Annotated in this window: 118 protein-coding genes and 2 tRNA genes (2 of these 120 cut by a window edge); 61 read left to right on the top strand and 59 right to left on the bottom strand. The window is 61.3% G+C overall.

From position 1 onward, the window contains the following. The 10 genes from KFK14_RS16515 to KFK14_RS16470 all read right to left on the bottom strand — a co-directional run. A protein-coding gene (locus KFK14_RS16515) for an acetaldehyde dehydrogenase (acetylating) (protein ID WP_212611199.1) crosses the window boundary here: on the bottom strand, window positions 1–63 show its beginning. 882 nt of this gene lie to the left of the window's left edge; the window shows 63 of its 945 coding nt (coding positions 1–63); the start codon lies at window positions 61–63; its stop codon lies off the left edge, out of view. Further along, complete coding sequence (locus KFK14_RS16510; RefSeq protein ID WP_246524674.1) at window positions 63–878, bottom strand: 2-keto-4-pentenoate hydratase; 816 nt, start codon at window positions 876–878, stop codon at window positions 63–65. Before KFK14_RS16510 ends, KFK14_RS16515 begins: the two co-directional genes overlap by 1 nt. Continuing rightward, window positions 866–1,516, bottom strand: coding sequence for a class II aldolase/adducin family protein (locus KFK14_RS16505; protein ID WP_343227762.1), 651 nt, complete (start codon window positions 1,514–1,516; stop codon window positions 866–868). Before KFK14_RS16505 ends, KFK14_RS16510 begins: the two co-directional genes overlap by 13 nt. Window positions 1,517–1,535: 19 nt before the next feature. Then, window positions 1,536–2,438, bottom strand: a complete 903-nt coding sequence (locus KFK14_RS16500; protein WP_212608415.1) for a VOC family protein — start codon at window positions 2,436–2,438, stop codon at window positions 1,536–1,538. A 69-nt stretch (window positions 2,439–2,507) separates the two neighbouring features. Beyond that, window positions 2,508–4,016, bottom strand: a complete 1,509-nt coding sequence (locus KFK14_RS16495) for a 2-hydroxymuconic semialdehyde dehydrogenase (protein WP_212608414.1) — start codon at window positions 4,014–4,016, stop codon at window positions 2,508–2,510. Window positions 4,017–4,396: 380 nt separating this feature from the next. Further along, window positions 4,397–5,143 (bottom strand): GntR family transcriptional regulator, encoded by a 747-nt coding sequence (locus tag KFK14_RS16490; RefSeq protein ID WP_070154170.1) that lies wholly within the window; start codon window positions 5,141–5,143, stop codon window positions 4,397–4,399. A 283-nt stretch (window positions 5,144–5,426) separates the two neighbouring features. After that, the gene (locus KFK14_RS16485; protein ID WP_212608413.1) at window positions 5,427–6,326 is read right to left on the bottom strand and encodes a fumarylacetoacetate hydrolase family protein; all 900 of its coding nucleotides are present in this window, start codon (window positions 6,324–6,326) and stop codon (window positions 5,427–5,429) included. Next, entirely contained in the window at window positions 6,323–6,523 is a 201-nt protein-coding gene (locus tag KFK14_RS16480; RefSeq protein WP_070154166.1) for a 2-hydroxymuconate tautomerase, read from the bottom strand. The genes KFK14_RS16485 and KFK14_RS16480 overlap by 4 nt, the downstream gene beginning before the upstream one ends. A gap of 111 nt (window positions 6,524–6,634) precedes the next feature. Next, on the bottom strand, window positions 6,635–7,312 hold the full coding sequence (locus KFK14_RS16475; RefSeq protein ID WP_212608412.1) for a glutathione S-transferase family protein: 678 nt from the start codon (window positions 7,310–7,312) through the stop codon (window positions 6,635–6,637). 273 nt (window positions 7,313–7,585) lie between these two features. After that, window positions 7,586–8,527: a LysR family transcriptional regulator gene (locus KFK14_RS16470; RefSeq protein WP_212608411.1), complete on the bottom strand. Its 942-nt coding sequence runs from the start codon at window positions 8,525–8,527 to the stop codon at window positions 7,586–7,588. A gap of 149 nt (window positions 8,528–8,676) precedes the next feature. On the opposite strand from KFK14_RS16470, the gene KFK14_RS16465 reads away from it, so the two are divergent. The 8 genes from KFK14_RS16465 to KFK14_RS16430 all read left to right on the top strand — a co-directional run bounded on the left by KFK14_RS16465 (window position 8,677) and on the right by KFK14_RS16430 (window position 16,175). Next, the gene (locus KFK14_RS16465; protein WP_212608410.1) at window positions 8,677–9,906 is read left to right on the top strand and encodes an acyl-CoA dehydrogenase family protein; all 1,230 of its coding nucleotides are present in this window, start codon (window positions 8,677–8,679) and stop codon (window positions 9,904–9,906) included. Window positions 9,907–10,077: 171 nt separating this feature from the next. After that, window positions 10,078–12,213 carry a TonB-dependent receptor gene (locus KFK14_RS16460; RefSeq protein ID WP_212608409.1) on the top strand — a complete coding sequence of 712 codons (2,136 nt, stop codon included), beginning with the start codon at window positions 10,078–10,080 and terminating at the stop codon, window positions 12,211–12,213. Window positions 12,214–12,236: 23 nt separating this feature from the next. After that, window positions 12,237–12,995, top strand: a complete 759-nt coding sequence (locus KFK14_RS16455; RefSeq protein WP_246525056.1) for an SDR family NAD(P)-dependent oxidoreductase — start codon at window positions 12,237–12,239, stop codon at window positions 12,993–12,995. Window positions 12,996–13,009: 14 nt separating this feature from the next. Next, window positions 13,010–13,465 (top strand): SRPBCC family protein, encoded by a 456-nt coding sequence (locus tag KFK14_RS16450; protein WP_212608407.1) that lies wholly within the window; start codon window positions 13,010–13,012, stop codon window positions 13,463–13,465. 31 nt (window positions 13,466–13,496) lie between these two features. Then, entirely contained in the window at window positions 13,497–14,255 is a 759-nt protein-coding gene (locus KFK14_RS16445) for an SDR family NAD(P)-dependent oxidoreductase (RefSeq protein WP_070154151.1), read from the top strand. Window positions 14,256–14,319: 64 nt separating this feature from the next. Then, the gene (locus KFK14_RS16440) at window positions 14,320–14,859 is read left to right on the top strand and encodes a nuclear transport factor 2 family protein (RefSeq protein ID WP_212608406.1); all 540 of its coding nucleotides are present in this window, start codon (window positions 14,320–14,322) and stop codon (window positions 14,857–14,859) included. Window positions 14,860–14,864: 5 nt separating this feature from the next. Next, on the top strand, window positions 14,865–15,782 hold the full coding sequence (locus KFK14_RS16435) for a polysaccharide deacetylase family protein (RefSeq protein WP_212608405.1): 918 nt from the start codon (window positions 14,865–14,867) through the stop codon (window positions 15,780–15,782). Window positions 15,783–15,809: 27 nt separating this feature from the next. Beyond that, window positions 15,810–16,175, top strand: a complete 366-nt coding sequence (locus KFK14_RS16430; protein WP_212608404.1) for a nuclear transport factor 2 family protein — start codon at window positions 15,810–15,812, stop codon at window positions 16,173–16,175. A gap of 87 nt (window positions 16,176–16,262) precedes the next feature. Here KFK14_RS16430 and KFK14_RS16425 read toward each other — a convergent pair whose 3' ends face one another. Further along, window positions 16,263–17,171 (bottom strand): alpha/beta fold hydrolase, encoded by a 909-nt coding sequence (locus KFK14_RS16425; RefSeq protein ID WP_212608403.1) that lies wholly within the window; start codon window positions 17,169–17,171, stop codon window positions 16,263–16,265. 19 nt (window positions 17,172–17,190) lie between these two features. Further along, window positions 17,191–18,039, bottom strand: a complete 849-nt coding sequence (locus KFK14_RS16420; RefSeq protein ID WP_212608402.1) for an NAD(P)H-binding protein — start codon at window positions 18,037–18,039, stop codon at window positions 17,191–17,193. Between the two features lie 126 nt (window positions 18,040–18,165). On the opposite strand from KFK14_RS16420, the gene KFK14_RS16415 reads away from it, so the two are divergent. Together KFK14_RS16415 and KFK14_RS16410 are read left to right on the top strand one after the other, a co-directional pair. Continuing rightward, window positions 18,166–18,561, top strand: coding sequence for a winged helix-turn-helix transcriptional regulator (locus tag KFK14_RS16415; protein ID WP_212608401.1), 396 nt, complete (start codon window positions 18,166–18,168; stop codon window positions 18,559–18,561). Between the two features lie 203 nt (window positions 18,562–18,764). Continuing rightward, entirely contained in the window at window positions 18,765–19,292 is a 528-nt protein-coding gene (locus tag KFK14_RS16410; protein ID WP_212608400.1) for a VOC family protein, read from the top strand. Between the two features lie 75 nt (window positions 19,293–19,367). Here the strand turns inward: KFK14_RS16410 and KFK14_RS16405 are convergent, their stop codons facing one another. Continuing rightward, on the bottom strand, window positions 19,368–20,117 hold the full coding sequence (locus tag KFK14_RS16405) for an SDR family NAD(P)-dependent oxidoreductase (RefSeq protein WP_212608399.1): 750 nt from the start codon (window positions 20,115–20,117) through the stop codon (window positions 19,368–19,370). Window positions 20,118–20,389: 272 nt separating this feature from the next. On the opposite strand from KFK14_RS16405, the gene KFK14_RS16400 reads away from it, so the two are divergent. After that, on the top strand, window positions 20,390–21,670 hold the full coding sequence (locus KFK14_RS16400) for an acyl-CoA dehydrogenase family protein (protein ID WP_070154131.1): 1,281 nt from the start codon (window positions 20,390–20,392) through the stop codon (window positions 21,668–21,670). Window positions 21,671–21,771: 101 nt separating this feature from the next. On the opposite strand, the gene KFK14_RS16395 is transcribed toward KFK14_RS16400, so the two are convergent. The 3 genes from KFK14_RS16395 to KFK14_RS16385 form a co-directional block, all read right to left on the bottom strand. After that, window positions 21,772–22,410: a TetR/AcrR family transcriptional regulator gene (locus tag KFK14_RS16395; RefSeq protein ID WP_212608398.1), complete on the bottom strand. Its 639-nt coding sequence runs from the start codon at window positions 22,408–22,410 to the stop codon at window positions 21,772–21,774. Between the two features lie 125 nt (window positions 22,411–22,535). Beyond that, window positions 22,536–22,979 (bottom strand): hypothetical protein, encoded by a 444-nt coding sequence (locus KFK14_RS16390; protein ID WP_212608397.1) that lies wholly within the window; start codon window positions 22,977–22,979, stop codon window positions 22,536–22,538. 64 nt (window positions 22,980–23,043) lie between these two features. Then, window positions 23,044–23,814, bottom strand: coding sequence for an SDR family NAD(P)-dependent oxidoreductase (locus KFK14_RS16385; protein WP_212608396.1), 771 nt, complete (start codon window positions 23,812–23,814; stop codon window positions 23,044–23,046). 258 nt (window positions 23,815–24,072) lie between these two features. Here KFK14_RS16385 and KFK14_RS16380 point away from each other — a divergent pair, with 258 nt between their 5' ends. Then, window positions 24,073–26,442 (top strand): TonB-dependent receptor, encoded by a 2,370-nt coding sequence (locus KFK14_RS16380; RefSeq protein ID WP_212608395.1) that lies wholly within the window; start codon window positions 24,073–24,075, stop codon window positions 26,440–26,442. Window positions 26,443–26,507: 65 nt separating this feature from the next. After that, a complete protein-coding gene (locus KFK14_RS16375; RefSeq protein WP_281417155.1) occupies window positions 26,508–27,248 on the top strand; it encodes an SDR family NAD(P)-dependent oxidoreductase in 741 nt (246 codons plus the stop codon). 37 nt (window positions 27,249–27,285) lie between these two features. Here KFK14_RS16375 and KFK14_RS16370 read toward each other — a convergent pair whose 3' ends face one another. The 7 genes from KFK14_RS16370 to wrbA all read right to left on the bottom strand — a co-directional run bounded on the left by KFK14_RS16370 (window position 27,286) and on the right by wrbA (window position 33,490). Then, entirely contained in the window at window positions 27,286–28,011 is a 726-nt protein-coding gene (locus KFK14_RS16370) for a dienelactone hydrolase family protein (RefSeq protein ID WP_212608393.1), read from the bottom strand. Between the two features lie 38 nt (window positions 28,012–28,049). Continuing rightward, window positions 28,050–28,946, bottom strand: coding sequence for an intradiol ring-cleavage dioxygenase (locus KFK14_RS16365; protein ID WP_212608392.1), 897 nt, complete (start codon window positions 28,944–28,946; stop codon window positions 28,050–28,052). A gap of 10 nt (window positions 28,947–28,956) precedes the next feature. Next, window positions 28,957–30,033 (bottom strand): maleylacetate reductase, encoded by a 1,077-nt coding sequence (locus KFK14_RS16360; RefSeq protein WP_212608391.1) that lies wholly within the window; start codon window positions 30,031–30,033, stop codon window positions 28,957–28,959. Window positions 30,034–30,051: 18 nt separating this feature from the next. After that, on the bottom strand, window positions 30,052–31,083 hold the full coding sequence (locus KFK14_RS16355; protein WP_212608390.1) for an amidohydrolase family protein: 1,032 nt from the start codon (window positions 31,081–31,083) through the stop codon (window positions 30,052–30,054). A gap of 105 nt (window positions 31,084–31,188) precedes the next feature. Beyond that, window positions 31,189–32,106 (bottom strand): fumarylacetoacetate hydrolase family protein, encoded by a 918-nt coding sequence (locus KFK14_RS16350; RefSeq protein ID WP_070154114.1) that lies wholly within the window; start codon window positions 32,104–32,106, stop codon window positions 31,189–31,191. 75 nt (window positions 32,107–32,181) lie between these two features. Next, complete coding sequence (locus KFK14_RS16345) at window positions 32,182–32,862, bottom strand: glutathione S-transferase family protein (RefSeq protein WP_212608389.1); 681 nt, start codon at window positions 32,860–32,862, stop codon at window positions 32,182–32,184. A 28-nt stretch (window positions 32,863–32,890) separates the two neighbouring features. After that, on the bottom strand, window positions 32,891–33,490 hold the full coding sequence (gene wrbA, locus KFK14_RS16340) for an NAD(P)H:quinone oxidoreductase (RefSeq protein ID WP_212608388.1): 600 nt from the start codon (window positions 33,488–33,490) through the stop codon (window positions 32,891–32,893). Between the two features lie 333 nt (window positions 33,491–33,823). Here wrbA and KFK14_RS16335 point away from each other — a divergent pair, with 333 nt between their 5' ends. Continuing rightward, complete coding sequence (locus KFK14_RS16335) at window positions 33,824–34,213, top strand: nuclear transport factor 2 family protein (protein WP_070154107.1); 390 nt, start codon at window positions 33,824–33,826, stop codon at window positions 34,211–34,213. A gap of 191 nt (window positions 34,214–34,404) precedes the next feature. Here the strand turns inward: KFK14_RS16335 and KFK14_RS16330 are convergent. Then, a tRNA-Glu gene (locus KFK14_RS16330) sits at window positions 34,405–34,479 on the bottom strand. Between the two features lie 247 nt (window positions 34,480–34,726). Between KFK14_RS16330 and KFK14_RS16325 the strand changes: the two genes are divergently transcribed. The 3 genes from KFK14_RS16325 to KFK14_RS16315 all read left to right on the top strand — a co-directional run bounded on the left by KFK14_RS16325 (window position 34,727) and on the right by KFK14_RS16315 (window position 38,784). Next, on the top strand, window positions 34,727–37,045 hold the full coding sequence (locus tag KFK14_RS16325) for an EAL domain-containing protein (RefSeq protein WP_212608387.1): 2,319 nt from the start codon (window positions 34,727–34,729) through the stop codon (window positions 37,043–37,045). Between the two features lie 296 nt (window positions 37,046–37,341). Continuing rightward, window positions 37,342–37,920, top strand: a complete 579-nt coding sequence (gene pdxH / locus KFK14_RS16320) for a pyridoxamine 5'-phosphate oxidase (protein WP_212608386.1) — start codon at window positions 37,342–37,344, stop codon at window positions 37,918–37,920. Between the two features lie 78 nt (window positions 37,921–37,998). Beyond that, a complete protein-coding gene (locus KFK14_RS16315) occupies window positions 37,999–38,784 on the top strand; it encodes a PhzF family phenazine biosynthesis protein (RefSeq protein ID WP_212611198.1) in 786 nt (261 codons plus the stop codon). A gap of 43 nt (window positions 38,785–38,827) precedes the next feature. Here KFK14_RS16315 and KFK14_RS16310 read toward each other — a convergent pair whose 3' ends face one another. Further along, a complete protein-coding gene (locus tag KFK14_RS16310) occupies window positions 38,828–40,351 on the bottom strand; it encodes a sensor domain-containing diguanylate cyclase (protein ID WP_212608385.1) in 1,524 nt (507 codons plus the stop codon). 103 nt (window positions 40,352–40,454) lie between these two features. Between KFK14_RS16310 and nadC the strand changes: the two genes are divergently transcribed. Both nadC and KFK14_RS16300 read left to right on the top strand, forming a co-directional pair. Then, window positions 40,455–41,300: a carboxylating nicotinate-nucleotide diphosphorylase gene (nadC, locus tag KFK14_RS16305; protein ID WP_070156196.1), complete on the top strand. Its 846-nt coding sequence runs from the start codon at window positions 40,455–40,457 to the stop codon at window positions 41,298–41,300. Next, the gene (locus tag KFK14_RS16300) at window positions 41,272–42,006 is read left to right on the top strand and encodes a ribonuclease T2 family protein (RefSeq protein ID WP_343227761.1); all 735 of its coding nucleotides are present in this window, start codon (window positions 41,272–41,274) and stop codon (window positions 42,004–42,006) included. Before nadC ends, KFK14_RS16300 begins: the two co-directional genes overlap by 29 nt. Window positions 42,007–42,010: 4 nt before the next feature. Here the strand turns inward: KFK14_RS16300 and KFK14_RS16295 are convergent, their stop codons facing one another. From KFK14_RS16295 to KFK14_RS16280, 4 genes are all read right to left on the bottom strand, one after another. Next, window positions 42,011–42,433, bottom strand: coding sequence for a DUF4112 domain-containing protein (locus KFK14_RS16295; protein ID WP_212608384.1), 423 nt, complete (start codon window positions 42,431–42,433; stop codon window positions 42,011–42,013). Between the two features lie 19 nt (window positions 42,434–42,452). Continuing rightward, window positions 42,453–43,883 carry an ABC transporter substrate-binding protein gene (locus KFK14_RS16290; protein WP_246524673.1) on the bottom strand — a complete coding sequence of 477 codons (1,431 nt, stop codon included), beginning with the start codon at window positions 43,881–43,883 and terminating at the stop codon, window positions 42,453–42,455. 190 nt (window positions 43,884–44,073) lie between these two features. After that, window positions 44,074–44,469 carry a DUF983 domain-containing protein gene (locus tag KFK14_RS16285; protein ID WP_212608382.1) on the bottom strand — a complete coding sequence of 132 codons (396 nt, stop codon included), beginning with the start codon at window positions 44,467–44,469 and terminating at the stop codon, window positions 44,074–44,076. A gap of 75 nt (window positions 44,470–44,544) precedes the next feature. Then, window positions 44,545–45,255, bottom strand: coding sequence for an endonuclease/exonuclease/phosphatase family protein (locus tag KFK14_RS16280; RefSeq protein WP_212608381.1), 711 nt, complete (start codon window positions 45,253–45,255; stop codon window positions 44,545–44,547). A gap of 90 nt (window positions 45,256–45,345) precedes the next feature. On the opposite strand from KFK14_RS16280, the gene radA reads away from it, so the two are divergent. The 5 genes from radA (at window position 45,346) to KFK14_RS16255 (ending at window position 49,871) form a co-directional block, all read left to right on the top strand. After that, on the top strand, window positions 45,346–46,713 hold the full coding sequence (radA, locus tag KFK14_RS16275) for a DNA repair protein RadA (RefSeq protein ID WP_212608380.1): 1,368 nt from the start codon (window positions 45,346–45,348) through the stop codon (window positions 46,711–46,713). A gap of 14 nt (window positions 46,714–46,727) precedes the next feature. Beyond that, complete coding sequence (locus KFK14_RS16270) at window positions 46,728–47,249, top strand: CvpA family protein (RefSeq protein ID WP_212608379.1); 522 nt, start codon at window positions 46,728–46,730, stop codon at window positions 47,247–47,249. Between the two features lie 68 nt (window positions 47,250–47,317). Further along, window positions 47,318–47,743 (top strand): iron-sulfur cluster assembly scaffold protein, encoded by a 426-nt coding sequence (locus tag KFK14_RS16265; protein WP_212608378.1) that lies wholly within the window; start codon window positions 47,318–47,320, stop codon window positions 47,741–47,743. Further along, window positions 47,743–49,545, top strand: a complete 1,803-nt coding sequence (locus tag KFK14_RS16260) for a cation:proton antiporter domain-containing protein (RefSeq protein WP_212608377.1) — start codon at window positions 47,743–47,745, stop codon at window positions 49,543–49,545. Before KFK14_RS16265 ends, KFK14_RS16260 begins: the two co-directional genes overlap by 1 nt. Then, window positions 49,545–49,871, top strand: a complete 327-nt coding sequence (locus tag KFK14_RS16255; protein WP_212608376.1) for a DUF423 domain-containing protein — start codon at window positions 49,545–49,547, stop codon at window positions 49,869–49,871. Before KFK14_RS16260 ends, KFK14_RS16255 begins: the two co-directional genes overlap by 1 nt. On the opposite strand, the gene aroB is transcribed toward KFK14_RS16255, so the two are convergent. After that, window positions 49,868–50,974 carry a 3-dehydroquinate synthase gene (gene aroB / locus KFK14_RS16250; RefSeq protein WP_070156178.1) on the bottom strand — a complete coding sequence of 369 codons (1,107 nt, stop codon included), beginning with the start codon at window positions 50,972–50,974 and terminating at the stop codon, window positions 49,868–49,870. The genes KFK14_RS16255 and aroB overlap by 4 nt on opposite strands. Before the next feature lie 4 nt (window positions 50,975–50,978). Continuing rightward, the gene (locus KFK14_RS16245) at window positions 50,979–51,536 is read right to left on the bottom strand and encodes a shikimate kinase (protein ID WP_070156177.1); all 558 of its coding nucleotides are present in this window, start codon (window positions 51,534–51,536) and stop codon (window positions 50,979–50,981) included. 87 nt (window positions 51,537–51,623) lie between these two features. Between KFK14_RS16245 and KFK14_RS16240 the strand changes: the two genes are divergently transcribed. The 5 genes from KFK14_RS16240 to KFK14_RS16220 all read left to right on the top strand — a co-directional run bounded on the left by KFK14_RS16240 (window position 51,624) and on the right by KFK14_RS16220 (window position 57,031). Continuing rightward, the gene (locus KFK14_RS16240; RefSeq protein WP_070156176.1) at window positions 51,624–51,818 is read left to right on the top strand and encodes a hypothetical protein; all 195 of its coding nucleotides are present in this window, start codon (window positions 51,624–51,626) and stop codon (window positions 51,816–51,818) included. Window positions 51,819–51,828: 10 nt separating this feature from the next. Beyond that, complete coding sequence (locus tag KFK14_RS16235; protein ID WP_212608375.1) at window positions 51,829–53,622, top strand: hypothetical protein; 1,794 nt, start codon at window positions 51,829–51,831, stop codon at window positions 53,620–53,622. 19 nt (window positions 53,623–53,641) lie between these two features. Beyond that, window positions 53,642–54,538, top strand: a complete 897-nt coding sequence (locus KFK14_RS16230) for a tyrosine recombinase (RefSeq protein ID WP_212608374.1) — start codon at window positions 53,642–53,644, stop codon at window positions 54,536–54,538. A 10-nt stretch (window positions 54,539–54,548) separates the two neighbouring features. Further along, window positions 54,549–55,493, top strand: a complete 945-nt coding sequence (locus KFK14_RS16225; protein WP_070156174.1) for an acetyl-CoA carboxylase carboxyltransferase subunit alpha — start codon at window positions 54,549–54,551, stop codon at window positions 55,491–55,493. A gap of 62 nt (window positions 55,494–55,555) precedes the next feature. Then, window positions 55,556–57,031 carry a M48 family metalloprotease gene (locus tag KFK14_RS16220; RefSeq protein WP_425516630.1) on the top strand — a complete coding sequence of 492 codons (1,476 nt, stop codon included), beginning with the start codon at window positions 55,556–55,558 and terminating at the stop codon, window positions 57,029–57,031. A gap of 61 nt (window positions 57,032–57,092) precedes the next feature. On the opposite strand, the gene KFK14_RS16215 is transcribed toward KFK14_RS16220, so the two are convergent. The 3 genes from KFK14_RS16215 to KFK14_RS16205 form a co-directional block, all read right to left on the bottom strand. Then, complete coding sequence (locus KFK14_RS16215) at window positions 57,093–57,251, bottom strand: Flp family type IVb pilin (protein ID WP_070156172.1); 159 nt, start codon at window positions 57,249–57,251, stop codon at window positions 57,093–57,095. Window positions 57,252–57,411: 160 nt separating this feature from the next. Next, entirely contained in the window at window positions 57,412–57,570 is a 159-nt protein-coding gene (locus KFK14_RS16210) for a Flp family type IVb pilin (protein WP_070156171.1), read from the bottom strand. A gap of 134 nt (window positions 57,571–57,704) precedes the next feature. Then, entirely contained in the window at window positions 57,705–57,890 is a 186-nt protein-coding gene (locus KFK14_RS16205; RefSeq protein ID WP_070156170.1) for a Flp family type IVb pilin, read from the bottom strand. A gap of 62 nt (window positions 57,891–57,952) precedes the next feature. On the opposite strand from KFK14_RS16205, the gene KFK14_RS16200 reads away from it, so the two are divergent. Beyond that, a complete protein-coding gene (locus KFK14_RS16200; RefSeq protein ID WP_212608373.1) occupies window positions 57,953–58,378 on the top strand; it encodes a (deoxy)nucleoside triphosphate pyrophosphohydrolase in 426 nt (141 codons plus the stop codon). On the opposite strand, the gene KFK14_RS16195 is transcribed toward KFK14_RS16200, so the two are convergent. Further along, complete coding sequence (locus tag KFK14_RS16195) at window positions 58,373–59,233, bottom strand: class I SAM-dependent methyltransferase (protein ID WP_212611195.1); 861 nt, start codon at window positions 59,231–59,233, stop codon at window positions 58,373–58,375. The two genes, KFK14_RS16200 and KFK14_RS16195, sit on opposite strands and share 6 nt — an antisense overlap. Window positions 59,234–59,276: 43 nt before the next feature. On the opposite strand from KFK14_RS16195, the gene KFK14_RS16190 reads away from it, so the two are divergent. From KFK14_RS16190 to KFK14_RS16170, 5 genes are all read left to right on the top strand, one after another. Further along, window positions 59,277–60,035 carry a ComF family protein gene (locus tag KFK14_RS16190; protein ID WP_212608372.1) on the top strand — a complete coding sequence of 253 codons (759 nt, stop codon included), beginning with the start codon at window positions 59,277–59,279 and terminating at the stop codon, window positions 60,033–60,035. 72 nt (window positions 60,036–60,107) lie between these two features. Then, a complete protein-coding gene (gene grxC / locus KFK14_RS16185) occupies window positions 60,108–60,365 on the top strand; it encodes a glutaredoxin 3 (RefSeq protein ID WP_070156167.1) in 258 nt (85 codons plus the stop codon). A gap of 14 nt (window positions 60,366–60,379) precedes the next feature. Further along, a complete protein-coding gene (locus tag KFK14_RS16180; RefSeq protein WP_212608371.1) occupies window positions 60,380–61,210 on the top strand; it encodes a carbon-nitrogen hydrolase family protein in 831 nt (276 codons plus the stop codon). Continuing rightward, window positions 61,207–61,659 (top strand): DUF1178 family protein, encoded by a 453-nt coding sequence (locus KFK14_RS16175; protein ID WP_212608370.1) that lies wholly within the window; start codon window positions 61,207–61,209, stop codon window positions 61,657–61,659. The genes KFK14_RS16180 and KFK14_RS16175 overlap by 4 nt, the downstream gene beginning before the upstream one ends. 35 nt (window positions 61,660–61,694) lie before the next feature. Beyond that, window positions 61,695–61,771, top strand: a tRNA-Arg gene (locus KFK14_RS16170). A 19-nt stretch (window positions 61,772–61,790) separates the two neighbouring features. Here KFK14_RS16170 and KFK14_RS16165 read toward each other — a convergent pair. Further along, window positions 61,791–62,084, bottom strand: coding sequence for a plasmid stabilization protein (locus KFK14_RS16165; protein WP_212608369.1), 294 nt, complete (start codon window positions 62,082–62,084; stop codon window positions 61,791–61,793). Window positions 62,085–62,564: 480 nt separating this feature from the next. Continuing rightward, on the bottom strand, window positions 62,565–63,446 hold the full coding sequence (locus KFK14_RS16160; protein WP_212608368.1) for a metallophosphoesterase family protein: 882 nt from the start codon (window positions 63,444–63,446) through the stop codon (window positions 62,565–62,567). 77 nt (window positions 63,447–63,523) lie between these two features. On the opposite strand from KFK14_RS16160, the gene KFK14_RS16155 reads away from it, so the two are divergent. Together KFK14_RS16155 and KFK14_RS16150 are read left to right on the top strand one after the other, a co-directional pair. Beyond that, a complete protein-coding gene (locus KFK14_RS16155; protein ID WP_212608367.1) occupies window positions 63,524–64,435 on the top strand; it encodes a diacylglycerol/lipid kinase family protein in 912 nt (303 codons plus the stop codon). A gap of 107 nt (window positions 64,436–64,542) precedes the next feature. After that, window positions 64,543–65,073: a phosphoribosyltransferase gene (locus KFK14_RS16150; protein WP_212608366.1), complete on the top strand. Its 531-nt coding sequence runs from the start codon at window positions 64,543–64,545 to the stop codon at window positions 65,071–65,073. Between the two features lie 4 nt (window positions 65,074–65,077). On the opposite strand, the gene KFK14_RS16145 is transcribed toward KFK14_RS16150, so the two are convergent. The 5 genes from KFK14_RS16145 to KFK14_RS16125 form a co-directional block, all read right to left on the bottom strand. Then, a complete protein-coding gene (locus tag KFK14_RS16145) occupies window positions 65,078–66,421 on the bottom strand; it encodes an NCS2 family permease (RefSeq protein ID WP_212608365.1) in 1,344 nt (447 codons plus the stop codon). Between the two features lie 110 nt (window positions 66,422–66,531). After that, window positions 66,532–67,017 (bottom strand): YbaK/EbsC family protein, encoded by a 486-nt coding sequence (locus KFK14_RS16140; protein WP_212608364.1) that lies wholly within the window; start codon window positions 67,015–67,017, stop codon window positions 66,532–66,534. Then, window positions 67,014–68,018, bottom strand: coding sequence for a UDP-glucose 4-epimerase GalE (gene galE, locus KFK14_RS16135; protein ID WP_212608363.1), 1,005 nt, complete (start codon window positions 68,016–68,018; stop codon window positions 67,014–67,016). The genes KFK14_RS16140 and galE overlap by 4 nt, the downstream gene beginning before the upstream one ends. 69 nt (window positions 68,019–68,087) lie before the next feature. Further along, window positions 68,088–70,262 carry a 3-hydroxyacyl-CoA dehydrogenase NAD-binding domain-containing protein gene (locus KFK14_RS16130; protein ID WP_212608362.1) on the bottom strand — a complete coding sequence of 725 codons (2,175 nt, stop codon included), beginning with the start codon at window positions 70,260–70,262 and terminating at the stop codon, window positions 68,088–68,090. A gap of 3 nt (window positions 70,263–70,265) precedes the next feature. After that, window positions 70,266–71,474, bottom strand: coding sequence for an acetyl-CoA C-acetyltransferase (locus KFK14_RS16125; RefSeq protein WP_212608361.1), 1,209 nt, complete (start codon window positions 71,472–71,474; stop codon window positions 70,266–70,268). A gap of 276 nt (window positions 71,475–71,750) precedes the next feature. On the opposite strand from KFK14_RS16125, the gene KFK14_RS16120 reads away from it, so the two are divergent. The 3 genes from KFK14_RS16120 (at window position 71,751) to KFK14_RS16110 (ending at window position 74,578) form a co-directional block, all read left to right on the top strand. Beyond that, entirely contained in the window at window positions 71,751–72,992 is a 1,242-nt protein-coding gene (locus KFK14_RS16120) for a YceI family protein (RefSeq protein WP_212608360.1), read from the top strand. A gap of 184 nt (window positions 72,993–73,176) precedes the next feature. Continuing rightward, entirely contained in the window at window positions 73,177–73,740 is a 564-nt protein-coding gene (folE, locus tag KFK14_RS16115) for a GTP cyclohydrolase I FolE (RefSeq protein WP_070156154.1), read from the top strand. 7 nt (window positions 73,741–73,747) lie between these two features. After that, window positions 73,748–74,578 carry an SDR family oxidoreductase gene (locus tag KFK14_RS16110; RefSeq protein ID WP_070156193.1) on the top strand — a complete coding sequence of 277 codons (831 nt, stop codon included), beginning with the start codon at window positions 73,748–73,750 and terminating at the stop codon, window positions 74,576–74,578. Here KFK14_RS16110 and hemW read toward each other — a convergent pair. Then, complete coding sequence (gene hemW / locus KFK14_RS16105) at window positions 74,565–75,770, bottom strand: radical SAM family heme chaperone HemW (RefSeq protein WP_246524672.1); 1,206 nt, start codon at window positions 75,768–75,770, stop codon at window positions 74,565–74,567. The genes KFK14_RS16110 and hemW overlap by 14 nt on opposite strands. Here hemW and KFK14_RS16100 point away from each other — a divergent pair. Continuing rightward, complete coding sequence (locus KFK14_RS16100; protein WP_212608359.1) at window positions 75,769–76,371, top strand: CAP domain-containing protein; 603 nt, start codon at window positions 75,769–75,771, stop codon at window positions 76,369–76,371. The genes hemW and KFK14_RS16100 overlap by 2 nt on opposite strands. A gap of 104 nt (window positions 76,372–76,475) precedes the next feature. Here the strand turns inward: KFK14_RS16100 and rdgB are convergent, their stop codons facing one another. Together rdgB and rph are read right to left on the bottom strand one after the other, a co-directional pair. After that, on the bottom strand, window positions 76,476–77,105 hold the full coding sequence (gene rdgB, locus KFK14_RS16095) for an RdgB/HAM1 family non-canonical purine NTP pyrophosphatase (RefSeq protein ID WP_212608358.1): 630 nt from the start codon (window positions 77,103–77,105) through the stop codon (window positions 76,476–76,478). A 119-nt stretch (window positions 77,106–77,224) separates the two neighbouring features. Then, window positions 77,225–77,941 carry a ribonuclease PH gene (gene rph, locus KFK14_RS16090; RefSeq protein ID WP_212608357.1) on the bottom strand — a complete coding sequence of 239 codons (717 nt, stop codon included), beginning with the start codon at window positions 77,939–77,941 and terminating at the stop codon, window positions 77,225–77,227. A 188-nt stretch (window positions 77,942–78,129) separates the two neighbouring features. Here rph and KFK14_RS16085 point away from each other — a divergent pair, with 188 nt between their 5' ends. The 8 genes from KFK14_RS16085 (at window position 78,130) to KFK14_RS16050 (ending at window position 83,649) form a co-directional block, all read left to right on the top strand. After that, window positions 78,130–78,627 carry a DUF6438 domain-containing protein gene (locus KFK14_RS16085; RefSeq protein WP_212608356.1) on the top strand — a complete coding sequence of 166 codons (498 nt, stop codon included), beginning with the start codon at window positions 78,130–78,132 and terminating at the stop codon, window positions 78,625–78,627. 35 nt (window positions 78,628–78,662) lie between these two features. After that, complete coding sequence (locus KFK14_RS16080) at window positions 78,663–78,866, top strand: hypothetical protein (protein WP_212608355.1); 204 nt, start codon at window positions 78,663–78,665, stop codon at window positions 78,864–78,866. A 43-nt stretch (window positions 78,867–78,909) separates the two neighbouring features. Next, the gene (gene hrcA / locus KFK14_RS16075; protein ID WP_212608354.1) at window positions 78,910–79,953 is read left to right on the top strand and encodes a heat-inducible transcriptional repressor HrcA; all 1,044 of its coding nucleotides are present in this window, start codon (window positions 78,910–78,912) and stop codon (window positions 79,951–79,953) included. After that, window positions 79,950–80,513 carry a nucleotide exchange factor GrpE gene (grpE, locus tag KFK14_RS16070; protein ID WP_070156147.1) on the top strand — a complete coding sequence of 188 codons (564 nt, stop codon included), beginning with the start codon at window positions 79,950–79,952 and terminating at the stop codon, window positions 80,511–80,513. The genes hrcA and grpE overlap by 4 nt, the downstream gene beginning before the upstream one ends. A 229-nt stretch (window positions 80,514–80,742) precedes the next feature. Further along, window positions 80,743–81,372, top strand: a complete 630-nt coding sequence (locus tag KFK14_RS16065; RefSeq protein WP_212608353.1) for a PadR family transcriptional regulator — start codon at window positions 80,743–80,745, stop codon at window positions 81,370–81,372. Continuing rightward, a complete protein-coding gene (locus KFK14_RS16060) occupies window positions 81,372–81,653 on the top strand; it encodes a DUF2218 domain-containing protein (RefSeq protein ID WP_212611193.1) in 282 nt (93 codons plus the stop codon). Before KFK14_RS16065 ends, KFK14_RS16060 begins: the two co-directional genes overlap by 1 nt. A 159-nt stretch (window positions 81,654–81,812) precedes the next feature. After that, complete coding sequence (locus KFK14_RS16055; RefSeq protein WP_212608352.1) at window positions 81,813–82,433, top strand: hypothetical protein; 621 nt, start codon at window positions 81,813–81,815, stop codon at window positions 82,431–82,433. A gap of 127 nt (window positions 82,434–82,560) precedes the next feature. After that, the gene (locus KFK14_RS16050) at window positions 82,561–83,649 is read left to right on the top strand and encodes a fatty acid desaturase family protein (protein ID WP_212608351.1); all 1,089 of its coding nucleotides are present in this window, start codon (window positions 82,561–82,563) and stop codon (window positions 83,647–83,649) included. A 97-nt stretch (window positions 83,650–83,746) separates the two neighbouring features. On the opposite strand, the gene KFK14_RS16045 is transcribed toward KFK14_RS16050, so the two are convergent. Further along, complete coding sequence (locus KFK14_RS16045; protein WP_246524670.1) at window positions 83,747–84,205, bottom strand: vgr related protein; 459 nt, start codon at window positions 84,203–84,205, stop codon at window positions 83,747–83,749. 108 nt (window positions 84,206–84,313) lie between these two features. Beyond that, window positions 84,314–84,820: a copper chaperone PCu(A)C gene (locus KFK14_RS16040; RefSeq protein ID WP_212608349.1), complete on the bottom strand. Its 507-nt coding sequence runs from the start codon at window positions 84,818–84,820 to the stop codon at window positions 84,314–84,316. A 172-nt stretch (window positions 84,821–84,992) separates the two neighbouring features. On the opposite strand from KFK14_RS16040, the gene dnaK reads away from it, so the two are divergent. Continuing rightward, window positions 84,993–86,906 (top strand): molecular chaperone DnaK, encoded by a 1,914-nt coding sequence (dnaK, locus tag KFK14_RS16035; protein WP_070156141.1) that lies wholly within the window; start codon window positions 84,993–84,995, stop codon window positions 86,904–86,906. A 65-nt stretch (window positions 86,907–86,971) separates the two neighbouring features. Then, window positions 86,972–88,108: a molecular chaperone DnaJ gene (gene dnaJ / locus KFK14_RS16030; protein ID WP_070156140.1), complete on the top strand. Its 1,137-nt coding sequence runs from the start codon at window positions 86,972–86,974 to the stop codon at window positions 88,106–88,108. A gap of 315 nt (window positions 88,109–88,423) precedes the next feature. On the opposite strand, the gene KFK14_RS16025 is transcribed toward dnaJ, so the two are convergent. The 4 genes from KFK14_RS16025 to phhA form a co-directional block, all read right to left on the bottom strand. Continuing rightward, window positions 88,424–89,101 carry a peptidoglycan-binding domain-containing protein gene (locus KFK14_RS16025; protein ID WP_212608348.1) on the bottom strand — a complete coding sequence of 226 codons (678 nt, stop codon included), beginning with the start codon at window positions 89,099–89,101 and terminating at the stop codon, window positions 88,424–88,426. Between the two features lie 35 nt (window positions 89,102–89,136). After that, the gene (locus tag KFK14_RS16020) at window positions 89,137–89,703 is read right to left on the bottom strand and encodes a hypothetical protein (protein WP_246524669.1); all 567 of its coding nucleotides are present in this window, start codon (window positions 89,701–89,703) and stop codon (window positions 89,137–89,139) included. Continuing rightward, complete coding sequence (locus KFK14_RS16015; protein ID WP_212608347.1) at window positions 89,700–92,042, bottom strand: patatin-like protein; 2,343 nt, start codon at window positions 92,040–92,042, stop codon at window positions 89,700–89,702. The genes KFK14_RS16020 and KFK14_RS16015 overlap by 4 nt, the downstream gene beginning before the upstream one ends. A gap of 78 nt (window positions 92,043–92,120) precedes the next feature. Next, window positions 92,121–92,981, bottom strand: a complete 861-nt coding sequence (gene phhA / locus KFK14_RS16010; protein ID WP_212608346.1) for a phenylalanine 4-monooxygenase — start codon at window positions 92,979–92,981, stop codon at window positions 92,121–92,123. 208 nt (window positions 92,982–93,189) lie between these two features. On the opposite strand from phhA, the gene KFK14_RS16005 reads away from it, so the two are divergent. After that, entirely contained in the window at window positions 93,190–93,720 is a 531-nt protein-coding gene (locus KFK14_RS16005) for a cytochrome b (RefSeq protein WP_212608345.1), read from the top strand. 156 nt (window positions 93,721–93,876) lie between these two features. Here KFK14_RS16005 and KFK14_RS16000 read toward each other — a convergent pair whose 3' ends face one another. The 3 genes from KFK14_RS16000 to KFK14_RS15990 are packed head-to-tail and all read right to left on the bottom strand — an operon-like array spanning window position 93,877 to window position 95,396. Beyond that, the gene (locus KFK14_RS16000) at window positions 93,877–94,272 is read right to left on the bottom strand and encodes a type II toxin-antitoxin system death-on-curing family toxin (protein WP_212608344.1); all 396 of its coding nucleotides are present in this window, start codon (window positions 94,270–94,272) and stop codon (window positions 93,877–93,879) included. Continuing rightward, window positions 94,269–94,496, bottom strand: coding sequence for an AbrB/MazE/SpoVT family DNA-binding domain-containing protein (locus tag KFK14_RS15995; RefSeq protein ID WP_212608343.1), 228 nt, complete (start codon window positions 94,494–94,496; stop codon window positions 94,269–94,271). The genes KFK14_RS16000 and KFK14_RS15995 overlap by 4 nt, the downstream gene beginning before the upstream one ends. 39 nt (window positions 94,497–94,535) lie before the next feature. After that, complete coding sequence (locus KFK14_RS15990; RefSeq protein WP_212608342.1) at window positions 94,536–95,396, bottom strand: transporter; 861 nt, start codon at window positions 95,394–95,396, stop codon at window positions 94,536–94,538. 241 nt (window positions 95,397–95,637) lie between these two features. On the opposite strand from KFK14_RS15990, the gene rpsM reads away from it, so the two are divergent. The 9 genes from rpsM to KFK14_RS15945 all read left to right on the top strand — a co-directional run bounded on the left by rpsM (window position 95,638) and on the right by KFK14_RS15945 (window position 105,859). After that, window positions 95,638–96,006 (top strand): 30S ribosomal protein S13, encoded by a 369-nt coding sequence (gene rpsM / locus KFK14_RS15985; RefSeq protein WP_070156651.1) that lies wholly within the window; start codon window positions 95,638–95,640, stop codon window positions 96,004–96,006. Between the two features lie 64 nt (window positions 96,007–96,070). After that, window positions 96,071–96,460, top strand: a complete 390-nt coding sequence (gene rpsK, locus KFK14_RS15980) for a 30S ribosomal protein S11 (RefSeq protein ID WP_070156650.1) — start codon at window positions 96,071–96,073, stop codon at window positions 96,458–96,460. 111 nt (window positions 96,461–96,571) lie between these two features. After that, the gene (locus KFK14_RS15975) at window positions 96,572–97,636 is read left to right on the top strand and encodes a DNA-directed RNA polymerase subunit alpha (protein WP_070156649.1); all 1,065 of its coding nucleotides are present in this window, start codon (window positions 96,572–96,574) and stop codon (window positions 97,634–97,636) included. A gap of 171 nt (window positions 97,637–97,807) precedes the next feature. Beyond that, window positions 97,808–98,233, top strand: a complete 426-nt coding sequence (gene rplQ / locus KFK14_RS15970) for a 50S ribosomal protein L17 (RefSeq protein WP_212608341.1) — start codon at window positions 97,808–97,810, stop codon at window positions 98,231–98,233. Between the two features lie 195 nt (window positions 98,234–98,428). Then, the gene (locus KFK14_RS15965; RefSeq protein ID WP_212608340.1) at window positions 98,429–100,639 is read left to right on the top strand and encodes a prolyl oligopeptidase family serine peptidase; all 2,211 of its coding nucleotides are present in this window, start codon (window positions 98,429–98,431) and stop codon (window positions 100,637–100,639) included. Window positions 100,640–100,715: 76 nt separating this feature from the next. Next, window positions 100,716–101,357: a hypothetical protein gene (locus KFK14_RS15960; RefSeq protein ID WP_212608339.1), complete on the top strand. Its 642-nt coding sequence runs from the start codon at window positions 100,716–100,718 to the stop codon at window positions 101,355–101,357. A gap of 96 nt (window positions 101,358–101,453) precedes the next feature. Beyond that, the gene (locus tag KFK14_RS15955; protein WP_212608338.1) at window positions 101,454–102,707 is read left to right on the top strand and encodes a TCR/Tet family MFS transporter; all 1,254 of its coding nucleotides are present in this window, start codon (window positions 101,454–101,456) and stop codon (window positions 102,705–102,707) included. Between the two features lie 42 nt (window positions 102,708–102,749). Then, the gene (guaA, locus tag KFK14_RS15950) at window positions 102,750–104,309 is read left to right on the top strand and encodes a glutamine-hydrolyzing GMP synthase (RefSeq protein WP_212608337.1); all 1,560 of its coding nucleotides are present in this window, start codon (window positions 102,750–102,752) and stop codon (window positions 104,307–104,309) included. Between the two features lie 293 nt (window positions 104,310–104,602). Further along, entirely contained in the window at window positions 104,603–105,859 is a 1,257-nt protein-coding gene (locus tag KFK14_RS15945; protein WP_212608336.1) for a tyrosine-type recombinase/integrase, read from the top strand. On the opposite strand, the gene KFK14_RS15940 is transcribed toward KFK14_RS15945, so the two are convergent. The 5 genes from KFK14_RS15940 to KFK14_RS15920 all read right to left on the bottom strand — a co-directional run. After that, window positions 105,825–106,109: a helix-turn-helix transcriptional regulator gene (locus KFK14_RS15940; RefSeq protein ID WP_212608335.1), complete on the bottom strand. Its 285-nt coding sequence runs from the start codon at window positions 106,107–106,109 to the stop codon at window positions 105,825–105,827. The two genes, KFK14_RS15945 and KFK14_RS15940, sit on opposite strands and share 35 nt — an antisense overlap. A 456-nt stretch (window positions 106,110–106,565) precedes the next feature. Further along, window positions 106,566–107,333, bottom strand: a complete 768-nt coding sequence (locus KFK14_RS15935) for an SDR family NAD(P)-dependent oxidoreductase (protein WP_246524668.1) — start codon at window positions 107,331–107,333, stop codon at window positions 106,566–106,568. Window positions 107,334–107,793: 460 nt separating this feature from the next. Further along, the gene (gene yghU / locus KFK14_RS15930) at window positions 107,794–108,669 is read right to left on the bottom strand and encodes a glutathione-dependent disulfide-bond oxidoreductase (protein WP_212608334.1); all 876 of its coding nucleotides are present in this window, start codon (window positions 108,667–108,669) and stop codon (window positions 107,794–107,796) included. Between the two features lie 141 nt (window positions 108,670–108,810). Continuing rightward, a complete protein-coding gene (locus tag KFK14_RS15925; RefSeq protein WP_212608333.1) occupies window positions 108,811–109,554 on the bottom strand; it encodes an SDR family NAD(P)-dependent oxidoreductase in 744 nt (247 codons plus the stop codon). A gap of 300 nt (window positions 109,555–109,854) precedes the next feature. Then, on the bottom strand, window positions 109,855–110,183 hold the 3' end of the coding sequence (locus KFK14_RS15920; protein WP_212608332.1) for a DMT family transporter. It continues 619 nt past the right edge of the window; only the last 329 of its 948 coding nucleotides appear in the window; the start codon falls outside the window, past its right edge — the gene reads right to left on this strand; the stop codon is at window positions 109,855–109,857.

The raw sequence follows: 110,183 nt of genomic DNA, 5'->3' as shown, positions 1-110,183 counted from the left end.
GATCATCAGGTCCGTGCCGATATTGCCCGATCCGATGATAGCCACCTTGGTCCTCATCGTCATCATTCCTTTCCAAAACCTACGCGAACGCTGCCCAATCCTTCGATCCGGGCTTCAACCTTATCCCCTGGTTTGACGGCGACCATCGGGCCCAGCGCCCCGGCAAGGACGATGTCGCCCTCCTTGAGCGGCCGCCCCACGTCAGCCATCTTGGCGGCGAGCCAGCCCAGCGCATGCAGCGGATTGCCCAGGCATGCGGCACCAGCGCCGAAGGATACCTGTTCGCCATTCTTCTCCAGCACCATGCCGCACAGACGCAGGTCCAGCGCATCAAGCTTGACCGGCGTCGTGCCCAGCACGAACAGACCAGAGGACGCATTATCGGCGATCGTGTCGACAATGCGGATGTTCCAATCCGCGATGCGGCTGTCGACAATCTCGATGGCGGGCAGGGCATAGTCGACGCTGTTGATCAGCTCGGCCGTGGTCAACGCCTTCGCATTAGGCGTCCGGCGAAGAACGAAGGCGATTTCCGCCTCGACCTTCGGTTGCAGCAGGCGTCCGGGAGCGACGTCATCGCCGTCCGCGATCGCCATGTCCGCAAACAGCGCGCCGAAGTCGGGTTGGTCCACGCCCAACTGCTTCTGCACGGTCTTTGCGGTGAGACCGATCTTCGCGCCGACCAGCACGCGCCCCTGTTTCAGCCAGTGGGCGGTATTGGCCTCCTGAATGGCGTAGGCGTCCTCAACCGAAGCGTCTGGCAAATCGATGCGGATCGGCTCCACCGGAACCAGAGTGTCATATGCGCCGCGCAAGGAAGCGGCTTTCTGTTCCACCATATCGCTGCCCAGCGCGGGCGCAGTCATTACGCTTGCCATTCGGGATCTCCGAAACAAAGAAATTGCCACATGCGCTCGAAAAGAGCGCCCGCCCTGACGGCGCGCTTCGCGACCTCATCGGCGGTATATTCACGCGGGGTCCGCCCAGCGGCGCGGGCGGGCAGCAGGGCCAGTTCGATCTTGGCCGCATCCTCCAGGAAGAAGGCAAGGCTCGCCGCTTCCTCCAGCGTCTCGCCCGCGATGACCGCGCCATTCCCCGACAGGACGATCGCTGCGGCGTCACCCATCATCTCGGCCACGGCAACCGCCTGCGCGTCGTCCCGCACCAAGGCGACGCCAGGCCACAAAGGCGGAGCAGGCGCGAAATAGGTTCCCAGGCCGTGCAGCGCGCGGGGCGTTTCACCAAGGGCGGACAGCGCCATTACCGCAGGAGACTGCACCCGGCAGATGCCGCCAACGGAGGGCCGCCGCCGATAGATTTCGCGATGGATGCGAACCTCCGGCAAGGCGCCGGGCGGCAGGTCTCCGTCGAGTGGCACCTGAACGCCGGGTTCGTCCAGGCCGACAGTCCCCAACGGTTGCGCGGGAGATACGAGAAAGCTTTCGGCGTTCAACCGCGCGCTCACATGGCCATAGGCGTGGGCAAGCCCATGCCTGCCCATTGCGCGCGCGGCCATCCTTACCGTGCATGACGGTTCAGGCTGCACGGGCGACCGCCGAGCCATTTGGCTGGGGCACCCTGAATTCCGGGATGTCCGGCACCGATCCCCACATGCAGAAACTGGATTCCGCCTTGGGGAACTGCCGGGGGACATAGGTCTTTTCGTCCTCGGCCGTGATCAGGCGGACGCCCGTAGAATATTCGTAGACGATATCGTCCGGTCCCTGAAAATAGAGGAAGCGGGCGCCGGATGTGGGGTGACGGCCAGGGCCGAACACGATCCGCACATTATTCTTCTGCAGATGGTAGAAAGACCGCATGATGTCGTCGATCGACTCCACCTGGAAATTCACATGCTGGATGCCTGCGCGGGTTGAGGGAAACAGGGCGACATTGTGATGCACGTCGTTGATGCGGATCAATGCCGCGTCGCCGATCCAGTCGCTGACTTTCCCACCCAGATTGCGGACCCAGAACGCTTCATCCGCGCTGGGGTTACGGGTGTGCAGGCCAACATGGCTGAAATTCAAAATGCCCGCGTCGCGCGTTGGGAAATAGCGTCTGCCGCAAGCGTCCGGCCGTGCGACCAGTTCGATGATATTTCCCGTGGGATCGGAAACGACGATCAGACCGCGCACGCGGCGAAGTTCGCGCTCCTCGCTCGTGCCTGCCCGGACTGTGACGCCCGACGCCTCGAACGCCTTTGCCGCCTCATCAAGCGCGTCCAAGCTTGCCACTTCCCAGCCAGTGACCTGGCCGCTCTCACGCCCTTGCGTATAGCAGATATTATGGTCTCGATCGTCGCCGCGCAGATAGGCGCGATTGCCATCCCGCTCCATAAGTTCAAGACCAAGGATATCGGTGGCGAAGCGGACGCTGGTATCCAGATCGTCGCAACCGATCCGCACATAGCGGATGTCATGAAGGTCGGCACCCATTTTACATATCCCTGGTCAAGTTGATGCAGCGCATTGGACTATCGGGCATCGGCATGCCCGCTCCTTCGATCATAATTTGATGCAGATGTTCGTCGGCTCGGAGTAGAAATTGATGGAATGCTCTCCGCCCTCGCGGCCTACGCCCGACATTTTGGCGCCGCCAAAGGGCGTGCGCAGATCGCGCAGGAACCAGCAATTTACCCAGGATATGCCGACCTCCATCGCCTTGCCCACGCGATGCGCGCGCGAAAGATTTGTGGTCCAGATGGAGGATGCCAGGCCATATTCGCTGTCATTGGCCATGCGAACCGCTTCCTCCTCCGTGTCGAAAGGAATGATCGCGCATGCGGGGCCGAAGATTTCCTCGCGGCATACCCGGGCCTCATGGGGAAGGCCGGTCCAAATGGTTGGTTGGACAAAATAGCCGCCCGCCGCATCGCCCGCCAAATCGGGGATGCCGCCGCCCGTGATGACCGTGGCGCCTTCCTCCACGGCGAGCTGATAATAACCCAGAACTTTGCCCCGATGTTCTTCCGAGATCACCGGGCCGAGAGTGACGCCGGGGTCGTTCGGCAACCCCGGCAGCAATGCTTCGGCTTTCTCCTTCATCCCCGCGACGAAGCGGTCGAGCACGGGACGCTCCACATAAATGCGTTCAGGCGCGAGGCATACCTGGCCGGTATTGAGAAAGGCCGCACGCGCAAGTCCGGCAACGGCCGCATCCATATCGGCGTCCGCAAAGACGATGGCGGCATTTTTGCCGCCAAGTTCAAAGGAGAGCGCTTTCACCGTGGGAGCGGCGGCCTTCATGATCGCCGATCCGGTGCGCGTTTCGCCGGTGAAGGTGATCGCGCGCACGCCGGGATGGCTCGTTAGAAATTCGCCCGCGGAATCCGGGCCGAAGCCGTGGATCACGTTGAACACGCCGTCCGGCATGCCGACTTCCGCCATGACCTCCCCCAGCAGGGTTGTGGTCGATGGCGTTTCCTCAGAGGGCTTCACGATCACCGCATTGCCGCAGGCGAGGGCAGGGGCGACCTTCCACGTCATGAGCAGCAGCGGCAGATTCCAGGGGCTGATGACGCCAACCACGCCCAGCGGCTTGCGCACTGCATAGTTGAGAGCCTTGCCGCCATCGGGCGTATCCATTTCAAAGGTTTCGGTGGACAGGTTGGCAATCGCGTCCGCAAAAACCCGGAAATTTGCCGCGCCTCGCGGAATATCGAGATGGTGGGCCAGATCATGGGGCTTGCCCGTGTCGGCGATCTCAGCTTCCAGAAATTCGTCGAAGCGCTCCTCGATGCGGTCCGCGACCCGCGTCAGCAATGCGCGGCGCTTGGCCAGCGTCATATTGCCCCATTCGCCCTCAACCGCTTTCCGGGCGGCGCGAACGGCTTCATCGACGATGGCGCGATCGGCCTCATAGGCCGTGGCGTGAACGGACCCCGTCGCTGGATCGAAGATATCGAACGGTGTGCCGCCATCGATAAATTTGCCACCGATGAAGTTGCGCAGAATCCGTTTCGGCCGTTCCGCCGCCGTGCTGGCAAGAGCGGTCTGGCTTGCGTGCGCGATCATTCACCTCTCCATCTTGAGTCGTTTATGGATGTATACGTCCTAAAGAATATGGATGCAACCCTGATACCACGAAGATTGCGGGCATAGTGTTTTCTGGCCCATGCGCCGGGGGTGCATATGATGGAAATCGCATGAAAATGGCGATTAATTGATACGCCTAGCCACCACCACCTGGAAATTTCCGATAATTTTGGGAGAGGCTGCACAAAAGGTGTGGACACAAACTGTATCCAGAATATCATGCAGCAATCAGAGGTGGCGCAGAATCTCTGGTGTCTCTCCCTGTGTCAGCCCGGTTTGCCGATGCTGATGCGTTACAGGGCGCTCTACGGCCGGCGGTGCTGCATCACCGCCGGCCTTTTTTTTCACAGTGATGTGGATCAGGCGGCGTTTGCGCCGGCGATGGAGAAGCTGAGGCAGCTCCTGAGGCGCGACGTGTCATATTCCGGCGCAAGGGCGGCCAGCAATTCCAGGGCGGTTCGCGCGAGATGGCGCGCCGCCAGTTCGGCGGCCAGCGATGCGTTACCGTTGGACATGGCCTGGAACATTTCCCGATGTTCCGCTTCGCCGCGCTGCCACCATCCGACAAGATGAGCGCCCTTGTAAGCGGATTGATATCGCTCGCTACGCAATTCCAGTTGTTCAAGCTCATTCGCCAGAACTTCGCCCGCCTCGGCAACGATCAACCGGTGGAGCCTGCGATGCAGTTTCTGCCACTGTTCAAAGACGTCGTGCGCATCCTCGCTCTCAAGCGCGAGAATAACCTCGCGCAATTCGTCGAGCAGCGCAGGCGTCATCCGTTTTGTGGTGATGGCCACGCCCAGCGATTCCAGTGCGAGCCGCTTGATATAGAGCGCTTCGATATCGACGGGATCGAAGCCGACGACGCGGCTGCGGTAATTTGGTTCACCGACGAGCAGGCCGCCCTCCTGCAGCATGCGCATCGCTTCCCGAACGGGCGTGCGGCTGACATTCAGGGTCTTTGCGAGTTCGACTTGCGAGACGATCGTGCCGGGTTTCAGTTGGCCGCTGAGAATGGATTGCTGCAGGGTTTCATAGACCTCAACGGCCGTGCGCCGTCCATCGCTGCGATCGATAGGTTTCAGTACGTCCGCAAGAGAAGCCATAGAGGACCGATAACATCGGATGCAGTTTAATCAATAGGCACGGAGGACGGGAAGGGCGCGCGCCGCCAGCCGCCGGATTCCCAAAGAGGATCGGCCATTCCTGCCCCAGCCCCGCGATGCCGGAAATATTCAGACATGCGGGGGCGGCGCAAAATTGTATTCACATGCGGATAGGCCGGCGGCTTGGTTTTGCCTGGGGAGGAAATCGCCGCTTTTATTTCAGGTCTGCGCGTCTGGTGCTGACCGCCATTCCGCCTGCGGTAATGCGCGGAGTGCGCCCATATTAAGCGATAGGCGTGACCAACTCGCCCAGTGGGCCAACCTGCATGACGATCGTATCTCCGGATTTCAGATATTCGCCTCGGCCATGTCCGGTTCCCGCCGGCGTGCCGGTCGCGATGATGTCGCCTGGATATAGGGTCATGATCGAGCTGATATGCTCAATGATGGCGGCCACGCCGAAAACCATTTCCCGCGTGTTGGAATCCTGTTTCGTCACGCCATTGACGCTAAGCCGCATCTGCAAGTCCTGCGGATCGGGAACGAAACGTGCTGGGACGATATAGGGCCCGAAGGGCGCAAAGCCGTCGAACGCCTTATGCTGCACCCAATCGACGCCAACCGGCGGCCGCTTGTCCAGCCAGTCGCGGGCGGACAGGTCGTTAAAATTCGCGTAGCCGGCAATCACATCAAGGGCGCCGGATGCTGGCACATCCGCGCATTCCTTGCCGATGACGACAGCCAGTTCGGCTTCCCAATCCATCATGCTGGAGCGGCGTGGCACGGCGACGGGCTCGCCCGAAGCGCGGATCGTGTTGTTCGCCGGTTTCAGAAAGCTGTAGGGATAAGTCGGAACCATCGGGATCGGCATTTCGGCGATATGATCGTGAAAATTGGAGCCGATGCACACAATCTTTCCGGGGGCCTGTATCGGGGACAAGAACCGGACGGAGCCTGCAGACAATCCCTCGGAGGAAAATCGCGACAAATTTGCATCCACATATGCGGAGATAATCCGCTCGGACTCACCCCATTTCTGCAATAGCGGCAGGAGGTCGCCCAGCGCCTTGCCTTCGCCGCCCGGCAGAATATCCGCTAGGGGCAGCATATGGCCGGCATGTTCCACCACGGGCGCGCTCTGTCCTTCAATCTGGACAACCGCCAGGCGATACTGGTCCGTCATGCGCTTCCCCCGTCTCTTTCCGCTTTTGTGGTTAGGCCGATTCCCCAGTGTTCCGGCTCAATTTCCGTAACGATCACGCGAACGGACTGCTCTGGAACGCCCAGCGTCCGAATGGCCGCTTCTGCGAGTTCCTTCATGAAGGCCCTCTTTTGTTCAGCCGTGCGCCCACGGATCATCTGCACCGAAATTAGCGGCATCCCTTTTTCCTCTCCGTGACTGCTCAGATGCGGAGTCGTGCATCCTCAATAGCCAATTCGTGGCATCGCGCAATATAGTGGATGCAGTTATGGAATTTTAGATAGCTGCGATCATGCGGGAAGGTGCTGGAACATGTTCGCACGCGCCTGCTCGTCAAACTGCATTTTAAATGCATGGCGTTCGCGCAGGCCATGCACGGCCAAGGCCGCGGGGCGTTGTCCGATCCTGTCGACCAGCCGCATCAGATGGGGGAAATCCTGCCGGGCTTCGACGCCCAGCACCCGGTCGATATTGGCGCACCAGCCCCAGACCGCCATATCGACTATGGTATAGGTGTCACCAACCATCCATTCCCGATCTGCGAGATGATTGTTGAGCACCCCGTAATGGCGGCGCGCTTCAAACACATAGCGTTGGACTCCGTAACTTTTCGGTTCCGGCGCATAATGCTGAAAATGCACGGCCTGCCCGCTATAGGGGCCAAGTCCGGTTGCCACGAACATCAGCCAGGACAGAAGCGTGCCGCGCGCAGCAAAGGATTCCCCCGGAAGGAACTTCCCGTATTTTTCGGCGAGATAAAGCAAGATGGCGTTGCTGTCGAAAATGGTGACGCCTTCATCCACCACAACAGGCAGTTTCCCATTCGGATTAAGGCGCAGAAATTCGGGGCTGAGCTGCTCGCCTTTCAATATGTCCACCGGGATCGCGTCGTAAGGCACCCCGGATTCTTCAAGGAAAAGCGCGACCTTCATCGGATTGGGACCGATGCAATAATAGAAGCTGATCATGCCCAGTCTCCGTCATGCTGATGGTGTTGTGGTTGGTGCAAAGCTGTTCGCGATGCTGTTGAAATGCCGGCTCCGGCCGACCCGATCGATGGTTCCCTCTCAATCCATCCATGGCCTTTGAGATTGCGCATGCCCGATTATGGTTCTGGCGAATGGACAAAGCTCATGGCGCATTGCAGGCGCTTCATCGCGGCAGGATGTTGCGCTTCCAATTGTGGATACAGATTCCTGATGAGGGTATGTTTGTCAAGCTAGGCGGATGCGTCCGGCCATTCAGTGCGCGTCTGCGGAGATTGCTGTTTCCCTGACAAGCTCCTGGCATCTGGCGACCATCATGCCTCTGAGCCAGGCATGCGCGGCATCATGATCGTCACGGATGTGCCACAGCATCTTTATGGCGATCTCCGCAAACTCGTCGGACAGGATGAGGGGGCGGACGTCGGCATCGCAGCATAGCCGCGGAGCCAGGCGGGCTGGGACGATGCCGATCGAATGGGTGCCTGCCACCATGGGCGCGATCGACAGGAAGCTCGGCACGCGCACGCGCGGCGGATGCCGGTTGGACAGGTTCCGGCTGCCGACATCCTCGACGGCCCGTTTGCTGCCCAGAAACTGGGTGGCGACATGTGGATATGCGAGAAGTTCGTCGAGGCCGATCCGGCCTGTCAACGGATGGCCATTGTCCACGATGGCGACGAACCGGTCGGTCATCAGCGTCTTTGTGCGCACTGATCGCGCCGCTTCTCCGCCAATATCGTCGATGAGATCGCCGGTCACGCACAGGTCAACCTTGCCGCTATATACGCTCTCGACAGGCTGATCGATGGCGCTGATGTCAAACTGCACGCCTTTTGCCGTCGCCATCATCTGGTCCATGACCTGCGGGAAAATGATGAACAGTCCAAATTCCGACGTCATCATTGTGAATCGGCGTTCCAGATTTTCAGGCTCAAACGGACCGGGATCGAGGGTCAGCTTTTCCGCCGCCAGCAGCATCTGACGCACCTCTGGCAGAAGCGCGCCGGCGCGCTGCGTCAACTGCATCGACTTTCCCACTCTTACCAGCAAGGGATCGTGCAACTGATCGCGAAGGCGGCCCAGCATGCCGCTCATCGTCGGCTGGGATACGCCAATCTGCCTCGCCGCCACCGTCACATTCCGACTGTGCAACAGGGCGTCGAGGGCGGGTAGCAGATTCAAATCCAGCTCAGCCATGACCTCTCCTGTCGGCCGTGTTGTTTCAGAAGTGTACCCAATTATCGGAAAAGCCGATAGCATCATTTGGTCCGGGCATTTTTCAACGACAGGCGGCGTCTTTACCCTTCGATCCAATCACAATCATAAGGGATGAGGACATGAACCGGATGACCAATCCACCGCAGGCCGATGACTGGCGGAGTATGGAGCCTGCGCCTGATGTGGATGAACTGATCGAGCGGGCCGCTGCTCTGCGCCCCATGCTGTTCGACCGCGCTGCGCAGACGGAGCGGGACCAGTGCGTGTCCAGGGAGGTCACCGCCGAACTGGTTAGAGCAGGACTATACCGGATCTGCCAGCCTCGCCGGTTTGGCGGATACGGGTTGCCGCCTTCGGTCATGTTGCAGGTTGGCTTTGAGCTTGGCCGCGCATGTGGAAGCACCGCCTGGTGCGTCATGATAGGCAATGTGAATGCGTGGATGACGTCCTACTGGCCGATCGAGGCGCAGCAGGAAATCTGGGCGGAGAGCAGCGACGATCTGGTGATTGGAACCTTCGTTCCGACTGGTAACTGTTCACCGGCGCCTGGCGGATATCATGTCAGCGGACGGTGGCCGTTCGGTAGCAATTGCGATCACGCCGCATGGATGTTCGTTGGTGCGGCGCTGCCCGATGCGGACGGGAAGCCAGCGGATGTGGGGTGGTTCATGATCCCGCGCGCCGAACTGGGCATTGATCATGATAGCTGGCGGGTGAGCGGCATGCAGGGCACTGGCAGCAAGACCCTGTTCGCCAACGACCCGCTATTCGTGCCCGATCACAGGATCATCAGATTTTCGGATGTCATGCGCGGGACAACGCCGGGGCCAAAGGAGGCCGGGCTGGACATGTCGATGTTCGCCTTCACGACCTTTGGCGCGCTTGGTCTTGTGGCTCCGCTGCTGGGCATGGCCCAGGGCGCTTTGGACTGGTTTTCCGACACCATGCAGAAAAAGGTGAAAACCAGCCTGAAGCCGGGTGGCGCAGGAACGGCTGCCCAAAGTCCGTTCACCCAGACGCGAATCGGTGAGGCCTCGGCGGCGATAGATTCCGCTCTTTGTCTTTTGTTGGCCGATCTCGCCCCGGTGGAGAAAAAGGTGATGGAGGGGCAGCCGCTGACCGTCACGGAACGGATTCGCATCCGCCGCGATATCGGCTTTGCCGCGGCGCAGTCGGTTCGTGCGGTCAACCTGCTGTTTGAGGGTGCGGGGGCATCTGCTGCGAGTCTGGATGCGCCAATCCAGCGATACTGGCGGGATATAAACGCTGCTGCCCGCCACGCGACGCTGGATGTGCAAACCATATACAGTCTGGTCGGTCAGGACAGGCTCGGCGTTCCGACTACCTCTCCCTTCTGAACGCACTTTGCCGCGCCGATGGCTCCTTATGTCAGGAAATTAATTGGAGGTATAAGTCCCATCTTGACGGATGTGAATCAAAAGAGGATACACTTTTCTCGATGATCCATCGCATGAACCGGATGCAGAGAGTGGATCTGTCAACGAAATATAACTTACCGGAGGGCGAAGATGAACATGAAGGGCACTCGAAAGCTGTGGTTGGCGGGCGCGAGTCTGGCCGCAATCGTTACGCCGGGGACTGCGTTTGCGCAGGCCGGCGAAGAAGGCGCGCAGAGCAGCGGCGGCATTGAGGACATCGTTGTGACCGCGCAGAAGCGCAGCGAAAATCTTCAAAAGACCCCGGCGGCGGTCACGGCGCTCTCGCCGGAAGTCCTGACGCAGGCGGGCGTCACCGACCTTCGTTCGGTGCAGGCGCTCGTTCCAGCAGCGCGGTTCCAGCCGGAAGGCAACACGACGCAGGTCTTCCTGCGCGGCATCGGTTCGAACCTGGACTTTGCAAGCATCGAGCAGTCAGTCTCATTCAACTTCAACGGCATTTACATCCCGCGTGAGGGCACCAGCGCGCCGCTTTACGATCTGGAGCGTATTGAAGCGCTTCCGGGGCCGCAGGGTACACTTTACGGCCGAAGCGCGATTGGCGGCACGGTCAATGTCAGCTTTGCCCGTCCGAAGCATAAGACAGAAATTTCCGGCGTTCTGGAGGCGGGCAATTACAGCCTTCTCCACGGCACAGTGGTCGGCAACGCGCCGCTCACGGATACGCTCGCGATCCGCCTTGCCGTCGATTACATCTATCACAAGGGCTACATGGAAACCGGGTCGGATTCCAAGGATACGATATCGGCCAGGATCGGCCTGCTCTATGAGCCGAACTCCGACGTTTCGATCTATTGGTGGGGTTATACCGCGCACAAATATGGATCGACCCCGAACCTTGTGAACAAGGGGCTGGACCCGAATACCTTCACCTTCAGCGAGAACGCTTTCCTGCGCGATCGCCCTTGGGACGATCTGCGTCCGGGCGCGCTGGCAGGAACCGCGCCGTTCGGCCAGCCGACCCGGTCGGAGCAAAATTATCGCAACTGGGTGACGGGCGCAGAGGTCAACTTCAACCTGAGCGACGATGTGAAGCTGACCTATATTCCCGGCTATTTCTTCCTGCATTCGGAGGTAGAGCCTTATTGGCTGGGCGTCATTCCCGCCTACAAGTTGGACCGGTACAAGGAGATTACGCAGGAACTGCGCCTGAGCGGGAATAGCGGGAAGCTGGACTGGTTGCTCGGTCTCTACGGCTATCGCGTGACCGGGCGTGGACAGGGCAGGGTGCTGATCAATACGCCGCTCGAATTCTTCTCATCCAACGTGCTTTCCAACAAGCTGGAGGGCGCCGCTATCTTCGGCCAGGGCACATATAGCATTTCCGATCCGCTGCGCGTGACCATCGGCGGCCGCCTTGGCACCGACCGGCGCCGGGCGAACGGCATCTCGCTGGAGGATCAGGTTACGCCTTACGCCTTCCGCAATACCTACAAGCGGTTCGACTATAAGGTGGGCGTCGAATTCGACGTGGCGCCGCAGATCATGCTCTATGCGACCTATCAGACCGGTTATCAGCCAGGCACCTATAACGAAACCTTCGCTACGCCAACGCAAACCAATGCGGTTAAGACGGCTACGCTGGATGCCATTAGCGGCGGTTTCAAGGCGCGCTTCTTCGACAACAAGTTGCAGATCAACAATGAGGTGTTCTTCTACACCTACAAAGATCTGTTCATGCAGCAATATGACGCGAGCAAGGCGTATAACCAGATCTTTAACGCCGCCAAGGTCACCATTCCGGGTAATGAACTGGACATAGTGTTCCAGCCGACGCGAGACGACCAGCTCAAGTTGAACGTCAGCTACATCAAGGCGCGCAACAAGGACTTCATCACGCCCGCCGGTGACAATTATAACGGTTTCAGCACGCCCTATGCTGCGGACTGGACGATCAGCGGCGGCTATTATCACGACTTCCATTTCGGCAGCGGCTATCTGCGCGCTCAAGGCGACGCCCGTTATGAAAGCTCCTTCTGGTCCGACTTCGTGCACACGCCCGGCGTTCGCCAGAAAGCCTATGTGAAGGCCAACGCCAACATCACCTATTATGCCGACAATGGCGGGTGGAGCTTTGGCGCGTGGATCAAGAACATCACCAATGAAGCGGTTATCGCGGCGACCGCTGCGGCAGGCATTCCCGGCCCTGCAACCGCCTATCTGGAGGCGCCGCGCACCTATGGTGTCCGTGGAACCTTCAATTTCTAAATGCGGAGACAAATGTGAGTGCAATGCTGAAGGACAAGGCGATATTGGTGACAGGCGCGGGTGGCGGGATAGGGTCCGCCTCCGCCCTGGTGCTGGCGGGGCACGGCGCGCGATTGATACTGACTGATGTGAACAGGGAAGGGGGCGAGGCCGCTTGCGCCGCGGTCAAGGCCCAGGGCGGCGAAGCCTATTTCGTGCCCGCCGACCTTTCCTCCGAACAGGAGATCGCGGGACTGGTTGACGCCACGGTCAAGCAGTTCGGACGCATTGACGGCGCGTTCAATAATGCCGCGGTCGAACAGAGCAATCTGCCGCTGGACGAGATCAGCATGGAAGCATGGGATCGCGTCATCCGCGTCAATCTGACGGCGATATTCGTAAGCCTGAAATATCAGGCGCGGGCAATGTTGAAGCAGGGCGGCGGCTCCATCGTCAATACCGCCTCATCTCTGGCGCAGGTGGGACTGGCCGGGGCGTCGGACTATTGTGCGGCGAAGCATGGCGTCCTGGGCCTGACCCGTGCGGCGGGGGCCGATTATGGCACGCAGGGCGTGCGCGTGAATGCTGTCTTGCCAGGCATTACCCGGACGCCGATGATCCAGCGCCTGAGCGAGGATCCACAATTGTCCGCCACATTTGACCGCTTGCGGCTGAGGCACTCCATGGGACGGTTCGGCGAACCGGGCGAGATCGGCGAGTCCGTGGCCTGGCTGTTGTCCGACCATGCCTCCTTCGTCACGGGCGCGGCCATTGCTGTCGACGGCGGCTATCTATCCATCTGAACGGAGTCACGCACATGTATACCCTGTCCTATACCATTCCCGTAAATCCTGAGGGCATCGAACCCAAGGTCACTCAGGCCCAGGTCTGGCGCGGGCTGGAAATGAAGTGTGAGAATGCCGTGCCGTTCGTCAACGGCATGACTCAATGCGACGTGCTGGAACGCAAGGACAATACGATCCTGCGCGAAATCACCTTCATGGGCGGGCAGAGCAAGGAATTCCTGACGCTGTTCGAACCTGTGAAAGTCCAGTTCGAACGGCTGGATGGCACAGGTTGGATCGACAACACGCTGAGCGAGTCAGAGCAGGGCCTGCTACTGACCTTCACCTTCGGCATCAAATTCCCCGGTATCGAAGAAAATAGCGCTGCGGAAAAAGAGAAGGGGGACAGCATGCGCGGTGCCTATGTCGGCGCTGTGGAGGCTACCCTGAAGCGGGTGCGCCAGATGGTGCAGGACGGCGAACTCTAAAAAACAAGACATAGCAGGAGAGACTATCCGTATGCGGCGGTTTGAAGGAAAGACCTGCGTCGTCACTGGCTCAGGAGGAAGCATCGGCCGCGCAGCCGCGCTGCGCCTCGCCGCCGAGGGCGCGAATGTCGTCGGCTGTGATGTCGTCGCGGCCGGGGCGGAGGAAACGGTGCGCCTGGTCGAGGAAGCGGGCGGCTCAATCATGTCCGTCCACCCATGCAACCTGACCAGCAAGAGCGAATGCGAGCGGCTGGTTGCTGCTGCAGTGGAGCGGTTCGGCGGTATCGACGTGCTCTTTAACAATGGTGCGATGGCCTATTTCGCCTGGATCGAGGAGATGGACGACATCACCTGGAACAAGACGATCAACGAGGAACTTGATCTCGTCTTTCTACTGACCAGGGCGGCGTGGCCCGAACTCATCAAGAGCCAGGGCGCGATCGTCAACACGGCCTCTCTGTCGGCCTGGGCGGGAATCGAATTATTGCCCGGCCTTGCCCATGCCGCAGCGAAGGGCGGCGTGCTGTCCATGACGCGTCAACTCGCGATGGAGGGCCGCAAGCACGGCATCCGCGCAAATTCGGTTTCACCCGGCACGATCGAAACCAACCAGACCCGCTTCATTCTGGAGGACCCGGAATGGTGCAAGGTTCAGCTTGGCCGGGCGATGATGAACCGCATGGGTCAGCCGGAGGAGGTCGCCAGCGTGGTGGCGTTCCTCGCCAGCGATGATGCCTCCTATGTGACTGGAGCGGACATAGCGGTCGATGGCGGCGTGCGCGCCTGGTGACCGGGTTCCGGCAGATACATTCTGACGCCTAGCCTGTGACAAAATGACAAGAAGGAGAGTTCGAGTGACCAATGAGGAAAAACTGCTCGAACTGTGGGAGGACAAGCAGGTCGCGAAGGTCCTCCTTCGCTTCGGCCGCGCGCTCGATACCGGCAATTGGCCGGCATACCGGTCCTGCTTCACGAACCCGGTCAATATCGATTTCAAAAGGCTGACCGGGATGGACGAGGTTAGCGTTGAAGCCGACCTGTGGACCAAATTCGCCGAGCAGATATTGACGCCGGTACGCCGTCATCATGTCTATACCAATTGGGACATCACGGTGGATGGCGACAAGGCGCATGCGCTTGTCTACATGACCGCCCGCCACTGGAAGGGTACGGACCGGGGATCATCGGACAATACGCAATATGGCTGGTATGATTTCTGGCTCGAACGGTCCGGGGACGGCTGGCTTATCAATCGCGTGAAGCATGATTTCCAATGGGTGTCGGGCAATGACTCCCTGCTGGATGTGCATGAGCCTGAACTGATGAAAACCATGCAGCAGATTTTCTGCGAGGAGAATTTCAACGCCGCCAAGGCTTTGCTGGGCGCGTTATGACGGTGATGGCGGAAGTTGGGGGCCTGACCCAGACGCCCCGCTATCCTTATTGCCCGATCACCCGCGACCGGCGCTTTGCCTTGCCGGGCGGGGCGCGGGTGGCGACGGTCATCTACCTCAATATCGAACATTTCCCGATAGACGTGCCAGCGCCTGCCCATGCGGTCTATCCCGGCACGCAGCATCTGGTGCCCGATATCCTGAACTATGGATGGCGGGATTATGGGAATCGGGTCGGTATCTGGCGGCTGATGGACCTGCTGACTTCTCTGGGTTTGCGGGCGAGCGTCAACCTTCATGCCGATGTCTGCCGCGAATATCCGGAACTTGTCCGGGCGGGACAGGCGCTGGGGTGGGAGTGGATCGCGCAGGGGCATACGGCCGCGAATATCCTGGGAGCCATGGGGGAAGATGAAGCCCGCGCTGTCATTGAAAGCTCTGTCGCCGCCATTGAGAAGGCTACGGGTATACGGCCGAAGGGCTGGCTAAGCTCTCATCTCTCCGAAACATGGTCGACGCCGGACTTTTTGGCCGAGGCGGGAATAGAATATGTGTGCGATTATGCCTGCGACGATCAGCCGTTCGCCATGCGGGTCCGGCAGGGCAGCCTTTTGTCCATGCCTTACACGTTGGAGTTGAATGATGTGCCGGGTGTTCTCGGCAAGGGGCTGACTGCGAGCGACTTCGCCGATGTCATCATCGATCAGTTCGATGAACTTTACCGGGAAGGTGCGGACATCCCTCGTGTCATGCCCATCTCCCTTCACCCCTTTATTTCAGGACATGCGTTCAGGGCGCGTCATTTGCGCCGCGCGCTGGAGCATGTCGTTGGGCATGAGCAGGTTTGGCTCGGCACCTGCGGCGAACTGAACCAATGGTATAGGCAGACATGCGGTACAGAACCATTTGAGGCGTTGCGTTAAACGGGAACCACAAAAAGGGAGAGGGTCATGCAGGATCATTGGGTGCTTGAGCGTTTCCGGGCGGTAGACCGGAAGGACATTGACGGTTTCCTCAACATGCTGACCGACGATCATAAATTTGTCTTTGGCGGCCGGCCGCCGGTGATCGGCAAGGCCGATGCGCGCGAACAGGTGCTGTTGTTCTGGTCCATGATCGGCAGGCTGAAGCATAATATCTGGCGGGTCACTGAAGCGGGCGACATGGTCTTTGTAGAAGCCAATGTCGATTATGAGCGTTCCGACGGGAAATGGGTGATGGTGCCATGCTGCGATGTGATCCGCATCCGTGGCGACAAGATCTGCGAACAATATGCCTATCTGGATCAAAGCCCCGTCTGGGCGGAGGCGGCATGATCAGATGCCGCGCTGGCCGAGGCATGCGGCGCATTCCCGCCAAGGGTTTCAGCGCGCGCATGCCTGCTATTTTTGACAGCCAGCCGTTTAATCCTTGAAGAAGCGGTTCAGGCGATCCGCAACCCAGACTGGATTGTCGAGGGAGAAGGTGTGCCCTGACGCCGGTACGATGTCGGTCTGTATGTTGGCCGCAACTTTTTCGACGCAGGCCAAGGTCTGGGCCTGAGGAATGCCGCGTTCTCCGCTCAGCACAAGAACGGGCATGGCGAGTTTGGCAGTGAATGCGGCGCGGTTCTCCTGCCCATCGGAGACCATCGTTGCATAATGTTTGAACCCTTGGCGCATGCCGCCCGGCGCGACATAGTGAGGGAGGAACAAACTCATCGCAGTTTCGGCCGCGTCCGGCGATGCGGACATCATCGACATTGTCGGCAAAAGATAGCCGCTTTCCTTCCCTTCCGTCAGAAAAGCGGCAAGGTCCGCCTGGGCATGGAAACCGAAATGCCAATAGCCGCCGGTGGCGGGATTCATCAGTTCTTCCAGACCAAAGCCCGGTATCAGGGATTCGGCCAGAACAAGATGGTCGATTTCTTCGGGATGCCGGGATGCATAGGCATAAGCGACCATCGTGCCGATATCCGTGCCGACAAGGTTGATCGTGGCAAAGCCCAAAGACTGGACGATCGCGCGGATATCTTCCGCAACACTGACTTTTGAGAAGCCGTCTTCAGCATGAGCGGAATAGCCCAGTCCGCGCAGATCGGGGGCGATAACGGTAAAGCCCGCATCGGCGATCAAAGGCATGAGTTGGCGCCACAGCGCCCAGGTGTAGGGCCATCCATGTACGAGCACGACGGCAGGACCAGCGCCTCCCGACACATAATGTATGCGCGTACCGTTCACGTCCGCAAAATAATGGCGAAAACCGTCAAGGCCATCTACGGGACTGTCATTCGCCGGCGCGGGTTGTGGCGGCGATATGGTGGGGATTTGCATAAGGTCTCCTGTTGGGGGATCAGAAAGCGCCAGCGATGGCCGCGGCTAAAGGCGTGGGAGATTTGCCCGACAGTTTTTCGATATCGCCAGTTACGATGTCATAGGCGCCATCGACAAAGCTGTGCTGCATGCTGACCACGGCATCGATAATGAAGCCGGGGACACCGGCGCTCTCCATGCCACCGCGAAGCATATCCTCCGGCATCGCCATGAAGGCCAGAGGCTTGCCGGCTGCGGCAGCGAGAATTTCCACACGTTCCGCACCGGTCAGCGCGACAGGGCCGGTAAGATTGTAGATCGCGCCCGAATGCCCTTCACTCGTCAGCGCTCCGGCGATGGCTGCGCCGACATCGTTTCGAGACACATAAGACACGCGATTTTCCGCCAGTCCCGCCAGCATTCCCATGCCCAGGCCCATCCGGGCTTCCTCGACCAGCGTCTCCGAAAAGAAATTCATCCGCAGGATCGTCCATTTGTTCCTGGCCTGCCGGATCAAATGCTGCTCGGCGATCCAATATGCCGCGCCGATCGCAGGTTCGGATTTCTCGCGCGTGCCTGCGGCAGACAGCAGGAATATGTGACCGACATCAGCCGCGATGGCGGCATCGATGGCTGCAACGATCTGACGCGCCCGCACGCCCGGCATCAGGTCAGGCCCAGGAATGAGGATGAGGCGGTCAAGCCCGGCATAGGCGCTGACAAGGCTCTGGGGGGCGTCCTGGTCGCCGCTGCGCGGCTCGGCAGGGGAGGGTACAGCATCCGGCGTACGTGAAATGCCGACTATGGACGCTTCGCCCGCACGGGACGCCAGTTCGGCAATCACCACTTTGCCCAACTGGCCGCTAGCGCCGCTCACACCGATTTTCATGCTGGATACTCCAAGACAGTTGACACGAACATTTTGTGCGTGCGGATATGCTTGGCAGAAAGTGGATGCACAAGAACGCACAAATTTGTTCGTTTGCGGATCGCCAGATTGGATCGGGAAAATGGAATGAAAAATCCGGAAACTTTAGGAATAACGGGCGAAGATGCGGAGGATCCCGGCAGGGAATGCATGGCGCTGGCGCAGGTCATTGACCGCATCGGCGACAAATGGACTGTGATGGTCGTTGGACATCTTTCATCCGGCGCGATGCGTTTCAATGCGATCCAGCGCGCGATTCCGGGTATTTCCCACCGGATGCTGACGCTGACCTTGCGGGGGCTGCAGCGCGACGGGTTGGTGGATCGACGGTCTTTTGGCACCGTGCCTCCACGGGTGGAATATAGGCTTACGGCTCTGGGCCAATCCCTCTGCGCGCCGCTCACCGCTCTTGCGGCGTGGGCCAGCGACCACCGGCGCGACGTGGAGACGGCACGCCACAGATATGATGCAGGGGATTCCTGACGTATCTCGCGGAATATGGGCGTTTGGTCCGGCATACTCCTCCTCCTCCTCCTGGCGACCCGTTTTTCTTTAGGGCGGTCATCGTCACGGCTGACATTCCCCGCGTTGCCGCGTTATGTATACGATTGTTGACTTGTTGTGGCAAGGCTGACATCTGAACACATTGTTGGGGGGAGGCCCCTGCTCCGCAGAAAAGGTGCGACATGACAAACGTGGTGCGTGGAGTGGATCATATCGGCCTGACGGTGCCGGAGATCGGGCCTGCCGAAAGCTTCCTGATGGAGGGGATGGGCGCGCAGTTCATGTATGAATTGCTGGGGGCCGGAATGCCCCCGCTTAAGGGGCCGGAAGTGGAAAAGCTGGTTGGCATACCCGAAGGCGCGGAGATCAATGTGGCGCGCATGTATAAGCTGCCCACGGGACCCGCGATTGAGCTGTTCCAATATACATTGAAGGATCAGCGCCCGGCATTGAGGGTGTGCGATGTCGGCTGGCAGCATGTGGCGTTATATGTCGATGATATCGACGCCGCCGCTGCGAAGATGGTGGCCGCTGGCGGCCGGCAAATGGCCCAGCCGTGGGACATGATTGGCCCGGAGAGCGGCGATGGCAACCGCTTCTGCTTTATCATGGCGCCGTTTGGCGCGATGATCGAACTCGTGACCTATCCAGAGGGGCAACTCTATAACAAGACAACGGCGCTCCGGCGGTGGAAGCCCGAACGGCAGTGAACCCAGGCCGCGTTTCAGCGCTGTAGGTTGCCGCCCCGCCAGCAGCTTTGCAGGCGGGGCTAATTTCAACGAGCGTCAGGAAATCTTGTAAGCCCCGCCGTCGACAACAACAGACTGGCCGGTGATGAACGCCGCGTCATCGCTAGTCAGGAACGCTACTGGTCCGGCCAGGTCGTCCGGCACGGATATCCGTTTGATCGCTTGGGTTTGCGCCAGCATTTCCTTGTTTTCCGCAGACATGAAGGCAGTCCCGGGCGTTTCCGTAGGGGCGGGCAATACGGCATTCACGGTTATGCCGTCGACGCCCAATTCGTTGGCCAGTCCGCGTACAAACCCCAGCACCGCCATCTTGCTCGCCATATAATGGCTCATGCCGGGGATTGCGTAACCGATGGAGTTGGACGAGATGTTGACGAAGCGCCCCCATTTTTCGCGGCGCATGAGCGGCGCAAAGGCCTTGGCCGAATAGAAATGCGCATCGATGTTCACGGCAAAGGTTTTCCGCCAGAGCTTATCGTCCAACTCGTCCAGCGGGCACATGGGATAGATGCCAGCATTGTTGACGACGATATCGCCCCTTCCGAACATTTCGTCGGCGGTTTTGGCAAGCTGCTGCCATGCATCCGGTGATGTAATATCTGCGGTGACGCTCGTATTTTTGGCGCCCGTTTCCTTTTCGATCATCTCACTGGTTTCGGTCGAATCCAGCATATCGACCAGAATGAGCTTGGCGCCACGGCGGGCCAAGGTGACGGCGATGGCCTGGCCGATCCCGCGCGCCGCGCCAGTGACGATCGCCACCCGCCCGGAATGTGTCTTTTCCATGTTTCAATCCTCTCCAATCCACGGTGCCTAAAACTGAATCCAAATGCCGCAGAACGCCTGTCCGCGCACAGCTCTGTGCCGGGTCCTTCAGGATGCGGTGGTGCTCGATAAGCAAAAAGATCATGCGGCTTAGCCGTATCCACTTGCATACACTATTGACATATGTATGCAAGTGGATACATGTCGGCGAAAGGCCGCAGCAGGGCGCTTGTTCAAAGCTGAGCCAAATCTGCTGCGTTCGCCTGACCGGATATTTTTAGGAGAGTGGGATAATGGCTTCCAACGCGAACATGAAATCCGCCGCTTCGGCGATACCTACGGATGAAGAATTACTGGAACGCGCGCGGGAAATCCGGCCTCGCCTGGTGGAGCGCCAGGGGGAAACCGAAGCGCGCAGCTTCTATCCCGAATCCACGCATGAGGAGTTCACCAACGCCGGCTTCTACAAGATGCTCGTGCCCAAGCGGTATGGAGGATATGAATGCGATGTCCTCACCTATTTCAGGATTGTGCGTGAAGTGGCGCGGGGTTGTCCCTCCACCGGATGGATGCTCAGCCAGTCGATCAACCACACGCTGACTGTGGCGTCCTTTTTCGCGGAAAGGGCGCAGGCGGAAATTTTCGCCAGCGGCGAGTTTCGCGCCCCGCTCACGGCAAAGCCGGAGGGTACGGCCGAGAAGGTCGAGGGCGGCTGGAAGATCAACGGCTTCTTCCACTATAATTCGGGCGCGCCCTATTCCACCCATATGATGTCGCATGTGTTCCTCATCGACCCCGAAACGGGGAAGAAGGGCGCGCCGATGATGTTCATCGCGCCCCGCGACACATATGAAATCATGGATGACTGGGGCGATGTGCTGGGGCTTCGCGGTTCGGGATCGCACAGCATCAAGGTTGTGGATGCCATCATTCCTTCCGACTACGCGACGCCGGGGCAAACCTTTCTGACGATGGATCCCAAGAGCGCGATCGGCATGGATCTGCACGGCAATCCGCTCTACGGCGGCAGCACGCTCAGCTTCTATATGCTCGGTGGGTCGAATGTGGCGACTGGCACGGCGAAAGGCGCCGTCGATTGTTATGAGGAGCTGATGGGATCGAAAACCATTCCCAGCCCGCCATTCACACCCCGGTCGAGCGATGCCGATTATCAGCGCTGGTTCGGCCGCTCAGTCGGCCAGATCGCCACTGCCGAATGCGCGCTCGATGCGGTCGCCCGCGAATGGATTGATCTGTCGGCCCGCAAGGCGTGGAAGCGGGAGGAGGATGTCCGTTTCGTCGGCATCGGCCATGAAGTCGTCAACAATCTGGCGTGGAAAGCGATTCAGGAGGTTGTCCGCACCTGCGGTTCGACCAGAATTCGCCGCGGTGAGCGGATGGAGCGGCTGTGGCGCGACTATTCCCAATTGTTCAGCCATGGGTGGCAGTTCCTTTACGATCTGTCCGCCCGCGACCTTTCGCGCGAGCGGGTGCCGCCCTTGGCTGCGGAACCTGGCAATGACTGGTCGCCGACATTTGTGGAAGGCGCGAAAACACCGGTGATCGGTGTCTGATAAAGATTGCCGGCAGGCCGAATGGAAGGTCTGCCGGCATCCGCTTGCCATCTTGTGTCTGAAACTTCGCCCGCGATTTTAGGCAGGCGCTGGAATACTATTCAGGCGACTTTGCCGGAGATTTTGTCTGAGGGGCTGGGCAGCGTTCCGGTAGCGGAACCCTCCGGCATATCCACGATCTTTTGCAGCGTTTCCGCCAACCATTGGTCGATGAAAATCTGTTCTTCCCGGCTTTCCTCACTCTCCTCTGCGGTGAGGAGCTGGACGACCGTGAATCCCATAGAGAGCATGGATATCAAACGCGCGCGGGCTTTGGCGTCCGGGCCGTCAAGCCAGTCTGCGATCACGTCAACCAGTTGATGATTCCATTTTTCGCTGCTGATGGCTCTGGCCTGCGGGTCGCCGATTGAAAGCGCCAGCATGGCACCGGAATTCATCGTCGTGGCATGATTTTGCCGGAGAATATTGGCCTGCCTGTTGCCGAAATCGGCGCGATCTTCGATCAGCAGATCGTCAAGCTTCAGGATTGAAGCCAGCGCTTCCCGGAACAGGCTGGCCTTGCCGCCGAAATATCGGGTGATCAGGTTCTGGTTTACTTCGGCAGCGGCCGAGATGTCTCGAATGCCGACATCGCGATATCCCCGCGTCGAAAAGGCGTTTTGTGCAGCCTCCAGGATGCGGGCCTTCGTCTTTGTGGAATTTCGCGGGCGGGGAGGGGCGCTGTCGGCTGCTTTGGTCATCGCCTTGTGTAACATCCACTGGAATGTGGATGCAAATACCAAGCCGCATTCGCATGGGTCGCCGCGCCGGATAAAATCGGGCGGCGATCCCGCCCGAAGGTGCCGGCGCGGCGGCCGATGTCATGTTATCGCTGTTGGGAGAAGGGGCCGCCCTTCATCGACATGCCGGATGCGGAATCGACATTCACGATAATGGCGACGCCTTTCTTGTCCGGGTCAAAATTCCGCTCATTCTCGATCATCCCGTTATAGACCTCATCATTCCGGGAGGCATCGGCGCGGGCCTGCCCCTTTATCGACAACAGCATTTTGTCGCCGCTTGGCAGAGGGCCGAAAAAGATGAGCGACAGATTGGCGTTCTCCTCGATCGCAGCGGCCAGCCCCGTGTCGGTGCTGCGCGCCCAAAGACCTATTTCATTAGCGTTGAGCACTTGCGCGCTGCCGCGCAGGGAGAGAGAAGGCTCCTGCTTCTCATTGACATAGGCGACCGCTACAGGCGCTCCCCGCTCATAGGCCGCATCCACGGCTGCCTGGATGTCGTCTGCTAACAGGTTGATGGTACTGGTCATTTAAGGTCTCCTTTCAGAAATTCAGATATGAATTGGTTGGTAGATATTAGGGGGACGGGGCCGGTCATTCGGCGCGCTTGCCGCCATCGACCACAATCGTAGAACCGGTCATGAAAGCGGCGTCGGGGCTGAGCAGCCAAGCGATGGCGCCGGCAATGTCCTCCGGCTGGGCAATGCGCCCCAGCGGATATTTCTTGCCCATCGTAATGGCGGCTTCATCAGGCGAAATCTCGCCCATCACCTGCCTTACAATGCCGTTAAATTGCTCAGTGCGCGTGGTTCCGGGACAGACGACGTTGATGCGGACATTTTGCGCAGCAAATTCCAATGCTGCAGATTTCGTCAGGCCAATGACCGCATGTTTCGCGGCGCTGTAGATAGAGCCGTGTGGCGTTCCTCCAAGGCCGGCGACAGACGATAGATTGACGATCGCGCCTCCGCCGGCCGCAGCAATGGCAGGTATCTGATATTTCATGCCCAGCCAGGCGGTTTTCAGATTTGCGTCGATGACGCGCGCAAAGAGCGCTTCGTCCGAATCCACTGCCGTTCCCACAGCCGCGGCGCCCGCGGCATTCACGGCAAAGTTCAACTGACCGTGCGTGTCGGCGATGGCTGACACGACTGCCTCAGCCTCTTTCTCCACCGAGAAGTCCGCTCGATGGACGGACGCCTTTCCGCCGTCGTTCTGAATAGCGGCCGCCACAGCGTTGAGCGTGTCGGCTCGGCGACCACTTACGACCACATGGACGCCTCTTTTTGCCAACAGCATCGCCGTTGCGGCGCCGATACCCGATCCGCCGCCAGTGATGAGGCAGGTCTTTCCTTCAAGCTCCATATTCCCTCCCGGCCGTCAGTCAGCTCCGCCAAAACTGTATGAAGTTTTGGCGGAAAGATTTTCCGATCCCATATTTTTAAACTCGATCCAGTCTGGCGATTCTCAAAAATATCACCGAAATATCCCGTATTTTCTGGGATTTTTATCGGCGTTGACAAAGTAGTCAAGTGGATACATAATCGTTTTCGGATGGTCAATATCCCTCTGCGGCATTCAAGAGTGTGCGCAGAGATCAATAAAAATCTGGGGAGGATTTGTATGAGCGGCTCATGCATTCACCGCGCATTGGCTTGCGGTACGGCAATGATGTTGGTGATTGGCTGCGCATTGCCTGCCGTCGCGCAAACGACGCCTGCAGCGGACAATGCCGATGCCGGAGTGAACGATATTATCGTCACGGCGCGCAAGGCGTCGGAGAATTTACGGGACGTTCCCGTCGCGATAACGGCAGTCTCCGGCCAGCAATTGACAGAAGCGAAGATTGCCCAGATTGGCGACCTCACATCGCGCATTCCGCAATTGGTGGTATCCTATTCCGCGACCCAGCCTGCTGTGCTCATTCGCGGCTTTGGCACTGGAAACAGCCAATCCTTCGATCAGGCGGTCGGTAAGTTCATCGACAATATATCCTATGGCCGGGATCAGGATGCGCGGCTGCCCTTATTCGATGTCGAACGTGTCGAGGTCCTGAAGGGTCCCCAGGTTCTGCTCTTTGGCAACAGCTCCACCGCCGGCGCTCTCAATATCACAACCCGTAAGCCGGGAGATGATTTCGAAGCGGATGGTTCGGCCGCGTATGAGTTTTATCATCAGGAAATTCTGGTTCAGGGCGGGATGACGCTTCCCATTGCGGAAGGCGCGAGCCTTCGCGTTTCGGGCATGTATCAGGATCTGAACAAAGGTCCCAATTTCAACGTCGCGACCGGCAAGCATGTTTCCACCGACGAGAATTATGCAGCGCGCGCCATTTTGCGGCTGAACCCTGCGGATGGCATCGAAGTGATGCTGAAGGCCGAATATGATCATATCCGCAACAAGGGGATGGTTGGCGAACCTGTTGCGCAGCCCCTCTTTATCCCGCCCATATTCGGATATCAGTTCCCGGAAGTGAATTATGACGGCCGGATAAATTCGGACAACAGTGTAGCGCCGCTTTTTGGGAATGATTTCCAGGCGCTCAATAACCAGACATACCAGATGGATGTGAACGCCGATCTGCTAGGCGGCACGCTTACCTCAACATCAGGATACCGGGACCTTGAGATGGGTCTTGGCGCGGCAGGCGGGCAGGATGTGCCGCTATTTTCCGGCTATATCGGTTATCGCAACAAACAGTTCAGCCAGGAACTGCGCTTCGCCGGTAAATATGGAAGTTTCGATATCCTGTTCGGCGGATTCTATCAGTGGGAGAAGCGCGACAATATTACCGTGGCGGATTTCAATGCGGCCGCCATTGGCGTCCCGCTGCCGCCCTTCGCGCTTAACCTCCTGTCCCTGCAAAAGACGAAAAGCTATTCGGGATTTGGTGACGTCACCTATCACCTGACCGACGCATTCAGCATCGAAGCCGGCGCACGTTACGCAATCATCACGCGGGATGGCAATCAATCGGCGCTGGCGGGCAATATCGTGCCTAACAAGAGTTTCGGGCAGGGCATGGGCTGGGTGGATCTCAATCCTGCTCTCGACCCGGTGTTTTTCGGCTTTTTCGGGGTGCCGCCGCACAGCTTCTCTGGCCTGCATCTGCGCGAAACGCATTTTCAGCCGCAGGTTATCGCCCAATATAAGGTGAACAGTCACGATCAGGTCTACGCCAAATTCGTAAAGGGCGACAAGGCTGGTGGTTTCGATGTCGCCTATCAAGGCATTCCGGCCAACCCGGCCACTGGCACGCCGGTCATCGTCGAACCGGAAGGCACGCGCTTCCTGCCTGAAAAGGCGGAGTCTTTTGAAATCGGGTACAAGGGCATCACGCCGGATCGCAAACTCAGTTTTGCGCTGGCCGCCTTCTATACGACCTTCACCAATCTGCAGACCAATGCCTATGTCGGTTCCGCGACTGTCGCAGTGGTGGCGAATGTGGGCAAGGCGCGCAGCAAGGGGTTTGAATGGGAGTTCAACTATGCGCCTATTGAAGGTTTGAAACTGGGTTTCACCGGCGCGTTCACCGACGCAAAATATAAGGATTTTCCTGGCGGGAGTTGTACGCGCCAGCAGGATCTCGACACCATTCTGGCGACCGGAAATCCCTTTGCCGTGTGCGTCCAGGACCTTTCGGGACACCGGACGCCCATGTCGTCCCGTTGGGTGGGCACCTTCTCCATCGACTATGAACAGCCGGTGGGCGACTTGATGCTTGGCGGCGGCGCGGTGCTCGCTGGACGGTCGCACTACAATACATCCGCCAATGATGAGCCGCTGCTGGAGCAGAAGGGATATATCACTGTCGATGCGCATCTGGACGTGAAGGCGGGCGACGGCACATGGACCTTCTCCCTGTTCGGCAGGAACCTGACCGATAACCGTTACAATGAATATGGCAGCATCTCGCCCGGCACCAAGGACGGCCTTGTCGCTTTCCCGTCCAAGGGCCGCCAGATCGGCATTCGCGCGGGCTTCAACTTCTGATTGCAACTGCAGGCGGCGATGGCTGGAAAGCCGTTGCCGCCCATTTTTAGGGAGCCTGGCCTTTGATGCTCGAAGGAAAAACGGCGGTAGTTACAGGAGCAGCCAGAGGCATGGGGCGGGTTTTTGCCCTGCGGCTGGCCGCTATGGGTGCGCAGGTCGCCGCGCTTGATGTGCTGGATTGTGCGGAAACCGTGAATTTGATTGAGGCGGCAGGCGGAAAGGGCCTCGCCATGCAGGTGGATATGGCCGCCCCGGAATCCATCGTCGAAGCCGCAGACCGGGTCACCGCCATGTTTGGGACTGTGCAGATCCTGGTGAACAATGCGGGCATTCACCCCGTGCCCGTCGCTTTCGAGGAGATCGATCCAGCCTTCTGGCGGAAAACGATGGCGGTCAATCTGGACGGTCCTTTTCTGTTGATCAGGGCGCTTCTGCCAGGAATGAAGGCGCTCGGCTGGGGCAGGATCATCAATATTTCCTCATCCTCTGTGGACAATTCACCGCCGATGGGCGGAGCCTATGTCGCCAGCAAGGCGGGTTTGGTGGGATTGACGCGCACTTTGGCGGCGGAGGTTGGCCGTCATGGCATTACGGTCAATGCCATTGCGCCGAACCCGGTAAGGACTCCCGGCGCGCAAGTGCCTTTGTCACCGGAGATGTTCGACCTGATTGCTTCGCAGCAACCCGTGCCCGAAGTCATGGAAGCGGATGATGTAGGCGGCACCGTTGCGTTTCTCTGCACCGACGACGCCCGGTTCATCACCGGACAGAATCTCCATGTCGACGGCGGTGCGATCCGCAGTTGATTTGAGACAGTCGGGAAAACAGTGTGAAGAAGCCGTTTTATATCAGCACCCTGTTGAACAGCTCCATCATCGCCTTCCAAGAATGCGCATCCGCTGCAGCGTCATAACGGGCAAATTCCGGTCTGCCGATCTTGTCAGCGTCCGGGTTGGTGAAACTATGCACGACGCCGCCATAAAGATGCATCGTCCAGTCAACCTGACCCTCACGCATTTCCTTTTCAAAGGTCAGGCGCTGTTCGGCGGGAATGCCCGGATCGTCCGCCCCAATGCAGACGAGTACCGGGCAGGAGATGTTGGACGCATCCTGCGGAGCATTTGTGGCGAGGCCGCTGTGAAAGCCGACTATGGCCTTTATCGGCGCGCCCGACCGCCCAAGTTCAAGCGCCATCGTGCCGCCGAAGCAGAAACCGATGGCCGCAATGCGGAGCGGATCGACCCATTCCGTTTTCATCACGGCGTCGAGCGCCCCCGCGGCGCGTGACCGAATACGCGCTGGATCGGGGCGCAATATGTCCAGCAGCGGCATCACCTCCGCAATGTCTGAGAATGTCTGCGCGTTGCCATGCAGGTCGCATACGATGGCTGCAAAGCCCTCGTCAGCCAGACGCCGGGCCTTGGCATGAACATGCGGGCCGGGGCCAAAGGCTTCGGGATAGAGGAGCACGCCCGGCGCCGTGGTCGTCCGCGCGTCGTCAATATAGAGCGTGGCCTTCATCGCTAGGCCGTCACCAGTATAGGCGATGTCCTGGGTTATTATTGTCATGGCTTGTCCTTGATCTGTGGTTCGTAGTTGGGCGGGGATCAGATATCCGTAGGACGGAGCTGGCCTTCGCGCGCAAGCGTGAAATCCCATTGGACTGACCAATAGGGGCTGGAGAAGCCCAGCTTTGCAGCTTCCCCCGGTTCATCGATCAATTCAAAATCGGCGATAAGGGACTGCTTTACGCCAAAAACCGCATCTCCGGGCAGATAAGGGCAGTCGGGTGTGAAGATATGCGTTACCAACCTGTCATAGCCTGCAGCCTCCACGATGAAGTGCAGATGCGCCGCACGGTTCGGATGACGATCAAGGGCCGTCAGCATCTTGCCCACCGGCCCGTCATCCGGAATGGGATACCAGCGGGGTTTGACCGACCGGAACCAGTAATAACCGTCAGCATCTGTCCTGAATATGCCGCGCAGGTTGAAGTCGGGTTGGATGCCCTTCTGCTGCACATCGTAAAAGCCGTCCTCATTGGCCTGCCACACATCCAGCGTGACGCCGGCTATGGGCTGCCCCTCCGTATCGATCACGCGGCCGCGCACCAATAGCGGCTCTCCTTTTCCGTCCAGGCAGATATTCGCGCCCAACGGATATTCGGGCGCGTTGGCGACATGGAATGGGCCGAGCACAGTATTCTCGGTCGATCCATTGGGGCGATGATGGTTGACAGCATCCACCAGCATCGACACGCCCAATACGTCCGACAACAGGATGAACTCCTGCCGCCATTCATTGCACATATGGCCGGTGTCGGTGAGGAACTGGATGCCCGTCATCCATTCTTCCGGCGTAACCTTCGCCTCCCTGACCGCTGCGTGCATGTGGCGGACCAGGGTATCGACCACTTCACGAAGGCGAGGATTGGCGGCGGGGCCAGTGCGGCTGCTTACGATCTCCGCAGAGCGATCTTCCTCGAACCAGGAAATGTCGGTCATTTCACTTCTCTCAATCCTTGGCGGGCGGAGCGCCTTGCCAGGCGCGCGCTATCAGTTGGCGTATGGGATTTTCTTCGAGGGGGCGGGGGTTCCAATAAGGATTGGCGAATGCCCGGCCGGTCGCCTCGTCTATGCCCTCTTCCGGCATGCCGATGGCCCCCAGGCCGTGCGGCGCACCGACCTTCAGCGCCAGTTGGTGAAGGGCAAGCGCCGGATCGTCGCCGAGAACGGATTGGAGCTGCTGCCAGGCTTCTGGAATCGCTGGCGCATTATAGGCAAGCGCATGTGGCAGGATAATCGTGTGGGTTTCTGCATGCGGCAGGTCGAACGTGCCGCCGATCACATGGCAGAGCTTGTGATGCAGCGCCATGCCGACCGCGCCGAGGCAGATGCCGCACAGCCATGCGCCATAAAGCGCGGCAGCACGCGCGTCCCTATCCGAAGGGTTGTGGTTGATGGTTGGCAGCGCCCCAGACAAGGCGGAGATGCCTTCCAGCGCCATCAAGGAAATCACGGGATTGCGGTCCCACGCATATAGCGCTTCCGCGGCATGGGCGATCGCGTTGATACCGCTCGTGCCCGAAAGCATGGGTGGCAGTCCGAGAGTAAGATCCACATCGTAGATCACCACTTCGGGCAATATCGCCGGGTCGGATCGGGTGGTCTTTGTGCCGTCAGACGTCTCGCCCAGGATGGGCGTCATCTCCGATCCGGCATAGGTGGTCGGCACCACGATCTGGGGCAGTCCGGTGCGAACAGCGATAGCCTTGCCCAAGCCGGTGGTCGATCCTCCACCGATGGCGACGACGCCATCAGCGCCCAGCGCATTCACGACCGCCACGGCGTCCTGTGTGACATTCACCGGCGTATGCATGACAGCGCCAGCGAATATGCCTGCCGCTTTTTCGCCGATGTGTTGCGCTAGCTTTTCTGCCTCGCTCCGCTGGAAGGGCGTGGATAGCACCAGCACCCGTTTCAGGCCGAGCCGCTCTATTTCATCGGGCAATTGGGCAATCGTGCCATGCCCGAAAATCACGCGGCCCGGATTGGCGGTGTAGGTGAAGGATTGGCCTGGGGAGAAAAGCATATCTTTCGACGCTACCCTTCAATCCACATTGGAAGGATTGGGCGGTGTCGCCGCCATTGCCTTGCCTTCGTCCAGGCCAAGCTGGAAGAGCCGGTTGGCGTTGGTCCTGCCGATCTTCAACCGGTCGTGTTCGCTGATGGTGGCGTTGTCGAACCAGTTCGCGGCATGGTCGACATTTTCGAAAGGCCAGTCCGCCGAGAACAGGATGCGGTCCGATCCTATCTCCATCATCGCATCCACCAGCGATTGCGTCCGGAAATTGCCGGAGGTCGTGATGTAGAAATTATTGTGGAAATAATAGGATATGGGCTGCTTGGCCGGGTGCTTCTTGGGCATTTTAACCCATGCGTTCCGATGATCGATCCGCCACATGGATATGGGCAATCCTTCTCCCATGTGACCAACGATGATCGTAAGGCCGGGATGCTCGTCGAATAGGCCGGAACCCATCAGGCGCAGCGCGTGCACAGCGGTTTCCTGCCCAAATGCCCATGTCGGCCCAAGCAACCATTCATGGCCAGCATAGATTTGGGCATTTTGAGGCAGGGGATTGCGCGGATGCAGATAGAAGGGGACGTCCAGCTTTTCGACCTCTGCCCAGAAGGAGCGATACATGGGCAGATCATAATATAGGGTCTGGTCGCCATCCCCGGACTGGGAGAAACCGTTTACGAGCGCTCCCCGGAAACCCAGTTCCTTGACGCAGCGTATCACCTCCTGCGACGCGGCATCGGGGTCCTGCAGAGGGAGGGCGGCGAACCCCTGGAATCGGTCCGGCCGCTTGGCGATTTCCTCCGCCAGATAGTCGTTGGCGCGCTGCGCAATCTCTATGGCTTTGGCGGGATCGGATATGGCCTGCACAGCGGGAGCGTTGAGCGAGAGCAGCATCATTTCGATGCCGTTTTCATCCATTTCCCGCAGACGGCGATCCTGGATATCCAGAATGCGCGCCGACAATTCCGTCCAATAGTCGTCCGGTACAAAACCAGCCGAATCCTGAAGCGTTTCTGGAATGGCGAAATGTTCTTCCAGGGCTATTTTGCCTTGCATATCATACTCCCAAACATGTTCGCCGATGAGCGCAGCCGTCGATATCGAGCTATATTTCCGCGACATTGCGACAGGGGTGGGCGCGAAACGGCCTCATCGCACACGTCAGACTATTGGCGTCACCAGCTTGCCCAGAGAGCCTATCTCCAACTCCACAATGTCTCCGGCTTTCAGATATTGCGGCGGCTTTGCGCCATGGCCTACACCCGCCGGAGTTCCGGTCGCGATGACGTCTCCCGGCATCAGGGTCATGATCGAACTGAGATGTTCGATGATTTCGGCAACGCCGAACACCATTTGCGCGGTATTTGAATCCTGTTTGGTGATCCCGTTTACTGTAAGGCGCATCGGTATATTCTGGGGATCGGTCACGAACTGCGCCGGAACCAGGAAAGGCCCCATAGGCGCAAAGCCGTCAAATGCCTTATGCTGCACCCAATCGATGCCCACTGGCGGCCGTGTCGCCAACCAGTCGCGGCAGGACAGGTCGTTAAAATTGAGATAGCCTGCGACCATATTGAGCGCGTCGGCTGCGCTGACATTGGCGCAACGCTTGCCAATGACCACGCCCAGCTCAGCCTCCCAATCCATCATCTGCGACCGCCGCGGTACCGCCACGGGATCGCCATTGCCGCGAACCGTATTATTTACGGGTTTCAAGAAACTGTAGGGGTAAGAGGGCGTCATCGGGATCGCCATTTCGGCGATATGATCGTGAAAATTCGAACCGATACAGACAATTTTGCCGGGATTGGCGAGAGGCGAAGCAAATTTCGCGCTATGAACCGGGATGCCCTTTTCCAAAAATAGAGACTTTCCAGCTTCAACCTTCGCGGCGATTTTTGCGTTCCATCCCGACCAGTGGTCGAGAACCGGGGCAAGGTCATCCACAGGGCGGCCAGTGCTGTTTCCAATTTTTCCATCAAGCAAGGTGTCGATCGGCAGCAACATGCCACCATGTTCGACCATCGCTTCTTTCCCGGCCGCGCCGCTTACCACCGCCAAACGGTATAATTCCGTCATTTATATTCCCCGCCTCGTCCCATTGGGTTGTCATTTAAGTGCATGCTGAAGTTCCGTTTCGCGGTGCCCTCATCATCATTGCGTGCCGCCGTGGCGGTACATGTGGTCATGGGCTTCCTGATCGTAGGACTGTTTGAATACGCCGCTGTCGCGCAGGCTCGCCGCAACCTTTGCCGCCGGGCGTTCGGATATCCTGTCAACGAACGCCATGAGCGACGGATATTCCTGCCGTGCGTCAGCACCCAGGATGAAATCGATATTCCGGGTCCAGCCCCAGACTGCCATATCGACAATGGAATATTGGCCGTTGACGATCCATTCCCGTTCACTCAGCCGGTCGTCGAGAATGGCGTAATGCCGCCGCGCTTCGAACATGTAACGGTTGACCGCATAGTCCTTTGGCTCCGGCGCGAAATGGCGAAAATGGACTGCCTGACCGCAATAAGGGCCGAGGCCGGTCGCCGCGAACATCAGCCAGGAGCGCAGTTCGGCGCGTTCTTCGGCTGTGCCTACCGGGTAGAATTGGCCGGATTTTTCGCCCAGATGGATAAGGATCGCGCTGCTGTCGAAAACGACAATGCCGTCATCCACTATGACCGGCACCTTGTTGTTTGGATTGAGCCGGGTGAATTCCGGCGTGAACTGGTCGCCCTTGAATGTATCGACGGGGACCAATTTGTAAGGAAGTCCCGCCTCCTCAAGAAAGAGGACGATTTTCGTCGGATTGGGCCCGAAGTGATAATAGAGGTCGATCATCGCAATGCACCTTGCTGGCGGTGGCTGATCAAGACGCAAGTTTCGCCGCTATGCGGGCGACATGCGCGCCGAGAAACCGGGCGCCGTCCAATTCAGAAGGGCTGGGGAGGCGCGATCCATCGCCGGCCGTTACTGTGGTCGGGCCATAGGGCGAGCCGCCACGGATTTCATCGACCCCCATCTGACCCTGGAACGTCGAAGGAAGGCCAGCCAGCACCATGCCGTGATGCATCATATTGGTCAGCATGGAAAAGAGCGTGGTTTCCTGGCCGCCATGCTGGCTGGCCGTCGCCGTGAAGGCCGCTCCCACTTTCCCGACCAGCGCGCCCTGCATCCAGAGTGGGCCAGTTTGATCCCAGAACGCCGTCATCTGGGTCGGCATGCGCCCAAAGCGTGTCGGTGCGCCCATGATTATGCCGTCATATCCGGCCAGATCCGCCGGATCGGCAAGCGGGGCTGTCTGCTCAAGTTTGAAATGCATGGCCTTTGCCACCTCGGCCGGCACTGTTTCCGCCACGCGGCGAACATCAGCTTCGGCACCCGCTGATATGACACCCTCCGCAATGGCGTGCGCCATCATCTCAACATGCCCAAAGGAGGAATAATATAGAATCAGCAGCTTGGGCATCTCTCTCACCTTCGTTGAATAAGTGTACGCACTATTATTGACGGTGCTCATTTGTCAACATCTGTATACATATTGACGGAAATCGATTTTGAAGGATATCCTCGAAGAATGGTGATGAATCTCGTGGATAATCCCGAAAAATAGGATGTGTAAGGCGTTTATCAATAAAGTGGGTGGACGCAACAAAAGAGTATGCACTAACATGATGTGGTCGGTTTTGGCAGAAGGCGGGAGAATGGATTTTTTCAGTCCGGGCTGCGGAGCCTGGGCGGTGGCGGCTGAGCGGCGCTGCTATCCTGCCGATCAATTTTAACTGAAAACAGGAGCCTATTTATGTCGGAGAGCAGCGTCATATTGGATGCGGAAGGTCAGTGGATGACCGATTTCTTTCGCGATGCAGACAAGCTTGATCTGCCTTTGTTGATGAGTTGGTTCGCCCAGGACATCGACCTGCGGATCGCGAACATGCCGCCCGTTATCGGCTGGTCCGCCGTGGAAAAATCCTTTGCCGACTTCTGGGCCAATCTCTCCGGCATGAGCCATCGCGCCGAAGAACTGGTGGTGAAAGGCGATAATGGCGCGCAGATGAGTATTGTCACCTACACTAGGAAGGACGGCAAAACTGTCTCCATGCCAGTGGCGAGCCATATCCGGCGTAACGCCAGCGGCAAATTCGATCGTCTCTGGATATATATCGACATAAACCCGCTTTTTGCGGAGTGATCTGCGGCCGATGCGGCACGGGAAGGAATGGGCAGCCCGCGCCGCATCGCCTTCCTCACGGCGTGTGACGCCGTGAGCCTTGGCCAAATCAAAAAGGCGAAGCACTCCCCATTATGACGGGGAGGGCGCTGCCGTGACATGCCCGGCGAAGATCGGGCTATTGCGTGGAATTGAGGCGGTAAGCGTTGTTCTGGTGACCCCTACGGGAATCGAACCCGTGTTTCAGCCGTGAGAGGGCCGCGTCCTGACCGCTAGACGAAGGGGCCTTATGCCGAATTTCCGGCATTTGCAGGAGGCGGCGTTTACGGTTGAGCGTCCGGCGCGTCAAGGGGGTGGCGCGCTTTAGGCCGAGCGCTTTGAACCGGGTGTCGCTAGTCTGACCGTTTCGGAGACAATCAGTGTCCGCCACCCAACTATAGGCTGAATTTTCAGATCGTTGCCATGCGAAGCCCATAGGCGCGTTTGCACTTTGATAATGATTGCCGACTACTGTGGTGCGGAAGGATTTAACCAATGCCGCCTGCACCGTTCCGCGCACGCGCTAAAGCGTTGTTCAAGAAGCGCCAACTTCTCATATGGTTGGCGCTGGCGTCTTTGCTCGTTGGCGTCACGGCTTTTGGTGAACCTCTCGATCTTTCCCTTCACACCCTGAGAAATAAAATCCGCTCCCAGCCGGTCAGCGGCAAAGTGGTGGTCGTCGGCATTGATGACGATTCCCTGATGAAGGTTGGCCCATGGCCGTGGAACCGGGAAAAGCTGGCGACCCTGACCCAGCGGCTGTTCGACAATGGCGCGAACCGCGTGTTCATCGATATTTTTCTGCGTTCCGGTGAACCGCAGGGCGATCGCCGCTTGGCGCAGGTGGTCGCGCGCTATCCCGGCCGCGTTCTGGTGACCAGCGGGTTGGGTAATCCCGGCACCGCGCAGGCCGGCAAGTTCGTTTTGCCTATGCCAGAGATTGCCAAGGTGTCCGAAACCGTCAGCGAACTCAAATGGCTTGAGTTCTGGAATGGCGTGGCGACACTGACTTATGCCAGCAGCATTGACGGCAAACCGCATCGCTCCATGGAATCGGCGATTGCGAACGTCAGCGGTGGCGTCGACGAAAAATATCCCATCGATTACTCGTTCCGGGTGGCGTCCATCCCTTATCTGAGCGCTGCGCACGTCCTGTCTGATACGAACGCTGCAGTTTCGGTGAAGGGGCGCGATGTCCTGATCGGGATCAACTCTCCCACGACGGGGGACATGTTCTTCGTGCCGGGGCAGACGCGCTCGGCGCGGCCGTTCATTGTGGTGGCTGGCGCCGAAACTTTGCTTCGCGGACGCCCGCTGGTGCTGGGCTGGTGGCCTGGCTGGCTCTTGGCCGTGGGCGGTGCGGCTTGCCTGCTTTATGCCAAGCGCCGGATATGGGGCAGCGCGGCTGCCTTCGTGACTTTGACTGCGGTATTGGTGGGGCCTCTTTTGTTGGAGGCCAATAATATCTTCATCGACGTGGCGCCTGCGATCGTGCTCATCCTTTCCGCGATGGTTGCTGCTGCCTGGCTCCGCTTTGGCGCGCGCAAGCGCAGCCAGGGCGCGACCAATCCCGTGTCGGGCCTGCCCACGGCCACGGCCATCCTGCATGGAGACCAACTGGATTCCGGTTTCCTTGTTGCCGTGCGCGTGCGGCATTTTATCGACATCATCAGCGCCTTGCCGCCCGATCGGGAAAGGGAACTGCTGAAACAGATCGTCACGCGGATGACGCTTGGGACCGGTGGGGCGCAATTGCTCCATGGCGATGATGGCAATTTCTTCTGGCTGGCGCCTTCCCCTGAACAGGCGACGGTGATCGATCAGTTCAAGGCGCTTCAGCTTATTTTCCGTACGCCGATCCAGGTTTTCGATCGCAGCTTTGACGTGGATGTGGCGTTCGGGCTGGATCAGGAAACGCATATGCCGCTGTCGCATCGTCTGGCAAGCGCGCTTGCGGCCGCGCATGCCGCGAGCCAGCAAGGCGTCGGCTGGAAGGTTCATGATCCGGCGACATCTGGCGCAAAGGAATGGACGCTATCGCTGCTGGGCGAACTGGATCAAGCCATTCAGAGCGGTCAGATATGGGTAGCCTATCAGCCCAAGCTGGATCTTGCCACGCGCACATTCGTAGGAGCGGAGGCGCTCGTCCGCTGGACCCACGCCACTCGCGGGCCGATCAACCCTGCCGAGTTTGTTGAGGTGGCCGATCGCCATGGCCGGATTGGAAAGATCACATCCTTCGTGCTGGAGGATGCCGCTCAACTGGTGAAAGACGCGCGCCAATGGGTTCCGAACTTTACGGTGTCCGTCAATATATCTCCGAGCCAGCTTACCAATCGCGAAGTCATCGATATGGTCGATGCCGTGCTCCTGCGGCACGACATCCCGGCAGAGAGCCTGATTCTGGAAGTCACCGAGTCTGCGGCCATGGCCGAAGAGGGCACGGCGCAGGCTTTGCTAGAGGAATTGCGCGAAAAGGGCGTCGGTCTGTCGATCGATGATTATGGCACCGGCATGTCGACGCTCGAATATCTGCGCCGCATTCCGGCAAGCGAATTGAAGGTGGACAGGCGCTTCGCTTCGGCGCTTGCCACCAATGCTCAGGATCAGGCGGTTATGCGGTCAACCATTGAGTTGGCGCATGCGCTGGGCATGAAGGTTGTGGTCGAGGGAATCGAGCAGGCGGAGACGCTTTACATGCTCGCCGGCATGGGATGCGACATCGGACAAGGTTACCATATCGGCAGGCCTGCGGACGGCACATCGCTGCTCGAACTTCTGGAACCGCAGAAACACTGGGCATTTACTGGTTAAAATGGATGGTTAAAATCTTGTAAACCACCCCTGTTTAGATTAACCCCAATTCTGCAGCTAGGGAAGCTGCGGTTTATGATTCGGGGTTTTTATGCAGAAGAAGAAAACTCCCCAGACAACCGGTCACAAAGGTTTCTGGGGCTGGCTCTTCGGCGGCGGCTACGTTTAAGCCACTAGCTGAGCCAAGCTCAACTCTTGGAAAAGCCCCTTTTGAGGGGCTTTTCTTTTGCCCGTTTGAGAGCGCCTATCTCGCCGTTTCGCTCGACAGTCCTGCATAGCCTTTCTAGACAAGCTGGATGCCAACAGACCCATTCTCCCTGTTCGATGATTGGTATGCCGAAGCGCGAGATAGCGAAATCAATGATAGCAATGCCATGGCTCTGGCGACCGCAGATGAGCAGGGCAGGCCATCGGTCCGTATGGTGCTGCTAAAAGGGCATGGCCCCGAAGGGTTTGTGTTCTACACGAATTTTGAAGGACGCAAGGCGGAGCAACTTCTCGCCAATCCCAACGCTGCATTGTTGTTTCACTGGAAGTCGCTCCGAAGGCAAATCCGGATTGAGGGCAGGGTTGAGCCGGTGGATCCCATGATAGCCGACGCCTATTTTGCGACGCGCAGCAGGGATTCACAGCTTGGCGCATGGGCTTCGGATCAGTCCCGGCCGTTGGAATCGCGCGAGACCTTCATCCATCGTTTTGATGAGCAGAAGTCCCGGTTTGAAGGCAGGGAGGTTACCCGCCCGCCGCATTGGTCGGGATTTCGCGTTGTGCCTGACCATATCGAGTTCTGGCAGGACCGCGAATACCGGCTTCACGAACGACGTCTATTCAAACGTGCGGGGCAAGGCTGGGACGAAGGGTTGCTTTATCCCTGACCGGTCCAATCCGAAGATGATGGCCCTTGGCGCCGGTGAGCATCGATGGAAAAGGGAAGCCTGATCAGGAGCTTCATCATGCCGCAATTGCCATTCGTCCAGGTCGACGCCTTCGCCTCTGACCCATTTACCGGCAATCCGGCTGCCGTAATGCCGCTCGAGCAGTGGCTACCCGATGATGTGATGCAAGCGATCGCCGCGGAAAATAACCTTGCGGAAACCGCCTTCACCATTCCCGCAGTGGGCGATGCTGATGCGGATTACGAACTGCGCTGGTTTACGCCGGCGGTGGAGGTAAAGCTTTGCGGCCATGCAACGCTGGCGAGCGCGCATGTTCTGATGGCTGGGGACTCGGTCAGGTTCCGTACCCGCCATGCCGGGGTATTGGATGTCAGCCGACGGGAGGACGGATATGCCCTGTCTCTCCCCGCCTGGGCGCCGGTGCATAAAGCATTGCCTGAACTGGCCCAAGCCATGGGAGGAGATGTTGTCGAAACGCTCTGGCGCGACGGCGGCTATGCCGTTTTCCTCTATCGGGATCAGGATGCGATTGAGGCGCTGACGCCTGATTTCTCCTCCCTGAAAGAGCATGGCGACATTTTGCTTATCGCCACAGCTCCCGGAAAAGGGACTGATATTGTAAGCCGCGTATTCGCTCCGGGCGCTGGCATTGACGAGGACCCCGTGACGGGATCGGCCCATTCGATCATCGTGCCTTATTGGGCGCAGCGCCTTGGCAAGCCTGGCATCACGGCTTTTCAGGCTTCGCGTCGCGGGGGGTATATCGATTGCCTTCTTACAGATGACCGGGTCGTCCTGACCGGTCAATGCCGCACGGTGATCGAGGGCATGTTTTCCCTGTAGGGGCGTTGGGATACCCAACCTGATTGGGCGATAATTCCGGCGGCTAGTAAACGGCTCTCAAGGCTGGCGTCGACTTGCCGTCGTCGGGCGTGATCAGCCCCGCCTGTCCGAAAATGGTTGCCGTCCCACGACTGATCCGTTTCGCCTCATAAAGCGCCACATCCGCCCTATGGAGCAATTCGCTACGGTCCCGGACCGTGTCGTCCAGCCAACTTGCGCCTATGGTCCCGGAAACGGGAATTATGCCATCATCATGTCTGACGGGGTGGCGCAAATCTCCCAGAAGTCTGCCGATAAGGCGTGTGAGATTGCCTCCCGCCTTTCGCGCAGGGACGAGCAAGACAAATTCGTCGCCACCGAGCCGCGCAGCGAAGCATTCGGCCAGATAGGGCGCGCGCAGCTTGGCCGCCATCAACCGCAGAAGATCATCCCCCGCCATGTGGCCACAGCGATCGTTGACAGTCTTGAAATGGTCGAGATCTATCAGGATCAGGGCCAGACTCTCGTCACGCTGCCTGGCCGCTGAAATTTCCTGATCCGCGACTTGATTGAAATGCGCGCGATTGGCGATTTTGGTCAGGTCATCGACATGCGCCGTTTCGCGCAAAGCCTGCTCCAGCGCATGGCGGCTCGTAATGTCCTGAAACACGCCGATGACGGCGACGGCCTGGCCATCGCGCATCTCAAGCTCTCCCATAGTGCGAACGCGGCGCAGGGCGCCACGCGCCGTGATGAAATCCGACTCCTCATCCATCGACTCGCCGGTCTGGATCGTCCGGGTCAGTGCGGCGGAGACAGCCGCACGCGCTTGGGGCGGATAATATTCCAGCGCTTTCACCAAAGGGGGAATCGCGCTGCGCGCCAGCTCATGAATGGCGTAGACCTGATCAGACCATTCCAGATTCTCCTCCAGCAGATCGAGCCGCCATGATCCGATATTGGCCATGCGTTCCGCCTGCTTGAACTGGCGGTGATTGAGATCCAGTTGCTGCAGCATAGCGCGCCGTTCTTCCGACAAGCGGATTGCGTTGGCCGCCGTATTCCTCGCGACTATGAGCGATTCCACTAGGCTGGCCAAATCCCGCAATATTTTCTCGTCGACTGCTGAGAGGTTCCGCGGTTTATCATCGATAACGCAGAGCGTGCCCAGAGGATGGGCGCCGGGATGCATCTCGCCGCCGTCCGCATAGATCGGCACGCCTGCATAGAATCGGATATGGGGAGCGCCAGTCACGAGTGGATTGGCGGCAAATCGTGGGTCAGCCGTGGCGTCGGGCACGACGAGCAGAGCTTCTGCGGCTACGACATGGGCGCAAAATGCCTGCTCGCGCGGTGTTTGGGCGGCGTCCAGACCACATTTGGCTTTGAACCATTGCCGGTGGTCGTCGACGATGGATACCAGCGCTATCTGACAATCCAACGCGCTCTTTGCGCATTGCACGATGGCGTCGAATTCCCGCTCGGGAGGCGTATCGAGCAGCTCAAGGCTTTGAAGTACGGCCAATCGGCTGGCTTCGTCATGCGTGTCGAGCGGGCAGGCGGATGAATGTGCGGCGCGTCGGGTCATGACCGCTACATAGTTGATGGCGGTTAAGAAATTTCTGTTCAACCTCCGAAATGAAGTGAGCATCCGGCTGTTCCAGCGCCATTTCCTCGTTTATGGCGCACACATGACATTTACGCTCCCCGGTTTCGATCTTGACGCCTTCATCCGGTCCACTCTGGCGGAAGACCTGGGGGAAGGCGGAGATATTACCTCTGACGCAGTAATCCCCGCAGAAGCGGTATTTGCCGGCGTGATGGATAGCCGGGACGCGGTGACTGTGGCCGGCCTGCCGATCGCGGAGGCGTTCTTCCGGCACCTCGATCCGCAGGTGACGGTGGAAATCCTGGTCGACGAGGGGCAGCAAGTGGCGGCCGGAACGGACATCATGCGCTTGAAGGGCAAGGCGCGTGCGATGCTGACTGCGGAACGGTCCGCACTCAATACCGTGCAGCATCTGACCGGCATCGCGACCATGACCCGGCAATATGTCGACAAGATCGCCGGAACAGGCGCTATATTGCTGGATACGCGTAAAACCATTCCAGGCCTTCGCGTGCTGGAAAAATACGCGACGCGCACGGGGGGCGCCACAAACCACCGGATGGGTTTATGGGACGCAGCCATGATCAAGGACAATCATGTTGCGGTTGCCGGGTCGGTGGAGGAAGCGGTGAGACGAGCGGCGGAGGCCGGCATCGCCAGCATAATCGTTGAAGTCGACAAAATTGACCAGATTGAACCGGCGCTGCATGCCGGAGCGACTCATCTCCTACTGGATAATATGGACCCGCCAACCCTCCGCGGCGCAGTGACGCTGATTGGCGGGCGCGTGCCCACGGAAGCCTCAGGGGGCGTGCGTCTCGATACCATCCGGGCGATTGCGGAGACCGGAGTGACCTATATCAGTGTCGGACGTCTGACCCAGTCCGCTCCTGCGGCGGATGTCGGATTGGATTTTACCAATGCATAGGCCGTTGGCCTTTGTCCTGATCGCCATGACTTTCGCGCCCACGGCGCGAGCGCAGGCTTGGCAATGCAGGCCGCCCAGCACCATTCCACATGTGCGTGTGGAAGGTGCGACGGCGAGGGAGCCGAAGCGGGATATCCCGATCGCTGGCTACACGCTTGCTTTGACCTGGTCCCCCCATATCTGTGCACATGCCAGCCGCGCCGGAGATGCCTTTCGTTGTGGCGGCGGGGGAAAGCGATTCGGTTTTACGCTGCATGGGCTTTGGCCGGACGGAGCCGGAAAGACTTGGCCGCAATATTGCCGGCCAGCGGCATCGCTGCCACCTCCGGTAATTCGCGCGAACATATGTTCCACCCCTTCGGCGCAGTTGATCCAGCATGAGTGGGCGAAGCATGGAACCTGCATGACCACGCGCCCGTCCGCCTACTTCGATCAGTCCCGCAAGCTTTATGAGAAGCTGAATTTCCCGGATATGGCGATTCTGTCGCGTAGACGGAATTTGCTAGTGAGAGATGTCGCCAACGCGGTTGCCGCGGCAAATCCCGGGATGCGGGCAAACATGATGCGGATCACGGTCGCTCGCGGCGGATGGCTGGACGAAATCTGGCTATGCCTGGACAAGCGCTTCAGGGCTGTTGCCTGCAAAGCCGGGTCCAGTGGCGCGCGTCCAGCGCTCCCGATCAAGATTCAATTGCCTCAGGCATGAATCATTATCCCTCGATAATGATCGTTTCGGGATGATGCCTATCCAGATGCTTGCGGATAATCCGCAAATTCTTCGTATTGGACTTGAAGAAGAAGTCGAAGGCGTCGCCAACAAATGGAATGGCGCCCAGCACCGTATCGACGCCGACATTGGCGGACATGCGAACTAGCTGCCACTTGGGCATGCCCAGGTTTTTCGCTTCCCACACAATCCATGCGCCCATTGCCGCAGTGACGAAATCGCCAATGACAGGGATTAGGCCGACAAGGCTGTCCAGCCCCACGCGCCGATTGGTGCCGGGAATAACGAAAAGCCCCTCCAAAAGGGCTTCCATCGCCTCAACCCTTTGACGAATTGCATGCGGGTCGTTGCCGAAGCCAGGCAAATCCCTCGCTATACGCTCGAACTGATCCTGGGCGACCGGCATCGGAATGTCTCCTTTGCCTTTAATTGGTGGCCCGAAACAGGTGATTCAATGGGTGGCGCGCACGGGGAGATGATGTGAAGCCATTCAACAGGCGAGTGGCGAGGGACCATCGGACCGGTGCAGCCAAGGGAATATATCCCGCATGCGCGACTACCAGCGCTTCTGCATCCGCCAGCAACGCAAAGCGGGCGTCTTCGGTGGGCGCGATCGCCGCTTCGCTCAGCTTGACGTCGGCTGCCTCGCTGCAATGAACCTTTCGGGCGCAACTCAATCGGCCCAGATACCATGCTGCGCTGTCATAGGCGGCGACTTCGTCAATCAGGCGCAGGTCCGCTTCATCATCATCGATTGGGACCTGGCGCGACGGGACGCCAATTCGGCGGAGGTCAGACGATATGAGCTGGAACAATATGCGCGCGCCCGCGCCCTCCGGCAGTGCGATGCGCAGGACTGGCACCGCTCCATTTGCGGAGCGCCACTGGTTGACGGCGTTGGCCGCGAAGTTCCTGCGTTCACTGATGGACAGGCCGTGCCAGCGCGGTGCAGAGGGAGGGCGAGGCAGATCCAGTTGCTGGGGCATGAGCATATCAGTGATGCCCCAACCGCCGATCGCGAAATTGGCCAGAAGCCTTTCTCGTTCGATGGCGGCGGATAAGGCTTCACGGATCGGATCATCATCCAGAAACGCGCTTCGGCCCGTCACCGCTAGGCCCAGTAGACCCTGCACGGGATCGATATGAACCGATGAATTGTCCACGCCGGATTTGGAAAGCAGCGGGAGGTCGGCAAGGCGGCCGCCGAGCACCAATTGCGATAGCCCTAGTTTGAAGCGGCTGATCGCCTTTGCGGCCCGCTCGGCCCTGACGACCCGGTTATGCCAGGCAGGAATTTCGGGCATATCCTCCCCGGCGTGCGCCATCGGATCGTCAACCGGGCGCAGGAAATAGGTATTGGCTCTTTTCTGCTTGCGATAGGGACCGGTTCCGCCGTCCGGGCCGGTGATAGCCATCTGCGGTTGCGCCAGCATTTGAAGAAAATAAGGCCGCGCTGCCGACAAGCGGATTTCGATGACTTCGCCTGTCATGGGCACCACTTCCCGCACGACTTCCAGATCGCCAAGTGGATCAAGGGCAAGATTGGATTTGATCCGCGCCTCCAGCAACCGGGCGACTTCTGGGGCGGTTATATGACTACCGTCCGGCCAGCGGGCGCGGCGCAGGCGGAAGATATAGCTTCGCCCTTCATCCTCCACGATCCATCGCTGCGCGAGAGCCGGTACGATTTGGCCCGACTCATCGAACGCGACAATGCCTTGCGCAGTTGCTTCAAGGATCAGCTTGGATGCGGGCGACATGACCGATTTCAGCGGTTCGGCAAGTTGCTTGTCCGTTCCAATGACGCTGACAATGACTGGGCCGACCTGTTCATCCCGCGAGCAGCTCCCCAGCATTGCCACCACTGCGAGAGAGAATAGAAACGTAAGGGTGTTACGCGCAGGCATTGCCGATCGAAGTCCAGTCTTCGAGGAAAGCGATCCCAGGGCCTTACAGGTCCAAGGATGATCCGCCAAGCACTACGCTGCCCCGACTGGCCACGGCTCTGTGGCGACAGTTTTGCATATTGGCGGCATGAGCCGGCAGTCAGTCCTTCGGAATGGCAAAGCCATTCATGCGTCGGCTCCACTGAAATGCGATAACGGCGCCTTTTACTGGTTGTATCATCGCAATGGCCAACACCAATGCGATCCCCGGCCATAGGACGGCCTGCACCGGCATAGGTATGGCGAAGGCGAAATTCACCTCTATCATCAGCGGCACCAAAATATGGCCAAGGAGCAGGATGACGATATAGGCGGGGAAATCGTCGGCCTGGTGATGCTCCCAGGATTGTCCACATCCCGCGCAACGGCTGCCAGTTCGCAGAAAGCGTTGAAATAGGGGCGCAGCGCCGCATGCCGGGCACTGATTCAATAACCCTTGTCGAACCGCTGGCCATAGGGGGCGGTCGATGGCTGAGACGTCTTCTTTTTCCGGCATTTAGGGGGATGTAGCCATGCTATGAGCCAACGGCAATATGACTTTCGATCTGCCATTACCCATAGGCGGGATGGGCTATGCGCTGGCGAGTTTGAATTCGGCCCAGATCGGAAGATGGTCCGATGCCCGGCGCGCGGCGCTGCTTTCATGCACGCCGCAGTCAACCAACTCAAGACGGCCGCAATACATGATCCGGTCTAGGCGAGCGACGGGGCGGTTCGCGTGGAAGCTTCGGCCGCATGGCGCGAAACGGTAATGGTGCGCGAAGTCTGCCAGGCAGCCGCGATTTGCGCTCCATTCGTTAAGGTCGCCCATAAGTATTGTGGGCATCTCCCGCCCCAGAGCAGCGGCGTGGATCACTGCAGCCGCTTGCTTGCGCCGCCATAGACCTGACAAATCCAGATGCATCCCGAACAGACGCAAATGATGGTCGTTGGTCTCCACTTCCGCCATGATTGCCCCGCGTGGTTCCAGGCATGGAAGGTGGAGCGCATCATGCGCATGGATCTGAGCATCCAACCGCACCAGGATGGCGTTGCCATGCCACCCCATGCTGTCGGCATTCACGTTTAGCGGGACAGCGCAATAGGCGCTGTGCTGTTCGAGCAACAAGTGCGGGATGGCGGGCACGCGCCGCCCATAGCGCCGGTCGGCCTCCTGCAGAGCGATGATGTCGGCGTCAATTTCGTTGAGCACTTCTATAATGCGTTCCGGGTTACGCCGGCGGTCGGTGCCTATGGCCTTCCTAATATTGTAGCTGGCGACGCGGATTGTCTGACGGCTCATCACCATGCAATGCCTGAGAGTGGCGCTTGTTTCCAATCAATAGAGCGGAGTGGGCTGGTGTTCCACATTTGTTCTGATATGTAGAAGTCCATGGCTAAAGCGAAGCGGAAATTTGTCTGTCAGCAATGCGGTTCGGTGGCGCACCGCTGGCAGGGGCAGTGCGACGAATGTGGCGAATGGAACAGTCTGGTTGAGGAGGCGGCGGAGACGGTCTTTTCCGCGAAGCATGACCTTCATGGGGGCGGGCGGGCGATCTCCCTGATCGGCCTTGATAGCGACGTCGCGTTGCCGCCGCGCGAAATGACCGGAATCGCCGAATTTGACCGGGCGTTGGGCGGTGGTCTGGTGTCTGGATCGGCGACGCTGATCGGGGGCGATCCAGGCATCGGTAAGTCGACACTTTTGTTGCAAGCTTCGGCGCGTATGGCGATGCGTGGCCTTTCGGTCGCTTATATCAGCGGCGAGGAAGCCGCAGATCAGGTGCGATTGCGCGCCCGGCGGCTGGGGTTGGGCAATGCGCCGGTGCAGTTGGCAAGCGCTACGTCGGTGCGCGATATATTGACTACGCTGGCGAACGGGCCACCACCCGCGCTTGTGGTGATCGATTCCATCCAGACGATGCACAGCGACCTGATCGAGGGCGCGCCGGGAACAGTCAGTCAGGTGCGCGCGTCGGCGCAGGAGTTGATCCGCTTCGCCAAGGAGCGGGGGACGGCCGTGGTGCTGGTCGGGCATGTGACAAAGGATGGCAGCATAGCCGGGCCACGCGTGCTGGAGCATATGGTGGACACGGTGCTGAGCTTTGAAGGGGAGCGAAGCCATCAATATCGCATCCTGCGCGCGATCAAGAACCGGTTCGGCGGGACGGACGAGATCGGCGTATTCTCGATGGCGGAGGAGGGGTTGGAAGAAGTCGCCAATCCTTCCGCGCTATTCCTGACAAACCGCGACGAGACGGTGACGGGGGCGACGGTATTCCCGGCGCTGGAGGGAACGCGGCCCGTGTTGGTCGAGATTCAGGCGCTGACTGTGCGGCTGGCCAGCGGCGCGACGCCGCGAAGGGCGGTCGTGGGATGGGATTCCGGGCGGCTGGCGATGATTTTGGCGGTGCTGGAGGCGCGATGCGGCCTGAGTTTCTCGACCTGCGAAGTCTATCTGAACATTGCGGGCGGGTATCGTATCTCCGATCCTGCCGCCGATCTCGCTGTGGCGGGCGCGCTGATTTCCGCCTTGGCAGAGAGGCCGGTGGCGACCGATGCGGTATTGTTCGGAGAAATCGCGCTGTCCGGCGAGATCAGGCCGGTATCGCATACGCCGCTGCGCTTGCGGGAGGCGGCCAAGCTCGGCTTCAACCGGGCGCTGCTTCCTGCTGCCGTGGCGGACGGGGTGAAAGGGATTTCGGTCAGCGGCTACCGCACGCTTGCGCATTTTGTTGACCATATGCTGGGGCGCGGATAGCGGTTTCAGCCAGCATGACTGCACTCGATATTCTCGTTCTTCTCGCCATTGGCGGCGGCGCATTGTTCGGCCTGTTGCGCGGCTTCGTATGCGAGGCGCTTTCCATGATCGCCTGGGTGCTGGGCATTTTTGCCGTGCGTCTTTTCCAGGAGCCTGTGGCCGGATTGTTGACGCCATTTCTCGGCACGGAAAGCGGAGCGTCATTGCTCGCATTCATTCTGGTTTTCGGCGTGACATTTTTCGCCGGTAAATTTCTGGCCCGCTCACTGGGAGCGCGGACGCGCACATCCATTCTGGGACCGATAGATCGAGTGCTGGGTGGAGGTTTCGGCGCGGTCAAGGGATTGATCGGCGCGACGCTCGTCTTTCTCGCATTCAGCCTGGGCTATGACGCTATCTATGGTGGCGAAGCGCGGCGGCCCGACTGGCTGGCGGATTCCCGGAGCTATCCATTGCTCAGCGCCAGCGGGTCGGCGATCAGCGCTTTTGTCGATGAGCGGCGCGATGCGGGGCGCGTCGATGAACATGCCGAGTGAGAATGTTTACGGAGATTGACCTTTAGAAGGTTGGTTTTTCGGCATTCCATGCCCTACATGGCTAAGCCATGAGCGCGTCCCTCTATAACACCGATATCCTCCGCCTTGCGGCCAGCATTCCGCATCATCCGCGGCTGGCAAACCCGCAGGCAAGCGTGGAAAAACGCTCTCCGGTATGCGGCAGCCGCGTCACCGTGGACGTAAGAATGGATGACGACGGCCATCTGGTGGAACTGGGTCTGGAGGTGAGAGCGTGCGCGCTGGGCCAGGCATCCGCATCGCTGATGGCGGCGCACGCCATGGGAATGACGGCCGGGGAGCTTGTCGATGCGCGCGATCGGCTGCTGGCCTATCTTAACAAGGGAGAGCGCGACCTGGAGTTTTGGCCGGGGTTGAATGTGCTTGCCCCGGCAAAGGCCTATCCCGCAAGACATGCGTCCATCGCCTTGTCCTTTGAAGCTCTGGCGGAAGCTGTTCAGAAGGCGGCAGGCTGATGGAACAGCACGCCTCTCCGATCAATGCGACAGAAATTCTGCTGTCCGAAGGCGTCATCCTTCTGGGGGCGGCGGTAGCGTTCGTGATGCTGTTCCGCCGGTTCGGCCTGGGCGCGGTATTGGGATATCTGGTCGCAGGGGCGCTGGTTGGGCCGCAGGGCTTCGGCCTTGTCGGCGGTGCGCAGTCGAAACTGCAGATCGCAGAGATTGGTATTGTCCTGCTGCTTTTCCTAGTCGGCCTGGAACTGAATCCGGCCCGGCTTTGGCGACTGAAGCGCGACATATTCGGATTGGGCCTTGCGCAAGTGGTTTTGTGCGGTGTGGCCTTGTCGGTCATCATCTTCTTTTTCACCGGGTTCACTTGGGGCGCAGCCATTGCGCTCGGCCTTCCGCTGGGTCTTTCCTCGACGGCTCAGGTGCTTCCCGGTCTGAAAAGCAGTGGTCGGATCAACTCTCCCTTTGGCGAAAAGGCTTTTTCGATCCTGCTGTTCCAGGACCTGTCGATCGTGCCCATGATCACGATCATAGCGGCGCTGTCTCGCAATCCCGCGGATGCAAGCGGTCCCCCCGGATGGTTGCTGGCGGCGGAGACCGTGGCCGCCATCGCTGGCCTGGTTCTTGCCGGACGTTTCATTCTGCGCCCCTTGCTGGGGCTGGTGGGAAGACTGGGTGAGCGGGAACTGTTCGTCGCCGTGGGCTTGTTCACGGTGCTGGCGAGCGCGGCGTTGATGCACAGCCTGCATCTTTCAACGGCGCTTGGGGCCTTCATCGCGGGCGTCATGCTGGCGGATTCGCCCTACAGGCATGAAATAGAAGCGGATGTGGAGCCATTCAGGTCGATCCTGCTCGGCTTGTTCTTTCTGGCGGTCGGCATGGTGCTGGATGTGCATGCCGTGATTGCAAATCCGCTGTTCGTGCTCAGCATGGCGGCGGCGCTGGTGATCACCAAGGCGGCACTGATCATGGGACTGGCGCGGTTGTTCGGCATGGACGGCAAGCAGGCGTTCGGTCTTGGCCTGCTGCTCAGCCAGGGCGGCGAATTTGGCTTTGTGCTGTTTGCGCAGGCGCAAAGCGCCATGCTGATCAGGCCGGAGGCCGCCAGCCTGTTTTCGGCCATTGTCACCTTCTCGATGGCGACGACGCCTTTCCTGATGCTGTTTGCGCGACGGCTGGAATTCTCACAGCCGAAGCACAAGGAACAGGAAAGCCTGGATAACGCTCCGCAAGGCAGCGCGATTATCATTGGTTATGGCCGGTTCGGACAAACCGTAGCCCAGATGTTGATGGGGCATGGCTTCGCCGTGACCATGGTGGACAAGAAGCCCGCCCAGATCGAGGCGAGCGGGCGTTTTGATATCAAGGTCTATTATGGTGACGGCACGCGCATCGATCTTTTGAGGCGGGCAGGAGCCGAGGAAGCGCGGCTGATCGCTTTCTGCATGGATGACGCCGATTTCGATGGAAAATTGCTGGAGCCGATCATGGAGGCATTCCCTCATGCGGCCATCGTCGTGCGGGCCTATGACCGGCGTCAATTGCTGCGCCTGAAGGACTTGGACGTCGCTGGCGTGGTGCGGGAGGTGTATGAATCGGCCATTTGCATGGGCATTCAGGCGATGCAGGCGCTGGGCGTTCCTGACCGCGAGATCGCTGAAGTGGAGCGACAGTATCGCGCGAATGACGGGCAGCGGCTGGCGGTTCAGATCGAACAGGGCACGCTGCTCGCCGCCAAAGATCTGATGTACCGTCCAGGACGATCGATGAATTTGTTCAATGCCAATCCGTTGGAGGAGGGCGGCTGATGCTGGGACTTTTGGCGGCGCTTTCGGCCGCGATCGCGGTCATGGCCGGGGCATTCGGAGCGCATGGCGCGTCCAGTCCGCAGGCGGCGGAATGGCTGAAGACCGGTGGCATGTATCAGCTCATACACGCCGTTGCAGCGCTGGCGGTGATGGGAACCGCGCGCGGACCTGCAGCGCTTTTCCTGGCGGGCGGCGCGATTTTCGCCGTAACACTTTATGTAATGGCGATTGGAGGACCGCGCTGGCTCGGCGCTGTAACGCCGATTGGCGGGACGTTGCTGATCGTTGGATGGCTTTGGGCGGCGTGGATATACTGGCGGAATTAGGCGCGCATTTCTTCGTCCAGAAATGTCTCGACATCCTTCAGGCTGACATTCTTGTCCAGAAAGGTCTGGCCGATCCCCCTGGCAAGCAGGAACGGCAGATTTCCACCCGCCATTTTCTTGTCATGAAGCATATGGCCAACAAGTGTGGCGCCGCTTGCCGCGACATGGGCGCTGGGTAGGTCATTAGGCAATCCCGCGTCGCGCAGATGGGCGGTAACCCGAGCCGCTTCCGCCTCGTCGCACAGCCCCTGACGCGCGGAGAAACGGAAGGCGAGCGCCATGCCCGCCGCCACGCCCTCGCCATGTAGCAGCAGGTCGGAAAAGCCCGTTTCCGCCTCAAGCGCATGGCCGAAGGTATGGCCAAGGTTCAGTAATGCGCGGCGGCCGCTGGTTTCGCGCTCATCATCGCCGACGATCATGGCCTTGGCGCGTACGCTCTTTTCGATGGCGTAAAGCCGCGCATCCGATTCGCCCGCGATCAGCGCATTGCCGTGCATTTCGCACCAGGTGAAAAAGCCGGGGTCGTCGATCAGTCCATATTTCACGACTTCGGCATAGCCCGCGCGCACTTCCCGTTGGGGCAATGTGTCGAGGGTCGAAGGATCGATCAGGACAAAGGAGGGCTGATAGAAGGCCCCGACCAGATTTTTCCCCGCGGTCGTATTGATCGCGGTCTTGCCACCGACCGAACTGTCGACCTGAGCGAGCAAGGTGGTGGGCACCTGGACGAAGCCGCAGCCGCGTTTCAGGATTGACGCGGCGAAACCGACAAGATCGCCGATCACGCCGCCGCCGAGCGCCACGATGTGGTCGCCGCGCTCCACTTCCAGCGCCAGCAGCCCATCCAGCAATGTTTCGAGGAACCGCCAGCTTTTTGTGCCTTCGCCTGCGGGAAGCACGACCGGCTCGATCACAATTCCGGCTTGGGAAAGGGCGGCCTCCAGCCTGTCCAACTGGGTCGCCGCGACATTCTCGTCAGTCACGGTCACGAGCCGTCCGTTGCGCGCGAACCGGGCAAGATGGTCGGCCGCTTGGTCGATTGCACCCTCTGCGATCAATATATCGTAGCTGCGGTCGCCAAGTGATACGGGCACTATAGCCATCAGATTACTGCCAATTGTCCAGGGCTTTCATGATCTTCTCAACCGCAGCTTCATGAGGCGCGGCGATACTGCGAATGTGGATTGGGGCCAGCGCATAGACCGGATTGCGCACTGCCGCCAGATCGGACAACACCGTGCGTGCGTCCTTACCCTTCAGCAAGGGGCGTCCTTCCCGGCGGGATACGCGGTCGACCAGAATGTCGATATCAGCGTCCAGCCATACCGCCAGCGCCTCCGCCAGAATCAGCGCGCGCGTATCCGCCTGCATGAACGCGCCACCGCCGGTGGCGATGACTTTCGGCGCTCCCTCAATCAAGCGCGCAATCACCCGGCGCTCGCCGTCGCGAAAATGCGCTTCGCCATAGCGTTCGAACATCTCCGTGATTGTCATGCCCGCCGCTTTCTCGATCTCCTCGTCGGCGTCAACGAACGCAAGGCCGAGGCGCACGGCAAGCCGACGACCCACAGTGGATTTGCCTACGCCCATCATGCCCACAAGGACAATCGGCCGGTCCAGAGGGCGGCCGGGCAGGGCAGGGGCGGATTTGGTGTTTCGCTGCATGGCGAGCGGGGCTATACAGCCAGCCGCCCCACGTACCAACGCCATTTCTATGGCAAGCCAGCGCCTCGTCGGCCCAAAGAAAGACATATGAAGACCAATCGCAATTACGGCAGCTTCGAAAACACCAGCCGGCGGCGTAGCCGATTGTCGCTGGCCCCGCTGATTCCCGTCGTGCTGGTGGTCCTTGTGATCGGGTTCCTATGGCTGATCTGGTCGCGGGGCGGGGAGCAGCCGCAGCAACGCGTAGAGAAGGCGATTCCCGCCGAAAAGCTTGGCAAGTAGGATCGGACCCGTGGTCGCCCGTAGATGGAAGGTGCTTGGCGGCGTGGTCGCGCTTGCCCTGGCGATTCCGGTTATCGCCCAGCAGGCGCCCGAATCGCTCTTGCCGCCGGGCTTCGGCGATCCGGTGACCGATACCCCGCCGCCTGCGCAACAGGGGCAATCTCCTCAACAATCATCCTCCCTGATACAGCCGATACCTTCGCTGGATCTGGCTGCGCCGGTCGATAGCGAAGGAAATAATGCCGCCGCGGCGATGAGTGAGGAAGAACTGGCGGCTGAGCGCGCAAAATATGATTTTCCCGACAGCGCCAAGCGCCTGCTGACGCGCATCGGACCACTGACGCCGGAGAGCGGCGGTTTTGCCGCCAACGCATTTGGCAGCACCCAGGGCAAGTTCCTGATGGCCCTGATGCGGGAGAGCCGCGCGCCATTCGCTTCACGCTGGGCCTCTATCCTGATGCGGCGCGCTCTCCTGTCGGGAACTGATACGCCGGGCGATGTCGATGGCGCGGACTGGGTTGCCGAACGGGCCTGGTTGCTGTTGCGCATGGGTGAGGCCGATGCCGCGCGGATGATGATCCAGAGCGTCGACGCAGACAAATATACGCCGCGCCTCTACGCAATCGCGATGCAGACCTACCTCGCGACGGCCGATCCAGCGGGATTATGTCCGCTCTCGGACGGGGCGCTGCGGACAAGCCGTGAGCCGGGCTGGGTCATGTCTCGCGCCTTTTGCGCATCCTTCTCGGGCGATCAGGGATCGGCCAGCGGCGCGCTCAATCAGGCGCAGCGAGACAAGGTTGCGCGTGGCATCGACTACCGGCTCGCGGAAAAGGTTGTTGGTGCTGGCAATAATGCGCGCCGGTCGGTCAAGGTGGAATGGGACGGGGTGGATAACCTCACCGCGTGGCGCTTCGGCCTTGCGACGGCGACGAATGTCGAAATTCCCGACACTCTATATGCCACCGTCGGTCCGCATGTGCGGGCATGGGAAGCGCGCGCATCGGTGCTGCCAGTTCCCCGGCGTCGCGTGGGCGTGGAAACGGCCGCGCGATTGGGCGTATTTTCCAGCGCGGCGCTGGTCGGCTATTATAGCGAACTGGCTGGAGATGCGGCTTCACCTGCCGATTTTCAGGACAGGGCGGATGCGCTGCGCACGGCCTATTCCGGGGCGAATCCATCGGACAGGCTGGATGCGATGCGAACGATCTGGACGGTCGATAACGCCGCCGGAGCCGATTATGTCGGCTTGATAGCCGTTGCGCGCGCTGCCGCGGCGCTTCCCGTTATGCAGGCATCCTCCGAAGATATGGCGCATCTGATCGCCGCCATGCTGACGGCGGGATATGATCGCAGCGCAATACGGTGGAGCAATGCAGTCAGCGGCGATTCCAACGCGCAGGATGCATGGGCGTTGTTGGCTGTAGGCGCGCCATCGAATGTGGTCGACATGTCCGCCAATCGCGTGTCCGCCTATGTAACCGCCGCCGGACCGCGCAAGGGACAAATGCTGGTGGCGGGACTTGCGGCGCTTAACCGGTTGAGCGCGGCCGATGCAGGGCAGGCGGCGCAGTCGGCCGGCGTGTCCCTGGCCGCGCAAAGCCGGTGGTCGCGTGCTATCGGGGCCGCCGCGCAAAGGGGCGAGCGTGCTACGGTCGCCATCCTTGCCGGTGTGGGCCTGCAAGTGGCGGACTGGGGTAAAGTGCCGCCTGAACATGTCTTCCATATCGTCGCGGCGCTTCACCGGGTGGGGCTGGACCCCGAAGCACGGATGATCGCTGCAGAGGCGATCACCCGCAGTTAGAGAGTGGAGAGCAGGTATCTTGTCCGGCGACCTGATCCTGATCGACCGCTTCCTGGAGATGATGGCGGCCGAGCGGGGGGCGGCGCGGAACACGCTGACCGCCTATCGCACTGATCTTCTGGCCGCGTCGGAGGCGTCTGGCGGATTGGAGGGCGCGGACGCAGCCACGCTGCAGGGGTTGACCGGGGAATGGGCTGCACTTGCCGCCTCAACGGTCGCGCGCAAAGTATCGGCGCTTCGCGGCTTCTATGCATTTCTGGAAGAGGAAGGGCTGCGGAGCGAAAACCCTTCGTCGGCGCTCCCAAAACCAACTTTGCGGCGGCCCCTCCCCAAAATCCTCACCACAGCGGAAGTCGACCGATTTTTCCAGGTGATCGAGGAACGGCTGGCGGTCGAGCATCCTTCCTTTCTGGACCTGCGCCTCTCCGCGCTGATCGAATTGCTTTACGGATCGGGCCTGCGGGCGACCGAACTCGTGTCCCTGCCGCACCGGGCCCTGGCGGCTGATCGCCCTTTCCTGATCTTGCGCGGTAAGGGCGGGCGTGAACGTCTGGTCCCCATTTCGGATCGGGCGCGCGCCGCCGTGGCTGCCTGGAGCGCGCATGTGCCAAAGGAATCGGCCTGGCTCTTTCCGTCCGGAAAGAGCCATCTGAGCCGCATTCGATTGTATCAGATGGTGAAGGAACTGGCGGTGGCGGCCGCAATAGCGCCGGAAAGGGTAAGCCCGCATGTGTTGCGCCACGCATTCGCCACGCATTTGTTGGAGGGAGGTGCGGATTTGCGCGCCTTGCAGACCATGCTCGGCCATGCGGACATCGGGACGACCCAAATCTACACGCATGTCGATAGTCGCAGGCTGGTCGAGTTGGTTAACCGTCGCCATCCCCTCGTTGACCTGAAGCCGTCCCGGTCCTAACGAGCGTCGCATGGTCAGTTTTCTGGATTTTGAGAAGCCGATAGCAGCACTGGAAGCCCGTGTTGCCGAGCTGCGCGAGACCGCCAATGAAGGCGATCTCAATATCGACAGCGAGATAGACAAGCTGCATCAGCGTTCGCAGAAGATGCTGACAGACATTTATGCCAAACTGACGCCTTGGCAAAAAACGCAGGTGGCGCGTCATCCAGACCGGCCGCACTTCACCCATTATGTAGCCGGAATTTTCCAGGATTTCGTGCCTCTGGCCGGAGATCGCGCCTTTGGCGACGATCAGGCGATCCTTGGCGGCTTCGCGACAATCAACGGCCGTAAGGTCATGGTGATGGGCCATGAAAAGGGTCACGACACCGCCACTCGCCTCAAACATAATTTCGGCATGGGCAAGCCGGAGGGCTACCGCAAGGCGATCCGGCTGATGCAGTTGGCGGATCGCTTTGGTTTGCCGGTGGTCACGCTGGTTGACACGTCGGGCGCGTTTCCGGGGGTGCAGGCCGAAGAACGCGGCCAGGCGGAAGCGATTGCCCGTTCGACCGAAGCCTGCCTGGCGCTAGGCGTGCCTATGGTCGCCGCGGTGGTGGGCGAAGGGGGATCGGGCGGCGCCATAGCGCTTGCGGCCGCCAACCGGGTCCTGATGTTCGAACATGCCGTCTATTCAGTGATTTCTCCCGAAGGCTGCGCGTCGATCCTGTGGCGCACGGCCGAGAAGGCGAGCGATGCCGCGACGGCGATGCAGGTAACGGCGCAGGATCTGAAGGCTCTGGGCGTGATCGACCGCATCGTGCCGGAACCCAAGGGCGGCGCGCATCGTCTGCCTCGCGAAGCTATCGCGACGCTGGGCAAGGCGATCGCAGAGGAATTGGATGGGTTGAGCGGGCAGGATGCGGCTGCGTTGCGTTCGTCGCGCGCCGACAAATTCCTGGCGATGGGTGGCTGACGCGCCGTAAAGACGCCGCTACTCTGTGGATCTATCGCGGATAATCGACGGAGAGACGCGCAATGACGAAACGGGGATGGCTGGCGATGGCGTCGCTCTGTGCGATCGGGCTGGCGGCGTCAGGCGCGATTGGCCAGCAAAAGCAGATACGCACGGTTTCCTCGATCTCCGCTGCAGACAAAGCGGCGGGGGCCAAGGCGCATCCGCAATTGGTCAAGGAATATGGCGGCGCGTACAGCGGCAGTCAGGTTGGCTATGTCACCACTGTGGCGCGCAAGATTGCGGTGCAGTCGGGCCTGTCCAATGCAGGCGGCGATTTTACGGTCACTCTGCTGAATTCGCCGGTGAATAACGCTTTCGCGATACCGGGGGGCTATGTCTACATCACCCGGCAGTTGATGGCGCTCGCCAATGATGAAGCCGAAATGGCGGGGGTGCTGGGGCATGAGATAGGCCATGTCGCCGCGCAGCACGGTCAACGGCGGCAACAGGCGGCGCAGCGCAACGCGATTGGCGGGGCGCTCCTTGGTTTGCTTACCGGCGCAGTCATGGGTGATTCCGGGCTTGGCGGGCTGTTGCAGAAGGGCATAGGCACAGGAAGCCAGTTGCTGACGCTCCGTTTCTCCCGAACGCAGGAATATGAGGCGGATGATCTGGGCATTCGGTATCTGGCGAAAGCTGGATATGATCCGCAAGCCATGTCCTCGATGCTGGCGTCGCTTGCCGCGCAGAACGCCCTTGATCAGCGGGCGACCGGCGATGCCCGATCCATCCCGGAATGGGCGAGCACCCACCCCGATCCCGCCGCTCGCGTCGGCCGGGCGGCGCAGCGCGCGCGCGAAACCGGCGCACGATCCAGCTTTCGCAATCGGGACGCCTTCCTGACCGCCGTAGATGGGATATTATATGGCGATGATCCAAAGCAAGGGACCATAAGCGGAAGCCGTTTCCTGCATCCTGAGCTACGCCTTGCCTTCACCGCCCCGGCAGGATTCGGCATGGAGAATGGCAGCGACGCGGTAAGCATCACCGGGTCAGGCGGTCAGGCGCAATTTTCGGGCGCGCCATATTCAGGAAATTTGCAATCCTATGTGGAAAGCATCTTCCGTTCGATCGCGGGTCAGGATTCAGGCAACCGTTTTGGCGAGATCAACCGGACGACCGTGAATGGCCTGTCGGCCGGCTATCTGACCGTCAGGGCGCAGAGCCAGTCGAGTCAGGTGGACGTCACCGTGTTCGCATATGAATTCGGTCCAAACAGCGCCTATCATTTTCTGCTGGTCACGCCTGCGGGCGCGGGGATCGGTCCATTCTCATCGCTGGTGGGGTCGCTAAGCAGGCTAAGCGCCCAGGACGCAGCCGCCATCAGGTCCAGGCGAATTTCGGTCGTTACCGTCAAAGCGGGCGATACTGTCGATTCTCTGGCCGGACGCATGGCGTATGCGGATATGCGGCAGGACCGGTTTTTGACCCTGAACGGTCTGCGTTCCGGCGACGCGCTCAGGCCCGGTCAGAAAGTGAAGATCGTTATAAACTGACGCTGCAAGCCAAATTCTGGGGGCTGGTCCTGCGCCAGCCCCTTATCGGCTTCTCAGAGGATCAGAGGTTATTGGAAACCTTCGAGAAGGTGTTCTTGACCTTCGTGCCAAGGTTCGACATCGCGGTGATCGCAGCGATGGCGATCAGAGCAGCGATCAGGCCATATTCAATGGCGGTCGCGCCCTTGTTATTCTTTATGATCTTGCGAATGCACGACATACGGAAAATTCCTCCAGGAAACGCCTATGGCGATAACCGAGCCATTATGGATGAAATCGGTTAATGTTCGCCTAAGGCCAAAAGGTCACCATTTCCGCAAAGAAAAAGGGCGGCAGGATCGTGCCCGCCGCCCTTCTTTGCGTCAGGTAATCCGTCAGGATTACATGTTGTTCGCAACCTTCGAGAAGGTGTTGGTCAGCTTGGTGCCGAGGTTCGACATCGCGGTGATGGCGGCAACGGCGATCAGAGCAGCGATCAGGCCATATTCGATGGCGGTCGCGCCCTTGTTGTTCTTCATGAACTTGCGGATGGACTTCATGTTCGGTCTCCTTGAAACTGTAATACGCTAGAACTACCCGGCTTCCTGGGCATCCCAAGTCAGCAATCACCGATTTAGAGGCAGGTTATTGACAAATATTTAACAGCGGGAGCCAAGGTGTCAGATATTGATGGTTAACTATTGTTAACGGCGTTTGCGACATTTCCCCACATGTTGGTTGTCTTGGTCGCTACTTGACGCAGGGCGATCGACATGACGAGGAAGATGAGGGCGAGGATCAGGCCATATTCCACAGCAGTCGCCGCACGCTGGCAGCGGACAAGGCGCATGCAGGCAAAAATTTGCAGGAAATGGCGCATGCTATCTCACCTGTTGCGGAGGGATGGACAATCTGTAAAACGGCGGCGGTTAACAAAATCCTATGACATCGCCCGACCTTCCGGCTCCTGCCTCCATCCTGCATGTCGTCGCGGCCGCCCTGGTGGACGCCGATGGCCGGGTGCTGTTGCAGCAACGGCCTGAAGGAAAACCGATGGCCGGGCTGTGGGAATTTCCTGGCGGCAAGATTGAACAGGGCGAGACGCCGGAAGCTGCGCTGATCCGTGAATTGCACGAGGAACTGGGCATCGTCACCCAAGGCAGTTGTCTTGCGCCGGCCGCGTTCGCCAGCGAGACGCTTGGCGAACGTCACCTGCTGCTGTTGCTGTATGTTTGCCGCAAATGGACGGGAATAGCCGAACCCCGGCATGCGACGGCTTTGAGATGGGTGAGGCCGGCGCAAATGTATGCGCTGGATATGCCCCCGGCAGATCTTCCCCTGATAGGCCTGCTCGACGCCTTGTTATGACGCTTTCGGGCTGAGCGCCTGAGCCAGCGACATGGTGGCGCTGCCCCGCCGGGCCGGTTTTGCCTGAGAGGGATCAGGTTTCCAGCCGCTCATATAATTGATCGCGAAACGCTCTGCCGTTTTGCCGTCCGCATCTGCCGCGTCGGCGAAGCGAGCGGCGGCCTTCGCCAATGTTTCACGAGAAAGAAGCGGCGGGCGGGACAGCAATATGTTGGCGGCTCCCATGCCGCGCAGATCGTCCAGGAGGCGGAACATCCCGCCATAACGGACGGTCAGCGTTTCCCCATCCGCGACAGGCATAGCAAAGCCAGCCCGGCTTAGCAGATCACCGGTGGCGCGAACATCGACCTGGGGATGGATATGCTGGCCAGGCCGGTTCCCCTCGGCGTCCAGCAAGGCGGCGCGAAGCACCGGCAGCGAGCCGGCGCCTGTAAAGGCGGCAAGCATCAATCCATCCGGGCGCAAGACACGGTTCATGAGGATAAGGGCGCCAGGCAGATCATTTACGCCATCCAGCGTGCCGCATGCGATGATGAGGTCGAAGCTGTTATCAGCAAAGGGCAGGGCGTCTTCGTCTGCCTGAACCCCGCCGTTGATGCTGGCATTGACGAAGCCTGGGTCGGTGCAGATTATGTTTTTGCCCATGGCGGAAAGCCGTTCCCGCGCACTCCCGTCCGGGCAGCCGATGATAAGCACGTCCGGTAAATCACGCTGCACGTCGTTCAGCCGGTCGAGCAATTCATCAAGCATATGACGATACAGGAAGTCGTGATCGGCAAAGGCCCTTGCCGCGCGGTCCCGGCGCATGGCGCGAAGGCGACGATCAAAGATTTCCGGAATTTGCCCTTCATTCATGAGCCGCCTTGTGCAGAAGCGCCCGACGAAGGACAAGAGGCGTATGAGCATGGCCTCGGTCTCCCGCACGATCTGGTGGAAAATAATCGGCTATGCCCTGCCGCCGCGTTGCCCCGGCTGCGGCGTGATCGTGGAAGATGATCATCGCTTCTGCCTGACCTGCTGGTCATCGATGCGGTTTCTCAGCGAACCATGCTGTGATCGTTGTGGAGCGCCGTTCGATCATGACCGGGGGGAGGGCGCTTTGTGCGGCGCGTGCCTGTCCGACCCGCCCGTCGTCGGTCGCGCACGAGCCGTGCTCGCATATGGAGACATCGCCCGAACCGTTGCACTCCGGTTGAAATATGGGCGCCGTATCGGCCTTGCGCGCCTGATCGCAGGGCAAATGGGGAGATTTGTACCGGTAGAGGGCCGGGCGGAGATGTTGCTTGTTCCAGTTCCATTGCATCGTTGGCGGCTGTGGTGGCGCGGTTTCAATCAATCGGCCCTCATCGCGGATCATCTGGGCCGGCTGTCCGGCATCGCGGTGGAAAAGGAAGCGTTGTTGCGCACCCGCCGGACGCCGCCCCTGCGCGGGCTTGACCCGGGACGGAGGAAAAAGACGGTGCGAGGGGCCTTCTCTGTGTCTCTGTCGCGGAAGCACAGGCTGATGGGCAAAACCATAATATTGATCGATGATGTGCATACCAGCGGAGCGACGGCCGATGCCTGCGCGCGCATCCTGCTGCGAAACGGGGCTGCCGCCGTCCACTTGATTTGTTGGGCGCGCGTATTGCCGGAGACCGCTGTCAAGGCCGATTGATGGCGGGACAGATTGACAATGCGCCCAACACCGCCAATCTCCTGATGATAAGAGAAGGAGCGTCGCAATTTCATGGCTCATGTCGAAATCTACACCAAGGCTTTTTGCGGGTATTGCGCGCGGGCCAAGGCGCTGTTGGAAAGCAAGGGCGTTGCGTTTGAGGAATATGACATCACCATGGGCGGGCCCAAGCGCGCTGAAATGCTGGAGCGATCGGCAGGCGGCGTCACCGTGCCGCAAATCTTCATTGATGGCGCACATGTCGGCGGCAGCGATGATCTGAGCGCACTCGACCGCGCGGGCAAGCTGGACCCCATGTTGAACGCATAGCCGGCAGACCGAAGATGCGCGCCGCCATCCTCCAGACGACTACCGGCATTGATCCGGCGGAAAACGCCAGGATGATCGCGGATGCGATCGATCGCGCCGCGCAGGGCGGCGCAAACATGCTTTTTACGCCAGAGATGGTTGGTTATCTCGATCGCGACCGGCGCAGGGCTGAGGCGACGCTGACCGATGAGGCGAACAGCGTCCTATTGGCCGAGGCGCGCAATGCCGCCGCCAAATCCGGCTTGTGGGTGCATCTGGGTTCGCTGCCTTTGAAGGATGAGCGGAGCGATGGGCGTTGGGCAAACCGTTGTCTGGTGATCGATGACAGCGGCGCCATTCGCGCGCGATACGACAAGATCCACCTCTTTGACGTCGACCTCGCAACCGGAGAAAGCTGGCGGGAATCGAACGTATATGGGCCGGGCGAACAGGTTGTCACGGTCGATACGCCCTGGGCGCGTATGGGACTGACCATCTGCTATGATCTGCGCTTTCCCGATCTCTACCGGGCTTTGACCAACGCGGGCGCGACCATTCTCCTCATCCCCGCCGCCTTTACGGTCCCGACCGGCGAGGCGCACTGGCACGTCATGCAGCGCGCGCGGGCTATCGAGGGCGCGGCTTTTGTCATTGCGCCGGCGCAGACGGGTTTGCATGCGGACGGCCGCACCACTTATGGGCACAGCCTGGTGGTCGACCCTTGGGGAGAGGTGTTGCTGGACATGGGACAGGAGAGCGGGATGGCTTTCGCCGATCTTGACCTTTCCCGCATCGACGCAGTACGCGCCAGGGTTCCAGCCATCGCAAACCGCCGCTCCTTACCCCTTGAAGTCACTAGATCATGATCGTTTTTGACCTGAAGTGCCGGCCCGGCAGTCATGTTTTTGAAGGCTGGTTCGGATCGAGCGAGGATTTTGAGAGCCAGAAGGCGCGGGGCCTCATCACTTGTCCGGTCTGTGGCGTGGGTGATGTCGAGAAGGCGATCATGGCGCCTGCCGTACCGGCAAAATCCAATCGCCAGTCCGCGCCGGTACCAGTAAGCTCCGGCGCTGATATGGCGAAGCTGCAAGCGGTCATGGAAAAGCTCGCTCAGGCGCAAAGCGAAGCGTTGAAGGATTCCCAATGGGTTGGCCGGAAATTCGCGGAAACCGCGCGCGCCATCCACTATGGTGAGCAGCCGCACCAAAATGTGCATGGCGAGGTTGCTCCCGCAGAGGCGCGCGCCCTGATCGAAGAAGGCGTGGAGGTAGCGCCCTTGCCATTCCCCGTAATTCCGCCCGACGTGCAGAATTGACCCGAAAGCGCCGCAGCCCTAGAGCAACCGGCGTCGCACCCATAGCTCAGCAGGATAGAGCGTCGGATTCCTAATCCGAAGGCCACAGGTTCGAATCCTGTTGGGTGCACCATCTGTCTTGCCGCTGGCCTTCAATTTGATGCGTTCTTTCGGCGCGTGACCCAGCCTTTTCGTGCGGCGGCGGAGCGTTGTTCTGGCGATCCTGGCTTGCCAGCGCGTCCGCCGCGTGACGAGGAGACATGCGTGTCGGGCTTGCCTCGTCCGGAACCGGATTTGTTGCCGCCGCCAGATTCCTTGTTAACCGTGGCCCATGCCCGGCTCTTGGCCTCTTTCTCGGGCACGCCGCGATCTTCATAACTTTCTTCAATATGCTGGGCTTTGCGCTTTTGTTTGTCGGTATAGGCGTCCTTGTCTCCGCGTGGCATCGATCCTCTCCTCATCATCCATATGGGGGCAACGAATGGGAGAGCCTCTTTTTCCCCTTCGTTGCTACCACCCTCAGATTGAACCGAAATTGCGTTGGCGTGTTATGATCTGACGCAGGATGTGCTGCGTCCAATCGGAGATGGCGGATGGCGGTTTCAGTTCTCTTTCCCGATGGAAGCCGCTCCAATGTTCCCGCCCAGCTAATTGGCCGCAAAGGCGATGAAGGTATGATATTGGGCGGGTTCAGGCAGGTGCCCCTGAACTGTGATCCCGTTTGGCGATATGTTCAGGAAGATGGCATGTGGATAGCCAAATCCAGGCACGGACCGGACGTGCGGCATCTGTCTCCACGCGAAGAACCCTGCTGGTGGGAAGGCATTCCCCAGATGTGTGAGCCTGCGCTACCCGATAAATCGCGGGACGTTTCCTTAAGGACCGCTGCCTAAAGCTGGCGGCGGGTTTAAGCTGCATCAGTCCCCTTAGAGGACAGACAGCCGATGATCTTCTTCAACCGTTATCGGATCGCGCGTCGCCACCGGACGCGCATGCCAGTTATCTTGTTCAAAAGTGTAGCGGACATGATTGCCGCGCCGGAAATGCTCACCGTCCCAGGCGATAACCTGTAGCTCCAGATCATTGTTGCACGCGACATGCAGCCAGTTGAAGCTTTGCAGTTCATTGTTCCTGAACCGGGTCGACGTCGCTGTCCCGGCCTGGATAACCAAGGCGGAGCCTGCATTTTCCACCATCTTGCGCGCGGCTTCCGCATAGGTACGGTGAAAATGACCGGCGAGCGCAATGTGGACACCGGTCTCGCATACGGATCGCACTGCGTCATCATGGCGGCCGACTGCTTCCGTCAGTTCGCCGCCTTCGCCGATCGGCATGGCGAAAAGGGGATGATGGGTGACAAGTATGCGCGTTTTATGGGCCGCCACCTTTTGGAAGCGTTCGTGGATGATGGTCATCTGGTCGCGGTTGATGCGGCCGTCCTTTATCGTCAGCGAACGCGCGGTATTGATGCCCAAAACGGCTAGTTCATCATTTTCGAACCAGGGGCACAGGTCGTTGTCGATATAGCGCCTGTACCGGCGGAGCGGCGCGCCAAACCTGCGCGCGATGTCATAGAGCGGGATATCATGGTTGCCCGGCACGACGAGCGTCTGGAAACCCGCTGCGCGCAATCTGTTGAGATAGGCGGACGCTTCGCGGAACTGGTCGACCCTGGCCCGCTGCGTGAAATCGCCGCTGATGATCACCAGGTCGGGCCGATGTTCCTCCAGCCATGCCTCCGTGGCTCTGACGACTTTGGGATCATGCGCCCCAAAATGAATGTCGGAAAGATGTGCGATGCGCGCCATAGGAGAGTGAACGAGTTTTTGCGCATCTTGTTTCCATGCCGTCTGGACCTTGTTCGCGCCGCGCGCGTTGTTGCGGCATGACAACGAAATCTGTTCCGCGCCAGGCCGTGCTCATCGTCAACGCGCATTCGCGAAAGGGGCAGAAGCTCTTTGATGACGCCAGGCAAAAGCTGGAGGCGGCGGGCGTGGAATTGCTTGCCGCTCATGCGGTGCGGAACCCGGACCGGCTTGCCGCCACGGTGCGGGATGCCGTGAAAAGCGATGCGCCGATGATCATCATAGGCGGCGGCGACGGGTCGATGTCCGGCACCGTTGACGAATTTGTGGGAAGCCAGTGCGTGTTTGCGGTTCTACCGCTTGGCACCGCAAACAGCTTCGCCCGGACGCTCGGCGTTCCGCTCGACCTCGACAGCGCTATTGCCGTGATCGCGAACGGCCGGCGGCGCAGGATCGATCTGGGGATGATCGACGGCGACTATTTCGTGAATGCGGCCTCGATCGGCCTGTCACCGATGATCGGCGAGACAGTGCCCCACAAGCTCAAGAGATATCTTGGCCGCATAGGGTATCTTGCCTGGGCCGTGCGATGTTTTGTCGGCCTCCGCCCGTTTCGGCTTATCATTGATGATGGTTCCGGCGAACGGCGGATGTGGGCGACGGAAGTGCGTATCCTGAACGGCCGGTTTCATGGCGGTGTCGAGCTGACGGAAGATGCCGATGTCGATAGCGGCGAGATCATTATTCAGGCCGTGACCGGACGGAGCCTGTTGAGGCTGGTGCTGGATTGGTACGCGAAATTCTTCAAGCTGCGGTCGCGTGAGGCTCATGCGGAGGATTTTCGCGGACGGGAGTTTTTGCTCGACACGCGCCCGCATCATCGCATTTCGATAGATGGCGAAGTTCTGGCCACGACTCCGGTCAAGGTGAAGGTGGCCGCCAGCGCAATCGATGTTGTAGTTCCCATGACGGATGGGCCGGCCTTGTCGTAAAAAGGGGCTAGGACCCGTGGAGCGTCGAACGGGATCAGCTTCATCATCGGCCGCAAATGGTCTAACGACCTGAACATCACGATTTCAGAAGGCGAACAGCGCGACAGATGAGTTCCCAAGGCAAGCCGAAGCTCCATCCCATTCCCCATGAGGAATTTTTGAGGGACATAGAAACGCTGGCTACCGGGATAGAGCAAGATAACTGGCGGCCGGATTTTGTGGTCGGCATTGGCAGGGGCGGGCTGGTCCCCGCAGTCTATGTGTCCCACCGCTTGAACCTGCCGATGCTTTCGATCGATCATTCGGCGGGTTTGCCGGCGTTCGGCGCGGATATGGTGGGAGACATAGCTGGCAGGAGCGGCGCAGGTCAGAAATTCCTGTTTGTCGACGATATCAACGACAGCGGCGCGACCATTGCGCATTTCCGTTCTGCACTGGGCGGAGATGGCAATGGCAATGGCAATGTGCGGTTCGCCGTCCTGATATCCAATCGAACATCGCGAGCCGCGGTGGATTATCAGGCGCAGGCAATAGACCGGACAGAAGATAAGCGCTGGTTCGTTTTCCCCTGGGAAGCAGTGGGCGAGACGGAAACGATCATGGAGGAGGCGCAATCCCTCCCCGAACGGCTGGCGTAAGGGGTCAGCCCGCAGCCATATAAGCGAACCGGACGATAAACAGGGCGGTCAGCAGCAGCAGCAGCCAGTCGGCTCGCGTGATCCGCCCCCGCATTACCTTCAGCACTGCATGCGCAATGAGGCCGAAGGCCAGCCCATTGGCGATTGAGAAGGTCAGCGGGATCAGCGCCACGGTCAAAAATGCCGGTATGGCGATTTCAGGATCATCCCATTCCACTTCCGCCAGCGGAGTCATCATCAGACCGCCCACCAGGATCAGCGCAGGCGCAGTGGCGGCGATGGGGATGAGCTGGGCGTAGGGCGCAACCAGCATGGTCGCCAGGAACAGCAGGCCAGTGACGATCGCCGTCAGGCCGGTGCGCCCGCCGGCCTGCACGCCCGCGGCGCTTTCCACATAGGAGGTGACGGTGCTCGTTCCCGCAACCGCGCCAACCATCGTGGCGGTCGCATCGGTCAGCAATATGGGTTTCAGCCGGGGGATATGGCCATCCGGCCCGATCAGTCCGGCGCGTTTTGACACGGCGACCAGCGTGCCGAGATTGTCGAACAGGTCCACGAACAGGAATACGAACAGGATTTCGAACAGGCCCAGCCCATGCTTGCCGCCAATGCCGAATACGCCCGCCAGATCGAGCTGGAATGCCGTACCCGTGAGCGCCGTCAGGGAATATGGCTCCACCTTCATCTCGACCATGCCGGTTGCCCAGCCGAGCGCAGCGGTCGCGAGGATGCCGATCAGCATGGCCCCGCGTATTTTCCACACGCTGAGTATCGCGATCAGCAACAGGCCGAACAGCGCCAGACCGACGGCGGGGGTGCGCAGGTCGCCCAAGCCGACCGATGTCGCTGGATTGCTGACGACGATCCCGGCATTGCGCAGCCCGATGAAGCCAAGAAACAGGCCGATGCCGCCAGCCACAGCGGCGAACAGGTGCAGGGGAATGGTGGTGACGATCAACTGGCGTATGCCCGCCAATGTCAGGAGCAGGAAAGCGACGCCGGAGAGAAAGACGCAGCCGAGGGCGACGGGCCAGGGCACGCCCATCTGCTGCACGACGGTAAAGCTGAAATAGGCGTTGAGACCCATGCCCGGAGCAAGCGCCAAGGGCGTGTTTGCGGCAAAGCCCATCAGGATGCTGGCGAATGCCGCAGCGAAGCAGGTGGCGGCGGCGACGGCCGCAGGAGGCATGCCGGCCTGTCCGAGAATGGCGGGATTGACCAGCACGATATAGGCCATGGTCAGGAAGGTCGTGACCCCGGCCAGAATTTCCGTCCGCACCGTCGTACCGCGTTCGACAAGCGCGAAGCGGCGATCGAGCGCAGTTCGCAAGCCACCGGCACGGATCATCAAACACCCCCTTGGTCGATATCGTCCCCGCCCCGCGGCATTTCTGACCGATGCCCGATCATCAGCCTATCAGGCGCGCTTCCGATTGCAATGTGGCCGGTGACAAGAGCTTATCCGGCGTCGCCGCCGACCGGAGGCAGCGTGCAGACGTCCACCCATTGCGCATTGGTGATTTCCGCCAGCCGGTCCGGCGTGACTTCGACCGATGCGGTGCGCGATCCGGCCGCCGGGAAAACCGAAGTGAAGGCGCGGAGCGAGATATCGCAATAGACGGGCAGGGGCGTCGCAAGGCCGAACGGGCAAACGCCGCCGACCGGATGCCCGGTAAGCGCCATCACCGTGTCCGCATCGAGCATCCGGGGCTTGCCGCCCAGCGCATCCCGCGTCTTGCGATTGTCCAGACGGGCGTCGCCCCGCGCCACGACCAGCAGGGTTTCGTCCCCGACCTTCAGGGAGAGGGTCTTGGCGATCCGGGCGGGTTCGACCCCCAGCGCCATCGCTGCTTCGGCGACGGTGGCGGTGCTTGCGCCCTGATCGATGATGGCCAGTTCCGGGGCCGAGCGCGCCAGAAAGCTTTGAACCGACTCCAGGCTCATGCGCCGCGCATCTCGCCCAGTTTCCGTTCCCAGGCGAGCGCGTGGGAAACGATGGTGTTCAGGTCCGCATGCTGCGGTTTCCACGGGAAGCGGGCCATGATTGCCCGATTGTCCGATATCAGCGCATCGGGATCGCCAGCGCGCCGCGCCTCAAGGCGGCGGTCGACGGTCATGTTCGTCACCCGGTCCACCGCGTCGAGCACCTCCAGCACGGAAAAGCCCCGGCCATAGCCGCAATTGAGGGTGTGGCTGCGGGTCGGGTCAGCGATCAGGGCCTCCAGCGCCAGCACATGCGCGTTGGCGAGATCGGAAACATGGATATAGTCGCGGACGCCGGTCCCGTCGGGCGTGTCATAGTCCGTGCCGAACACGGAGACATGGCTCCGTTTGCCAAGGGCGGCCTCCACGGCGACCTTGATGAGATGCGTGGCCCCGGCGGTGGACTGGCCGGAGCGTCCCTGCGGATCAGCGCCAGCGACATTGAAGTAACGCAGCGCGCAATAGGTGAAGGGATGCGCCTTCGCCACATCCTCCAGCATGATCTCCGTCATCAGCTTCGACATGCCGTAAGGGTTGATCGGCCGCTTGGGCGTATCCTCCCGCACCGGGCTTTCCTCCGGGACGCCATAGGTCGCGGCAGTGGAGGAAAAGATGAAATGGGGTACGCCGCAACGCACGGCGCTTTCGATCAGCGCGCGGCTGCGCACCGTGTTGTTGTGGTAATATTTGAGCGGGTCGGACACGGATTCCGGCACCACGACCGATCCGGCGAAATGCATGATCGCCCCGACTCCATGATCCCGCAGCAGCTTTTCGACCATCGGCTGATCAGCGATATCGCCATCGACGAACGGCACGTCCTGCGGCACCGCCCAGCGGAAGCCGGTTACCAGATTGTCGATGACGACCACCGGCCATCCGGCATCCTGCAGCGCGAGAACCGCGTGGCTGCCGATATAGCCCGCTCCGCCGGTTACCAGCACAGTCGGTTTGTTACCCATCCGTTTCCAACTCCTTGCCAGCGCCGCGATAGTGCAGCGCAGCATCGATTGGCAAGGAATTGGAAGGGGTCAGGCCGCCTTTTGCACCGCTTCGTCATAGAATGAGACGGTGCGCGCCGCCATGTCGCGGAGTTGCTGGGTCGGCGCGAAGCGGTCTCCATGCGCTTGTGCAAGCCGATCGAGCACCTTCACGACATGCGCGATGCCGACCGTATCCATATGGCTGAACGGTCCGCCGGTGGATGGCGCAAAGCCCCAGCCGAACACCGCGCCGACGTCTCCGTCCTCCGGCGTCTCCAGCACGCCTTCCTCAAAGCAGCGCGCGCATTCGATGAGCTGGCGGTAAAGCAGGCGCTCGCGCACTTCCTCGACGGAAGGCTGGGCGGCGGCGGGCGGGAACTGATCGGCCAGGCCGGGCCAAAGCAGTTTCTTTCCGTCATCGGGATAATCGTAATAGCCCTTGCCATTCTTGCGGCCAAGGCGGCCGAGTTCGACCATCGTCGCCATGACATCGTCGGACGCCTGATGTTTGTAGGCGTCGCCCAGATCGGCCTTCGCCGCCTTCATGACCTTGTAGCCAAGCTCGATCGACACTTCGTCGGACACGGCGAGAGGGCCAACCGGCATGCCGAGCTGCTTGCCGGCATTTTCGATGAGTGCAGGAGTCACGCCTTCCGCGATCAGTTCGGCGCCCTCCTGCACATATGTCCCAAAGCAGCGCGAGGTGTAGAAGCCGCGGCTGTCATGCACGACGATGGGCGTCTTTTTGATCTGCGCAACGAAATCCAGCGCCTTGGCAATGGCTTGCGGGCCTGTCTTTTCACCGACGATAATCTCCACCAGCGGCATTTTTTCAACCGGTGAGAAGAAATGCACGCCGATGAAATTTTCCGGTTTCGACCAGGCCTGCGCAAGCCCCGTGATGGGCAGGGTGGAGGTGTTGGAGCCGAAGATGGTGTCCGCGCCCAGCACGGCTTCCGTCTTGTGTGTAGCGTCCGCCTTGATGGCGCGATCCTCGAACACGGCCTCAATCACGAAATCGGCGCCGGCAAGGTCCGCAAAGTCCGCCGTGGGGGTAATGCGGGCGAGGGTGGCGGCCAGCTTCTCCGGCGTCATGCCCTTGCCCAGACGCTTCGACAGGACGCTTTCGGCGTGCGCCTTCCCTTTTTCGGCCGATGCCATGTCACGGTCCAGCAGGATGACATCGATCCCCGCCTGCGCCGAGACGGTGGCGATGCCCGCGCCCATCATGCCCGCGCCCAACATGGCGAGCTTTTTCGTCGGGGCTTTTGCTTCGCCCTTGGGACGGCGCGCGCCGCGTTCGGCCGCCTGCTTGTTGACGAACAGGGTGCGGATCATGTTGCGCGCCTGCGGGTCGACAATAACCTTCGCGAAATATTTGCTTTCGATGCGGATGGCGCGGTCGAATGGCAGGAGAGCGCCTTCATAGACGGCCGAAAGCAGGGCGATGGGCGCATTCATCGTGCGCTGGGTCTGCTTCATCGTCATCGGCACCGCGCCGATGAAGGTTTGGATGAAGGCGGGGTTAAAACCGCCTGCGCCGCCGGGGAATTTGAAATCCTTCTTGTCCCACGGCTGAATGATGGAATCGGGGTTCGCCTTCAGCCATGCCTTGGCCGCGTCCGTGGCGGTCCCTTGCGGTACGACCGCATCGACGACCTTCAGCATCGCCGCCTCAGTCGGGCGAAAGAGCTTGCCCTGAAGCATGTAGATCAGCGCGGTCTGGACGCCGGTGATGCGGGGCAGGCGCTGGCTGCCGCCGCCGCCGGGGAACAGGCCGATCATGATTTCGGGCAGGCCAAGCTGGGTCTTGGCGCTGTCGCCAACGACGCGATAGTGGCAGGCGAGCGCCAGTTCGAAACCGCCGCCGACGCAAGTGCCTTCAATGGCGCAGGCCACGGGCTTGCCGCAGGTTTCCAGGCGGCGGAACAGGGCGTTGAGCACGAACACCTTGTCGAATACGGTCGCCATGTCCGTCTTTCCGTCCGGGCCGGGGGCCAGCATGGCGGGCAGGGCCTTCAGGTCCATGCCGCCCATGAAGCCGCTATCCTTGCCGGAGCGAATGACGGCGCCCTTGATCGCATCCTCGCCCGCAATCCGGTCGATAGCGGCCGAGAGGTCCGCGATGAATTCAGGGCCGATGACGTTCATCGACTGGCCGGGCACATCGATGGTGAGTGTGGCGATGCCGTCGGCGTCAGTTTCGAACTGGATGGTGGTCATGGCTCAAACCCTCTCGATAATCGCGCCGGTGCCCATGCCCGCGCCGATGCACAGATTGACGAGGGCGGTGCCCTTGCCGCTGCGTTCCAGTTCCTCCAGCGCGATACCCAGGATCATCGCGCCGGTCGCGCCGAGCGGATGGCCCATGGCGATCGCGCCGCCATTCACGTTGACGTCCGCATGGTCGAGGTTGAGCGCCTGCATGTAGCGCAGGACGACCGCGGCGAACGCTTCGTTCAATTCCCACAGGTCGATGTCGGTCTTGCTCATGCCGGATTTCTTGAGCAGCTTACCCGCGACAAACTCCGGGCCGGTCAGCATGATGGTGGGTTCCGACCCTATCGAGGCCATCGCCTTGATGCGGGCGCGGGGTTTCAGGCCATATTTCTCACCCATCGCCTTGTTGCCGATGAGGATCGCGGCGGCGCCGTCGACGATGCCGGAGCTGTTGCCGGCATGATGGACATGGTTGATCCGCTCGATTTCCGGATATTTCAGCAGGGCCACCGCGTCGAAACCGGGCATATCCTCGCCAAGCGCGGTGAATGCGGGTTTCAGCGAGGCAAGCGACTGCATATCCGCGTCGGGGCGCATATGTTCGTCATGGTCGAGCGCGACGAGGCCGATGACATCCTTCACCGGGACGACCGAGCGGGCGAAGCGCCCTTCCTTCCAGGCATGGGCGGCGCGCTTCTGGCTTTCGACCGAATATGCGTCGACGTCCGTGCGGGAAAAGCCGAACTTGGTGGCAATCAGGTCCGCCCCGATGCCCTGGGGCGCGAAATAGGTTTTCCAGTTGACGGCGGGGTCCATGGCCAGTGCGCCGCCGTCCGACCCCATGGGCACGCGGCTCATCGATTCCACGCCGCCGCCGATGGCGAAATCCGCTTCGCCGGAGATCACCTTGGCCGCAGCGAGGTTCACCGCCTCCAGCCCCGACGCGCAGAAGCGGTTGATCTGCATACCCGCCGTGGTTTCGGCATAGTCGGCGTTCAGCACAGCGGCGCGACCAATGACCGCGCCCTGTTCGCCGACGGGCGTCACGCAGCCCAATATCACATCGTCCACATCGGCGGTGTCGATGGCGGTGCGGTCTCGCACGGCCTCCAGCATTTGCGTCGCAAGCTGGATCGGGGTGATGTCGTGCAGCGAACCGTCCTTCTTGCCCCGCCCACGGGGCGTGCGAACGGCGTCGTAGATGAAGGCTTCCATGGCCTGGTCTCTCCATTTCGCGCCCTGGCGAAAGCAGCGCGTCTGCGGCCAATGTGCGCGGGCGGGACGAAAGTGCAAGAGGGCGCGCAAAGGCCGCAGCCCGGCAAACAAGGCGGGATGCGCGCGAGGCAGGCGTTGCCGTAGCGACAGCGGCTGACGCTATTTCGCAAAAATATTTTTTGCGAATGCGCGAACGCTGTGTTTCCCTGGCTCATGCTGTTCAAGGCGAAGCCCAGCCGCTAGGAGTCGCCACCGAAACAGCATCGGGGACGCAGCATGGAAAGATATAGCCGGATCGCCATTATCCTGCACTGGACGATTGCGGCCTTGCTTGCGTTCCAGATATCCCTGGGCTGGGGCCTTGAGGAAGCGGGTGCGCGGGGTTTTGCCGCGTTCCAGTTGCACAAGTCGATAGGCATCAGCATCCTGGTCCTGACGCTGGCGCGCATCGCGGTGCGATATTGGAAGCCGAGGCCCGCGCCGATGGAAGGCGGCTTGACCGGCGCTCTCGCCAAGGCGGTGCATCTGGGCCTGTATGTTTTCATGCTGGGCGGTCCGCTGACGGGATGGGCGCTGGTCTCCACCGCCAAGGTGACGGTGCCGACGCTGATATTCGGTACTATCCCCTTGCCGCACCTGCCGCTGCCGCATGGCGTGCATGAGGCAGCGGAAAATGCGCATGGGCTGATCGCCTGGATCGGCATTGCCCTGTTCCTGCTGCATGTGGCGGGCGCACTGCGGCATCATGTGCTGATGCGGGATGGCCTTATCTACCGGATGGTGCCTGCGCGATCGCTGGGCATGATGCTGGCGCTGATCGCGGCGATCCCGGCGGGGCTGTTCCTTGGCAAGGCGATTTTGCCGAAGGGCGTGGCGGCATCCGCCCCCGCAGCCGTGGCGGACAATGCCGCCGAGGCGGTGGATATGGCCGAGGCCAATGTCGCCGACGCGGCTGCGGGCAATGTTGTCGAAGCCGTGGCGGACAATGCCGCCGAAGCCGCGGAGGAAGCGCCCGCAGGACCGCCACCCGTATGGACTGTCCAGCCGGGCGGCAAGATCGGTTTCTCCGTGACCAATGACGGTGACACCATAGCCGGAGGCTTTTCACGCTGGACCGCCGACATAGTGATGGACCCTGACCATCCCGAAACGGCCTCCATCTCGGTCGATATCGACCTGGCGAGCGCCAGCGTCGGAGATCCGACGCAGACGAGCATGCTGGCGGGTGACGAATTTTTCGGCGTCGCGGCGCACCCCCGGGCGAAGTTCGTGGCCAAGGGCGCGGAGAAGACGGGAGCCAATAGCTATCGCGCGAAGGGAACCCTGACCCTGAAGGGCGTGTCCAAGCCGCAGGCGATACGCTTCACCCTCTCGGGAACCGGGCTGAAACGGAAAGTCGAGGGGACGGGAACGATCGCGCGGGCCGCGTTCGGCGTCGGCAATGGCGACAGCAGCGGGGGGTTGGCCCCCAATGTTTCGCTGACCTTCGCATTCGATGCTGCGGGAAAATTGCCTTGACGCATACCGGACAGATTGCGTTTCGCTGATTGTAATCAGGCATCTTTCATAGCTGTTATGCCCGCCTCGCACTGGCTATTGCCGGTTTTGCACCCCATATGGGCCGGGAAACGGTAAAAAAGAGGATGAGCTATTGAGTGATCCGGCCTTGGGAGACGGCAGTCAGGTTTCTTCACCGGAAAAGATGGCGGTGCCCGACGATGTTGCGGAAGCCATCCGCACCCTGATCCGCTGGTCCGGCGACGACCCCAGCAGGGAAGGGCTGATCGACACGCCGAAGCGGGTTGCGCGGGCGTGGAAGGAATATTGCCGGGGCTATGCTGAGGACCCCGCCTATCATCTGTCCCGCATCTTCCATGAAGTGGGCGGCTATGACGAGATCGTGCTGCTGAAGGACATCCCGTTCCAGTCGCATTGCGAGCATCATATGGCGCCGATCACCGGCCACGCCCATATCGCCTATCTGCCCGGCGATTATGTGGTCGGGATTTCCAAGCTGGCGCGCGTGCTGCACGCCTTCGCCCAGCGGTTACAGGTTCAGGAACGGCTGACGGCCGAGGTTGCCGATTGCATCTGGGAAAATCTGAAGCCACAAGGGGTGGCGGTGGTCATAGAGGCGACCCATGGCTGCATGACGGGGCGCGGCGTGCGTACGCCAGGCGTCATCATGAAGACCAGCCGGATGATGGGTGCGTTCCGGGATGACGAGAAAAGCCGGAAGGAAGTTCTCAAACTGATGGGTGTATGAGCGGCGCGTGAGTGAAGATGGGGGCACATATCGTCCGCTCCGCGCGCCAGCCGCGCAGGAGGTGACTTCCGGCCTGCCGGTTTCGGGAAGGCGTTTGGCGCTGATCACCGGGGGGCACAGGCGGCTGGGCGGCATCATTGCCGCCGCTTTGGCGAAGGCCGGATTCACCCTTGCCATCCATGGCAGCCACGACACGTTGCTGGATGGTGGAATGGCGCAGTTGTTCGAGGAGAACAACACGGCCTGGCAGGGCTTTGTCGCGGATTTCACCAATCTGGAAGCGGCCGACGAACTGATCGCCAATGTGTCCTCGGCCTTTGGCCGCCCGCCGGACCTGCTGGTCAACAGCGCCGCGATCTTCGGGCAGGACAGGCTGGAAAATGTCACGCCGGACACGCTGATGCAGCATTATGCCGTGAACTGCGCCGCGCCGACCCTGCTGACCAAGGCGTTCGCCATGGTGCCGGCGGGGCCGACGGATCGCTGCATCGTCAACATCCTGGATCAGCGGATCGCGCAGCCGCATGGCGACCAGCTATCCTATACGCTGTCCAAGATGGCGCTGGCCGGACTGACTCAGGTGGCCGCGCGGGAACTTGCCCCGCAAATCCGCGTCAACGGGGTGGCCCCCGGCCTGACGATCGCGACGCCCGATTATTCGGACGATCAGATGCAGGATCTGGCGAAGGCCATGCCGCTTGGACGCCTGCCGCTGGCGGAGCAGATTGCGGAGGCCGTACTGTATCTGGCCAATGCGACCGCAGTGACGGGGCAGGTGCTGTATGTGGACGGCGGCGCCCATATGCAGAGCTACACGCGCGACTTCATGCACCTGTAGACCGGCCGTCCGCCACGACGATCTCCGGCAGGACGGCGTCCAGCAGGAGCATCCCGGCGGAGGTGACGCGCAGGCGGCCGCCATCTTCTTTCAGCAGGCCGAGGGCGCCTAACCGGCCGATCGCCTGCGCATCGACAAGCTGGGCCTTCGTCATTCCGGTTTGTTCGCCGATCCTTTCCAGATCGACTCCTTCGCGCAGGCGCAGTCCCATCAGCAGCGCTTCGGCAGCGCGGTCGGAGGCGGACAGCGACTCCTCGCTTTTCAGTCCGTGACCGTTGCGGGCAACGGCATCGATCCAGTTTTCCGGCTTGCGGTGGCGCAGGGTGGCCATTGCATCGCGGCGGCCGTGCGCGCCGGGTCCTATCCCCACATAATCGCCATATCGCCAATAAGTGAGGTTGTGACGGCTTTCCTGCCCGGCGCGCGCATGATTGCTGATTTCATAGGCGGGCAGGCCAGCGCCCTCCATCATGGCCTGGGTCAGTTCAAACAGCGTCGCGGCATGATCAGGGTCCGCCGGGATAAAGTCGTTCCGGCGCACCATGGTTTCGAAACGGGTGCCCGGCTCTATGGTCAGTTGATAGAGCGAGAGGTGGCCGGTGCCGAAGCCGAGCGCGCGCGCCAGCTCCGCTTCCCACTCGGCTTCGCTCTGGCCGGGGCGGGCATAGATCAGGTCGAAGGTGACGCGGCCGAACGTCGCCTGCGCCAGATCGAGGGCGGCAAGGGCCTCCTCCACGTCATGGGCGCGACCGAGGAAGCGCAGCGCCTGATTATCCAGCGCCTGCAGGCCGAGCGACACGCGATTGACGCCCGCGGACGCCAGATCGGCGAAACGCGCCGCCTCGACCGAGCTTGGATTGGCCTCCAGCGTGATCTCTATGTCCGGCGCGAAACCCCAATGCCGTTCCGCCGCCTGGATAAGCGCGGCGGCCGTTTGCGGGGGCATGAGCGAGGGCGTGCCGCCGCCGAAGAAGATCGAGGATAAGCGGCGGCCTGGCGTGAGCGCGGCCTCATGCGCCATGTCCGCCAGCAGCGCGCTTTGCCATGCCGCCTGGTCCACGCTGTCGCGCACATGGCTGTTGAAGTCGCAATAGGGGCATTTGGAGACGCAGAAAGGCCAATGAATATAGAGCGCTAAAGGCGCGCCGGTTCGGCCGCTGTTCATCGGGGCTAGGGTAGGGGCTTCGGCCATGACGGGCGGATTCCTTAAGCGCATTTCGAAATATTGGCCAACATTCTTGGCGCTCGCCGCTTTTCCCGCGCAGGCGCAGACGGATTTGCAGCGCGATGTCCGGGACCGCTGGTACAATCCGGACAAGCCGCAGCCGCGCGGCGAGGGATTGTTGAAATATCATATGCTGACGGCCCACAACCGGGCGCGGGCGGCGGCGGACGTGCCGCCGCTTGTCTGGGACCAGGCGTTGGCGAACGAAGCGGGGGCCTATGCCCGCGTGCTGGCGCGGAGCCGGACGTTCAAGCATAGCAGCAAGGCGCAGCGATCGAAGCCGCAGGGCGAAAATCTGTGGATGGGGTCCCAAGGCGGCTTCACCTATGCCGAGATGGCGGCGAGCTGGGTGAATGAGAAGCGCTATTACCGCCCCCGCGCGGTGTTGCCGGACATCAGCACGACCGGCGACTGGCGCGATGTGGGGCATTATACGCAGGTGATCTGGCGCAGCACGACGGCGGTGGGCTGCGGCCTCGCCTCCAATGGCGACGATGATTATCTGGTCTGCCGCTATTCGCCGCCGGGCAATGTCTTTGGCCAGAACGCCACGGCCGGGAAGCCTTAGGGTATAGCGCCCGAAATCCAATCGTTAGCCCTGGGCGAGGTCTAAGGCTCCAGCCTCGCTCCGCCTGAATGGAGGCCGGGTGGATTGGCTTTATATGATCCGCGCTAGAATGCCGCCGCGACCAGCTTGGCGAAGGCGTCGGCGCGATGGCTCATGGCGTGCTTGGCGTCCGGGTCCATCTCGCCGAAGCTGATATCGTGGCCGATGGGCTGGAATATGGGATCATAGCCGAAGCCCTTGTCGCCGCGCGGGGGCCAGACGAGGGCGCCGTCGACCCGGCCTTCAAACACCTCGACATGGCCGTCCGGCCAGGCAAGGGCGAGGGCGCAGACGAAATGAGCGTCATGCCCGGCATCCGGTCCCTTCGCCTCCACCGCTTCATGAACCAGGCGCATCGCAAGGCCGAAATCCTTGTCCGGCCCAGCCCAGCGGGCGGAGAAGATGCCGGGATCGCCGCCCAGCGCCTCAACGCATAGCCCGCTGTCGTCGGCGAGAGCGGGTAGGCCGGACAGATCGGCGGCCTGCATCGCCTTCAACTCCGCATTGGCGACGAAGGTCGTGCCGGTTTCTTCCGGTTCGGGCAGGTCGAGCGCGGCGGCGGATACAGGCTCGATCCCATAGGGGCCGAGCAGCGCCTGTATTTCCCGCACCTTGCCGGTATTGTGACTGGCGATGACCAGCTTGCCGGGCTTCAGCTTGCGGATCGCTTGCTCGTTACCGGCATTGTCTGTCATGTTTGTTATCCTACTCTTGTTGTGCTCCTGCGAACGCAGGAGCCTAGAGTGCGCAATCGCTCCCGATGACCCTAGGCTCCTGCTTTCGCAGGAGCACTATATTTGACGATGGCCGCCGATTAACGCCCGGTAGCCTTGTCCTGCGCCGCGAAAATCTGGGTGCAGCCGATACGGGCAAGCCGCAGGAGGCGCAGAAGCTCCTCCTCGTCATAGGTCGCGCCTTCGGCGGTCGCCTGGACTTCGGCGAACTTGCCGTCGCCGGTCAGGATCAGGTTGGCGTCGGCCTCCGCATTCGAATCCTCGTCATAGTCGAGGTCGAGGACGGGCGTGCCCTTGTAGATGCCGCAGCTAATCGCCGCGACCTTCTGGAGGATCGGGTCCTCCTTGATCGCGCCGGAGGCGAGCAGCTTGTCGACGGCGATGCGCATCGCGACCCATGCGCCGGAAATCGACGCGGTGCGGGTGCCGCCATCGGCCTGGATGACGTCGCAGTCGAGAGTGATCTGACGCTCGCCGAGCTTCTTCATGTCCATGACCGAGCGCAGGGAGCGGCCGATGAGGCGCTGGATTTCCTGGGTGCGGCCCGACTGCTTGCCCTTGGCCGCCTCACGCTGGCCGCGGGTGTGGGTGGCGCGGGGCAGCATGCCATATTCCGCCGTCACCCAGCCTTCGCCCTTGCCGCGCATGAAGGGCGGCACGCGCTCCTCGACCGAGGCCGTGACGAGCACGCGCGTCTGGCCGAAGCTGACGAGGCAGCAGCCCTCTGCATGGACAGTGAAATCAGGCTCCATGGTGATGGTGCGCATTTGGTCGGGGGCGCGGCCGGATGGGCGCATAGGTCTTTACTCCAGTTAAACTGGCGGGGGCTTAGCGCCGTCGGTGGCGTCTTGCCAGTGGGCCTTGAGAAAAAGGCGGCGAAGCCAGTAGAGGCGCGATCAGGCAAGGCCCGATGAGTTGAGGCGTGACGAGTTAAGGCTTGATACAGGGGCCGCGCCGGACAAGGCGGGTGGAGCAGGAGATCAGCATGACAAAAATAATGGCGGCGGGTTTGGCGATGCTGATCCTTTCGGGATGCGCGACCGCGCCGAAGGCCGATAAGCCGGTCGCGAAGGCGGACACCATCCGGTTCTCCGCCGGTCCCTGCTTCGGCGTCTGCCCGGTCTACAGCGTCACGGTGAACCCCAACGGGTCGGGCGTGCTGATCCCGCAGAGGAACACTTCCGTTCCGGGCGAGACCCGTTTCGCCGTCACCCCGCTGCAATATAAGCGCCTGCGTGACGCCTTTGCGCCTTTCCGGCCGCTGACCGGCAAGCAGAAGCGGATCGCGCAGGGCGAGAATTGCCAGCGCGCCGCGACGGACATGCCCGGTTACGAGATTGTGTGGACGCGTGCCGGACAGGACAAGACGGAGCTGGATTTCTATTCCGGCTGTTTCGATGCGCGCTACGCGAAGCTGCGGGAGGCGGTGCGGGCCGTCCCGAAGATCCTGGACATCGAAAAGATGCTGACGGCCGGAAAATAGCCTAATCATGGCCCAAGCATGTTGAGGAGGGCGTGATGGCGATTGTGAAGCGGCTGTGCCGGATTTTGGGAATGGTCTGCCTGCTGACGGGGCTGTTGTGGATCGGGCAGGGGCTTGGCCTTGTCCACTGGCCGGAGAGCAGCTTCATGATTGACGCCCGTCCCTGGGCATGGCGCGGCGCCGGTCTGGCCCTGCTGGGGCTGGGCATGCTCTTTCTGTCCCGGAGGATCGGGCGATAAGGGCGGATTGAGTGATCGGCCATTGCCCCCTACATGAGCATTGATGTCCATCACGCCGATCACTGAACTTAACAGCCGCGCCCGCGATATTTTCCGCGTTGTGGTGGAAAGCTATCTGGGCACCGGCGCGCCGGTGGGATCGCGCACGATCAGCAAGCTTGCCGGATTGAACCTGTCGCCGGCCTCCATCCGCAACGTCATGCAGGATCTGGAGGAGCTTGGCCTGCTCGCCGCGCCGCACACCTCGGCGGGGCGGATGCCGACGGAAAGCGGATTGCGCCTGTTCGTCGACGGGATGATGCAGACGGCGGAGCCTTCGGCCGAGGACCGGCGGGCGATAGAGGCGCGGCTGTCGGATGGTGGGCCGATCGAGGAGGCGCTGTCCGCGGCGACGCTGGCGCTGTCCGGCCTGTCGGCCTGTGCGGGCATCGTCATGGTGCCCAAGCGCGAACCGGTGATGCGGCAGTTCGGCTTTGTGCCCTTGTCCCGCAATCAGGCGCTCGCCGTGCTGGTGGGCGAGGACGGGTCGGTGGAAAACCGGGTGGTGGACCTGCCCGACAATGTGACGCCCTCCGCGCTCAACGAGGCGGCGAATTATATGTCGGCGCGGCTGTCCGGCCTGACGCTGGGCGAGGCGCGGCTGCGGTTGCGCGCGGAACTGGACGCCGACCGCGCGGCGATCAACGGCGCGGCGCGGGAGCTGGTCGAGCGCGGCATCGCCATCTGGTCATCGGACATGGAAAACCGGCCGGTGCTGATCGTGCGGGGGCAGGCGAACCTGATCGACGAGACCGCTTCGGCCGATCTGGAGCGGGTGCGGCAATTGCTGGATGAACTGGAGGGCAAGCAGGAAATTTCCCGCCTGCTGGAAAGCGCGCTGGCCGGAACCGCCACCAAAATCTTCATCGGTTCGGAAAACAAGCTCTTTTCTCTTTCGGGTTCCTCCGTCATAGCCGCCCCTTACCGTGGGGGTGACGGCCGGGTATTGGGGGTGGTCGGCGTGATCGGCCCCACGCGCTTGAACTATGCCCGCGTGATACCCATGGTGGATTTCACTGCACAGACCCTGTCGAGACTGATGAGATGAGCGAAGATAATAAAGACATCCACAACGACCAGCCCGACGCCGTGATCGATGACGCGGCGGAAGTTTCGGAAACCGATACGGCGCTGAACGAGCTGGAAAGCAAGCTGACTGCGCTGGAAAATGAACTGGCGACCGCCAAGCAGGACGTGCTCTACGCCCATGCCGATACGCAGAATGTGCGGCGGCGGCTGGAGAAGGAATTGCAGGACGCACGGGCCTATGCCGCGACGGCCTTTGCGCGCGACATGCTCTCGGTGGCGGACAATCTGTCCCGCGCCCTGGCGGCGATCCCGGCGGAAATGCGCGACGACGACAAGATGAAGGGCCTGGTCATCGGCCTGGAGGCGACCGGCCGCGAACTGGAAAGCACGTTCCGCAAGAATGGCATTGAGAAGATCGAGGCGCTGGACCAGATCCTCGACCCCAACAAGCATCAGGCGATGGTCGAAATCCCGTCCGACAAGGCGCCCGGCACGATCGTCCAGGAGATGCAGGCCGGCTATATGATCAAGGACCGGCTGCTGCGCCCGGCGATGGTCGGGGTTGCGAAAGCGCCCTGAATGCGACGAGGAACGCGACGGTGTTCCGCTTTTTTTGAACGATGCAAACGGCGGCTATCCCCATGGATTGCCGCCGTTTTTATTGCGTTTGGCGCGTGCGAGGCGCAAAATGCTATTGCATAGCAAAAGCACCAATAAAAATATCGAAGATATATCTTGAACATTCTGCAATAAGATATATCTAAGCTGCATCATGAAACATATTGGAAAGAGACTCATGCGATTTCATATGCACGGCCACAGACATGGCCACGGATTTGCCCATGAGGCGGGGCGGGAGCGCGGATGCGCCCCGGACGGCTTCGGGCGTGGCGGTTTTGGTAGGGGCGGCTTCGGCGGCGGACGCCATGGCCATGGCGGCGGCTTTGGGGGCGGAGGGCCTTTTGGCAGGGGCCGCCGCCGGGTTTTCGACGCGGGCGAGCTGAAGCTGGTGCTGCTCAAGCTGATCGATGACGAGCCGCGGCACGGATATGACCTGATCCGCGGGATCGAGGCGCTGAGCGGCGGGACCTATGCGCCCAGCCCCGGCGTCGTCTATCCGACGCTGACCCTGCTGTCCGACATGGGACTGGCGGAGGAGCAGCCCGGAGAGGGCACGCGCAAGCTGTTCGCCATTACGGACGCGGGCAAGGCGCATCTGCTGGAAAATCGCGATGCGGCGCTGGAGGCGATGAGCCGGCTGGAGACGCTGGCGAAGATGAGCGAGCGCACCGACGGCGCGCCGATCCGCCGCGCGATGGAAAATCTGAAGATGGCCCTGCGCGGACGCCTTGAAAAGGAAGGCGCGGATGCCGACACCATGCTGGAGGTCGCCGCCCTGATCGACGAGGCGGCCGCCAAGATCGAAAGGCTGAAATGATGGCGACCACCACTGCAAGCGTGCCGACGGAAAGCGGCAGCCGTTACCTGCAGCAACTGTGCAAGCATTGGGGCCACAAGTTCGACGTCACGTTCGACGCGCAGCGCGGCACCGTGGCCCTGCCGCAAGCGCTGACGACGATGGTGGCGGAGGCGGGAAGCCTGCGCGTCACGATTGATGCGGAGGACCCGGCGGTGCTGGACCGGATGAAGGGCGTGGTCGCCGAACATCTGGACCGCTTCGCCTTCAAGGAAGCGCCGCTGGCGTTCGACTGGAAATAAAGCGGTTCAGGCGGGCGGCGTCCGGCCATCCGGCAGCGCTGGACGCCGCCCCGCAAATCTCCCCCATAAATCTCCCCCGCAGATCGTCATTGTCATCGGCCATGGACAATGCCATGCGGCGCGCCAGTGGACGTGATTGCGTAGGGGGAGGCGCTTGCCATGACAGCCTTGTTATCCATCATGCTTGCAGGCGCGCTCGCGCCCGCTGCTCCCGTCGAGCCTAACACCTGGTTCACCAGCAAGGAGCATCCGAAAACGGCTCTCGCAGTCGCCGACCGGGGCTTCATCGCCTATATGATCGACGTCTCGCCCGATGGCGCGGCCATTCGCTGCGAAACGCAGGAGAATGGCGATCTTGACCGCAAGGTATGCGACATCGTCATGAAAAGCGCCCGTTTCCAGCCCGCCAAGGACGATCAGGGCAGGCCGGCGTTCGCCCGGCATGAAGGCGTGGCGAGCTTCCTGATGCCCGGCAATACTTCGCGGCGGCCCGACCGTTCGAAACTGGCCGTCGCGGTCGATGCATTGCCCGGCGGCGCAACCAGTCCGGCCTATGCCAGGGTTGCATTCCTGGTCGATGAAACCGGCGCGATCAGCCATTGCGCGTCAATGGCCGGGGAAAGGCGGCGGTTCATGCAGACCGTCGAGGCCCTGGGACCGGCGGCGTGCGAGGCGCTGGCCAAGGATTACAAGCCTGCGCCGGCGCGGAACGCGGCGGGCGCGGCCGTGCCGTCAGTCCAGAGCGCCATGGTGCGTTTCGAGATGCCCAAGGCGCCCTGATCCGGTGGCCGATCCATTGGCCGAGCCATTCCCGATCCGCCGGGGGCGCGTCCGTTCCTCGCCCAAATCTGCCTCATTCTCACCCCAAAGTTTGTTTAAACGGCCGTCAAACATTATGTAGGTCGGCATGTATTTCAGCGAACTTGATAGCGGCGCGGCGTCCGGGAAACCGGCGCTTCCGCCACGATCCTATGAGGATAAGGCGCTGCTGCGCGCGGCGGCCGCGCTCAATCAGGAATTGAGTCGCGCCAAGCCCGCAATCTACTGGACCGATATGCTGTTTTCGGCGGCGCTGGGCTATGCCGGGCTGTTCGTGGCGATGACCGCGCCCTCCATGGGTGTGGCGATTGCGGGCGCGCTGGCGGCGATGCTGCTGCTGTATCGCGCGAGCAGCTTCATTCACGAGATTTCGCACCTGAAGCCGGACGCCGTGCCGGGATTTCATACCGTATGGAACCTGATCGCGGGCGTGCCGCTGATGATCCCGTCCTTCATGTATGAGGGCGTGCATACGCTGCATCATCATCGCGCGCGATATGGCACGGTGGACGATCCCGAATATCTGCCGCTCTCGCGCATGCGGACGGGGACGCTGGCGGTGTTCATGGCGGCGGCGGCGCTCGCCCCCATCGGCTTCCTGATCCGCCATGCCGTGCTGGTGCCGCTGTCGCTGCTGTCGCCGCGCCTGCGCGGGGCGGTCATGGAGAAATATTCGGCGCTGGCGATCAATCCGCAGTTCCGCCGTCCCGCGCCGGACGCGAAACTCCGCCGGTCCTGGGCGCTGTGGGAGGGCGTGGCGAGCCTGTGGAGCGTCGGCCTGATCGCGCTGGTGGCGGCGGGCGTGGTGCCGGTGCGCGCGTTCCTCGTCTATCTGGCGGTGCTTTCGGGCGCGATGATCGTCAATCAGGTGCGCACGCTGGTCGCCCATCTGTGGGAGAATGACGGCGAGGAGATGAGCATCACCGCGCAATATCTCGACAGCGTGAACGTGCCGCCGCCGGGATATCTGCCCGTGCTGTGGGCGCCGGTGGGCCTGCGCTATCATGCGATCCACCATCTGCTGCCCGGCCTGCCCTATCATGCGCTGGGTGAGGCGCACAGGCGGCTGATCGCGGCGATGCCGGAGGGCACATCCTACCACCGGGCCAATTATCGCAGCCTGCGGGCGATGGTGATGCGGCTGGTGCGGGCGTCAAGGATGGCGGGTAGGGGCTGATATCATCGGCGTCATCCCATCGCAGGCTGGGATCTCAGCCCGTGACGCGCGACCAAGCCTCACGAGATCCCAGCCTACGCTGGGATGACGTTAAGCCTTAAAACGGCAGCACCGCTTCATAAACCTCCAGTGGGGGTCTGTTCTTCAGTCGGACGCCCTGGCGCAGCAGGAAGGCGTGGCGGACGATTTCGGCCTGCTGCTCTATGCCGTAGCGGGCGAAGGGCTTGCCCGGCTCCAGCGTGTAATTGTAGCGGCAGAAGGGGTGGCGCATCAACGGGAGCCAGTATTTGCCCGACCGCTGCGCCTGCCACACATGAGTCATTTCGTGGATCAGCAGGCCCTGATGCTCCATCGGACTTGCGCAGAAATCGTCGCAGAACAGCCCGTTCGCCGGATGAAACCACAGGTCGCCGTCCGGGGCCATGGTGATGCGTTTGGGCTGAAGCGGCCACCATTTGCGGTTGTGAATGCGCACCGCGTCATAATCGATGGCGTCGCCGAAGATGGAGGCCGCGAGGGCGCGTTCATCCGAGGTGAGGGGGCGGGTGGTGTTCACCGGCATCCTATTAACCGTTCGTCCTGAGCTTGTCGAAGGACTGTCCTTCTCTAAGTCAAAGAAAGGGCAGGGCTTCGACAAGCTCAGCCCGAACGGAGGAGGGGCGGCTTAGTGCGCCGCGCCGCTCGCATTGCCTGCGTGACCCGATCCGCCTTCCTTCGCCGCAGGAGCCGGTTCGCCGGTTTTCTGGATCATCGCGTCGAACTGGATGCGGTCGCCGTTGGAAAAGAGGAAGGTCAGGGGAATCTTGCCCTGGGTCACGGCATTCTGGTTGATGCGGAACAGCATGATATGCTTGCCGCCGGGCGCGAAGGCGACGGTCTGGCTGGCGGGGATGTCCACCTTGTCCACGGGCTTCATCGTCATCATGCCGCCCATCGCCATGCTTTCATGCATTTCGATCCGCTGCGCATAGTCCGACATCACGCCGCGCAGGGCCACGGGCGCGGGGCCGCCATGCACGACGAAATAGCCGGCCGAGGGCGAATCCGGGTTGGCGGACAGGCGCACCCACGCCTGATCGACATAAAGCGGCGGCGGGTCGGCGCAGGCGGCGAGCAGCAGGGTTGACGCCAATAGCGCGCATGCCGCGGATATTCTGCTGAAAGCGCCCATTTCATCGACTCCAACTGTCTCGTTTCCGGTCGCCGGACTGCCTAATCATCATACATCCTTGTGCCAAGGAAAAGCGCGCCTATATCGAGACCCGAACGGTGACCGCGCCTGGCGCTCTTTGCGGGGCGGAGCCGTCAACCGCTGAACGCATTTGGGGTTAAACGAGGAAGAAATGGCAAAAGTTATCGGTATCGACCTGGGCACGACGAATAGCTGCATCGCAGTCATGGATGGCGGCAAGCCCAAGGTTATCGAGAATGCGGAAGGCGCGCGCACGACGCCCTCCATCGTCGCCTTCGCCAAGGATGGCGAACGCCTGATCGGCCAGCCGGCCAAGCGCCAGGCCGTCACCAACCCGGAAAGCACGGTTTTCGCAGTGAAGCGCCTGATCGGCCGCCGCTTCGACGATCCGCTGACCAAGAAGGACATGGAGCTTGTCCCCTACAGCATCACCTCCGGCCCCAATGGCGACGCATGGGTGAAGGCTGGTGGCGAGGATTACAGCCCGTCGCAGATTTCCGCCTATATCCTGCAGAAGATGAAGGAGACCGCCGAGAGCTATCTGGGCGAGACCGTCACGCAGGCCGTCATCACCGTGCCCGCCTATTTCAACGACGCCCAGCGTCAGGCGACCAAGGATGCGGGCAAGATCGCCGGTCTTGAGGTGCTGCGCATCATCAACGAGCCGACCGCGGCCGCTCTGGCCTATGGCCTGGAGAAGCAGGACGGCAAGACCATCGCCGTATACGACCTTGGCGGCGGCACGTTCGACATTTCCGTGCTGGAGATCGGCGACGGCGTGTTCGAGGTGAAGTCGACCAACGGCGACACTTTCCTGGGCGGCGAGGATTTCGACGCCAAGGTCGTCGAGTTCCTGGCCGAGGACTTCAAGAAGGCCGAGGGCATTGACCTGACCAAGGACAAGCTGGCCCTGCAGCGCCTGAAGGAAGCGGCGGAGAAGGCGAAGATCGAGCTGTCGTCGGCGCAGACGACCGAGGTCAACCTGCCCTTCATCACCGCTGACCAGAACGGCCCGAAGCATCTGGTCAAGACGATCACGCGCTCCGACCTGGAGAAGCTGGTCGCTGACCTGATCAAGCGCACGATGGAGCCTTGCCGCAAGGCGCTGGCCGACGCCGGCGTATCCGCGAGCGAGATCAGCGAAGTGGTGCTCGTCGGCGGCATGACCCGCATGCCCAAGGTGCGCGAGGCCGTGAAGGAATTCTTCGGCAAGGAGCCGCACACCGGCGTCAACCCGGACGAAGTCGTCGCCATGGGCGCGGCGATCCAGGCGGGCGTATTGCAGGGCGACGTCAAGGACGTGCTGCTGCTCGACGTGACGCCGCTGTCGCTGGGCATCGAGACGCTGGGCGGCGTGTTCACCCGCATGATCGACCGCAACACGACGATCCCGGCCAAGAAGTCGCAGGTCTATTCGACCGCTGACGACAATCAGCAGGCGGTGACGATCCGCGTGTTCCAGGGCGAGCGCGAGATGGCGCTGGACAACAAGCTGCTCGGCCAGTTCGACCTGGTCGGCATCCCGCCCGCACCGCGCGGCGTGCCGCAGATCGAGGTCACCTTCGACATCGACGCCAACGGCATCGTCAACGTGTCGGCGCGCGACAAGGGCACCGGCAAGGAGCAGCAGATCAAGATCCAGGCCTCTGGCGGTCTGTCCGACGCGGACATCGACCAGATGGTGAAGGACGCCGAGCGCTTCGCCGACGAGGACAAGAAGAAGCGCGAAGGCGCCGAGGCGAAGAACAACGCCGAGAGCCTGATCCACACCACCGAGCGTCAGCTTGAGGAGCATGGCGACAAGGTTGACGAATCGCTGAAGTCGGAAATCGCCGCGGCGATCGCGGACACCAAGGCGGCCGTCGAGGGCGGCGACCCCGAAGCCATGAAGACCAAGGCGCAGGAACTCGCCACGGTCGCCATGAAGCTGGGCCAGGCGATTTACGAGAAGGAGCAGGCGCAGGCCGCTTCGCCCGCAGGCGAGGAAGCCGGTGAAACCAAGGCGGCCGACGATGATGTCGTTGACGCCGAATTCTCCGAAGTGGACGAAGACAACAAGGCGTAAGCTTAAGCCCTTTTCCCGCCATCTTTCCTTTTTAAGGGTGGCGGGACAAGCGGGCGGGGGCCTGAATGAACACCGAAATCGATTTTTACGAACTGCTGGAGGTGGAGCGCACGGCGGATGCCGGCACCATCAAGAGCGCGTACCGCCGGATGGCGATGAAATATCACCCGGACAAGACCGGGGGATGCGCCGACAGCGAGGACAAGTTCAAGGCCGTCAGCGAGGCCTATGAATGCCTGAAAGACCCGCAGAAGCGCGCGGCCTATGACCGTTTCGGCCACGCCGCCTTCAAAAATGGCGGTGGCGGCGGACCGGGCGGCTTCGGCGCTGGCGGCGCGGGAGGCTTTTCCGACCTTGGCGATATTTTCGAGACGATATTCGGCCAGTCCGGTTTCGGCGGTGGCGGACGCCAGCAGGCGAACCGGCGCGGCGCGGACCTGCGCTACGACATGGAGATCACGCTGGAGGAAGCCTTTGCGGGCAAGTCCACCCAGATCGAGATCGAGGTTTCGGAAAATTGCGAACCGTGCGACGGCACCGGCGCGCAGCCGGGCACCAAGGCCAAGGCGTGCATGACCTGCCGCGGCAGCGGGCAGGTGCGGGCGCAGCAGGGCTTCTTCGTCGTCGAGCGGACATGCCCGTCCTGCCATGGCGCGGGCCAGGTGATCGACAGCCCGTGCCGGTCATGCCGGGGCGAGGGGCGCGTCGACCAGCACAAGACGCTGGAGGTCAATATCCCCGCCGGCGTGGATGAGGGCAACCGCATCCGCCTGTCCGGCAAGGGCGAGGCGGGCGCGCGCGGCGCGCCGCCGGGCGACCTCTACATCTTCCTGCACATCAAGCGGCATCCGATTTTCGAGCGCGAGGGCAATGTCCTGCTGTGCCGCGCGCCCGTCAGCTTCACGACGGCGGCGCTCGGCGGTACGATCGAGGTGCCGGGGCTGGACAAGCAGGTTCACAAGATCGCGATCCCCGCGGGCATCCAGTCCGGCAAGCAATTGCGCCAGCGCGGCGCGGGCATGCCGGTGCTGAACAGCCGCGGCTTTGGCGACATGGTGATCCAGGTCGATGTCGAAACGCCGACCAAGCTGACATCGCGCCAGCGCGAATTGCTGGAAGCGTTCCGCGAGACCGAGACGGGCGACGAATGCCCGGCCTCCACCGGCTTCTTCAGCAAGCTGAAGGATATGTTCAGCGATTGATGGGCGGTGCGGGGGAGGACTTTTATTCTCCAATACCGTTCGCCCTGAGCTTGTCGAAGGGCTGTCCTTCTCGGCAGCGTTGAAAAATAAGGACAGGGCTTCGACAAGCTCAGCCGGAACGGAGTGGGCTAGAACAGCCCAGAGATGCTCCGCCTGCCTTCAGTGCCCGTCCGATGACCAGTGCGGCGGGTCGGACAGGAGCTTTATCACGCCATAGCTCTTGCCGACCTTGTGAAGCGCGCGGTTGTCTCCGGTGCGGGGGGCGTCGAGGCTGACGCGGTTGCCGCCCCCATCCTTGATTTTGAGCGTTCCAGCCTAGGCGATCGTCATGTCGATCGCATTGCCCTCTATATGGCGCGAGGTGAGCGAGGGGAGGTAGACGATCGAGAACAGGTCGGCCATTTCCTGCGCGCCCCGCCGCGACTTGGCGGGGTCGCCATGGTCCCACACAATGTCGCAGGCGGGATTGCGGGGCACGTCGGCCGGCTCCATCTGCCCTTTGGCGATCATGAAGCAGTGATGCATCAGCCAGGCGCGCGTCTGGTTGCGGCGGGTGGCGCCGATGGTCACGGTGGCGCCCGCGTCGCGCAGGGCGGCCACGAAGCGCTTCGCCTTGTCGCGGAAAGCGGGGGCGAGGTCGGACAGGGCGGCGCTGTTGGCATATTTGCCCTGATTGGCCCTCCACCAGTCAGCGCCGCTGAGCTTGGTGGCGGGTTTTGGCGGGGGCTGCTGCGCGGCGGCTGCGGCGGCGCTCTGCAGCTTCAGGAAGGTGCGGCCGCCGGGGTCCATGCGTCCGTCAGGCGCGGTGAGGCCGGTGAAGCGGAACTGGAACGCCTTGATCGCGGCGATCATCCCCTTGCCGCACAGCCCATCCGCATCGAGCGGCGCGAGGCCCAAAAGGCCGATGACCGCGTTGAGCAGCGTCTGCACCTGTGCGACGTCCGCCCTGTCATTGTCGCCGCCGTCGCCGACCGACCTTGTTATTCCCGGCAAATCTTCCTCCCCCTTCAGCCTCTCTGCGGGCCTGTCTATTCCGCGCCGCCCTCTATCCTGTCCTCATAATGGGCGAGGGCGGCGATCACGTCCGGGTTTCCGGCGTAGCGGCCGCGCAGGGCGGCGAGGCGGGCGTCGGTGCCCGTGCAAAGCTGCCGCAGATTTTCCTCAAGGAATGCCGCCCGGTCGGCGTCATAGGCTTCTTCGCCCCGGAAATGGTCGCAACCGTCCCGGTCGATCATGAAGGCGGTGACGGCGGGCGGGAAGGGCGTGGGATCGGCGGCGCCTTCCCCCGGCGGCAGGTCTTGCGGCAGGGTGGTCGTGACGGGCGGCGGCAGGAAGGCGTTGGGCTGCGTTTTCAGGGGCGGCAGCGGCTCCTCCAACGCGACTTCGGCGGGCGTCACCTTCGGCAGAGGGGGCGGGGCGGGGCTGTCCTCCGCAGGTTCGGCGGCGGATGGACCGGCCGCGGACAGGGCATGCGGCGATGGCGCAGACCCGCGCTCCGTCTCCGCGGGCTTTTCCGCCGGGGATGGTGTGCAGGCAGGCAGCAGCAGGGCGCAGGACAATGCGGGCAGGACCGCCCCCCACAGGCGGATGCTCACCCGATTTCCCTTCGCAGGCTCGCAATCAAGTCCGACGTCAGGCTCAGCCTCTCCTCCTCCTCATCCAGGATCGCGTTAAAGGCGCGTTTCCTATATCCGGCGATTGTTTCGGGGGAAAGCTGCGCTCCGGCAGGCAGAGCCGAAATCACGATATCCATCAGCCTCTCCGCACCATGCAGGCGGCCCCAGAGATAGTCATTTTCCCGATAGGCCCTGCTAAAAAATGCGCCGAAATTATTGAATTCTATGCCTTTCAAGGTCGTGTCGGCGCCGCCGGGGCGAAGGGCGGAGCAATCTTCGGGCGAAATGCGATCGACCTTCACCGGATCATATTCGTCCAGCGCCTCGCCCTGAAGCAAGGGCAGGGTGGCGATGTCGTAGAAGGGGAAGCCCAGATAGGCGAGGAGCATCAGCCGCCGCTCATCCTTCGGCAGACCCCAGAGCGCCTCTGACAGCATGATGTCGGTCCGCTCATCCTTGGTGCGCAGGTCGCGGGAGTCGGCCAGCGCGGCCATCGCCCGCGCCGGGTCGTCCAGGGCTGCGCGCGCGGCGTAGGTGACGTCCGGGCCATAATAGTCGCTCGCCTCGCACTCCAGATAGAGGGCGAGGCCGTCATAGATGGCGTCGTGCAGGGCGGTTACGGCGTCGCTTTCCGCCGCGCTTTCAATCTCCAGCGTGTCGGTGAGGCGGCGGGCGAGGAAGCGCAGGCGGCGGACGCGGAAGCCCAAGTCATGCGCGCGGAAGAACAGGATGAGGTTGGACTTCACGCCGCCGCCGGCATCCTCCCGGATCTGGTCGATCCCTTCCTCGCGGATATGCGCCCAGACGGCCTGGCGATATTGCTCGCGCATCATCCCGCTGCCGTCCCCGCCCAGGCGGAACAGCCGGTCGGCGATATCCTCGACAATGCCCGACAGCTTGAGATGGCCATAAGCGGGATAGGCGAAACCGGCGGCCTGCGCGGCGCGGCCCTGCGCCTTGGCGCGCCAGCCGGAAAGGCGCGCGGGCGTGGGGCGGTTGAGGAACAGGCTGCGGCCCACGGCGGCCTCGACATCCTGCTCAATCTGTTCGCGCAGCGCATCGGTGATGCGGCGCATGCGCCTGATCCGGCGGGAGCGGCTTTCAATCGCCTCCAGATTGTCGCGGATCGGCTGTTCGCGCGGGATGTCGCTCAGCGAACCGAAGATCGTGCGGAAAAAGCCGGGGGGCGGGGGATGCTCGCCTTCTTTCAGCGGCTCCTGTTCGCCCGAGCGGGTCAGGCGGATGCTGCGGTGCCGGGGCTTGGGATCGATATAGACGAAGCGGCGATCCACCTCCCGCCGGGACGGGCGGCTGCGCAGCGCGCCGATGGCGGGGGCGAAGGGGGCGTTGGCGAGCACTGATCCGTCGATCAGGATCGCGTCCTCCGCCGTGCCGAGCACGGTGTGCCGGGGCAGGGCGCGGGCGAGGAAGTCCGCGCGGCCGGGCCAGGCGCGTTCCTTGTCCGCCAGCACCTTGTCCAGTTCCCGCACGGTGAAGGGCGGGAAGGCGCCAGGGAAGCTGGCGGTGGCGCGGGCGGCGAACACCAGTTCGGCGGGGTCCGCCAGGGTGCGGCTGCCCTCCGCACCGCGCGCGCGGAAGCCGATGGTCAGGCGATGCTCCGTCTCGATCACATGGGCGGGGCTGTTGAGGGTCAGGCTTTCGGGATAGCCCTCAAAATCCGTGACGGTGACGAACAGGTCGAGCGGGTGGCCGGGCGGCAGCAGCGGCAGGTCGCAGGGCGTTTCCGCCATCGCGTCGAACGCCTCCAGCAGCATGGCGGTGAAGCCCGCCCCGCCAAAGGGCGGCTCGAACCAGCGGGAGCGGATGAAATTGGAGAGCTTCTGCCGCACTTCCTCCCGCGTGTCGGGGGCGACCGTGCGCTCCACCGTGTCGCCGGGGCGGCGCGCGGCCATCCAGACGAGGGGGGCGGCCCAGAATTTGGTGAGCCGCGCGCCGGGCCGGGCGTCCGGGTCCAGAAGCCGGTCGACATCGGCATTTTTCAGCCAGAGGTCGGTCAGCGGTTCGAGCGACTGGCCGGTCTCTATCGCCTGCGCCAGAAAGATGCCGTTGATGCCGCCTGCGCTGGCCCCGGCTATGATATCGGGCAGGATGCGGAGCCGGGTGCCGGTCTCCCGCTCGACATCCTCCAGTATCCGGCGGTAGACCGCGCCGCTGCCGTCCGGCGCGGGCAGGCCGTCATGATAGGCGCGGCTGGCGCGGGCGAGGCGCCAGATTTCCTTGGTGATGCCGTGCATGTAGATGGCGAGGCTGACCCCGCCATAGCAGACCAGCGCCAGCCTCAGTTCCTTCTCCCTCATGCGAAAGAGATGGCAAATGCTTAAGGGCCTGTCATCCAAATATCACGGGCAAATATCACGCGCAGCGCGGCTTGCCGGTTATTCCGCCGCCTTCGCCAGGGCATAGGCCTGCGTGCCGCGCGTGATCACCCGGTCATCGGGAAGAAGGGCGTCCGGTTCCAGATCGTCGCTATCCTCTAACTCGGCATAAAGCGGGGCGAAGTCCGTCTCCATCGTCTGGCGCAGCAGATCGTCGAAGCTGTCGATGACGAAATAGCTCTGCTGATAATCATCGATCCGGTATTTCGTCCGCATCAGGCGCTTCAGGTCAAAGCCGATCCGGTTGGGCGACGGATCATCCAGCGCGAATTTGGACTCGCCGAAGGACGACACGATCCCCGCGCCATAGAGGCGCAGGCCGCCATCCTCGCGGATCAGGCCGAACTCCACCGTGTACCAGTAAAGCCGGGCCAGCTTGTGCAGCGCGCCGAAGCCCAGGCTGCGCAGGCCGCCCTGGCCATAGGCCTGCATATAATCGGCAAAGACCGGATGGGCGAGCAGGGGCACATGGCCGAACACATCATGGAAGATGTCCGGCTCCTCCAGATAGTCGATCTGTTCCGGCGTGCGGATGAAGCGCCCGGCGACGAAACGGCGATTGGCGAGATGATCGAAAAACACGGCGTCCGGAACAAGGCCGGGCGCGGCGACGACCTGCCAGCCGGTCCGCTGCATCAGCCGGTCGTTCAACTCCTCAAAATTCGGGATGCCCGGCCGGGTCATGCGCAGCACGTCCAGGCCATCCAGGAAGGCCGGCGTCACGCGGCCCGGCAGCATTGCGGACTGGCGCGCAAACAGCCTGTCCCACATCGCATGTTCAGCGGGCGTGTAGCTGTCCCACGCCTGAGGCACGGTCCAGTCGGCGGCGGCGCCGGGAGGCGGGGGAGAGTCAGCAGCCATCCCTGCCTATATGGGCAATATAGTTTCGTTTGTCACTATCTGCGCGGTGGGAAAAGCACCCAATATGTCGCGCATCTTGCCAGATGCGCCGGGGTGTGAACCGACCGAAAGTATCTTTGACGGATGGCCCCTTTTCCCGGAGGTAATGGAGCATAAGATCGTCCCGGCCGTTCGACAGGGGGAGGGCCGGAAAAGGAATGAGGCGCGCATGATTGAAGATCACACCGTCCGTTACAGCCAGGTGGCGCGCTGGCTTCACTGGACGATAGCCGTGCTGGTGATCTTCAACATAATAGGCGGGATATTCCACGACGCACTGGGCAAGGCGTTCCCGGTCATGCCGCTGCACAAGGCGGCGGGGATCACCATCCTGTTCCTGACATTGGCGCGGATCGTCTGGCGCTTGTCGCATCCCGCGCCGCCCCTGCCATCGGCCATGCCCGCCTGGGAGAAGCTGGCGGCCAACGCCACGCATTTCGCTTTCTATGCCCTGCTGTTGATCGTGCCGCTGACGGGATGGGTCATGACTTCCGCCGGAGACCGCCCGCTGACCTGGTTCTGGCTGTTCGACATCCCCAAGTTCGGCGTGACGAAGGGGGAGGCCATCGTCGACATATCGCGCGGCGGACATGGGGTGCTGGGATTGCTGTTCGGCCTGCTCGCGCTGCTGCATATCGGCGCGGCGCTACGCCACCATTTCGTGCTGAAGGATGGCGTGCTGCGCCGGATGACCGGCTAGGGCTGGTCAAAATTCAGCGCATATGGGCCTGCAAAGCGCGATTTTCTGCGCTCCGGTGCTCACGTACCTTAAGTACGCTGCGCTCCGGTGCTCAAAAATCCCACTTTTCGGCTCCATCTGCACTGAATTTTGACCAGCTCGGCGTTCGTCTTGTTCCTATGCCAGCCGCTCGCGGAACCAGAGGGCGAGTTCGTCCTCCGGCAGATCGCCGGATGCGAGGGCGAGCATCGTGGCGATCGCATCCGCTTTTTCGAAGATGAGCGTCGCATCGTTGATCACCAGGAATAGTCGCGCTGCGACCCAGGCCGTACGTTTGTTCCCATCGACGAAAGGGTGGTTGCGTGCGATGCCGAACGCATAGCAGGCGGCCAGCGTCGCGAGATCATCCTCGCCATAGCTCCAGCGATTGAGCGGGCGAGCAAGAGCAGATTCGAGCAAGCCCTGGTCACGGATGCCCGATCCGCCGCCATGTTCGGCAAGTTGCCGATCATGTACGGCAAGGATGATATCCTGCGCGATCCAGCGAGGCTCGCGCCTTTCGGTCTCCGTCATTTTGCCAGAACACGCAGGATGTCGCGATCCTTACGCATGATGTCCTCTGCGCTTTGCATGATCTTCTCAAAGTCGGGATCGGATGCCGACAGGCGCAGGCCATCCGGCGCTTCGCTCAGATAAACATCGTCTCCGAGATCGACACGCAGGCGCGACAGCACCTCTTTTGGGAGGATGACGCCGGTCGAATTGCCGATCTTGATGAGTTTCAGCGGCTTGTTCATACAAATGTTATAACAGACGGCGGGATCACGCGCAATCGGTCAGAAGCGGCGGGTTATGCCTGCATATATTTCCGCGTCCAGGCTGTCATGGTTGAGGCCGGCGACGCCGCCAATGTCGAACTGCATGGCGTCGCCCGGCTGCCAGCCGAAGGAGAGGCTGGCCAGGGCCTGGGTCATACGGCCGGAGGGGTCATCGTCGCGAGTGGCCTGAAATTCCAGCGCGCCGGTCAGTCTGTCCGTAAGATCGACGCCAAGGCCCACGACGCTGCCATAAGCGAGATGGCGGCCATTGCGATCCTCATCCACGGCGGCGTCGGCTTGTGGCGTCAGGCTGAGGGTGATGCGGTCGCTCAGGCTGAAGCTGAGAGGGATGAGCAATCCGAAGGCCGTGTCGCCCGCTCCGATGGTCTGACCGCCCGTGGGCAGCGTGACATAGGGCATGATGGCCGCGGAAAAGCCCGACCCGTCGGGATTGCGCAGGTTCTGGCGGACGGCGAGCGTCAGGTCGCCGGAGCCGGAGCGATGCGTGAGGGCGCCGGTTTCGCGGTCACGCTCCCGGACATGGCCGAAGGCGGTCCATCCAGCCTGCACCTCCATATCATCCGTGACGCCGAGCCGCAGGAGCAGATCCCCGGCGATCAGGGTGCTGGTTCGCGTATCCGCGTCCTTCTCATGCGTCCAGTCGCCAAGGCCGGTCTCCACCACCAGATGTCCCTTGTCCACAGTGCATGGCGGGGTGTCGAGGCCAGGCCGGTCAGCGCAGAGATCGCGCAGCGGCTGGTCATGGGAGGTTTGGGCGCTGACCGGTACTGCGCAGGCGAGGAGCGCGCAGAAGCAGAGGGCGGCGGAGAGAGCGGTAGAGAGGGCGACAGGGCTGGCGTGACATGCTATACGCTGCATTGGCTGGTCCCCCATCCGCCCGCCGCTTGCCTGATGCGGGGCGGGGGTTGGAACACGTGGAGAAGCGGGTGGTTCCCCGCCGCCCGCTTGACACCCCACGCCCGACTCAGTAAGGGCAACCCATCCCGACACGCTTGGTACCGGCAGCGCAGCGCGCTGGCCGTCTTTTTTGCGTCCGGGGTCATGGAAGCTTTGAGATGGGGCAAGGCCACACGCCCCGTGGAGCAGGAGACTAGACTACATGGCACGTATCGCGGGCGTTAACCTGCCCACAAACAAGCGCGTTATCATTGCGCTCACCTACATTCACGGTATCGGCCGCAAGACCGCCGTGGACATCGCGACCAAGCTGGGCATCGACCAGAGCCGCCGTATCCAGGACCTTTCTGACGCCGAAGTGCTTCAAATTCGTGAAGCGATCGACGCCGACCTGACGGTTGAGGGCGACCTGCGCCGCGAGACGGCGATGAACATCAAGCGTTTGATGGACCTCGCCTGCTATCGTGGCCTGCGCCATCGTAAGGGCCTTCCGGTTCGCGGCCAGCGCACGCACACCAATGCGCGCACCCGCAAGGGCAAGGCCAAGCCGATCGCTGGTAAGAAGAAGTAAGCCGCGCGGCCCCGTCCGGGGTCTGGACGCAGCTTTCCTCAAGGTTTCGAGTAGGATTTAGCAAATGGCACGTGAACCTCAGCGCATCAAACGGCGCGAGCGCAAAAACATCTCCAGCGGCGTCGCGCATGTGAACGCCAGCTTCAACAACACGATGGTCACCATCACCGACGCCCAGGGCAACGCGATCTCCTGGTCCTCCGCCGGCATGATGGGCTTCAAGGGTTCGCGCAAGTCGACCCCCTATGCCGCGCAGGTCTGCGCCGAGGATGCGGGCCGCAAGGCGGCCGAGCATGGCGTCCGCACCCTGGAGGTTGAGGTCAAGGGTCCGGGTTCGGGCCGTGAATCGGCCCTGCGCGCGCTGCAGGCGGTTGGCTTCACCATCACCTCGATCCGTGACGTGACGCCGATCCCGCACAATGGCGTGCGTCCTTCCAAACGCCGTCGCGTTTAACAGTTCCAGCCGTTACCGGGGGCGGCGGACGCGCCACCCTCCACATTTTGCACCGGCCGGAGCTTCCAAGGACCACCAGAGCGGTTCCGGCCACATTCCCAGGGGAATTACATGACTGTCAACATGAAGAACTGGCAGGAATTGAAGAAGCCGAACGCCCTTGAGATCAAGGTCAGCGGCGAAGGCAAGCGGAAGGCGACGTTCGTCGCCGAGCCGCTGGAGCGCGGTTTCGGCCTGACGCTCGGCAACGCGCTGCGCCGCGTACTTCTGTCGTCGCTGCAGGGCGCGGCAGTGACCTCGATCAAGATCGAGAACGTGCTGCACGAATTCTCCTCGCTCGCCGGCGTGCGCGAGGATGTGACCGACATCGTGCTCAACGTGAAGCAGATCGCCCTGCGCATGGAGGGCGAAGGCCCCAAGCGCCTGCAACTGGCCGCGACCGGCCCGGCGGAAGTCAAGGCCGGCGACATCGCCGTGTCCGGCGACATCGAGGTGATGAACCCGAACCTGGTCATCTGCCACCTGGACGAGGGCGCGACCCTCAACATGGAACTGACCGCTGACGTCGGTAAGGGCTATGTCCCCGCCGTCGCCAACCGTCCGGCGGACGCGCCCATCGGCCTGATCCCGATCGACGCGCTCTATTCGCCGGTCCGTCAGGTCGCCTACAAGGTGGACAATACCCGCGTCGGCCAGGAACTGGACTATGACAAGCTGTCGCTGACCGTCGAGACCGACGGCACCGTGACCCCGGAAGACGCCGTGGCCTATGCCGCGCGCATCCTTCAGGACCAGTTGCAGCTTTTCGTCCATTTCGAGGACGCGCTGCCCGCAGCGGCTCCCTCGATCGGCGGCGGCGCCGTTTCGTCGGCTTCCGAAGGCGAGAGCGACACGAACACCATCAACCGCTACCTTCTCAAGAAGGTGGACGAGCTGGAACTGTCCGTCCGTTCGGCCAACTGCCTCAAGAACGACAACATCATCTATATCGGCGATCTGGTTCAGAAGACCGAGGCGGAGATGCTGCGCACCCCGAATTTCGGCCGCAAGTCGCTGAACGAAATCAAGGAAGTGCTGTCGTCCATGGGCCTGCGCCTTGGCATGGACATCCCCGGCTGGCCGCCTGAAAATATCGAGGAAATGGCCAAGAAGCTGGAGCAGGAACTGCTCGGATAACAACAACCGTCATCCCAGCGCAGGCTGGGATCTCGGGCCACCAGGTCATATTTGGCGGCATGAGACCCCAGCCTGCGCTGGGGTGACGAAGCAGGGAAAATGGGCGGTCCCTTCAAAACCGCCTGGTCTGGGATACCTGATACGGTCCCTTAACGAACGAAGGAAAAAGACATGCGTCACAAGGTTGGTCATCGCAAGCTGCAGCGCAGCGCCGGGCATCGCACCGCGCTTCTCCGCAACCTCGCGGCTTCGCTCATCAAGCATGAGCAGATCCTCACCACCACCCCGAAGGCGAAGGAACTGCGTCCCTACGTCGAGAAGCTGATTACGCTGGCGAAGAAGGGCGGCCTGTCCAACCGTCGTCTAGCGAACAGCCGCCTGATGGACGATGCGCAGCTCACCAAGCTGTTCGACGTGCTGGCCGAGCGCTACAAGAGCCGCAACGGCGGTTACACCCGCGTCATCAAGGCCGGTTTCCGCGCTTCGGACGCCGCGCCGATCGCGATCATCGAACTGGTCGACCGCGACGTTTCGGCCAAGGGTCAGGATTCCGGTCCGGTCCAGAATGCCGACGAGGACGAGCTGGAAGCCGCATAATCCGCTTGGCTGGCCCGGTAAGGGCTGGAAATGCTTCACAAACAGGCCGCCGGTCCGTAGATCGGCGGCCTGTTTTGGTCTAGACGCCGTCCGATTTCGATAGGATCAAAGTGGCGGTTTAGTCCTTTGTCGCGCCGTGATTTCCGGGCCATGAAATGTTCCATTTCATCCGAAATCGCTCAGGAGAGGATATCGATGCAGTTGCCCGCCAGGCTGATCGCCGCGCTTCTGGCGATGTCCGTGCTGATCCATGGCGGCGCATATGCAGAACCGGCGGCGATGGGCGGAGCGGCCGGACTGACGGCTGGATCGTCCGCAAAGCCGCTCATCCGTTATCCCGCCACGCGCGCTCTCGACCTGGTGGAAGACCATTTCGGCGTGAAGGTCCGTGATCCCTATCGCTGGCTTGAGCAGGATGTGCGGCGGGACAAGGCGGTTGAGGATTGGGTGGCGGCCGAAAACCGGGTGACGCGCAGCTATCTCGACAAGCTGCCCGGTCGAGATCTGTTGCGAAAAAGAATGGCCAAGCTATTCGATTATGGCCGTTTTTCTACGCCGCGCAAAGCCGCCGGGCTATATTTCTACACCTATAATAGCGGCCTGCAGAATCAGTCGCCGCTCTATGTGCGGCAGGGGCTGCACGGCGAGCAGCGGTTGCTGCTCGACCCCAATGCGCTGGCGGATGACGGGACGACGGCGCTGGCGGAGTGGGAGCCTGCGCCCAATGGCCGCCTGCTGCTTTACGCAACGCAGGATGCCGGGACGGACTGGCGTACGCTGCACATGCTGGACGTCGCCACGGGCCGGACATTCCACGAGAATATCCCCTGGGTGAAATTCTCCAGCCTGAGCTGGGACGCGCGCAGCGAGGGTTTCTTCTATTCGCGGTTCGAAGCGCCCGCGCCGGGAGAAGCATTCCAGTCCGCCAGCCGGGGGCAGAAGGTCTGGTATCATCGGGTCGGCACACCGGCGGCGCAGGACCGGATGGTCTATGAAACGCCCGACAGGCCGGAGTTGAATCACCGCGCGCGGGTTACGGATGACGGGCAATGGCTGGTCATCACATCGTCGCGCGGGACGGAGGCGCGGCAGGAAATCACCCTGATCGCGCTGAACGGTTTCCTGGCCGGAGGACCAGTAAAGACCCGGCCGCTGGTGCGGGGCCTGCAGAATGAATGGCGTTTCGTCGGCAGCCGCGGCGACACCATGTGGTTCGTCACCAATCTGGATGCGCCCAACAGCCGCCTGGTGACGCTGGACGCCAAGCGAAGCCGCCGCAGACCCGCGGAAATCGTGGCGCAGCGCGCGCAAACCCTGTCGGGCGCATCGATGATCGGCAGCCGCATCGTCATCGCCTATCTGGCCGATACGCGGACCTATGCCGAACTGGTGGAGATGGACGGCCGGCGCGTGGGCGACGTGCCGCTGCCCGGCATTGGGACGGCGGCGGGATTTGCGGGGAAGGGCGGAGACCCGGAGACTTTCTTCAGCTTTTCCGGCTTCACCATGCCCTCGACCGTCTATCGCTATGACACCGGGACGGGGACTATCGAGATTTTCGCCCAGCCGCGGCTCGCCTTCGATCCCGAAGCGTTCGTGACGGTGCAGCTCACCTATCCGTCGAAGGACGGCACGATGATCCCGATGACCATCATCCGGCGCAGGGACATAGCGATCAGCGGCCGCACCGCGCCGACCTTGCTCTACGGTTATGGCGGGTTCAATATTTCCCTTAATCCCGGCTTTTCGGCCACGCGCCTTGCCTGGCTGGAGCAGGGCGGGGCGGTCGCCATCGCCAATCTGCGCGGAGGTGGGGAGTTCGGCCAGTCCTGGCACGATGCCGGGCGGTTGCAGAACAAGCAGAATGTCTTTGACGACTTCATCGCCGCTGGCGAATATCTGAAGGCGAACGGCTATACGGGCAAGGACCAGTTGGCGGTCGAGGGGCGGTCCAATGGCGGATTGCTGGTCGGCGCGGTCGTCAACCAGCGGCCCGACCTGTTCGCTGCCGCGCTGCCCAGCGTCGGCGTGATGGACATGCTGCGGTTCGACAAATTCACCGTCGGCCGGTTCTGGATCGACGATTATGGCGATCCGGGCAAGGCGGAGGACTTTCCGCTCCTCTACAGCTACTCGCCCTATCACAACATCCTGCCGGGCAAGGATTATCCGGCGATACTGGTGACGACGGGGGACACGGACGATCGCGTGGTGCCCGCCCACAGCTTCAAATATGCCGCGGCCCTGCAGGCGGCGGACATCGGGAGCAAGCCGCATCTGATCCGCGTGGAGACCCGCACCGGCCACGGATCGGGCAAGCCCGTCGACAAGGTGATCGACGAATATTCCGACATATACGCCTTCGCCGCTTATTGGACCGGCCTCAAAATATCCGATCCCGACTGACCCGCAGCCCGATTTGTTCAGACATGCGACAGCCGGGGGCGTATAGATGCTGTCCGGTACAGCAGAGGATATGGCCATGCGGCTCGGACGGATTGCAGTGAGTTCACTGGTTGGCGCAGCGCTGATCGCTGGCAGCATCACGCCCGCCATGGCGCGCGACGGGCGCTGGGACCGTGGATATGGGCGCGGCTGGGGCGATTACGGTCACAGGCATCATCGCGGCAACGGCTTCGGCTTCGGCGATGCGGTCGGCATCGCCGCCCTGCTGGGCGCGGCCGTGATCGTCGCCAATTCGATGAAGAAGGACCGCGATTCGCGGGATCGCTCCTATGAGGGCGACAATGGCGGCCCGGTCACGGCCGACGGCGGCAGCAGCACCGGCGTTGGCGGCGCCTATGCCGGAAACACAGCCGATCGCGATGCCGGGGATTATTCGGATGACTATGCCGGTAAGGGCGACATCGCCAGCGAGGAAGCGGCGGTTGACGCCTGCGCCGTCGCGGCGCGCGACAAGGCGTCGTCGGGCGGGACCTATGCGGAGGTCAAGGACATCGGCAATCCGCAGGCGACCGGCAATGGCGGATGGAATATCGACGGCAGCGTCGAGCAGCGTTCCGGCTATCGCAACGGCGGCGGCAAGCTGCGCAACTTCACCTGCACGGTGAAGGATGGCCGGGTGGCCGAGGTCTATCTGGCGCGCGACCCGGCGACTATCTGAGGCGCGCCCGCCACTCTGATCAGCTTGCATCGCGCCGCTTCGAGCGGTAGGCGCCGGACGGCACGATAACTGCCCGCGGGGCGTCCGGAGTTTGCCATGCCCCTGGTGGGCCACACCCATCGCAAGGCGGCGGTCGCCTTCATCCTGGTGACAGCGCTGCTCGACATCATGTCGATGGGCATCGTCATTCCCGTGCTTGCGCCGCTGATCGAACAGCTTGCCGCTTCGCCCCATTATGCCGGGGTGTGGAACGGCGTGTTCGTGTCCCTCTGGGCCGCGATGCAGTTTCTGTGCTCGCCCATTATCGGGTCGCTTTCCGACCGGTTCGGGCGGCGGCCGGTCGTCCTTCTTTCGGTTGCCGGGCTGGCCGCGGACTTCCTACTGATGGCCGTTGCGCCAAGCATGTGGTGGCTGGCGGTCGGCCGGATATTGGGGGGGATCACCTCCTCCAGCTTCACCACGGCCTTTGCCTATATGGCCGACATCACCGCGCCGGAGGATCGCGCGCGGGGCTATGGCCTGATTGGCGCGGCGTTCAGCGCCGGTTTCGTCGCCGGGCCGCTGATCGGCGGCGCGCTGGGTGAGATATCGCTGCGCGCGCCATTCTGGGCGGCGTCGGGCCTGTGCGGCATCGCCTTCCTCTACGGATATTTCGTCCTGCCGGAATCGCTGGCGCCGGAAAAGCGCATGGCTTTCTCCTGGAAACGCGCCAATCCGTTCGGCGCGATGCGCCTGCTGCAGTCGCACCCCGAACTGGCGGGACTGGCGACCGTGAATTTCCTGCTTTACTTCGCCCATCATGTCTTTTCCGCTGTGTTCGTTCTTTATGCGGGCGAACGCTATGGCTGGAGCGCGTGGCAGGTCGGCGCGCTGCTGGCGATGACCGGCGGTCTCGACATGATCATGCAGGGGATGCTGGTCGGCCCCGTGGTGAAGCGGCTGGGCGACCGGCGGACGATGATCATCGGCCTGTGTTTCGGTGCGATCGGTCTGGCCTGCATGGGGTTCGCGCCGACCGGCTGGCTGTTCGTGGCGGCGATGTTCCCCAATGCGCTGTGGGGCCTCGCCATGCCGACCATACAGGCGCTGATGACCCGCCGCGTGTCGGAATCCGAACAGGGCCAGCTTCAGGGCGCGAACAACAGCGTGGGCAGCATAGCGGGCGTCATCTCCCCTCTGTTCTTCGGCACCATCTATTCGCTGTCGGCCGGGTCCGGCGCGCCATTGCCCTTCATCGGCAGCGCGTTCCTGATCGCGGCGCTGGTGCTAGCCCTGGCCGCTTGCATCGGCCAGAGGGGAACGGCCAGGGATGAAGGCGGTTCGCTGGACTTTGCCGCGCCGCCGCATTAACCGCGCCGCATTCCCCACCGGCGCGCGAGAAAAGGCGATTCGATGACTCTCCCCGTCCAGGACTCCATCCTGATAGTCGATTTCGGCAGCCAGGTGACCCAGCTCATCGCGCGCAGGGTGCGCGAGGCGGGCGTCTATAGCGAGATCGCCCCGTTCAACAGCGCCGCCGAAGCGTTCGAACGGATGAAGCCCAAGGGCATCATCCTGTCGGGCGGGCCATCCTCCGTCATGTGGGAGGACAGCCCGCGCGCGCCGCAGCCTTTCTTCGACGCGGGCATTCCGATCCTGGGCATCTGCTACGGCCAGCAGACGATGATGCAGCAGATGGGCGGCAATGTGGAAGGCGGCGAGAGCGGCGAGTTCGGCCGCGCCTTCATTGAAGTGAAGAAAAGCTGCAGCCTGTTCGACGGTCTGTGGAAGGCGGGCGAGCGGCATCAGGTGTGGATGAGCCATGGCGACAAGGTGACGCGCCTTGCCGAAGGGTTTGAGGTGGTCGCGACCAGCGAGGGCGCGCCCTACGCCATCGTCGCGAATGAGGCGAAGCGCTTCTACGCCATGCAGTTCCACCCGGAGGTGGCGCATACGCCCGATGGCGGCAAGCTGATCGCCAATTTCGCGCGCCATGTGTGCGGCCTCGCCGGCGATTGGACGATGGCCGAGTTCCGCGCCACCAAGATCGCCGAAATCCGCGCGCAGGTGGGCGACGGCAAGGTGATCTGCGGCCTGTCCGGCGGCGTCGACAGCGCGGTGGCCGCCGTGCTGATCCATGAAGCGATTGGCGACCAGTTGACCTGCGTGTTCGTCGACCATGGCCTGATGCGGGCGGGCGAGGCGGAGCAGGTCGTCTCGCTGTTCCGCAACGCCTACAACATCCCGCTCGTCCATGTGAATGCGGAGACGCTGTTCCTCAGCGGGCTGGCGGGCGTCACCGACCCGGAGGCCAAGCGCAAGTTCATCGGCAAGACCTTCATCGACGTGTTCGAGGATGAGGCGAAGAAGATCGGCGGCGCCGGGTTCCTGGCGCAGGGCACGCTCTATCCCGACGTGATCGAGAGCGTCAGCTTTACCGGCGGCCCTTCGGTGACGATCAAGAGCCATCACAATGTCGGCGGCCTGCCTGAGCGGATGAACATGAAGCTGGTCGAGCCGCTGCGCGAACTGTTCAAGGATGAGGTGCGGGCGCTGGGCCGTGAGCTGGGACTTCCCGACATCTTCGTCGGGCGGCATCCTTTTCCGGGGCCGGGCCTTGCGATCCGCATTCCGGGCGAAGTCACCAAGGAGCGGTGCGACATATTGCGCAAGGCGGATGCCGTCTATCTGGAGGAAATCCGCAATGCGGGCCTCTATGACGCGATCTGGCAGGCTTTCGCCGTGCTGCTGCCGGTGCGGACCGTGGGCGTGATGGGCGATTACCGCACCTATGACAGCGTGTGCGCGCTGCGGGCGGTGACGTCCACGGACGGCATGACGGCCGACATCTACCCCTTCGACGCGGCGTTCCTGAGCCGCGTCGCGACCCGGATCATCAATGAGGTGAAGGGCATCAACCGGGTGGTCTACGACTATACGTCAAAACCGCCCGGCACGATCGAGTGGGAATGATTTTTGCCTATCCGAGCGTATCCGAAGCTACGCCAGAGTACGATCTAACCGACTGATATAAATAAATATTTCCATCTCTATCTATCGGCACCTATCGGCGGGTAGCGATCAGAACCGGCGGCCCGGTCGACGGCCCTTGCGCATATTGATCGCTCGCAAATTTGAAAGTACCGTCAGGGCAGATGAGGCTCCTGACGGTACTTTTTTCACGCTAAGCTGCTGACAATACGCAGACTTTTCCGACGAGAGCCCCCCGAAGCCGCATGACGGTACTTTTTTGGAGGTGGCATATCATGTTGACGGATGCGGCGCTCAAGGCGCTGAAACCACAAGAGAAAATCTACAAGGTGACGGACCGCGACGGCATGTATGTGCGCGTTGCGCCCTCGGGCTCCCTCTCGTTCAGGCTGGACTATCGGCTCAATGGACGACGCGAGACGGTCTACCTGGGCAAATACGGGCGAGATGGAATTTCGCTGGCCCGGGCCCGGGAACTGTGCCTGGACGCGCGGCGAGCGATCAGCGAAGGCCGTTCACCGGCCATTGAGAAGCAGCGCGAGAAACGCCGTATCAAGGAGGCGAAGAGCTTCGGCGAGTTCGGCGAGAAGTGGCTGGTGAACGCGCCGATGGCCGATAGCACCCGAGCGATGCGTCGTTCCATCTTTGAACGAGAGCTACTGCCGGTGTGGCGCAACCGCTTGCTTACCGAGATCACGCCGGACGATCTGCGCGCCCAATGTGGAAAAATTGTCGATCGCGGCGCGCCAGCGACGGCGATCCACGTCCGGGATATCCTGAAACAAATTTACGGCTTCGCGATCTTGCATGGCGAGAAGGTTGCCAATCCGGCCGATGACGTCGGACCAGCATCGATCGCGACGTTCACGCCAAAAGATCGGGCTCTGTCGCCAGCGGAAATTCGAGTGATGCTGAAAGAGCTGGAAAAGGTCGCCACACTGCCGACGATCCGCTTGGGGATGCGGCTCTTCCTGCTGACGATGGTGCGCAAGAGCGAATTGCAAGACGCCGTATGGGATGAGGTCGACTTCGAGAACGCCGTTTGGACGATACCCAAGGAGCGAATGAAGCGCTCGAAGGCGCACAACGTCTATCTATGCCGCCAGACCCTCGACATCATGATTGCGCTCAAGACCTGCGCCGGCAACTCCCGCTATCTGCTGCCGTCACGCTACGACGCCGATGCCCCAATGTCTCGAGCGACGTTCAACCGAGTCTCTTACTCGGTCGTTGAGCAGGCCAAACAAGATGGTCTGCCGCTCGAGCCATTCACAGTCCACGACCTGCGGCGAACAGGGTCGACCCTGCTGAACGAACTTGGTTTCAATCGGGATTGGATCGAGAAATGCTTGGCTCATGAGGATGGGCGCTCGTCGCGCGGCGTCTACAACAAGGCCGAATACGAGGTGCAGCGCCGGCATATGATGCAGGAGTGGGCGGATACCGTGGATGCTTGGGTGGACGGTTGCAGGCATGCCCCCACGCTGCTGCCTCCAGCTATGCCTTCGATGGAGCTTGATCCCGCTCTCTGACTGGACGGGATTTGCGCTTGTTCACGTCGGGGTGTTGCGCGCGACGGATCGTGGCGGTCCGTCGTGCGATCAACCAAGCCTCTACCTCGGCTAGGTCCCACACGATGCAACGTGGCGAGAGCGCGAACCGTCGGGGAAACTCGCCGCGCTGCTCCATTTCATAAATAGTGCTGTCGGCCATTGGCACCATTTCACGCAATTGGTGGCGCCGGATTGTTCGCTTGATCTGGTTGGTTTCGGTCTTTGGCATTCTCAATCTCCTTCATTGCTGAGGCGATTGATACCGATAGGTATAGGTACTGGAAGTCCCCTTAAACTGCCGTGCGGCAATTTCGGGCAATGGCGTACACATCGGCGGATTCGCTCTAATCTGCAGGTGCAGCATAGGAGCGAGCAGGCGTTGCTGAACGAGCTCGAAAAGGGTCGGCTCGCCACCCGAAGGACGCGTTCAATAAACTCAACTTACTTGAAAATCCGGTTCCGCAAAAACTGTCGGTTCGGGCCCGACCACCCGCACCATTCCTCTTAGCGCGCTGATCGGGACCGCGGCATGGCGCTTACCCCCATGAGCGCTTGTTCGCCAGTTGGGCCGCACCAGAGCCACGCCGATCCATGGGTTAGGTCCGGGCGAGATGGGGAAAAGGCGGACGGGCGCCGTTGGTGGGCCTAAGGCTCCCGGAGCATAGGTCCGGGAGCCCTTCAGGCTTCAAAGCGACGCCAACAGGGCGCCATCAACCGGAATGTCGATTCCGGAGATGTAGCTGCTCTCATCACTGGCGAGGAACAGCACCGCGGCAGCGACCTCCTGCGCCTCGCCGATCCGCTTCATCGGCACGAGCTGCGCGAAATTCTCGCGTAATTGCTCTCCCGTAACCGGCGGCTTGACCTGCTTGTCGATGATCGGCGTCTCGATCGGGCCAGGGCTGACCGTGTTCACGCGGATGCCGCGTTCGGCGAGCTCGAGCGCCCAAGTCCGCGCCAGCGACTGAACCGCCGCCTTCGAAGCGCTATAGGGTCCGTAGCCGGGGAACGAGGCGTAACCGAGGCCGGACGAAGTCAAGACGACTGAGCCGCCCTTCGAGATCAGGGGAAGGGCATTGCTGACGGTGAAATAGACGCCGCGCAAATTGGTGCCCAGCGTTTCGTCGAATGTCTCCTCCGTCGCTTCAGCGAGCGTCTCGGACTTAACGGTGCCCGCGTTGGCCACGACGATGTCCAAGCGGCCATGCCCCGACTTGATACGATCCACAAGGCGTTTGAGGTCCCCCGTCTTCGTAACGTCGCCGGCAACGGCAATGACGCCGTGACCAATCTCGCTTGCGGCTGCCTCAAGGTCTTTCTTGTTCCGCGCGAAGATGTAGACGGTCGCACCTTCCTCAGCGAACCTCTCCGCTGTCGCGCGACCGATGCCTGTGCTGCCACCGGTGACGAGTGCGATTTTTCCTGAAAGCTGTCTCATGACGATCCTTTCCAAATGGGTTGATATCGCCTGGGATGTAGGTCGCCTGCTAAGCTCCAGTTATGGCCGCGATGAGATAACACTTATTCAATACACTGACCTCCGCATCTGCATCGCGATTCGAGGCGCTATTAAAAATGCGTTTGGCCGCTGATGGCAGAGGTAGGGCTCCAACCGGTAACCAGAAGATGGCAGCTGCTTTCACGACCAATACTCCCGATTTGTCGGTGCAGTGCACGCTGAAGATGGATTTCGATGTGGGGTTCAGCGCTGCACGTTTCTGCTCTTCCTGACTTGACATCAACTCCGTACAACCAGTTTCACCGGATACTGCCTGCTTCCTTGCTTCGCTTGACAAGCATATCGGGCAGGCGAGCGCGCTGCTGTAACGAAGGGCGCGATACTCACGGTATGAGCACCGAAATGCCTGAGACGACACGGCGCTCGACCTCGGCGTGCAGCTCGGACTTCGCCATCAGGCTGCGGGCTTCTTGTCCTCGGTCCGCAGCTCGAAGTCGCTTGCATCGTGGCGTTCGTGGAGCTGCAAGGACGGCTCACCGAAGAAGCGGTTGACGATCCGTCCGCGCTTTACCGCGGGACGGTCGGCGATCGCCGCCACCCAGCGCTGGACGTTCGTGTATTCGTGAAGAGCCAAGAATTCAGCTGCGTTGCCGTAGAGCTGCCCCTGGACAACGTTTCCGTACCAGCACCAGGCCGCGATGTCGGCAATCGTGTATTCTTCACCGGCCAAGTAGGGCGTTTCCGCAAGCCGGCGGTCGAGAACGTCGTACTGGCGCTTGGCCTCCATCGCGAAGCGATTGATAGGATATTCGAACTTCTGCGGCGCATAAGCGTAGAAATGGCCGAATCCACCGCCGAGATAGGGTGCACTGCCCATCTGCCAGAAGAGCCAGGAGAAGGTCTCCGCGCGCTTGGCTGGATCGGTCGGCAGGAATGCGCCGAACTTCTCGGCCAGGTAAGTCAGGATCGCCCCAGACTCAAAGACGCGGACCGGCGTGGCGCCGGAACGGTCGAGCAGTGCTGGAACCTTGGAGTTTGGATTGACCTCGACGAAGCCGGATCCGAACTGATCTCCCTTCTCGATCATGATCGGCCAAGCGTCGTATTCGGCACCCTTGTGTCCCGCTGCGAGCAATTCCTCGAGGAAGATGGTCACTTTCTGACCGTTGGGCGTCGCGAGCGAATAGACCTGAAACGGATGCTCGCCGACCCTTAGCTCCTCGTCGTGCGTGGGGCCGGCGATCGGGCGGTTAATGGATGCGAACCGGCCCCCGCTGGGCTGATCCCAAGTCCACACTGGGGGTGGGCTATATTCCTGCTGATCGGACATTATGCACTCCTTGTAATATCATTCGCGAGATAGACCGGCGGCGGCTTGCTTCACTGCTCAGGCCCCACTCATGTCCCGACGTTCGATCGGCTGCTGATCTCCCAGCTTCGTGTCGTCCCGCTTGGCCGTGCAAGCCCGCGACTAGACCTGGCCGATGCCACCATCGATCGCGAGACCTGCGCCGGTCATGTAGCTGCTCGCGGTCGACGCAAGGAAAAGGGCGGCCTGCGCCACTTCGTCCGGATCCCCGATCCGATGCATTGGGATGCGCGGGAGCAGGCTTTCCACAACCTCCGTGTTGTCGGCGGGCAGCGAATCCTGGAGCAAGGGCGTCTGTATACCGCCCGGCATCAGTGCATTGACCCGAATTTTGCGATCGCTGAGATCAAGCGACCAGTTGCGAGCAAGCGATCGCACCGCAGCCTTTGTCGCGCCGTAGGGGCTGTAGCCCGGCGCTCCCATGTCCGCCATGCAGGAGCTCATCAGTACGATCGATGCTCCTTCGTTCATCATTGGTAGTATGTTCTGGACGCCGAAAACGACAGCTTTGAGGTTGACCGCCATGTGCCTGTCATAAACCTCTTCAGTAATGCCCCCGAGCGGCGCGATCTTGATGAGGCCCGCACAAGCGAAATAGACGTCGATCCTGTCCCAGGCCTTGCGCGCAGCGTCGGTAATCTTGTCGAGTTCGGACATGATGGAAAGGTCCGCTTGAACCGTGATCCATCGACTGTCGGTGGCATCGGGCAAGTCTGGGCGCTCGATGGGCTCGCGATCCACGAGCAGCAAATTGGCGCCCTCCGCGAGAAAAAGCTTTGCGGTGGCGAGGCCAATCCCTCCCGCAGCGCCCGTAATCACCACGTTTCGACCGGCCAACCTTCCCATATTGTCTCTCCTGATATCTTGATTTGTTCGATTAGTTCAGATGTGGGGCGAGGGGCCATTGGCCATCGACTGAGCCGCTGGATTGTCATCTTGTGCTCCACTTCGAGAGGGATGCACAAGAAACCGGGTCAAAGATTATGCTTGTGATGGCGCCGCGCTTCGCATGATGGTGAGTGCCAACCTGGCAATTCAGGAAGTCCGAATGAGCCAAATCAGGCCGGCAGGAACGGGGCCACAGGGCTGTGCCTGAAGCCGCGTGTCGCCACCGGACGGAAATTAAGAAGGAAGACTTGCGACCTGTTAAGGCACGAATGAGGCCTCAGCTCGTCGCCGTGCCCTGCGATCGAACCAGGTCACCATCACGCCGCTCGCGGTGACGAGCGTAGCGCCCAGCAGGGTTTCTGCGCTCGGCATCGCGCCAAATATGGCCAAGCCTAACAAAGCGGCCCACACGATCTGCGAGTAATCGATCGGCGACAACAACGCGACTGGCGCATGCTGTAGCGAGGCGGTCATCATCACTTGCATCAACGCGCTCACCACGCCTCCGGCAGCAAGAAGCACGAGCCCAGTGCGATCTGGCCAGTGGCCATAGCTTGGCATCGCTGCGGCCCCCACAAACAGCGAGC

It is taken from the genome of Sphingobium phenoxybenzoativorans, from assembly GCF_018286635.1.
Classification (GTDB): domain Bacteria; phylum Pseudomonadota; class Alphaproteobacteria; order Sphingomonadales; family Sphingomonadaceae; genus Sphingobium; species Sphingobium phenoxybenzoativorans.
Note: the sequence above shows the minus strand (reverse complement) of the source record. Positions and strands in the feature narration are given on the sequence as shown.

Excerpts from the sequence above, each read along its gene's own strand:
- KFK14_RS16015 (WP_212608347.1), bottom strand. The coding sequence starts at position 92,042 with ATGAGGGAGAAGGAACTGAGGCTGGCGCTGGTCTGCTATGGCGGGGTC.
- KFK14_RS16315 (WP_212611198.1), top strand. The coding sequence starts at position 37,999 with ATGCCGCAATTGCCATTCGTCCAGGTCGACGCCTTCGCCTCTGACCCA.
- KFK14_RS16345 (WP_212608389.1), bottom strand. The coding sequence starts at position 32,862 with ATGATCGACCTCTATTATCACTTCGGGCCCAATCCGACGAAAATCGTC.
- KFK14_RS16335 (WP_070154107.1), top strand. The coding sequence starts at position 33,824 with ATGTCGGAGAGCAGCGTCATATTGGATGCGGAAGGTCAGTGGATGACC.
- KFK14_RS16130 (WP_212608362.1), bottom strand. The coding sequence starts at position 70,262 with ATGACCACCATCCAGTTCGAAACTGACGCCGACGGCATCGCCACACTC.
- KFK14_RS16050 (WP_212608351.1), top strand. The coding sequence starts at position 82,561 with ATGTATTTCAGCGAACTTGATAGCGGCGCGGCGTCCGGGAAACCGGCG.
- KFK14_RS16100 (WP_212608359.1), top strand. The coding sequence starts at position 75,769 with ATGACGGGCGGATTCCTTAAGCGCATTTCGAAATATTGGCCAACATTC.
- aroB (WP_070156178.1), bottom strand. The coding sequence starts at position 50,974 with ATGGCTATAGTGCCCGTATCACTTGGCGACCGCAGCTACGATATATTG.
- KFK14_RS16375 (WP_281417155.1), top strand. The coding sequence starts at position 26,508 with ATGCTCGAAGGAAAAACGGCGGTAGTTACAGGAGCAGCCAGAGGCATG.
- KFK14_RS16150 (WP_212608366.1), top strand. The coding sequence starts at position 64,543 with ATGAGTTCCCAAGGCAAGCCGAAGCTCCATCCCATTCCCCATGAGGAA.
- dnaJ (WP_070156140.1), top strand. The coding sequence starts at position 86,972 with ATGAACACCGAAATCGATTTTTACGAACTGCTGGAGGTGGAGCGCACG.
- KFK14_RS16080 (WP_212608355.1), top strand. The coding sequence starts at position 78,663 with ATGGCGATTGTGAAGCGGCTGTGCCGGATTTTGGGAATGGTCTGCCTG.
- KFK14_RS16155 (WP_212608367.1), top strand. The coding sequence starts at position 63,524 with ATGACAACGAAATCTGTTCCGCGCCAGGCCGTGCTCATCGTCAACGCG.
- KFK14_RS16355 (WP_212608390.1), bottom strand. The coding sequence starts at position 31,083 with ATGCAAGGCAAAATAGCCCTGGAAGAACATTTCGCCATTCCAGAAACG.
- rpsK (WP_070156650.1), top strand. The coding sequence starts at position 96,071 with ATGGCACGTGAACCTCAGCGCATCAAACGGCGCGAGCGCAAAAACATC.
- KFK14_RS16055 (WP_212608352.1), top strand. The coding sequence starts at position 81,813 with ATGACAGCCTTGTTATCCATCATGCTTGCAGGCGCGCTCGCGCCCGCT.
- KFK14_RS16255 (WP_212608376.1), top strand. The coding sequence starts at position 49,545 with ATGCTGGGACTTTTGGCGGCGCTTTCGGCCGCGATCGCGGTCATGGCC.
- KFK14_RS16085 (WP_212608356.1), top strand. The coding sequence starts at position 78,130 with ATGACAAAAATAATGGCGGCGGGTTTGGCGATGCTGATCCTTTCGGGA.
- KFK14_RS16145 (WP_212608365.1), bottom strand. The coding sequence starts at position 66,421 with ATGATCCGTGCCGGTGGCTTGCGAACTGCGCTCGATCGCCGCTTCGCG.
- KFK14_RS15955 (WP_212608338.1), top strand. The coding sequence starts at position 101,454 with ATGCCCCTGGTGGGCCACACCCATCGCAAGGCGGCGGTCGCCTTCATC.
- KFK14_RS16365 (WP_212608392.1), bottom strand. The coding sequence starts at position 28,946 with ATGACCGACATTTCCTGGTTCGAGGAAGATCGCTCTGCGGAGATCGTA.
- KFK14_RS16415 (WP_212608401.1), top strand. The coding sequence starts at position 18,166 with ATGAAAAATCCGGAAACTTTAGGAATAACGGGCGAAGATGCGGAGGAT.
- KFK14_RS15925 (WP_212608333.1), bottom strand. The coding sequence starts at position 109,554 with ATGGGAAGGTTGGCCGGTCGAAACGTGGTGATTACGGGCGCTGCGGGA.
- KFK14_RS16260 (WP_212608377.1), top strand. The coding sequence starts at position 47,743 with ATGGAACAGCACGCCTCTCCGATCAATGCGACAGAAATTCTGCTGTCC.
- KFK14_RS16455 (WP_246525056.1), top strand. The coding sequence starts at position 12,237 with ATGCTGAAGGACAAGGCGATATTGGTGACAGGCGCGGGTGGCGGGATA.
- KFK14_RS16195 (WP_212611195.1), bottom strand. The coding sequence starts at position 59,233 with ATGAATGAAGGGCAAATTCCGGAAATCTTTGATCGTCGCCTTCGCGCC.
- KFK14_RS16480 (WP_070154166.1), bottom strand. The coding sequence starts at position 6,523 with ATGCCGCTAATTTCGGTGCAGATGATCCGTGGGCGCACGGCTGAACAA.
- KFK14_RS16360 (WP_212608391.1), bottom strand. The coding sequence starts at position 30,033 with ATGCTTTTCTCCCCAGGCCAATCCTTCACCTACACCGCCAATCCGGGC.
- KFK14_RS16180 (WP_212608371.1), top strand. The coding sequence starts at position 60,380 with ATGCGCGCCGCCATCCTCCAGACGACTACCGGCATTGATCCGGCGGAA.
- KFK14_RS16065 (WP_212608353.1), top strand. The coding sequence starts at position 80,743 with ATGCACGGCCACAGACATGGCCACGGATTTGCCCATGAGGCGGGGCGG.
- KFK14_RS16040 (WP_212608349.1), bottom strand. The coding sequence starts at position 84,820 with ATGGGCGCTTTCAGCAGAATATCCGCGGCATGCGCGCTATTGGCGTCA.
- KFK14_RS16190 (WP_212608372.1), top strand. The coding sequence starts at position 59,277 with ATGAGCATGGCCTCGGTCTCCCGCACGATCTGGTGGAAAATAATCGGC.
- KFK14_RS16390 (WP_212608397.1), bottom strand. The coding sequence starts at position 22,979 with ATGACCAGTACCATCAACCTGTTAGCAGACGACATCCAGGCAGCCGTG.
- phhA (WP_212608346.1), bottom strand. The coding sequence starts at position 92,981 with ATGGCTGCTGACTCTCCCCCGCCTCCCGGCGCCGCCGCCGACTGGACC.
- KFK14_RS16420 (WP_212608402.1), bottom strand. The coding sequence starts at position 18,039 with ATGAAAATCGGTGTGAGCGGCGCTAGCGGCCAGTTGGGCAAAGTGGTG.
- KFK14_RS16245 (WP_070156177.1), bottom strand. The coding sequence starts at position 51,536 with ATGCAGCGAAACACCAAATCCGCCCCTGCCCTGCCCGGCCGCCCTCTG.
- KFK14_RS16220 (WP_425516630.1), top strand. The coding sequence starts at position 55,556 with ATGACGAAACGGGGATGGCTGGCGATGGCGTCGCTCTGTGCGATCGGG.
- KFK14_RS16295 (WP_212608384.1), bottom strand. The coding sequence starts at position 42,433 with ATGCCGGTCGCCCAGGATCAGTTCGAGCGTATAGCGAGGGATTTGCCT.
- rpsM (WP_070156651.1), top strand. The coding sequence starts at position 95,638 with ATGGCACGTATCGCGGGCGTTAACCTGCCCACAAACAAGCGCGTTATC.
- KFK14_RS15960 (WP_212608339.1), top strand. The coding sequence starts at position 100,716 with ATGCGGCTCGGACGGATTGCAGTGAGTTCACTGGTTGGCGCAGCGCTG.
- rplQ (WP_212608341.1), top strand. The coding sequence starts at position 97,808 with ATGCGTCACAAGGTTGGTCATCGCAAGCTGCAGCGCAGCGCCGGGCAT.
- KFK14_RS16495 (WP_212608414.1), bottom strand. The coding sequence starts at position 4,016 with ATGATCGCGCACGCAAGCCAGACCGCTCTTGCCAGCACGGCGGCGGAA.
- radA (WP_212608380.1), top strand. The coding sequence starts at position 45,346 with ATGGCTAAAGCGAAGCGGAAATTTGTCTGTCAGCAATGCGGTTCGGTG.
- KFK14_RS16290 (WP_246524673.1), bottom strand. The coding sequence starts at position 43,883 with ATGCTGGGGAGCTGCTCGCGGGATGAACAGGTCGGCCCAGTCATTGTC.
- KFK14_RS16490 (WP_070154170.1), bottom strand. The coding sequence starts at position 5,143 with ATGGCTTCTCTTGCGGACGTACTGAAACCTATCGATCGCAGCGATGGA.
- KFK14_RS16380 (WP_212608395.1), top strand. The coding sequence starts at position 24,073 with ATGAGCGGCTCATGCATTCACCGCGCATTGGCTTGCGGTACGGCAATG.
- KFK14_RS16395 (WP_212608398.1), bottom strand. The coding sequence starts at position 22,410 with ATGACCAAAGCAGCCGACAGCGCCCCTCCCCGCCCGCGAAATTCCACA.
- KFK14_RS16410 (WP_212608400.1), top strand. The coding sequence starts at position 18,765 with ATGACAAACGTGGTGCGTGGAGTGGATCATATCGGCCTGACGGTGCCG.
- galE (WP_212608363.1), bottom strand. The coding sequence starts at position 68,018 with ATGGGTAACAAACCGACTGTGCTGGTAACCGGCGGAGCGGGCTATATC.
- KFK14_RS16485 (WP_212608413.1), bottom strand. The coding sequence starts at position 6,326 with ATGACGGACCAGTATCGCCTGGCGGTTGTCCAGATTGAAGGACAGAGC.
- KFK14_RS16225 (WP_070156174.1), top strand. The coding sequence starts at position 54,549 with ATGGTCAGTTTTCTGGATTTTGAGAAGCCGATAGCAGCACTGGAAGCC.
- hrcA (WP_212608354.1), top strand. The coding sequence starts at position 78,910 with ATGTCCATCACGCCGATCACTGAACTTAACAGCCGCGCCCGCGATATT.
- KFK14_RS16385 (WP_212608396.1), bottom strand. The coding sequence starts at position 23,814 with ATGGAGCTTGAAGGAAAGACCTGCCTCATCACTGGCGGCGGATCGGGT.
- folE (WP_070156154.1), top strand. The coding sequence starts at position 73,177 with ATGGCGGTGCCCGACGATGTTGCGGAAGCCATCCGCACCCTGATCCGC.
- KFK14_RS16140 (WP_212608364.1), bottom strand. The coding sequence starts at position 67,017 with ATGAGCCTGGAGTCGGTTCAAAGCTTTCTGGCGCGCTCGGCCCCGGAA.
- KFK14_RS16215 (WP_070156172.1), bottom strand. The coding sequence starts at position 57,251 with ATGTCGTGCATTCGCAAGATCATAAAGAATAACAAGGGCGCGACCGCC.
- pdxH (WP_212608386.1), top strand. The coding sequence starts at position 37,342 with ATGCCAACAGACCCATTCTCCCTGTTCGATGATTGGTATGCCGAAGCG.
- KFK14_RS15945 (WP_212608336.1), top strand. The coding sequence starts at position 104,603 with ATGTTGACGGATGCGGCGCTCAAGGCGCTGAAACCACAAGAGAAAATC.
- KFK14_RS16060 (WP_212611193.1), top strand. The coding sequence starts at position 81,372 with ATGGCGACCACCACTGCAAGCGTGCCGACGGAAAGCGGCAGCCGTTAC.
- KFK14_RS16470 (WP_212608411.1), bottom strand. The coding sequence starts at position 8,527 with ATGGCTGAGCTGGATTTGAATCTGCTACCCGCCCTCGACGCCCTGTTG.
- hemW (WP_246524672.1), bottom strand. The coding sequence starts at position 75,770 with ATGGCCGAAGCCCCTACCCTAGCCCCGATGAACAGCGGCCGAACCGGC.
- KFK14_RS16445 (WP_070154151.1), top strand. The coding sequence starts at position 13,497 with ATGCGGCGGTTTGAAGGAAAGACCTGCGTCGTCACTGGCTCAGGAGGA.
- rph (WP_212608357.1), bottom strand. The coding sequence starts at position 77,941 with ATGCGCCCATCCGGCCGCGCCCCCGACCAAATGCGCACCATCACCATG.
- KFK14_RS16505 (WP_343227762.1), bottom strand. The coding sequence starts at position 1,516 with ATGGCCGCGCGCGCAATGGGCAGGCATGGGCTTGCCCACGCCTATGGC.
- KFK14_RS16285 (WP_212608382.1), bottom strand. The coding sequence starts at position 44,469 with ATGCCGGAAAAAGAAGACGTCTCAGCCATCGACCGCCCCCTATGGCCA.
- yghU (WP_212608334.1), bottom strand. The coding sequence starts at position 108,669 with ATGTCCGATCAGCAGGAATATAGCCCACCCCCAGTGTGGACTTGGGAT.
- KFK14_RS16450 (WP_212608407.1), top strand. The coding sequence starts at position 13,010 with ATGTATACCCTGTCCTATACCATTCCCGTAAATCCTGAGGGCATCGAA.
- grpE (WP_070156147.1), top strand. The coding sequence starts at position 79,950 with ATGAGCGAAGATAATAAAGACATCCACAACGACCAGCCCGACGCCGTG.
- KFK14_RS15995 (WP_212608343.1), bottom strand. The coding sequence starts at position 94,496 with ATGAACAAGCCGCTGAAACTCATCAAGATCGGCAATTCGACCGGCGTC.
- wrbA (WP_212608388.1), bottom strand. The coding sequence starts at position 33,490 with ATGCCCAAGCTGCTGATTCTATATTATTCCTCCTTTGGGCATGTTGAG.
- KFK14_RS16310 (WP_212608385.1), bottom strand. The coding sequence starts at position 40,351 with ATGACCCGACGCGCCGCACATTCATCCGCCTGCCCGCTCGACACGCAT.
- KFK14_RS16460 (WP_212608409.1), top strand. The coding sequence starts at position 10,078 with ATGAACATGAAGGGCACTCGAAAGCTGTGGTTGGCGGGCGCGAGTCTG.
- KFK14_RS16510 (WP_246524674.1), bottom strand. The coding sequence starts at position 878 with ATGGCAAGCGTAATGACTGCGCCCGCGCTGGGCAGCGATATGGTGGAA.
- KFK14_RS16465 (WP_212608410.1), top strand. The coding sequence starts at position 8,677 with ATGACCAATCCACCGCAGGCCGATGACTGGCGGAGTATGGAGCCTGCG.
- KFK14_RS16120 (WP_212608360.1), top strand. The coding sequence starts at position 71,751 with ATGGAAAGATATAGCCGGATCGCCATTATCCTGCACTGGACGATTGCG.
- KFK14_RS16200 (WP_212608373.1), top strand. The coding sequence starts at position 57,953 with ATGACATCGCCCGACCTTCCGGCTCCTGCCTCCATCCTGCATGTCGTC.
- KFK14_RS15940 (WP_212608335.1), bottom strand. The coding sequence starts at position 106,109 with ATGCCAAAGACCGAAACCAACCAGATCAAGCGAACAATCCGGCGCCAC.
- KFK14_RS16500 (WP_212608415.1), bottom strand. The coding sequence starts at position 2,438 with ATGGGTGCCGACCTTCATGACATCCGCTATGTGCGGATCGGTTGCGAC.
- KFK14_RS16300 (WP_343227761.1), top strand. The coding sequence starts at position 41,272 with ATGTCGGATTGGATTTTACCAATGCATAGGCCGTTGGCCTTTGTCCTG.
- KFK14_RS15975 (WP_070156649.1), top strand. The coding sequence starts at position 96,572 with ATGACTGTCAACATGAAGAACTGGCAGGAATTGAAGAAGCCGAACGCC.
- KFK14_RS16160 (WP_212608368.1), bottom strand. The coding sequence starts at position 63,446 with ATGGCGCGCATCGCACATCTTTCCGACATTCATTTTGGGGCGCATGAT.
- KFK14_RS16400 (WP_070154131.1), top strand. The coding sequence starts at position 20,390 with ATGGCTTCCAACGCGAACATGAAATCCGCCGCTTCGGCGATACCTACG.
- KFK14_RS16000 (WP_212608344.1), bottom strand. The coding sequence starts at position 94,272 with ATGACGGAGACCGAAAGGCGCGAGCCTCGCTGGATCGCGCAGGATATC.
- KFK14_RS16175 (WP_212608370.1), top strand. The coding sequence starts at position 61,207 with ATGATCGTTTTTGACCTGAAGTGCCGGCCCGGCAGTCATGTTTTTGAA.
- KFK14_RS16265 (WP_212608378.1), top strand. The coding sequence starts at position 47,318 with ATGAGCGCGTCCCTCTATAACACCGATATCCTCCGCCTTGCGGCCAGC.
- KFK14_RS16205 (WP_070156170.1), bottom strand. The coding sequence starts at position 57,890 with ATGCGCCATTTCCTGCAAATTTTTGCCTGCATGCGCCTTGTCCGCTGC.
- KFK14_RS16125 (WP_212608361.1), bottom strand. The coding sequence starts at position 71,474 with ATGGAAGCCTTCATCTACGACGCCGTTCGCACGCCCCGTGGGCGGGGC.
- KFK14_RS16270 (WP_212608379.1), top strand. The coding sequence starts at position 46,728 with ATGACTGCACTCGATATTCTCGTTCTTCTCGCCATTGGCGGCGGCGCA.
- guaA (WP_212608337.1), top strand. The coding sequence starts at position 102,750 with ATGACTCTCCCCGTCCAGGACTCCATCCTGATAGTCGATTTCGGCAGC.
- KFK14_RS16430 (WP_212608404.1), top strand. The coding sequence starts at position 15,810 with ATGCAGGATCATTGGGTGCTTGAGCGTTTCCGGGCGGTAGACCGGAAG.
- KFK14_RS16475 (WP_212608412.1), bottom strand. The coding sequence starts at position 7,312 with ATGATCAGCTTCTATTATTGCATCGGTCCCAATCCGATGAAGGTCGCG.
- rdgB (WP_212608358.1), bottom strand. The coding sequence starts at position 77,105 with ATGACAGACAATGCCGGTAACGAGCAAGCGATCCGCAAGCTGAAGCCC.
- KFK14_RS16165 (WP_212608369.1), bottom strand. The coding sequence starts at position 62,084 with ATGCCACGCGGAGACAAGGACGCCTATACCGACAAACAAAAGCGCAAA.
- KFK14_RS16210 (WP_070156171.1), bottom strand. The coding sequence starts at position 57,570 with ATGAAGTCCATCCGCAAGTTCATGAAGAACAACAAGGGCGCGACCGCC.
- KFK14_RS16405 (WP_212608399.1), bottom strand. The coding sequence starts at position 20,117 with ATGGAAAAGACACATTCCGGGCGGGTGGCGATCGTCACTGGCGCGGCG.
- KFK14_RS16325 (WP_212608387.1), top strand. The coding sequence starts at position 34,727 with ATGCCGCCTGCACCGTTCCGCGCACGCGCTAAAGCGTTGTTCAAGAAG.
- KFK14_RS15990 (WP_212608342.1), bottom strand. The coding sequence starts at position 95,396 with ATGCAGCGTATAGCATGTCACGCCAGCCCTGTCGCCCTCTCTACCGCT.
- grxC (WP_070156167.1), top strand. The coding sequence starts at position 60,108 with ATGGCTCATGTCGAAATCTACACCAAGGCTTTTTGCGGGTATTGCGCG.
- KFK14_RS16425 (WP_212608403.1), bottom strand. The coding sequence starts at position 17,171 with ATGCAAATCCCCACCATATCGCCGCCACAACCCGCGCCGGCGAATGAC.
- dnaK (WP_070156141.1), top strand. The coding sequence starts at position 84,993 with ATGGCAAAAGTTATCGGTATCGACCTGGGCACGACGAATAGCTGCATC.
- KFK14_RS16435 (WP_212608405.1), top strand. The coding sequence starts at position 14,865 with ATGGCGGAAGTTGGGGGCCTGACCCAGACGCCCCGCTATCCTTATTGC.
- KFK14_RS16350 (WP_070154114.1), bottom strand. The coding sequence starts at position 32,106 with ATGACGGAATTATACCGTTTGGCGGTGGTAAGCGGCGCGGCCGGGAAA.
- KFK14_RS16370 (WP_212608393.1), bottom strand. The coding sequence starts at position 28,011 with ATGACAATAATAACCCAGGACATCGCCTATACTGGTGACGGCCTAGCG.
- KFK14_RS16280 (WP_212608381.1), bottom strand. The coding sequence starts at position 45,255 with ATGAGCCGTCAGACAATCCGCGTCGCCAGCTACAATATTAGGAAGGCC.
- KFK14_RS15965 (WP_212608340.1), top strand. The coding sequence starts at position 98,429 with ATGCAGTTGCCCGCCAGGCTGATCGCCGCGCTTCTGGCGATGTCCGTG.
- KFK14_RS16240 (WP_070156176.1), top strand. The coding sequence starts at position 51,624 with ATGAAGACCAATCGCAATTACGGCAGCTTCGAAAACACCAGCCGGCGG.
- nadC (WP_070156196.1), top strand. The coding sequence starts at position 40,455 with ATGACATTTACGCTCCCCGGTTTCGATCTTGACGCCTTCATCCGGTCC.
- KFK14_RS16005 (WP_212608345.1), top strand. The coding sequence starts at position 93,190 with ATGATTGAAGATCACACCGTCCGTTACAGCCAGGTGGCGCGCTGGCTT.